General features: G+C 57.1%; 116 protein-coding genes and 3 tRNA genes. 52 read left to right on the top strand and 67 right to left on the bottom strand.

What is annotated here, in order from left to right:
• Positions 1-156 precede the first annotated feature (156 nt).
• The 6 genes from GOW98_RS12575 (at position 157) to GOW98_RS12550 (ending at position 5,208) form a co-directional block, all read left to right on the top strand.
• Positions 157-1,461: a tyrosine-type recombinase/integrase gene (locus GOW98_RS12575; protein ID WP_170332472.1), complete on the top strand. Its 1,305-nt coding sequence runs from the start codon at positions 157-159 to the stop codon at positions 1,459-1,461.
• Complete coding sequence (locus tag GOW98_RS12570; protein ID WP_170332469.1) at positions 1,436-2,113, top strand: hypothetical protein; 678 nt, start codon at positions 1,436-1,438, stop codon at positions 2,111-2,113. Before GOW98_RS12575 ends, GOW98_RS12570 begins: the two co-directional genes overlap by 26 nt.
• Before the next feature lie 724 nt (positions 2,114-2,837).
• Positions 2,838-3,446 (top strand): helix-turn-helix domain-containing protein, encoded by a 609-nt coding sequence (locus GOW98_RS26290; RefSeq protein ID WP_367646839.1) that lies wholly within the window; start codon positions 2,838-2,840, stop codon positions 3,444-3,446.
• A gap of 201 nt (positions 3,447-3,647) precedes the next feature.
• Positions 3,648-3,875: a hypothetical protein gene (locus GOW98_RS12560; protein ID WP_170332466.1), complete on the top strand. Its 228-nt coding sequence runs from the start codon at positions 3,648-3,650 to the stop codon at positions 3,873-3,875.
• A gap of 103 nt (positions 3,876-3,978) precedes the next feature.
• Positions 3,979-4,386: a hypothetical protein gene (locus GOW98_RS12555; protein WP_170332465.1), complete on the top strand. Its 408-nt coding sequence runs from the start codon at positions 3,979-3,981 to the stop codon at positions 4,384-4,386.
• Between the two features lie 129 nt (positions 4,387-4,515).
• Positions 4,516-5,208 (top strand): DUF6950 family protein, encoded by a 693-nt coding sequence (locus GOW98_RS12550; RefSeq protein ID WP_170332463.1) that lies wholly within the window; start codon positions 4,516-4,518, stop codon positions 5,206-5,208.
• A gap of 40 nt (positions 5,209-5,248) precedes the next feature.
• Here the strand turns inward: GOW98_RS12550 and GOW98_RS12545 are convergent, their stop codons facing one another.
• The 4 genes from GOW98_RS12545 to GOW98_RS12530 all read right to left on the bottom strand — a co-directional run bounded on the left by GOW98_RS12545 (position 5,249) and on the right by GOW98_RS12530 (position 7,481).
• Entirely contained in the window at positions 5,249-5,920 is a 672-nt protein-coding gene (locus tag GOW98_RS12545; protein WP_170332461.1) for a VPLPA-CTERM sorting domain-containing protein, read from the bottom strand.
• A gap of 226 nt (positions 5,921-6,146) precedes the next feature.
• Positions 6,147-6,401 carry a hypothetical protein gene (locus GOW98_RS12540; RefSeq protein WP_170332459.1) on the bottom strand — a complete coding sequence of 85 codons (255 nt, stop codon included), beginning with the start codon at positions 6,399-6,401 and terminating at the stop codon, positions 6,147-6,149.
• A 295-nt stretch (positions 6,402-6,696) separates the two neighbouring features.
• Positions 6,697-7,284, bottom strand: coding sequence for a hypothetical protein (locus GOW98_RS12535; protein WP_170332457.1), 588 nt, complete (start codon positions 7,282-7,284; stop codon positions 6,697-6,699).
• Positions 7,281-7,481 (bottom strand): helix-turn-helix domain-containing protein, encoded by a 201-nt coding sequence (locus tag GOW98_RS12530; protein WP_170332455.1) that lies wholly within the window; start codon positions 7,479-7,481, stop codon positions 7,281-7,283. Before GOW98_RS12530 ends, GOW98_RS12535 begins: the two co-directional genes overlap by 4 nt.
• A gap of 109 nt (positions 7,482-7,590) precedes the next feature.
• On the opposite strand from GOW98_RS12530, the gene GOW98_RS12525 reads away from it, so the two are divergent.
• Genes GOW98_RS12525 through GOW98_RS12515 form a run of 3 tightly spaced genes read left to right on the top strand, consistent with a single transcriptional unit; the run spans position 7,591 to position 8,589 of the window.
• Positions 7,591-7,833, top strand: a complete 243-nt coding sequence (locus tag GOW98_RS12525; protein WP_170332453.1) for a hypothetical protein — start codon at positions 7,591-7,593, stop codon at positions 7,831-7,833.
• Positions 7,830-8,021 (top strand): hypothetical protein, encoded by a 192-nt coding sequence (locus GOW98_RS12520; RefSeq protein WP_170332451.1) that lies wholly within the window; start codon positions 7,830-7,832, stop codon positions 8,019-8,021. Before GOW98_RS12525 ends, GOW98_RS12520 begins: the two co-directional genes overlap by 4 nt.
• On the top strand, positions 8,014-8,589 hold the full coding sequence (locus tag GOW98_RS12515; protein WP_254437984.1) for a hypothetical protein: 576 nt from the start codon (positions 8,014-8,016) through the stop codon (positions 8,587-8,589). The genes GOW98_RS12520 and GOW98_RS12515 overlap by 8 nt, the downstream gene beginning before the upstream one ends.
• 107 nt (positions 8,590-8,696) lie before the next feature.
• On the opposite strand, the gene GOW98_RS12510 is transcribed toward GOW98_RS12515, so the two are convergent.
• The 40 genes from GOW98_RS12510 to GOW98_RS12315 form a co-directional block, all read right to left on the bottom strand.
• Positions 8,697-8,786: transfer RNA gene (locus tag GOW98_RS12510), tRNA-Ser, on the bottom strand.
• A 674-nt stretch (positions 8,787-9,460) separates the two neighbouring features.
• A complete protein-coding gene (locus GOW98_RS12505; protein WP_170332449.1) occupies positions 9,461-10,039 on the bottom strand; it encodes a hypothetical protein in 579 nt (192 codons plus the stop codon).
• A 13-nt stretch (positions 10,040-10,052) separates the two neighbouring features.
• Entirely contained in the window at positions 10,053-13,472 is a 3,420-nt protein-coding gene (locus GOW98_RS12500) for a DUF6519 domain-containing protein (RefSeq protein ID WP_170332447.1), read from the bottom strand.
• A 12-nt stretch (positions 13,473-13,484) separates the two neighbouring features.
• Positions 13,485-15,674, bottom strand: coding sequence for a hypothetical protein (locus tag GOW98_RS12495; RefSeq protein WP_170332444.1), 2,190 nt, complete (start codon positions 15,672-15,674; stop codon positions 13,485-13,487).
• Positions 15,671-18,706: a baseplate J/gp47 family protein gene (locus GOW98_RS12490; RefSeq protein ID WP_170332443.1), complete on the bottom strand. Its 3,036-nt coding sequence runs from the start codon at positions 18,704-18,706 to the stop codon at positions 15,671-15,673. Before GOW98_RS12490 ends, GOW98_RS12495 begins: the two co-directional genes overlap by 4 nt.
• Entirely contained in the window at positions 18,703-21,255 is a 2,553-nt protein-coding gene (locus GOW98_RS26285) for a putative baseplate assembly protein (protein ID WP_217359549.1), read from the bottom strand. The genes GOW98_RS12490 and GOW98_RS26285 overlap by 4 nt, the downstream gene beginning before the upstream one ends.
• Positions 21,252-21,614: a GPW/gp25 family protein gene (locus GOW98_RS12480; protein WP_170332441.1), complete on the bottom strand. Its 363-nt coding sequence runs from the start codon at positions 21,612-21,614 to the stop codon at positions 21,252-21,254. The genes GOW98_RS26285 and GOW98_RS12480 overlap by 4 nt, the downstream gene beginning before the upstream one ends.
• Positions 21,615-21,619: 5 nt before the next feature.
• Positions 21,620-21,940, bottom strand: a complete 321-nt coding sequence (locus GOW98_RS12475; RefSeq protein ID WP_170332439.1) for a hypothetical protein — start codon at positions 21,938-21,940, stop codon at positions 21,620-21,622.
• A 12-nt stretch (positions 21,941-21,952) separates the two neighbouring features.
• Entirely contained in the window at positions 21,953-22,462 is a 510-nt protein-coding gene (locus GOW98_RS12470; RefSeq protein WP_170332437.1) for a phage baseplate assembly protein V, read from the bottom strand.
• Entirely contained in the window at positions 22,459-23,589 is a 1,131-nt protein-coding gene (locus GOW98_RS12465; RefSeq protein ID WP_170332435.1) for a hypothetical protein, read from the bottom strand. Before GOW98_RS12465 ends, GOW98_RS12470 begins: the two co-directional genes overlap by 4 nt.
• A 16-nt stretch (positions 23,590-23,605) precedes the next feature.
• Entirely contained in the window at positions 23,606-23,968 is a 363-nt protein-coding gene (locus tag GOW98_RS12460; protein ID WP_217359548.1) for a hypothetical protein, read from the bottom strand.
• Positions 23,965-24,621, bottom strand: a complete 657-nt coding sequence (locus GOW98_RS12455) for a hypothetical protein (protein ID WP_170332433.1) — start codon at positions 24,619-24,621, stop codon at positions 23,965-23,967. Before GOW98_RS12455 ends, GOW98_RS12460 begins: the two co-directional genes overlap by 4 nt.
• On the bottom strand, positions 24,618-26,975 hold the full coding sequence (locus GOW98_RS12450) for an eCIS core domain-containing protein (RefSeq protein WP_170332431.1): 2,358 nt from the start codon (positions 26,973-26,975) through the stop codon (positions 24,618-24,620). Before GOW98_RS12450 ends, GOW98_RS12455 begins: the two co-directional genes overlap by 4 nt.
• Before the next feature lie 139 nt (positions 26,976-27,114).
• Positions 27,115-27,780 (bottom strand): hypothetical protein, encoded by a 666-nt coding sequence (locus tag GOW98_RS12445; RefSeq protein ID WP_170332429.1) that lies wholly within the window; start codon positions 27,778-27,780, stop codon positions 27,115-27,117.
• Positions 27,777-28,010, bottom strand: a complete 234-nt coding sequence (locus tag GOW98_RS12440; RefSeq protein WP_170332427.1) for a hypothetical protein — start codon at positions 28,008-28,010, stop codon at positions 27,777-27,779. Before GOW98_RS12440 ends, GOW98_RS12445 begins: the two co-directional genes overlap by 4 nt.
• The gene (locus GOW98_RS12435; RefSeq protein ID WP_170332426.1) at positions 28,007-29,893 is read right to left on the bottom strand and encodes an ATP-binding protein; all 1,887 of its coding nucleotides are present in this window, start codon (positions 29,891-29,893) and stop codon (positions 28,007-28,009) included. Before GOW98_RS12435 ends, GOW98_RS12440 begins: the two co-directional genes overlap by 4 nt.
• Entirely contained in the window at positions 29,890-31,236 is a 1,347-nt protein-coding gene (locus tag GOW98_RS12430; RefSeq protein WP_170332424.1) for a DUF4255 domain-containing protein, read from the bottom strand. Before GOW98_RS12430 ends, GOW98_RS12435 begins: the two co-directional genes overlap by 4 nt.
• A gap of 742 nt (positions 31,237-31,978) precedes the next feature.
• Entirely contained in the window at positions 31,979-32,659 is a 681-nt protein-coding gene (locus GOW98_RS12425) for a hypothetical protein (RefSeq protein WP_170332422.1), read from the bottom strand.
• 49 nt (positions 32,660-32,708) lie between these two features.
• On the bottom strand, positions 32,709-33,224 hold the full coding sequence (locus GOW98_RS12420; protein WP_170332420.1) for a phage tail protein: 516 nt from the start codon (positions 33,222-33,224) through the stop codon (positions 32,709-32,711).
• Between the two features lie 27 nt (positions 33,225-33,251).
• Complete coding sequence (locus GOW98_RS12415; protein WP_217359547.1) at positions 33,252-35,540, bottom strand: phage tail sheath family protein; 2,289 nt, start codon at positions 35,538-35,540, stop codon at positions 33,252-33,254.
• Positions 35,541-36,067: 527 nt separating this feature from the next.
• Positions 36,068-36,970, bottom strand: coding sequence for an FAD:protein FMN transferase (locus GOW98_RS12410; RefSeq protein WP_170332418.1), 903 nt, complete (start codon positions 36,968-36,970; stop codon positions 36,068-36,070).
• Positions 36,967-37,482, bottom strand: a complete 516-nt coding sequence (locus GOW98_RS12405; protein ID WP_170332416.1) for a nitrous oxide reductase accessory protein NosL — start codon at positions 37,480-37,482, stop codon at positions 36,967-36,969. Before GOW98_RS12405 ends, GOW98_RS12410 begins: the two co-directional genes overlap by 4 nt.
• Positions 37,479-38,300, bottom strand: a complete 822-nt coding sequence (locus tag GOW98_RS12400) for an ABC transporter permease (protein ID WP_170332414.1) — start codon at positions 38,298-38,300, stop codon at positions 37,479-37,481. The genes GOW98_RS12405 and GOW98_RS12400 overlap by 4 nt, the downstream gene beginning before the upstream one ends.
• Positions 38,297-39,190 (bottom strand): ABC transporter ATP-binding protein, encoded by an 894-nt coding sequence (locus tag GOW98_RS12395; protein WP_170332412.1) that lies wholly within the window; start codon positions 39,188-39,190, stop codon positions 38,297-38,299. Before GOW98_RS12395 ends, GOW98_RS12400 begins: the two co-directional genes overlap by 4 nt.
• Complete coding sequence (locus GOW98_RS12390) at positions 39,180-40,436, bottom strand: nitrous oxide reductase family maturation protein NosD (protein ID WP_170332410.1); 1,257 nt, start codon at positions 40,434-40,436, stop codon at positions 39,180-39,182. Before GOW98_RS12390 ends, GOW98_RS12395 begins: the two co-directional genes overlap by 11 nt.
• A gap of 3 nt (positions 40,437-40,439) precedes the next feature.
• Positions 40,440-42,347 carry a TAT-dependent nitrous-oxide reductase gene (gene nosZ / locus GOW98_RS12385; RefSeq protein ID WP_170332408.1) on the bottom strand — a complete coding sequence of 636 codons (1,908 nt, stop codon included), beginning with the start codon at positions 42,345-42,347 and terminating at the stop codon, positions 40,440-40,442.
• 15 nt (positions 42,348-42,362) lie between these two features.
• Positions 42,363-44,486 (bottom strand): NosR/NirI family protein, encoded by a 2,124-nt coding sequence (locus GOW98_RS12380; RefSeq protein WP_217359562.1) that lies wholly within the window; start codon positions 44,484-44,486, stop codon positions 42,363-42,365.
• A gap of 44 nt (positions 44,487-44,530) precedes the next feature.
• A complete protein-coding gene (locus GOW98_RS12375) occupies positions 44,531-44,995 on the bottom strand; it encodes a DUF2946 family protein (protein ID WP_217359546.1) in 465 nt (154 codons plus the stop codon).
• A gap of 89 nt (positions 44,996-45,084) precedes the next feature.
• The gene (locus tag GOW98_RS12370; RefSeq protein ID WP_170332403.1) at positions 45,085-45,348 is read right to left on the bottom strand and encodes a hypothetical protein; all 264 of its coding nucleotides are present in this window, start codon (positions 45,346-45,348) and stop codon (positions 45,085-45,087) included.
• A complete protein-coding gene (locus GOW98_RS12365; RefSeq protein ID WP_170332401.1) occupies positions 45,305-46,858 on the bottom strand; it encodes a nitrite reductase in 1,554 nt (517 codons plus the stop codon). The genes GOW98_RS12370 and GOW98_RS12365 overlap by 44 nt, the downstream gene beginning before the upstream one ends.
• Positions 46,833-48,047, bottom strand: coding sequence for a heme d1 biosynthesis radical SAM protein NirJ (gene nirJ, locus GOW98_RS12360; protein ID WP_170332400.1), 1,215 nt, complete (start codon positions 48,045-48,047; stop codon positions 46,833-46,835). Before nirJ ends, GOW98_RS12365 begins: the two co-directional genes overlap by 26 nt.
• A 3-nt stretch (positions 48,048-48,050) precedes the next feature.
• Positions 48,051-48,533, bottom strand: a complete 483-nt coding sequence (ahbB, locus tag GOW98_RS12355; protein ID WP_170332398.1) for a siroheme decarboxylase subunit beta — start codon at positions 48,531-48,533, stop codon at positions 48,051-48,053.
• Positions 48,530-48,979, bottom strand: coding sequence for an Lrp/AsnC family transcriptional regulator (locus GOW98_RS12350; protein WP_170332396.1), 450 nt, complete (start codon positions 48,977-48,979; stop codon positions 48,530-48,532). Before GOW98_RS12350 ends, ahbB (GOW98_RS12355) begins: the two co-directional genes overlap by 4 nt.
• On the bottom strand, positions 48,976-49,965 hold the full coding sequence (gene ahbB / locus GOW98_RS12345; protein WP_170332394.1) for a siroheme decarboxylase subunit beta: 990 nt from the start codon (positions 49,963-49,965) through the stop codon (positions 48,976-48,978). The genes GOW98_RS12350 and ahbB (GOW98_RS12345) overlap by 4 nt, the downstream gene beginning before the upstream one ends.
• A gap of 3 nt (positions 49,966-49,968) precedes the next feature.
• Complete coding sequence (locus GOW98_RS12340) at positions 49,969-51,114, bottom strand: cytochrome D1 domain-containing protein (RefSeq protein ID WP_170332393.1); 1,146 nt, start codon at positions 51,112-51,114, stop codon at positions 49,969-49,971.
• Positions 51,111-51,452 carry a c-type cytochrome gene (locus tag GOW98_RS12335; RefSeq protein WP_217359561.1) on the bottom strand — a complete coding sequence of 114 codons (342 nt, stop codon included), beginning with the start codon at positions 51,450-51,452 and terminating at the stop codon, positions 51,111-51,113. The genes GOW98_RS12340 and GOW98_RS12335 overlap by 4 nt, the downstream gene beginning before the upstream one ends.
• Positions 51,453-51,528: 76 nt before the next feature.
• On the bottom strand, positions 51,529-52,290 hold the full coding sequence (gene cobA, locus GOW98_RS12330; protein ID WP_170332391.1) for a uroporphyrinogen-III C-methyltransferase: 762 nt from the start codon (positions 52,288-52,290) through the stop codon (positions 51,529-51,531).
• Between the two features lie 201 nt (positions 52,291-52,491).
• A complete protein-coding gene (locus GOW98_RS12325; RefSeq protein WP_170332389.1) occupies positions 52,492-52,893 on the bottom strand; it encodes a cupredoxin domain-containing protein in 402 nt (133 codons plus the stop codon).
• 54 nt (positions 52,894-52,947) lie between these two features.
• Positions 52,948-54,735 carry a NapC/NirT family cytochrome c gene (locus GOW98_RS12320; RefSeq protein ID WP_170332386.1) on the bottom strand — a complete coding sequence of 596 codons (1,788 nt, stop codon included), beginning with the start codon at positions 54,733-54,735 and terminating at the stop codon, positions 52,948-52,950.
• Between the two features lie 124 nt (positions 54,736-54,859).
• Positions 54,860-56,536, bottom strand: a complete 1,677-nt coding sequence (locus GOW98_RS12315; RefSeq protein ID WP_170332385.1) for a cytochrome D1 domain-containing protein — start codon at positions 56,534-56,536, stop codon at positions 54,860-54,862.
• 234 nt (positions 56,537-56,770) lie between these two features.
• On the opposite strand from GOW98_RS12315, the gene GOW98_RS12310 reads away from it, so the two are divergent.
• From GOW98_RS12310 to GOW98_RS12280, 7 genes are all read left to right on the top strand, one after another.
• Entirely contained in the window at positions 56,771-57,952 is a 1,182-nt protein-coding gene (locus GOW98_RS12310; protein ID WP_170332383.1) for an NnrS family protein, read from the top strand.
• A 99-nt stretch (positions 57,953-58,051) separates the two neighbouring features.
• A complete protein-coding gene (locus tag GOW98_RS12305; RefSeq protein WP_170332381.1) occupies positions 58,052-58,501 on the top strand; it encodes a c-type cytochrome in 450 nt (149 codons plus the stop codon).
• Positions 58,502-58,517: 16 nt separating this feature from the next.
• Positions 58,518-59,885, top strand: coding sequence for a cbb3-type cytochrome c oxidase subunit I (locus tag GOW98_RS12300; protein WP_170332379.1), 1,368 nt, complete (start codon positions 58,518-58,520; stop codon positions 59,883-59,885).
• Between the two features lie 5 nt (positions 59,886-59,890).
• The gene (locus GOW98_RS12295; protein ID WP_437436856.1) at positions 59,891-60,700 is read left to right on the top strand and encodes a CbbQ/NirQ/NorQ/GpvN family protein; all 810 of its coding nucleotides are present in this window, start codon (positions 59,891-59,893) and stop codon (positions 60,698-60,700) included.
• 9 nt (positions 60,701-60,709) lie between these two features.
• Positions 60,710-62,632 carry a nitric oxide reductase activation protein NorD gene (locus GOW98_RS12290; RefSeq protein WP_170332375.1) on the top strand — a complete coding sequence of 641 codons (1,923 nt, stop codon included), beginning with the start codon at positions 60,710-60,712 and terminating at the stop codon, positions 62,630-62,632.
• Positions 62,629-63,177, top strand: a complete 549-nt coding sequence (locus GOW98_RS12285) for a cytochrome c oxidase subunit 3 (RefSeq protein WP_170332373.1) — start codon at positions 62,629-62,631, stop codon at positions 63,175-63,177. Before GOW98_RS12290 ends, GOW98_RS12285 begins: the two co-directional genes overlap by 4 nt.
• A 5-nt stretch (positions 63,178-63,182) precedes the next feature.
• Positions 63,183-63,470 (top strand): cytochrome C oxidase subunit IV family protein, encoded by a 288-nt coding sequence (locus GOW98_RS12280; RefSeq protein WP_170332371.1) that lies wholly within the window; start codon positions 63,183-63,185, stop codon positions 63,468-63,470.
• Positions 63,471-63,526: 56 nt separating this feature from the next.
• On the opposite strand, the gene hemA is transcribed toward GOW98_RS12280, so the two are convergent.
• Positions 63,527-64,750, bottom strand: coding sequence for a 5-aminolevulinate synthase (gene hemA, locus GOW98_RS12275; protein ID WP_170332369.1), 1,224 nt, complete (start codon positions 64,748-64,750; stop codon positions 63,527-63,529).
• A gap of 178 nt (positions 64,751-64,928) precedes the next feature.
• Between hemA and GOW98_RS12270 the strand changes: the two genes are divergently transcribed.
• Entirely contained in the window at positions 64,929-65,621 is a 693-nt protein-coding gene (locus GOW98_RS12270) for a Crp/Fnr family transcriptional regulator (RefSeq protein WP_170332367.1), read from the top strand.
• 231 nt (positions 65,622-65,852) lie between these two features.
• Here the strand turns inward: GOW98_RS12270 and GOW98_RS12265 are convergent.
• Positions 65,853-65,927 (bottom strand) — tRNA-Thr (locus GOW98_RS12265).
• Between the two features lie 83 nt (positions 65,928-66,010).
• On the opposite strand from GOW98_RS12265, the gene GOW98_RS12260 reads away from it, so the two are divergent.
• The 18 genes from GOW98_RS12260 to GOW98_RS12175 all read left to right on the top strand — a co-directional run bounded on the left by GOW98_RS12260 (position 66,011) and on the right by GOW98_RS12175 (position 77,191).
• Complete coding sequence (locus GOW98_RS12260) at positions 66,011-66,166, top strand: hypothetical protein (protein ID WP_170327942.1); 156 nt, start codon at positions 66,011-66,013, stop codon at positions 66,164-66,166.
• Between the two features lie 6 nt (positions 66,167-66,172).
• Positions 66,173-67,441, top strand: coding sequence for a UDP-N-acetylglucosamine 1-carboxyvinyltransferase (murA, locus tag GOW98_RS12255; protein ID WP_170332364.1), 1,269 nt, complete (start codon positions 66,173-66,175; stop codon positions 67,439-67,441).
• A complete protein-coding gene (locus tag GOW98_RS12250) occupies positions 67,438-67,914 on the top strand; it encodes a DUF2948 family protein (RefSeq protein ID WP_170332362.1) in 477 nt (158 codons plus the stop codon). Before murA ends, GOW98_RS12250 begins: the two co-directional genes overlap by 4 nt.
• A gap of 70 nt (positions 67,915-67,984) precedes the next feature.
• A complete protein-coding gene (locus GOW98_RS12245) occupies positions 67,985-68,428 on the top strand; it encodes a GNAT family N-acetyltransferase (protein ID WP_367646838.1) in 444 nt (147 codons plus the stop codon).
• A 53-nt stretch (positions 68,429-68,481) separates the two neighbouring features.
• Entirely contained in the window at positions 68,482-69,783 is a 1,302-nt protein-coding gene (hisD, locus tag GOW98_RS12240) for a histidinol dehydrogenase (protein ID WP_170332361.1), read from the top strand.
• 99 nt (positions 69,784-69,882) lie between these two features.
• Positions 69,883-70,362 (top strand): UPF0262 family protein, encoded by a 480-nt coding sequence (locus GOW98_RS12235; protein WP_170332359.1) that lies wholly within the window; start codon positions 69,883-69,885, stop codon positions 70,360-70,362.
• Positions 70,363-70,365: 3 nt separating this feature from the next.
• Positions 70,366-70,818, top strand: coding sequence for a low molecular weight phosphatase family protein (locus GOW98_RS12230; protein WP_170332357.1), 453 nt, complete (start codon positions 70,366-70,368; stop codon positions 70,816-70,818).
• A gap of 2 nt (positions 70,819-70,820) precedes the next feature.
• Entirely contained in the window at positions 70,821-71,219 is a 399-nt protein-coding gene (locus tag GOW98_RS12225) for a ketosteroid isomerase-related protein (RefSeq protein ID WP_170332355.1), read from the top strand.
• Entirely contained in the window at positions 71,212-71,805 is a 594-nt protein-coding gene (locus GOW98_RS12220; RefSeq protein ID WP_170332353.1) for a GNAT family N-acetyltransferase, read from the top strand. Before GOW98_RS12225 ends, GOW98_RS12220 begins: the two co-directional genes overlap by 8 nt.
• A 156-nt stretch (positions 71,806-71,961) precedes the next feature.
• The gene (locus GOW98_RS12215; RefSeq protein ID WP_170332351.1) at positions 71,962-72,207 is read left to right on the top strand and encodes a hypothetical protein; all 246 of its coding nucleotides are present in this window, start codon (positions 71,962-71,964) and stop codon (positions 72,205-72,207) included.
• A 121-nt stretch (positions 72,208-72,328) separates the two neighbouring features.
• Positions 72,329-73,204, top strand: coding sequence for a carbon-nitrogen hydrolase family protein (locus GOW98_RS12210; RefSeq protein ID WP_170332349.1), 876 nt, complete (start codon positions 72,329-72,331; stop codon positions 73,202-73,204).
• 91 nt (positions 73,205-73,295) lie between these two features.
• Positions 73,296-73,514: a translation initiation factor IF-1 gene (gene infA, locus GOW98_RS12205; protein ID WP_005978431.1), complete on the top strand. Its 219-nt coding sequence runs from the start codon at positions 73,296-73,298 to the stop codon at positions 73,512-73,514.
• 11 nt (positions 73,515-73,525) lie between these two features.
• A complete protein-coding gene (locus tag GOW98_RS12200) occupies positions 73,526-74,104 on the top strand; it encodes a Maf family protein (RefSeq protein ID WP_170332347.1) in 579 nt (192 codons plus the stop codon).
• Positions 74,101-75,123 (top strand): ribonuclease E/G, encoded by a 1,023-nt coding sequence (locus GOW98_RS12195; protein WP_170332345.1) that lies wholly within the window; start codon positions 74,101-74,103, stop codon positions 75,121-75,123. The genes GOW98_RS12200 and GOW98_RS12195 overlap by 4 nt, the downstream gene beginning before the upstream one ends.
• On the top strand, positions 75,120-75,302 hold the full coding sequence (locus tag GOW98_RS12190; protein WP_170332343.1) for a DNA gyrase inhibitor YacG: 183 nt from the start codon (positions 75,120-75,122) through the stop codon (positions 75,300-75,302). Before GOW98_RS12195 ends, GOW98_RS12190 begins: the two co-directional genes overlap by 4 nt.
• A gap of 79 nt (positions 75,303-75,381) precedes the next feature.
• Positions 75,382-75,456 (top strand) — tRNA-Phe (locus GOW98_RS12185).
• 264 nt (positions 75,457-75,720) lie between these two features.
• Positions 75,721-76,737, top strand: a complete 1,017-nt coding sequence (locus GOW98_RS12180; RefSeq protein WP_217359544.1) for a tyrosine-type recombinase/integrase — start codon at positions 75,721-75,723, stop codon at positions 76,735-76,737.
• 85 nt (positions 76,738-76,822) lie between these two features.
• Positions 76,823-77,191 (top strand): hypothetical protein, encoded by a 369-nt coding sequence (locus GOW98_RS12175; protein WP_170332341.1) that lies wholly within the window; start codon positions 76,823-76,825, stop codon positions 77,189-77,191.
• An 812-nt stretch (positions 77,192-78,003) separates the two neighbouring features.
• Here the strand turns inward: GOW98_RS12175 and GOW98_RS12170 are convergent.
• Together GOW98_RS12170 and GOW98_RS25745 are read right to left on the bottom strand one after the other, a co-directional pair.
• Positions 78,004-78,537, bottom strand: coding sequence for a hypothetical protein (locus GOW98_RS12170; protein WP_170332339.1), 534 nt, complete (start codon positions 78,535-78,537; stop codon positions 78,004-78,006).
• Between the two features lie 173 nt (positions 78,538-78,710).
• The gene (locus GOW98_RS25745) at positions 78,711-79,382 is read right to left on the bottom strand and encodes a hypothetical protein (protein ID WP_254437983.1); all 672 of its coding nucleotides are present in this window, start codon (positions 79,380-79,382) and stop codon (positions 78,711-78,713) included.
• On the opposite strand from GOW98_RS25745, the gene GOW98_RS12165 reads away from it, so the two are divergent.
• Positions 79,314-81,665, top strand: coding sequence for a DNA polymerase (locus GOW98_RS12165; protein ID WP_254437982.1), 2,352 nt, complete (start codon positions 79,314-79,316; stop codon positions 81,663-81,665). The genes GOW98_RS25745 and GOW98_RS12165 overlap by 69 nt on opposite strands.
• A gap of 45 nt (positions 81,666-81,710) precedes the next feature.
• On the top strand, positions 81,711-82,427 hold the full coding sequence (locus tag GOW98_RS12160) for a hypothetical protein (protein WP_217359543.1): 717 nt from the start codon (positions 81,711-81,713) through the stop codon (positions 82,425-82,427).
• Here GOW98_RS12160 and GOW98_RS12155 read toward each other — a convergent pair.
• Positions 82,376-82,936 carry a recombinase family protein gene (locus tag GOW98_RS12155; protein ID WP_170332335.1) on the bottom strand — a complete coding sequence of 187 codons (561 nt, stop codon included), beginning with the start codon at positions 82,934-82,936 and terminating at the stop codon, positions 82,376-82,378. The two genes, GOW98_RS12160 and GOW98_RS12155, sit on opposite strands and share 52 nt — an antisense overlap.
• 179 nt (positions 82,937-83,115) lie before the next feature.
• On the opposite strand from GOW98_RS12155, the gene GOW98_RS12150 reads away from it, so the two are divergent.
• Together GOW98_RS12150 and GOW98_RS12145 are read left to right on the top strand one after the other, a co-directional pair.
• On the top strand, positions 83,116-83,322 hold the full coding sequence (locus GOW98_RS12150; protein WP_170332333.1) for a hypothetical protein: 207 nt from the start codon (positions 83,116-83,118) through the stop codon (positions 83,320-83,322).
• Between the two features lie 174 nt (positions 83,323-83,496).
• Positions 83,497-84,543: a tetratricopeptide repeat protein gene (locus GOW98_RS12145; RefSeq protein WP_170332331.1), complete on the top strand. Its 1,047-nt coding sequence runs from the start codon at positions 83,497-83,499 to the stop codon at positions 84,541-84,543.
• Positions 84,544-84,683: 140 nt separating this feature from the next.
• Here GOW98_RS12145 and GOW98_RS12140 read toward each other — a convergent pair whose 3' ends face one another.
• From GOW98_RS12140 to GOW98_RS12130, 3 genes are all read right to left on the bottom strand, one after another.
• Positions 84,684-85,379 (bottom strand): hypothetical protein, encoded by a 696-nt coding sequence (locus tag GOW98_RS12140; protein ID WP_170332329.1) that lies wholly within the window; start codon positions 85,377-85,379, stop codon positions 84,684-84,686.
• A gap of 13 nt (positions 85,380-85,392) precedes the next feature.
• Positions 85,393-87,558, bottom strand: a complete 2,166-nt coding sequence (locus GOW98_RS12135; protein ID WP_170332326.1) for a hypothetical protein — start codon at positions 87,556-87,558, stop codon at positions 85,393-85,395.
• 203 nt (positions 87,559-87,761) lie between these two features.
• Entirely contained in the window at positions 87,762-88,415 is a 654-nt protein-coding gene (locus GOW98_RS12130) for a recombinase family protein (protein WP_170332324.1), read from the bottom strand.
• A 287-nt stretch (positions 88,416-88,702) separates the two neighbouring features.
• Between GOW98_RS12130 and GOW98_RS12125 the strand changes: the two genes are divergently transcribed.
• A complete protein-coding gene (locus tag GOW98_RS12125) occupies positions 88,703-89,446 on the top strand; it encodes a hypothetical protein (protein WP_170332322.1) in 744 nt (247 codons plus the stop codon).
• A gap of 164 nt (positions 89,447-89,610) precedes the next feature.
• Here GOW98_RS12125 and GOW98_RS12120 read toward each other — a convergent pair whose 3' ends face one another.
• From GOW98_RS12120 to GOW98_RS12100, 5 genes are all read right to left on the bottom strand, one after another.
• The gene (locus GOW98_RS12120; protein ID WP_170332320.1) at positions 89,611-89,814 is read right to left on the bottom strand and encodes a hypothetical protein; all 204 of its coding nucleotides are present in this window, start codon (positions 89,812-89,814) and stop codon (positions 89,611-89,613) included.
• 7 nt (positions 89,815-89,821) lie between these two features.
• Entirely contained in the window at positions 89,822-90,592 is a 771-nt protein-coding gene (locus GOW98_RS12115; protein ID WP_170332318.1) for a hypothetical protein, read from the bottom strand.
• Between the two features lie 2 nt (positions 90,593-90,594).
• Positions 90,595-91,425, bottom strand: coding sequence for a hypothetical protein (locus GOW98_RS12110; protein WP_170332316.1), 831 nt, complete (start codon positions 91,423-91,425; stop codon positions 90,595-90,597).
• A gap of 232 nt (positions 91,426-91,657) precedes the next feature.
• Entirely contained in the window at positions 91,658-91,990 is a 333-nt protein-coding gene (locus GOW98_RS12105; RefSeq protein ID WP_170332314.1) for a YegP family protein, read from the bottom strand.
• 339 nt (positions 91,991-92,329) lie between these two features.
• Entirely contained in the window at positions 92,330-92,848 is a 519-nt protein-coding gene (locus GOW98_RS12100; RefSeq protein WP_170332312.1) for a hypothetical protein, read from the bottom strand.
• A 223-nt stretch (positions 92,849-93,071) separates the two neighbouring features.
• On the opposite strand from GOW98_RS12100, the gene GOW98_RS26475 reads away from it, so the two are divergent.
• Together GOW98_RS26475 and GOW98_RS12095 are read left to right on the top strand one after the other, a co-directional pair.
• Positions 93,072-93,155, top strand: a complete 84-nt coding sequence (locus GOW98_RS26475) for an SEC-C metal-binding domain-containing protein (RefSeq protein WP_437436858.1) — start codon at positions 93,072-93,074, stop codon at positions 93,153-93,155.
• A 684-nt stretch (positions 93,156-93,839) separates the two neighbouring features.
• Complete coding sequence (locus tag GOW98_RS12095; RefSeq protein WP_170332310.1) at positions 93,840-94,442, top strand: hypothetical protein; 603 nt, start codon at positions 93,840-93,842, stop codon at positions 94,440-94,442.
• A gap of 426 nt (positions 94,443-94,868) precedes the next feature.
• Here GOW98_RS12095 and GOW98_RS12090 read toward each other — a convergent pair whose 3' ends face one another.
• The 9 genes from GOW98_RS12090 to GOW98_RS12050 all read right to left on the bottom strand — a co-directional run bounded on the left by GOW98_RS12090 (position 94,869) and on the right by GOW98_RS12050 (position 101,158).
• Positions 94,869-95,687, bottom strand: coding sequence for a DUF2189 domain-containing protein (locus GOW98_RS12090; protein WP_170332307.1), 819 nt, complete (start codon positions 95,685-95,687; stop codon positions 94,869-94,871).
• A gap of 418 nt (positions 95,688-96,105) precedes the next feature.
• Positions 96,106-96,747: an urease accessory protein UreG gene (gene ureG / locus GOW98_RS12085; RefSeq protein WP_170332305.1), complete on the bottom strand. Its 642-nt coding sequence runs from the start codon at positions 96,745-96,747 to the stop codon at positions 96,106-96,108.
• Positions 96,744-97,415 (bottom strand): urease accessory protein UreF, encoded by a 672-nt coding sequence (locus tag GOW98_RS12080; protein ID WP_254437981.1) that lies wholly within the window; start codon positions 97,413-97,415, stop codon positions 96,744-96,746. Before GOW98_RS12080 ends, ureG begins: the two co-directional genes overlap by 4 nt.
• Complete coding sequence (gene ureE, locus GOW98_RS12075; RefSeq protein ID WP_170332303.1) at positions 97,381-97,833, bottom strand: urease accessory protein UreE; 453 nt, start codon at positions 97,831-97,833, stop codon at positions 97,381-97,383. Before ureE ends, GOW98_RS12080 begins: the two co-directional genes overlap by 35 nt.
• 17 nt (positions 97,834-97,850) lie before the next feature.
• Entirely contained in the window at positions 97,851-99,560 is a 1,710-nt protein-coding gene (gene ureC, locus GOW98_RS12070) for an urease subunit alpha (RefSeq protein WP_170332301.1), read from the bottom strand.
• On the bottom strand, positions 99,560-99,865 hold the full coding sequence (locus tag GOW98_RS12065; RefSeq protein ID WP_170332299.1) for an urease subunit beta: 306 nt from the start codon (positions 99,863-99,865) through the stop codon (positions 99,560-99,562). Before GOW98_RS12065 ends, ureC begins: the two co-directional genes overlap by 1 nt.
• The gene (locus tag GOW98_RS12060) at positions 99,862-100,023 is read right to left on the bottom strand and encodes a hypothetical protein (protein WP_170332297.1); all 162 of its coding nucleotides are present in this window, start codon (positions 100,021-100,023) and stop codon (positions 99,862-99,864) included. Before GOW98_RS12060 ends, GOW98_RS12065 begins: the two co-directional genes overlap by 4 nt.
• Before the next feature lie 15 nt (positions 100,024-100,038).
• Positions 100,039-100,341, bottom strand: a complete 303-nt coding sequence (locus GOW98_RS12055; RefSeq protein WP_170332295.1) for an urease subunit gamma — start codon at positions 100,339-100,341, stop codon at positions 100,039-100,041.
• Between the two features lies 1 nt (position 100,342).
• A complete protein-coding gene (locus GOW98_RS12050; RefSeq protein WP_170332293.1) occupies positions 100,343-101,158 on the bottom strand; it encodes an urease accessory protein UreD in 816 nt (271 codons plus the stop codon).
• A gap of 399 nt (positions 101,159-101,557) precedes the next feature.
• On the opposite strand from GOW98_RS12050, the gene urtA reads away from it, so the two are divergent.
• The 10 genes from urtA to GOW98_RS12000 all read left to right on the top strand — a co-directional run bounded on the left by urtA (position 101,558) and on the right by GOW98_RS12000 (position 113,072).
• Complete coding sequence (gene urtA, locus GOW98_RS12045) at positions 101,558-102,838, top strand: urea ABC transporter substrate-binding protein (protein ID WP_170332291.1); 1,281 nt, start codon at positions 101,558-101,560, stop codon at positions 102,836-102,838.
• Between the two features lie 58 nt (positions 102,839-102,896).
• On the top strand, positions 102,897-104,849 hold the full coding sequence (gene urtB, locus GOW98_RS12040) for an urea ABC transporter permease subunit UrtB (protein WP_170332290.1): 1,953 nt from the start codon (positions 102,897-102,899) through the stop codon (positions 104,847-104,849).
• A 3-nt stretch (positions 104,850-104,852) separates the two neighbouring features.
• The gene (gene urtC, locus GOW98_RS12035; RefSeq protein WP_170332288.1) at positions 104,853-106,082 is read left to right on the top strand and encodes an urea ABC transporter permease subunit UrtC; all 1,230 of its coding nucleotides are present in this window, start codon (positions 104,853-104,855) and stop codon (positions 106,080-106,082) included.
• Positions 106,079-106,819, top strand: coding sequence for an urea ABC transporter ATP-binding protein UrtD (gene urtD, locus GOW98_RS12030; protein WP_170332286.1), 741 nt, complete (start codon positions 106,079-106,081; stop codon positions 106,817-106,819). Before urtC ends, urtD begins: the two co-directional genes overlap by 4 nt.
• Before the next feature lie 3 nt (positions 106,820-106,822).
• The gene (urtE, locus tag GOW98_RS12025; RefSeq protein ID WP_170332284.1) at positions 106,823-107,518 is read left to right on the top strand and encodes an urea ABC transporter ATP-binding subunit UrtE; all 696 of its coding nucleotides are present in this window, start codon (positions 106,823-106,825) and stop codon (positions 107,516-107,518) included.
• Positions 107,519-107,841: 323 nt separating this feature from the next.
• Positions 107,842-109,188, top strand: a complete 1,347-nt coding sequence (locus GOW98_RS12020; RefSeq protein ID WP_170332282.1) for a substrate-binding protein — start codon at positions 107,842-107,844, stop codon at positions 109,186-109,188.
• 112 nt (positions 109,189-109,300) lie between these two features.
• Complete coding sequence (locus GOW98_RS12015) at positions 109,301-110,332, top strand: branched-chain amino acid ABC transporter permease (protein WP_170332280.1); 1,032 nt, start codon at positions 109,301-109,303, stop codon at positions 110,330-110,332.
• Positions 110,333-110,335: 3 nt separating this feature from the next.
• Positions 110,336-111,541, top strand: coding sequence for a branched-chain amino acid ABC transporter permease (locus GOW98_RS12010; RefSeq protein WP_170332278.1), 1,206 nt, complete (start codon positions 110,336-110,338; stop codon positions 111,539-111,541).
• 10 nt (positions 111,542-111,551) lie between these two features.
• Positions 111,552-112,307 carry an ABC transporter ATP-binding protein gene (locus GOW98_RS12005; RefSeq protein WP_170332276.1) on the top strand — a complete coding sequence of 252 codons (756 nt, stop codon included), beginning with the start codon at positions 111,552-111,554 and terminating at the stop codon, positions 112,305-112,307.
• 9 nt (positions 112,308-112,316) lie between these two features.
• Positions 112,317-113,072: an ABC transporter ATP-binding protein gene (locus GOW98_RS12000; protein ID WP_170332274.1), complete on the top strand. Its 756-nt coding sequence runs from the start codon at positions 112,317-112,319 to the stop codon at positions 113,070-113,072.
• Positions 113,073-113,410: 338 nt separating this feature from the next.
• Here GOW98_RS12000 and gph read toward each other — a convergent pair whose 3' ends face one another.
• Positions 113,411-114,085 carry a phosphoglycolate phosphatase gene (gene gph, locus GOW98_RS11995; protein ID WP_170332272.1) on the bottom strand — a complete coding sequence of 225 codons (675 nt, stop codon included), beginning with the start codon at positions 114,083-114,085 and terminating at the stop codon, positions 113,411-113,413.
• Positions 114,086-114,216: the final 131 nt, after the last annotated feature.

The following is a 114,216-nucleotide window of genomic DNA, read 5'->3' as shown; positions in this document are numbered from 1 at the left end:
AGGTTCACGTTTCGAACTGTATCAATTCAGCTCATTTTCCATTGAAAACAATACAATTTCTATCGGGCGCTGAAATTTCCCGTTGCTATCTGTAACGCCCAATATCATAATTTATGGCAGGTACAATGGCAGGTTTTAGGGATCGGGAATCGAACTATGCCTAAAAAGGCAAGAGAATTGTCTGCCCTTGAGGTTAAGCGTTTGAGGCACCCCGGTCACGGGAACAATGCAACCTTTGCTGTCGGCGGGGTTGACGGACTGTTGATGCAGATAACTCCTAGCGGCGCGCGTTCGTGGTTGCTGAGATGCGTTGTCGGCAACAAACGGCGAAACATCGGCTTGGGCGGGTTCCCCGATGTTCCTTTGTCAGAGGCGCGAGAACGGGCGCGAGAAGCCCGCCAGATGATCCGCGAGGGCATTGACCCTGTGGAGCAGCGCAAGGCCACTAAGGCGGCCCTTGTGGCGGCACAGAAGCGCGGCTTGACCTTTGCTGACGCGATGGAAAAGTTCCTGATTGGCAAGCTGGAAGAATTCGAGAATCCTAAACACAAGAAGCAATGGCGTTCGACACTGGACAAATACGCCGTTCCTGCGGTGGGTCGAATGCTGGTGTCAGATATCAAAGTGTCTGACGTTCAGCGCATTCTTGAACCGATCTGGCTGACAAAAAACGAAACGGCCACTCGGTTACGTGGCCGCGTGGAAGCTGTTTTGGCGTGGGCAACTGTTGCAGGGCATCGCACTGGCGACAACCCGGCTAGGTGGAAGAACAATCTAGATGCAATTCTGCCGAAACCTTCAAAGGTCGCGAAGGTCGAGCATTACCCCGCCTTAGACCTTGATGATGTTGCCGATTGGTTTCGGGACGTTCAATCGCGTTCCGGCTTCGCAACTCGGGCGCTGGAATTCATGGCTATGACTGCCGCCAGATCCGGCGAGATACGCGGGGCGGTTTGGGCCGAATTCGACTTAGGAAAGGCATTGTGGATCGTACCAGCAGAGCGGATGAAAATGCGCAACGAACACCGGATTCCCTTAACCCGTGAAGCGGTGGATCTACTGCGCAATCTCGACCGAATGGACGCCAGTGAGTTTGTGTTTCCGGCAGCTCGGGGCGGGATGTTGTCAGATGCTGCCCTGTCCGCCTGTATGAAGCGTATACACGCGGCAAAACCTGATCGGTACTTAGATCGACGTTCAGGGCGCGCAGCGGTGCCGCACGGGCTTCGCGGCACGTTCAGGGATTGGGCGGCGGAACGAACCGAATATCCAAGTGACATGGCGGAAATTGCCCTAGCGCATTCCGTCGGATCAGAAGTTGAGCGCGCCTATCGGCGAGGTGACATGATCGAGAAACGGCGTGGCATGATGGCGGCTTGGGGGCGATTTTTGCGCGGTGAGGCGGGCCTTAAATTGTTAAAATGGAGGCACGACAGTGAACAGGAAGCCGATGCATTCTAAGCGCTTAACTTACCGAGAGTCTCTGATTGCTAGTCGTGACGAAGTTGATATCGAAGATGAGCTAATTTCCATCCAAAATAGCTCTGACGAAGACAGGGAGTTTCTTACCAAATTTGCTACGGAGCAACGTAAAGCTCTACACGACATCGCCCGTTTAAAGGTATCCGGTCGGTATGAAGAAGAGCGCGAGAGGCTTTCAAAACTGATTATGGAAGATATGGCCGCTGCTGAGGCGGCTTTCCACGCCGCGAACCCGCATGTTCCAGACTTCCGCGAAATGGAGATAAATCCAAAGTTGGAGAAGGCTCTCCGCAACCTTTTTAAGGGCTTACGAAGCCCAAACCCAGATCAGCGCACTCGATTCCAAGCATTCTACGAGGCGACGGGATTAGCTAACATGTCTCCAATTCAAAGCTTGCCGCTAATAGCCGCCTTGGAACCGGCAGAGGAAAAAAACGGGCGTCCTTCGGTTTCCCCACCTTGGCGCAATGTTGCTTGGGCGCTCGACGAAATGCGTATTTTGGTTGCGAACGGCGCTAGCGTAGCGAGAGCGGCGCAAGATGTAGCCACAAACGAAGGCCACGTAACCCAAGAGAGCCGCGCCAAATATTTTGCAAGGTGCTACGCTCAACGCGAAGGATTGAGGAAATAAAACGTTCGACGTTTTAATGTCTTTGAGAACCGAGGTTTTGAAGCCGTAATTAGTAGGCACCCGTAACAAACAGGTGCCAACATGAATACCACTTACCTTTCTGACATAGACGTAGCGAAACGATACAACATCGCCCGCCCTACTGTCTGGCGCTGGCATCGTGAGCAACCTGACTTTCCCCGTGTTGTACGGCTTACACCCGGTTGCGCACGTTGGAAACTCTGTGAATTGGAAGCCTGGGAACAGTCTCAGGCTGAAGAAACAGCAGCATGAAAAACCCCACCGGCGGCGGTCGCGGGCGGGGTTCGTACTCCAGATGCTTTCTCAGGGCTTCTGATAACGAAAATACCACTCTGCGCCGTCAAAGGCAAACCTTTGAGGCAAGAGAAATGCAGAACCTTCAAGTCAAACTACTTATGCGCCTTCACGGACTTACAGAGGCACAGGCAAGCGCTTTGGCCTTCCTGATTTGGGGAGGTTGAACGATGGGTGAAAAGCGAAAACTAACCCGGCAGGAACGGTGGCGATTGCGCAATCCGAAGAAGGCTTGGGCACATGTCGCCACAGCTTCTGCACTACGGCGCGGCCTAATCCATCGCAAACCCTGTAAGATATGCGGAGAGGAAAAAACAGAAGCCCATCACACAGATTATGAACGGCCCCTTCAGGTGCGATGGCTTTGCCGAAAGCACCACAAGCAGGCCCATAAGAAACCGGGGAAATCATGACCCGGAAACATGAAGGCAACGAACACTGGACCAAGTTGGTCCGGCAACACATGGAGTGTCCCGCCTGGCGGGCGCTCTCCCTCCCTGCGCAAGCGATATACCCTTGGCTTAAGTTGGAGTGGAAAGGTCCGAAGGCCAACAACAACGGCAGGATCCAGCTTTCACTGCGCCAAATCGCGGACCGAACCGGGTGCAATGTCAAAACGGCTATGCGCGCGCTTCACGACCTACAGCGCAAGGGATGGGTGGTGGTTACTCGCCCTGCCCATCTCGGGTTGGCTGGCCATGCTCGGACGCATCAAATTGAGCTGACTGAAATCACCCGCCTGCCTAACGACAGGCCGAGGGCTCTGTACCTGAATTGGTGTGAGGGCGCGGATTATCCCGTTGTTGAGGTCAGGACAAACAACCCAAAGGGCAGGAATGGAATTAAAAACCCTGTGCCCTCTAAGGGCATGAAACGTTCCCTAAAAGGGCACGAACAGAAAGGCCACGTTCCCTCTAAGGGCACAGGACGTTCCCTAAAAGGGCACGAACAGCCCCTAATCGACCCATCCGACGTTCCCTCTAAGGGCACAACCTTAACTACCAGGGGTATGGGGTGAAGGCATGGCTGAACTAAGCGCAGAGCAGACTGGAAGCGCCATGCCCCCAAAAGGCACAAGCGCGCCCCAGACTGCGGGGGGAGGGGCAATCTTCACAGTGGCCAATTCTCCAGACCCGCACCCCAGCTTCATTTTCACAGAGACCAATCCTGAAAGGGGGGTGGGGGTTGCTTCGAAACTTCCAGGAAAAGGAACCAAACAATGACACGTACTGATCAAAAAGACGAAGAGCAGATTTTCGCATGTGGCCAGATCGTTTCCAACACGGCGCACATGATGCAGGACGAAGTTGGTGCGTCCGTTGAGACGATAATTGATCGAATGCTGACCTATGCGGTTGCCCAAATGGTCAGTTTCTCAGGCAGTGTGGAAGCTGCCGCCAAGCAACCGAAAGCGCTGACCCACGGCGACTTTGGCAACGTGACCTAACGGATGGGGGGGGGGTGGTCCAATCTTTAGGGCCTACTCCGGCCAGACCCGCTCCCCCGTCTTTTGCGCATATCCCCGTTTCAGAAATTCCAGGAGGCATTTGATGCCACGTAACAGAACACCAATAGCGAAGGCTAAAATGACCGGCGCAGACAAGAAGCACCCCGAGCGTTTTGGAACCCGCACCGAACCGGATGGCGGCGGTCCTTTGGGTAACCCACCCGAATACTTCAACGATGACCACCGCAAGTTCTGGTTTAAGTTTCAGGCGGAACTGCCCTGGCTGGTGAGGTCGGATCGAGCTATGCTTGAGGTCACATGCATCACTCGGGCCCAGATCGAGGCCGGTGGCGAGAACGTCACCGCTGCTCTGATGCGTGAACATCGCCAGCAGCTTTCCAGCCTAGGGGCGACACCTGTCACCCGGTCCAACGTGGTTCTGCCACCGGCTGATCGGGACGAAGACGACCCGTTCGCTCAATTCATGACAGGACCGAAACATCCTAGTTAGTCGGCGAGTGGTTAAACCCCGACAAGGCGCAGATACCCTTACTCCAAAGCCGTATCGTGGCGCAGCACCGGCACACACTGCGAGCGGTGGGGCCGGTGCAACAAATCCACCAATCGGAGTTGAACACCCATGTATCAGAGGTCAGTCAGCGAAATATTGGCGCAGGCCAGAAAAGCCCGCGCCGAAGAAAAGCGCCGCCAACGCGCGTCTCAGAAAATCATCGTCAAAGAACTGACTCCGGTTGAGAAACAGCGCCGCCTGCATGAAGCTCTCCAGGGTAGCTTTAGGGGCTTAAATGCGGACGAAGTAGACGTGTTACCCCTGCCCAATCCGACGCCACCTAATTGGCACTTGCAGCAGAAGGTTTTCCCAAAGGTTGTGCGTCTCAACACGTGGCTGGAACAGCTGCAAAATACAATCGATCAGTGGGCGGATTATAGGTACGGCACGGGTACGGCGTGTTGCTTTACATTCGCTTGCACCGCCATTGACGCAATGACCGGGTCCAATTTTCTGGACTATCACCGCCAGAATTGGCGGAGCGACCCAAAAAGCCATTTTCTGTATCTTCAGACGCTAGGTGCACGCGATTTTTGGGATGTAGCTGGGGTTAGAACGCGGCTGGAAGACGCTCAACTTGGGGACATCCTGCAGTTTGAGAAACACACCCTAGGTAGAGCCCATTTGCATTGGGCAATAAAAGGTGAGGTGCCGGGTGAAATTATCACTTTCAGCACCCATGGACTGGAAGAAGCAAAACTGCCGAGTGAACTCTTCTCAGGCGCGCGTGTTTGGAGCCCTAGGTTTGCAACTGGTAATTAGTGTTGAGCTTCTAGCCCAAAGCCAAAAGGCCCTGCTCAGCCTATTGCGACCGACGCCTGCGTGCGACCAAGCCAAGCCCTGTCAGGCCGATAAGAAACAGGGGGAGTGAGGCGGGGAGTGGGACGGGTGAAGGTGTAACTTGACGTATGTTGATGTTGGACATCTGAACATTTCTAAAGCCGTCAAATTGAAGGTTCATAAATCTAAATGCGAATTGGCTGAATGCACCAAGAGCAGCTTCTACATCGGTCCCTGAAATTGTGTCGATTGGAGGTGCTCCCCTCGTCTCCCCGAACAAACCGAAATTTCCTACAGCAAAGCCATTCACGGGGGAGCTTGTCGTATATTGGCTTGCATTCGAATACAAGCCAACTCGATCATATACGTCCACGGCGGGGTTTCCATAATCATCGTTGTCGATGACCGAAATAAATGTGGTATCTGCCCCCAAAGAGTAAGAAGCAAAATTGATTAGAAAGTTGCTTACGTTGTAGCCCGACACTTCACCACCAGCGCTTATGGGATGTGTGGCGTAAGGGACTGTTTCAACAGAAAAAGAGCCGGTTACCTGCGATCCTACGGTAAAGGCACCAGTTAAATCTGAATGTACAGAGCCGACTGTCGCAACAATTTCGTAGTTAAGCGTCTTAGCGCTCGCAGGCACTGTAAAAGCGCAAAACGCACAAAGTACAGCCACTTGTATCTTTCTCATAACGTCCCCCCACTAGAAACCAAACTTGAAGAACTTTGTTTTGAATTGTGGCAACGGTATCAGAAAACGCGAGATTCCTCAAATTTCGGGCAGTTGCAGCGTCGAGCGAGCAGTAAGAGCGGTGACTGAGTAGGTCCAGTTGCGCCTACATCTACTCCAAAGACTTATCGTGGCGCAGCACCGGCACACACTGCGAGTGGTGGGGCCGGTGCGCGATAAGTCAAATTTAGTCAGGATCGCCGTACATAGTGGCCATCTCCCGTTGATACCCTTCATTCCAGGCATCTGTCTCCTGCCGTTGATCCAGTTCGTCATACGGACATTCGGGCGCATCACCATCCCGATAATCGCGTGCTGCACGACGCCCTTCTTGCTCTATCAGTGCAAGCTGATCAGTTGATAAGCTCATTTTCTTACCTTGTTCATTAGTTCGTAAAAATTGGCATTCGAGTTTGTCGTCGATCTCGAGTGCCAGTAACATCTCGCCTTGTCACCGGGAGGACAACCCCAGATTGCTGGTTAGAAAAAATTTACCAACCTATTGGATTCATTTTTCAATGAGCTTATCTTGCTTTTTGCTTGGAGGTGGCGGGGCCACATAAGACGATGTCTCGCTCCATGAAGTGCCTAGCGGCGCTTTGGAGAGATCCTATGCGTTTGTTTTTCCGCATTGAAGGCAAGGTGACTTACTCGGACGTTGTTTCGACGCTGTCACTTTTGCTGACCATCATCGCACTAGTGCTGTGACGGCGGGGCGGCTTAGGCCGCCCTCTCGTTTATCCAGCAGCTATTTTTGCCCTTATTGCATCTTCTAAAATGTCTTCCTCTCTTCGAGAATAGAACACTGCTTCTAACTTTGGATACGGCACCGGCTCCGAATCCTTGTCTTCGCTCGTACTCTTAAAAAAACCGCTTTCTTCGATCTCATCGACAACGAATACGTAGACGGCCTTAGTGTCTTGCAATAACTCGTTTATGGAAGTCTTGAAGCTCGAATATGCAGCTATTCCTTGGTAAACCACAAAGACTGCACTCAGGACTAAAGGAAGGTTTACCTTAATGCTTCCGTCACTCAGTTCTTCTATCACGAAGTGAATGTTAGTCGCTTCAAAGCTGATCCCCATGCCCGGAACAATTGAGAGGTTCCGCTCTTTGACTAGATCAATGGGCAGAGGGATTTCACGGTCAACACCAATTTTATCTAGCTCGAAGTTTACTTGGCTAACAAAGCGTTGAGCGGCTTCTATTGCGATCTTGCGGTGGTCTTCTTTCTTAAACTCCAGATCGCGAAAAATTAGCTTACCGTGCGCTATTTCTATAATACTTGGACTGACTTTGGTGTCCGCTTCGTCTGTAAAAGTCATTTCTTCAACCTCACACCTGCCCCGCCGCCGTTCTCAGCAATAAATTCGACCCCGGCTGCTTCGAGGGCTGATTGTATCGTTTCAACGGTAGCGGGCTTCAATTCTTCGCCACGTTCAAGCCGCGAAATGGTGTTTGGCGACACGCCCGCCACTTCAGCCAGTTCGCGCAAGCCAAGACCTGTTGCCACTCTCGCCATTTTACACTGTGTTGCATTCATAATGATAGCACTGCTACTTTTTTATTGACCAAGCGCCATCATTAATGATAGCTGTGCTATCATAATATCACCTTTGGAGGACATAGCAATGACCAATGAACGCGCTAGCGCGAACAGAGACGATGTAACTAACCCCAACAAGGGGTTGACCCGTGATGAGCTTCAGCATGAAGCGGTGACGGTTGAATGTCTTCTTGATGCCGCAGTCGCTTTGATCGGAGCCCGCAATAGTCGAGAGGAATTGGTTGAAGTTACCGCCTATGCGCAGGATCGCGCAAAAAACCTGAACAGCACTATGGACTCTGTGAACAAGCCGGAGTTGGCGTCATGACCGACCAAGAAAAGATCAGGGCCTATGAAAGTCAGATTACTGCCGCTGTAAATCTGGTCGATGCCCTGCAAATCGTGGCTTGGGATTTCGCTTCAACTCAGATTGAGGATCAAAATTTGAACCAGATCCGCAATGCAGTTGTCGGGCTTAGCGACAGCCTTGAGAACGTTTTGGCGAAGGATGTTTGACCTTCAACATATGCAACTTTGGGCGCGGCTTTTACTGCGCCCGTTTTCCTTTGTGAGTTTTGATATGAGTTATTTCAGCATTAATCGGCATTGGTCCGACCAGTTCTTACCTGAGATAAAGAGCATTATTGGCAGTCATATATTGCAGACCGCCCCAGATTCGATGGACCATCTTCAAGCAACTGACTTACTGATGCTGGACGCAAAGGATATGCGTATTGCTGCAAGGGTGAGACGACACGGATATGCAGACAGGTACCCGCACCAGTTCACCATTCGGGCCAAGCTACCAACGGGCGCAGAGACCGAGTTATCAAAGATTGTGAATGGTCATGGGGATTGGATGTTCTACGGTCACGCCTGCCCTGGTGGGCAGAGAATCACGAGTTGGTGGCTGCTGGATCTTAGAGCATTCAGAGCGGCATTGATCCGTCACAGGACAACTGGCGCAAATCTGCATATGGGCGACAAACGCAACGCGGACGGAACGTGCTTTAAATGGTTTGATATCAGGTCGTTCCCACCTGAACCGCCTTTAGTCGTGGCACAAAAGCTAGTCACGTCTTGAGGCTTTCATCTGCGCCAAAACAAGAACTTTAGTTAAAGCAGGTGCTTTGGCAGGTAGGCAAATCGCAGCCAAATTTTCCCATAATAATCAGAAGTTTACAGGAAAAATGGCGGAGACGAAGGGATTCGAACCCTCGAGACGGTTTCCCGCCTACTCCCTTAGCAGGGGAGCGCCTTCGACCACTCGGCCACGTCTCCGCCGACGGGTATATCCGCGCAAGCGCCGGAAATACAAGGTCAATTTCGTCCCGGCCGGATTTTTTTGCGAAACCGCCAGAACCCCTTGAAATAGCTCGAAATAGCGCTGATTGGCACCAGTTTCGGGCAAGATTTGGTCAATTCATTTGGCTCGGTTTCCACCGACGGGGAGTTGAATCAGCGCGGCGTCGCTTCGGCAGAGAAGCTTTAAGCGACGGGATTCGTCAACATTTCCGTCCAACCCAGTTCGGACCACGTTCCTCTCTGAAAGGAGGAGCGGTCATGAACAACAGCACTTCACAACAACAAAACCCGGAGACAGCAGATCAGTAGTCGGGCTCTTCTGTGTTGCCAGGGCGGTCTCTCGCGCCATGGCATCTAGGCCACGGTCCTGTAGGCCTGAAACCAAAACCAAGACATCGGGCCGGCTTCCAAATCACTCGCCTCTGTCCGACCGGCAAACGGCTTTAGAGCAGTGGCGAGATCTTAAGGGTAGCTTGGCGGCAAGAGTTCTTTCTCGACTGTTCCAGTCTCTAAGACCACGCAAATAGGAGTGCTTTCTACTGTTACACCCAATCCAACATAGCAGGTCATGGCCGCCTCTTTTGGCTGTTCAATCACTGCAAATTATGCAGCGGTTCAGCCCGATGATCGCATCTCCGCTGCACGTAGCCCTACGTCCGTCCGGTGGGTGCTGACGTCAGACGGCGGCCCGGCTGATTTGCTCCGTGCTGGGCGATTGTGTCAAACGCATCCCGGGCCGCATCCAGGGCGTCGCTTAGGTCTGTCAGCCTCAGCGCTTCGGCTTCCTGCAGTTTTTTGATCTGCACAATTGCCTCATCCAGCAGTTTTACAGAGTCTGTCAACTCGCGCTCAAAGATCTTCCGTGTCTCGGTTCCGCTGGCCTTTTCGAGCAAGCGCGCACGGCGTAGTTTGGTGGTTTCCTCTCCCAGCTGCAGTGATATGGCGATTTGACCGAGGCGGCTCAGCGCTTCTGCAGCTGGATCGCCTATAGCCTCTCCTGCAGCGGTGGCACGTGCGGTTAGCGCCAATCCATCGACCTGTGGCACGATTATGCGACGACCAGCCTCCAGCCCCTCGGCCTTGCTCAAAGATGGGTTGGCGGCGACCAGAGCGATTTCTGCTCGTTTCATAAGATTCTCGCCCCCCCGGCCCCTGGTGACGCGGTAAAGTGAACGCGCCAAGCTGGCGATGTCGGTCTCAGTGTCGATGCGTGCGATGCGGGTGATCATGTCAAACCTCCTGTCATGCGAGGATGTTGAGTTGGTTGAACGGCGCGGGCAAGTTACCGCCGTTAAGCTGGATCGGCTCGGCGGTGATGTTGCCCAGTGCGGTGGCATCGTTGATGCCGCCAGTGCGCACCCTGATCGAAGGGACGATCCGGCGATGAACCAGAGTGTTGGAGGAAAGGCTCACCCGGTGGCCGCCGAGTACCATCAACGGCGGAAGGTTGTCGAACTCGGGCCCACCCTGAGTAAGTTGGTTGTGGCTTACATCCAGACTTAAGAGGCTGCCGTGAAAAACGGTTACCATTGGGCGTAGTAGGGCCAGATCGGCGGTAACCTGCGTCCCGGTCACGGCGACGGTCGCCTGGCGGTTATCAAAGACGTGGGCAACGCCATTTGCTGAAACCCGTAAGACATCCTCGCTCAGCGTGACAAAGGCGACGGTTTCCTCGTCCGTGGCGCCAAGCGAGGTTAAGTTAACGGCAGCCGGGATCGGCAGTCTGCCCCCATCGTCATCAAGTTCAGGAATGTCTTCGAATGGCATACCGACTTCGATGGCTGACCAGGTCGCAAATTCCACTTGGCCACGGCGCGCCTCGATCCGATTGCCGCGCAGAGCCAGTTCACCAAACGGGTGCCGCAGCATTATGCCGATGGCGCGAACCTCGGGGTTGTCGGGTCCGATACGAGCAATCTCGTTATCGCTGATAGTTACGCGGGCAAGCGCCTCGCCAGCTATGCCGGTATAAAGTTCGCCAGATTGGCCAAGCTCACCCACGCCCATGATCATGTTGCCTGCTACATGCACGTTTTCGGTGCTGGACAGGGCAATGCCTGCAGCGCGATCATTGTTCACCGCTCCTGCGATATCCGCGATGTGGTTGTTGTCGATCGACAGGTGATTGATCTGCGCTTGGGGCGAGACAGCGATCCCGCCAGCGCCGCAGCGGCGGATGATGTTCTGCTTGATCAGAACCGAACCGTGACGCCCGGCCAGGCTGATGCCAGTTCCCCCGAGATCGGCAATGCCGGTGCTGATCACACGCAAATCGGTTGCGGCGTCCGGTGCTAAATTAGAAACCGAGTGAATGCCTACACCTACATCCTGGCCAGCGGTGATCTCACAGTCTTTCACCCGAACGTCGCCTGCGCCCAACACCAGGCCGAACAATCCACCGATCACCGTGGCGCCCTCGATCAATGCGCTTGCAATGGGCAAGTCGACCCAATTGACATGCATGCCGACATTCCCGGCCAAGACCAGGTTTCCGGTAAAGCCCGCGCCTGCAAGATTAAAGGCAACACGATCGAAATGTACGCCGTCACGTGCCCCAAACAGGGTGCAATCACGCACCCTCATCTCAGCGAATGCGACAAAGCTTGGCTCATCAATGTCATTCGTTGTCTCATCAAAAGAAGAGCGAGAGCCAAGCCCGATTGCGGCCAAGGCCACGCAGTTTTCCACCACTGTGCCGATCTGCGCCCCGTCCAGTGCGATCGCATGGTCGGTTCTGCCTGCCGCGTCTGAGACGATAACGCCAATGCTCAGCCGCGACAGCATCAGGGCCGAGGTGTTGACGGCAGTGACGCCGTGGCTGGGTGGCAGATTGCCCAGATTGTCCTCTTCCGGCCGTACGAAAAGCGTGAACCTGTCCAGTATGACATCCGTCGTATCAGCGACACGGATAGCCGCACCGTTGCCGAAATAGGCCAGTGTCGTGCCTATGCCCTGTCCCTTCAGACGAATGCCGTTTCGATCGGCAATCTCAATCGGCGATGAGAGAAAGTAGGCACCTGCCTCAAGACAGACGGTGCCGCCGGGTGGATCAACCTGATTGATGGCAGCTTGAATCGTCAGTTCCCCGGAATTGTGCAACTCGGGTGTGACGCAAACTGTGCAGCCGCAGTGGTCCACCTCTTCACCACCACCCGGTTCGCCCTCGAATGCCGGTGGCCAGAAAATTCGGCAATCGTCGACGAAACCGCTGGCGGGGTCGACCACCGCAAGCCGAGCGTAGTGCCGTTGAGTGCCTTGTGGCGGTGCATTGACCAGTTCTTCGACTTGAGTGCCGGCGGTGCGGGCAAAAAAGCTCCACCGATCCATCGCATGCGGATCGCCGGGGCCGTCGGTGGTCAGGGCAATCGTGATCCCCGCTTCAAGACGAACCGCAGAGCCGTCGGTCGGCATCGGGATCAGACCTTCGGTCTCTGTCTCGTCAAGGTCGATGGGGTCGTCGCCATTGTCGTATTCATAGATTCCTGTTTGATCCCAGCGGATCAGCCGGGTGTGACGCGCGGCCAACGTGTCGCTGCCTAGTCCAGTTGGGATCAGGTCAGATCCGTCTTCGCCCGTGGTGCCCACATCGGGTGAGTCGATCTCACGGTCGAATTCGATTTGCCGGGTCAGTTCCAGTACCCGCACGATGCGAAGCATTCGACCGGAACGGTGGTCAAACTCGCGATGATCGTCGGTCAACTCTACCCAGTCGCCCTCTTTGAAAGACAGTTTTTCGTCTCGTCCGATACTGTCTACGGTGACCATGTTGGCCGGGGTGTCGATGGCTTCCACCGCAGCGATCACCGACCCATTTTCGCGGCTGAACTTTATGCGCGGCACACCGTCGTCCGGGAAGTCATGGATCTGGACGCGGTAGTGCTGGTTTTCACGCCCGACATAGCCGTCCGATGGCGGCACAATACAAGGGTCTTCGGGGGCCTCGATGTCGATTGTATCGACGCTGAGGCGCGCACTTGAGGGCTGAATAAGATCGAACCATTCCTGGATCTGGCCGTCTGGTGTTTCACAGCTTGTGCCTTGCGGGACCTCGAGCAGCCTGATTTGCCAGACAGTTTGCGTGCGCGTTGTCGTGTCGATGCCGACAAGGGCCGGGTCGAGCAGATCGGGGTGCTGTACCGGATGCACTTCGCGATCCCAGCAGACCAGATACGCGATATGAGGGCCTGCGGTATTGCCCGCCGCATCTGGCTCTGGCAAGCCTTCCGCCGTCGGCCAATATGGCTGCGCGTCTAGCGGCACGAAATCTCCGACCTCTTGCGAGATCATTTCGTCCAATACGCCCTCAGGGCCATCATTGCCCGTCCGCGCGCGATCAAAGATTGGTGGGTCAATCCCCACGACCGGCGCGCCGTCGAACTCTGCCTGGCCAGGGCTCTCGCATAAGTAGCCGTCCAGGTAAAAGCGACCGCGCCCGTATTCCAACTCGCCGTCATCGTTGAACCGGATTTCAAAGCCCACTGGTGTCTCGATTGGAACCACCGCGCGGCCAATCGTGTCGACCGTTTCGGTCCGGATACGGCGCATGAACATCTGCACCATTTCATTCCAATCGGCGTCCAGTACGGCACGGCCTTGTTGCAAAAACACGCCGGAGAAATCATTGCGCGGGTCAAATGTATTTCTACTGGTATCGCTGCCCATCTCTATTCCTCCTTACGTTTCGTAAAACAGGCCCGCTTCGAGCCCGAAGCGCAGGTATTCCGGCAAGCGGATGCGCAGATTGGTTTCGCGTTGAGGCGCGTGCAGGTGATGCCACACGCCCATTTCACCACCATCCTCGGCGCCGTGTCGAATTTCGATCGGTGCGGCTTCGCGCAGTTGACCATAAGCCGGATGGGCCGACGTGATGGCAGTGAACGAAGGCACCAGCCAAGTGGCAATGCGTTCGGATATCTCGGCGCTTAGTACGCTGCTAAGTGGGGCACCGCTGGCTTCTTCAGCAGCCTCAATCGCAGCATCGATGGCGAGTTGCGGTTGGCAGCGATAGCGGCGTGGCACGATTGAGCCAAGCGGAACAAAGCTAAAGCGGATGCAACCCTCTTGTCGGTGCAGGACCTGAACCGGAACAGTATCGTCGGCATCGCCTGCGCGTAGGATCGAGTTTGACACCAACGGCATAACTCTCACGAAGATGTGCCCAAATACCGTCGTGCCAGCCATACTGAGGCTGCCTGCAGGGGCTCCGCCGCTGCCCGAGATGGCGAAGCCATTCAAACTATCAAACGGGTCGGCCGCCGCCGCATCAATAAAGCTGTCTGTGATATCGACCGTGGTCGTATCGCCCAGGACCATTGGGCCGCTAATACAGGCAGTCACGTCCAACTCAGTCCCGACGGTGGTGATCTCAATACTCGCGGCACCCGGAGATACCGTACCACCGCTGGCGGTGTAGCTGTGACCGGGGATCAACGTCAGATGTCGCAGCCGGACGTCAGACAGCGACTCGCCGTCGCCGTTCGGTGCGATAACCAACGGCCCGCCATCCAGCACCAGTCCGTTCAGTTCGATCCGCGAATCCGAGCCGCCGCGCAGGGTCACTTGGTCGCCACGCAGGATCGGTCGGCGACCATCCTGAGCCCGCAGGATGATCTCGGCGTCGGCTTCAACTTCAATTGTGAAAGAGTTGGGCAAATCCAAGACTGCATTGCTGTCGATCTCGACGATGCCGCCTTGGCTGGGCAAATTGTTGAGCGCTTGCACCAATTCAGTTGCGTCCCCGGTGACCACCACCGGATCATCGCCGGGGCGCAGCACCACCTCGCGAGAGCGATCGTATTCACCGCCGCCAATCCGGCCGGGGAAGCCACGATGCCAGGTGGCCAGAATGGGCTCGGCCTGATCCTCGGGGAAGCTGAGACGGCCCAATTCGGGATCTACACGGATCAGCGGCTCAGCGCCGCTCGGATGCGGCGTGTGGTTCCAACCCAGACCGTCATCAGAAAGATCGCAGGCAATGATGTCGGTCAATGGGATCGGGTCATCGCCCTGCCAAAGCACAAAGCCGCGGTTCGGTCCGTACCACAGGGCTGGATCGGCATCGAGCATTCGTCGCGTGATCGGCAACGGCATATGTTCGGGTCGTGCCAGCGTGGTGATTGCGTCTTGCGGTAACGGAAACTGGAACAGTTGGCGCGGCGCGCCCAGCGGATCGAAAAGAAACCGGCGGGCATCGCCAGCTTCAGCCGGGCGCAGGGCAACGCGGCTGACGGACAGCGGTAACAACCGATACAGGTGCAATCCAATATTGGGCAGATGGTGGCGCCCGCCGATGCTCTTGCGGCCAGGATTGCGCTCGATTGACCGTACATCGACAGACCGGGTGACTGGGTCAAACGCGGTGCCGAGCTGTTCCATACGCGCAGGGTCGCGCAAGTTCGCGGTGACATGGTGATCAGGCCGTGCAGGTAAATGTTCGGCAATTCCGCGCGGCGACAAACGGATATGGTTCATGTGCTGACACGCCGCAACGAGTTGGAAATACTCGACAACCTTGGCGGGCCAGCCAGTCACGTCGGCGGCAAGCTGTTCCAGAACCGCAGGCGTGCCTTTTCTCCGGCGGTAGGGGATGGTGTTGGCGGCCTCTGCGCGAGTGCCAGCCGCAGCGCCGCCGACGTTGTGTAAGGCGCGATAGCCGATCGTGCCACCGATATAGGGCACTGCCCAAGGCGCGCAGGTTTCGATAAAGGCGTTGTCGAGCAGTTGCTCGATGTTTTCCTCAAGCACTGCGCCTTCTCGCGCCAACAATGCGACGAAGGCCTGCAATGGCCCGCCCATTTCAGCATCACGCACCCGGGTATGCGCCGGCAACAAGGCGTACAGAGCTTCAGGTGTGATCCGGTTCATGGCATCACCTCCAACCAGTCAAAAGGCTCGGTTGACAAAGTCAGGATTTCCGCAGGGAGCAAGCCAAGATCTGGGGCTTTGCGCCCGGGCAAGGCGACCAATCGATCATGCACCTTCTTCTGCGTTTGGTGGCCGGTGTCGCGGTAAAGCCGGTCAATGTCGACGGCGCGCACGCCTGTAACTTTGTGGGCCGAGGCTGCAATCTCGCTTAACGTCAACTCCTGCGCGAAATCGCGGGCTTCAAAGGCAAAGTCATCGCGCAGTTGCGCCTGTACATGGGCAAGAATGGTGTCCGTGTCATGGGCAGGTTCAACCGAGACCTTGAGCGCGACCCGGAAGTAGGTTGGCGCATAGGCGATTAGGTCGAACCCAACCAGCGGATCGCCAAATTCGCGATATGCCCCGAGCAGCGCTTCAAAGGTCGCGCCATCAGTGGGAAGTACAATTCCGTCGTCACCGGCAACGGTCACAACAACGCGGCGATTAACACCGTTCCAAACCCAACGGCTTTCTGCCTTGGCGATACCGGGAAAGCCCAGTGCAAAGTCACGGTAATCCGTGATCGACACGACCCGGCCCAAAGTCAGTGTGTAAAGCGGTACGTTGCGCCGCGCATCCTCGGCAGCTTCGGGATCGGCGCCTCCTGTGGCGGGCAGCGGGTTAAAGGCCTCGCGCAGGCCCAGTGGCCGGTCCAGTGGCATCGCCAGTTGCCCAGCACGAAGATTGCCCGCGCGCCCCAGCCCCCGCGAGAATTGCGCGACGATGTTGTCCTGACCAGGTGATGGTCGGGCGCCGGACACGCCATCGCCAAATTCCACGATGGTTTGGCCGTCATCGGTCAATACTGTTCGAAAAACCTGTGCCTCGGCGCCGCGATCATAAATATCCGGCATCTCCTGCCACTCAACACCGTCGACACGCACGCTCAGCGTGCTGTCTACACCGGTCGAGGTCGATGCCAAACGATGGGTAACTGGTGCCTGACCCAATACGAATTTCTGGAACGGCACTGCCGGGTCGCCTGCGCCAAGAATTTCAGTCGCAGCCTCTCCGTGCGCGGCCTTGGCCACGTTGCCATGAATTGCCAACGCGGCGCGGTCATGGACGTGGGTCAATGCCGCATTGAACACTAGACGAGAGCGTAGCGGACTGACGTCCTCAACCCGCTGAAGAAGGGCGATTTCCGCCACCACCGGGTCGTCCTCATAGGCCGGGACCGTCAAGAAAGCACCGGGAAGCGTTGATACAGTGCCGGTGAAACCATCGGCGTCCTGCAGCGTCCACTGCAACAAGACCGGCAGACCGCCGCCGCTGTCCTCGGCCTCTGGGTTGGCCAGATCACCAAATTCACCGAATGAGCCGGGACCGCCTCCTCCTCCGCCGCTGACATTGGCAAAATTGCCGCCACCGCCCGGACCAATGCCGCCCCCGACTCCGTCTGTGTTGGCGGTAAAAATCTCGCCAAGCTCTGCCAAAATGATGACGAGGAAGAAGGCATTAATTATGAAAGGGATTTCCTGCACGGAAATGACCATCAGTTCATAGCCAGCGGGTATCTGGCGAAGCTCGTCGCTGTCACTGGTCAAGGTGACGGTGCCTGTCGTCAGCCGTACCCGTGCACGTGGCCCGCGCAGGGCCAGGCGGTGGCCCTCGGACATATCCTCAACGCGACGGTCGAGCAAAATCTCGGTACCTGTGACGAAGGTTGGGATGGCGCGTTCAGCAAAGCCCAGCGTTTCACTTGCGCCCCAAACCGAGGTGCTGCGGTAAAAACCCTTGAAGTCCTGACCGCCATTTGGGGCATCCGGTTCAATCGCGGTTGCCTTGCCCGAGATAGCATAGGCCGTCAGACCATCATCCCAGGCATTGAGGATACGGAACGGCGCGACCATGCCTTGCCGCGCACTCAGCACTACCCATCCACCTGACACAAAACTTGGATAAATCGCATCGAGAAGGAACATGCCGTTAAATATGTCGGGCTCTGAAAGCGCGTTGTAATAGGGCATGGCGAAATCCCAGTCACCGATCTGTACAGCCAGATCAGCAGGCTCGCCTGCAGGCACGTCGTCGGTTGCCGCTTCGACGAGCCGGAAAGACTCGCCGTCGGTCACCGCTTCGACGAGCCCGAAATTCTCTAACTGATCTTCGGAGAAAACTCTGGGATCCGGCGCATTGTGCCCAAACAATGAGGCGCGCTCACGCAGTACCAGCAATTGCAGACCCTCGGGCTCGATCCCGCTGAGTGCCGTGTCCCATTCGATACGGGTACGGGCCCCGTCCGCCTCCGCCTCGGCAGATAACAGGCGCCGCACGTTCCAATCAGACGCGGTGTGGTCGTCCTGCCGCCCGATGCCGACAAACAGCAGGACATCGCCCTTCGCCAGAGGCGGAGTACCTTGCACCCAAGCGACGCGATCGCCGTCGCCCGGGATCACCAATTCCGTCTGACGCGGGCGCAATCTGTTCCAAGCGACGCGCGCTTCAAGCTCTTCGATTGTCTCGAACACTTGCGCTGTCTCGCCCGGGCCCGGCTGACTTTGAATACGCGTGCCCTTTGGAACAGTTAACGTCGCCACATCTGGTTCAGCCCCGGGCGGATCGTCCATCAGCAGGATCATGTCGGTTTCTGCCGCCGCACCGGGATGCAGGCGATAACCCACCAGCCGGGCCAATTCCCCTATAGAAAATCGCTCGGTTGCGGTGCCTATATAAGATTCGTTGATCAGGCGTTCTTGATAAAAGCCAAGCACCTCCAGCGCTGAAGCCCACGCGTCGATCAGCGCAATGGAAAAGTCGGAATCGTCTCGCGTACCCAGACCTGCAAGTGGTAGCGCCGTGCTAGAAGACAGTCCTGCCAGCATTGCCGCCTTGTGCCGTGCATGGTCGCCAGACCGGAACACGATCTGTGGAAGGTTCGGGCGGTTGCTGATCTGCAGCGGAGTCAAAGGCCGTATGCCGCCACAACAACCGCAAGTATCAAAGGGCAAGCCAGGATCACGATGAGCGATGCGGAGCGGAAGATCGTTCATTTCCCGCCTCCCATGGTGATTTCCAGTGCGCCGCGCTCCGGGAAGTTGCGGTCATTTTCAAGCTGTGCGATTTCCAGCCGACCGAATGTCAGAACGCCATCCCGCAATCCTATCCTGCTGTTTTGCTCGCCACGACGACGGAACCGGGTCGCCTTGACGGAAGCGACGCCCGGCACCGCCATAACTCGGGCATAAAGTGCAGACAGATACACCGGATCAGCAAAGGTGAAGTTGTCGGGGTGGAAGAACCCTGTGCGCCCATTCGGCAGTCGCGCGGCAGACAGTTCTATTAACACTGCGCGCCGCACTTCACTGGCGAAGTGGTCTGATTCAGCGCATATGAACAGACCGATCTCCAATGCAATGGGGATGGGCCCGTCAATCTCCAGATCATAGCCGGCCATGCGATAGCCATCGAGGAACGTGATCAGCGATGCCTCAAATTCCGGCGTCACGGCACGGCCCCCAAACCGGTCAACGGTGACGAATACCGTGTGGCCGTGTCCGTTCCAGCGAAAGGTCGCAGCAGCGCGTTGCACATCGGGAAACCGACGCGCAATAGCGGCGTAGTCCGAGGGGGTTACTGCGCGTTCCTGTCGACGATAGGCATAGGGCGCAGCCTGTCGCACCTCCTCCATGCTTTCCGGTGCGCGGCCCCCGACCGCGGGCAGTGGATTGCGCACCCAACGAATTGCTGCACCGGTCAGAGCATGGGCCAGCGCGTCGTGGCCTATGTTTCCAACCGGACCATTGCCGATGCGATAGCTGGCGCGAAAAGGGACACCCGAATTGGGCCGCCGCCCGTTGCCGTCATCGCCAAAGCGAAGGGCTGAACTGCCATCGCTGTGGACTTCAAGTACCGCGTGCCGCGCCTCGGGTGGGGAAGAGATCAAATCAGGTCGAAGCTGCCAGTGGTCCGGGCTGGCCAGATCGCCGCCTTGCAATGTGAGCCAAGGCAAGCGGATTGTGTTGGGCGCGTGAAGCTTGGCATAGGCTGAGGCGAAAACCGCTGCAACGTTCGGGCTGGCCGGATTTGGAGGGCGCGCGGCGCTTTGCGTTACAGGTCCCTCATCCATTCGTGGGCGAAAACGGGGTGGAACTGGCTCTGGCTCGGGATGTTGGCAGGGGTCACAGTCTTCACACGCGCTGGGCACAAAATAAAGGTGTGGTTCTGGTACCTCGCCCAAGGGTTCATCCAAAATGGTGGCCCCGTGATCGGCAAGGATAATATTGCCCAAAGCGCGACTGATCCCGCGTTCAACGCCTCCGCCCTGCGACGCATCCAATCGAGCAGACAGGCAAATCGGGAAGGGCAGCGCATCTTCTTCGGCCCAGCGGATCTCGGTAATCGCTTCGTTAGTCAGGTCATCGGTTAGATCGGCCTGGACTTTAGTCAGCATGACCGCGTGGCGCTTGCCAGGATCAGCATCAGCTTCGGAGCCGGTCAGCGGGCCCAGAACCTCCTCGAAGATCAGAACCTGTCCCTCTTCAAGGCTTTCAATGTTGCCCCGCAGCGTGGCCCGGGTCGCACCCTTGGGCAGACAGCATTCGTCGTTGCCCCAATCGAAAAAGCCCATCTCGGTCTGATCATCTTGGATGTCTCGCGTTTCAAGCGCTTCAAATACAAGCGGACCGAAAGCCAACGCTCGCGCCTGTTCGATCGGATCGGAAATTCCGGCATCGAATTCGCCAGTTCGCGTAATAAACCGGGTGCCCGCCGCAATGCTGGTAGAACCGTTCTCTGTCGGTGCGACTTGAACGAATACTCTGGCCGACGCGCCGTCATGCATGGCGTAGTCGACAAGTCGGGCATGGCGCCGGACCGAGGGCCGCTGCCGCGCAGTAGCCAGGTAACTTTCGGTGGCTGCCGCGTCCTGTGCATAGGACAAACGGTCGGCGGCATAGGCCAACATCTCGACGATGGTTACCCCAAGATCTGCTGGGTTGCGTTCCCGCCAATCGGGCAGCAATTGCCGCATTCGGGCCAGCATCATGCGCCTGAAGCTTTGGTAATCCTTGGCGAGGTAACTCAGCGGCGGCGGTGGCGGCAGGTCATCATCGCAATGACAAACCGGCGCGCAGTCAAAGTCGGTTGGGCACTCAACCTTGAAGGAAAAGTCAATCATCGACAGCACGCGGTCAACTCCGGCGGGCGGTTCAAATTCTGCCCCGACCAGCCGGAGCCTATAGGTGGAAAAATCTCCGGAAGACGACGTGCGTAGTACCAGCACCTGTTCAGGTTGCGGCATTGCCAAAAGGAACGTGGCAAGGTCGCCCTCGGTTGCGGGGACATCGGGCGCGTCGGCGCGCGTCACCCATTCAACCGTGATGCCGGTGATGCGCTCGCCACCGTCTATGGCGATTTCCTCGGGCTCCAACACTGGCGCATCGGTCAAGAAGCGAACCAAAATCGTACGTTGACGCGGTGTTGAGAGCGGTGCTTCGAGGTCCAGCACTTCGACAAAGTCGATGCCGTTGATGTCCATCCCGTCGTCAATGGCCTGCAATACAAGTTCTCGTCTTCTGGGGTCGCAGCAATGATAGATCACGGTGCCTCTCCCAATGTCAGGTCAACCCGGTCCGTGACACCTGTGCGCAGCAAGCGGTAGATAACGGTGATCTTCAGCACAGAGTCCTCGGCATTGGCGACTACGTCTTCGACGAGGATCCGTTGACCCAAATAGGTCTGTAGCGCGCCGCGTATCATAAAGCCTGCCGTTGCAGCGGCTTCGGCGCTGGCCGCGGCGAAGACGAGCTGGTTTACCCCGCCGCCAAAGTCGGGTCGGTTCACCCGCTCACCCGGGTTGGTGAGCAAAAGCTGTTCAATCAGGTTGCGAATGTGCTTGGCCTCAGTGGCCTCTGCCGTCCGGTCGCGGCCGTCGAAATGATATGGAAAATCGATTAGCATCGCGCTCAGCTTCCAATCACACGGGTCTGCGCCTGAATCGGGATAAGCGGGGTACCCGTTGGCGCGCAAGTGGTGACAGAGGTTTGCAGCGCCACCGGCACACCCGAAGCAAAAACCCGGGCCGCCGCCACTACAACAGTGCCCGTGACGCAAGGGCCATTGCCGCCCGGCGGCACGAACCCGCACCCTGCCACGGTAAATACTGACGCCTGCGTCACTGCAGGTTTGCCCGACAAAAGCACCCTTGTGTCCACTGGTACCGGCGTCGCCTTGCCGCCATGGCTGCAGGTGACGATCGATCCGAGGTCAAGGATAGGTCCGGGCATGTTTCGTTCCTCTTAGATTACGGTCAAGGCTCCGTTGTTTACTGTGACTGTCGGGCCGATCATCGTGATTGACGCTCCTCGGCCGTTTTGGATGTAGATGCCTGTGTCGTTGACGATGATCGACGCGCCGGTTGCGGATTTTAGTACAATGCCGCCGGTCGGGCCGGGAAGGTCGGTCACGGTAAGCCCGTTTTGCAGAGTGGTCTGCATTGTCATGGCAGAAACACCAGGCGGTGTAAGTTGATGCAAAGCGGGTAGTTCTGCGGCAGATCCGTAGTAGCATCCTGTCCAGATCGGATAGTCGGGATCGCCACGCTCAAATTCCACCCAAACACCGGCGCCGATTGGCGGAACCCCGAGGTTGCCAGTTTGAATGCCCGCAACCGGAAAGCAAGGCATCGCCCAACTGGACAATGCAACGCCAGAGACATCTGGCACCATGACCTGAATTCGCCCTGTCAGCATTGGGTCGACATTGTTCACGACCGTAGCGCGGTATTTTCCATAATATGTCTCTGTCATGCCGGTACCGTCGCTTGTGTGGGCAAAAGCCCGCCGCGTTTCAGTGACAGCGTCTGTTTGTAGCTGCCGCGTTCCAATTGGTGGCGCACGCTGCTGACGTAGTGCAGTCCATCATACGCTCGAGATGCCCCGCGCACACCAATGACTGACCGCGCCCGAACGATGCGGCCATAACGTGTAACGTCGATCTGAGCTGTGCCAGTGACCGGGTCGCTTTTGCGGGCCGCGTGGGCAAATCCCCGGGCGAGCGCCTCGAACGGATTCAGCCGTGCTGTGTCTTTCAGCCGGACAACTTTTGGCGGCAGCGGCGGGATTGCCCCCATCGGTTTGTGAAACGGGATCGCGCCGGGGATCGGAATCGGGACGGTTGCCTTGGTGAACGGCTCTTGAATGTATACGACCGGTAATTCAACGGCGTCCTTGTTGAAACTGAACGACACAGATTCAGCGTTGGTCGGCACACCGCTTTCTATGGTAATCGCTGGTTGCGGTGCGCCAAAGCGCAATTCAGGCCCCCAATAAGCAATGCTGGTTGCAGGCGCCGGTCCGGGTTTTAGGAAAAAGGTATAGCCCGCTTCATCGGCCAGCGTCCGAATATAGTCGAGGTCGTTTCCCTTTTGCCGCGGGATCCGGTCCGTCGGAAGGGGTGGCCCTTCGAGCGACGGTATGACTTGTGGAATGATGCCGAGCCACGCGTATTTCGCCAGTATTAGTGCAACGCGAGCCTCGGGCGGCATGGCTGGGTAGGGGATACCCGCAAGATCGAAATGCGCCATAGGTGCCGTGAGGTCGGTGCCACGCACAGTGAGTGTCGCCGGTTCAGAGCCAGAACCGGGTGAAAGATCGGACGACGTGACAACGCCATTGATCAGCGGAATGGCCTGGCCACTGACCGTCGCCACCAGTGCCACGCGCAGAATAGGCAACGGTTCGATCGCCCCACTAAGCAAAAAGGCGGTTACAAGTGGAGAATCCCGATCCACCGCAAAAGAGAGATCAAAACCGGACGGCGTTTGCCCGGAATTCTCTTCGATGGTCACCGACTGTAGTGCTTCGATCACGCCTGCAGGTGCAGGCACCGGCACGCCGGGACCGAACAGCAGGGTCAGATCGATGCCTTTGATCATTTTGGTTCCACCTCGCTCATTGATCGGGCTCTGTTCCCGGCACACCCGCTGGCAGCGTCAGGCGCAGTTCTCGCCCGACCTCCTCCAAATCCTCAGGCCACAGCACGCCGTTGCCGTCGCAAAGCTGCCAAAACGCTTCTGGGTCACCGATCTCTTGTGCTGCGATATGGTCCAGCCGCTCGGCGTCTTTGACTTGACGGAAAGCGCGGGTATCAAAGGCCTCGGGTGGCGGAACAATGCGGCGGCGCAAATACGCGACCTTGCGACCGTCGGGCAACACGGCTTCGACCCGTGAAATGCCGTGATATCGACTTTGGGGCGGGAAATCGGTGAGTTCGATGACACCCGCCTCGAACATCGCCTGAATCGGATTTGTCATGGCAGCCCTCCTAGTCCAAGCCCGCTGAGGTCCCCGCCAGAGTAGCGGCTGCTAAAGCTTTCCTTCGAGCGCAGATAGGCCATGAACAGCCCGGCTCCGCGATGCGCGAAACCTAGATCGTCAACTGACAGAACGCGCAGCGACAAGCTTACTTTGGCGCGGATCGGGTTCAGAGCGGGGTCAAAGAATTCCTCAGTGATCGACAACTGTGTCAGCCGGACCGGAGCAACGCGGTTGGGCGACCAGACGAACAAGGCTAGCAGGGTTTCCGCTGGCGTGATCTCAAAACTGCCCGAGGCGGCTTGCGCGTTCTGCCGTTCCAGCTGCGCCGTGGTCGGATGCAGCATGGTCTCGAGTGCCGACAGAACCGGGAATAGCCCCAGCTCGGTGGCTTCCGGGTTGTTGTCCGGGAATTCCAGCTGGTCTGTGGCGTCAAGTTCCGCTTCGACGGTGATGGTTTCGACGGCTGGACCTGTAAGGCGCAGCGGCTGCGAGCGGTCCGGCTCATCCGCGATGGCTTGCGCTTCCAGCGATCGCGACAGCGTCTCGGCGGCGTATTGCAGCGTAATGATCCGTTCAACCTGTCCGCTGTCAGGAGAGATCAGCACAAGACCGGCGCGGGTCAGCTTGGGAGAGCGGGGAGAGGTCGTCATAACGAAAGGATTCCATTCTTTCTCGAGAATGCGACCACCAAGTCCACGGCACGCCCTGCAATCGGGTTCGGTGCAGTACTTTGGTAGGTGGCGTCGACCCGGGTGTCGATGTTAGCGCCTTCCAGTATAAGCCGTACTTGCGCTGGAAGACTGAGGTTTTTGTAGGCGCTGTGCAGCGGCACTTTGACAAAAAACTTCGCAGACTTTTTGCTCTTACGTCGGCGGTAGATAACCATTTGGCTATCATCACCACCGTGGAACGTTTCGATGTAAACTTCATTCAGGGCTTTTGCTGCATCAGCGATCGCTTGAGATTGCGTAGACCGTGCATTGCCCGATAGCGTTGACGCCTTGGCAAGTCCGAAACTCGACTGCAGAATCGATATGATCTCCTGAGTGGAATCCGTCCAATTGTTTGCTGGTCCGCCAAACTCTTCCCCGGCACGACCAAGGCTTGTAAAGGTCTCGTGCATCACTGCGCTGGCAAAGTTATAGGCGTTTTTGATCTTGGCGCTATCCAATACCGGGCGGACGGTCAGATGCTTCAATTGTTCGGTATTTCTGGGCGTGCGTAGCTGAAGCTGGTGAAAACCGTACTTTCCAAGGTCCCGTTCCAGTTTGGATTGTTCGTCTGCCTCGCTATCGAATGTGTTGCCGCTTTCCTCCATATCGAGGACAAACATCACGTAACTGTCTGGGTTAATCAGCGCGAATGCGCTGTCGGGCGGTGCGCTTGGTCGTTTGCGCCCAAGATGCTCGAAAAAATCATCATGCATGTATACATCGATCTCTTTACCCTTGATGGCGTCGTGCATCGATTCATGGATAAGAAAGCTCGCGAGTCGCGTTTGTGCGACCAGAATTTCGTTCTGTCCGACTTCCCCTTGCATGCCAGCCGCCTCTCGCCGGAACCTGTTCGGTGCAGTGTCGGCAAACGCGTCGTTTATTGTGTTGGTCCCGTTGGCGGTACTGCCCGATTGCTGGCCGCCACCGATTGCAGAATTCGGGCCAGAAGGGCCGGTTGCGCTTGTCGCGCCGCTCTGCGTCCCCTGTTGGTTGGGAGGTTGATCGGGTACGGCGCTGGTACTGCCTGGTTCTCTACCCTCGGCCCGATCCTTTTCGTCGGATTCTTCTGTTAGTTGTTCTTCTATGCGCGTGACACGCTGTTTTTCCGTCTCGGCTTTGTTAATGCCGAATTGGATAAATGTCTGTATGCTGGAGCTTTTCGTGCAGACGTATATCCGGCCATCTCTGTGATAACCGGCGGCATTTTGGGCACTTCCGCAAGGAGAGTTTGGCAGCCCGTTGTCGCAGATGATGTGATTTTTTGAAAGGTCCTGCTTGGCCAAAAACGCTTCCGCCGCTTGCAGAGTCGCAAGCGCCTTGTCAAAATTGTTCGCTTCGCCTCGGCGTACACCGAGATTGTTCTTGAGCACTCGATCTAGTTTTCGGTCCCGAGAATCACGCCGCTTTGATTTCAATCTCGATTTTCGACGGGACATGGCCTCCAGAGTTCGCCCCAAAGCGGCAACTGCACGATTCTTCGCCAACGAAAGCGCCGCTTGGGTATCAACGTCACATGTCGGTTTCAGAGTTTTGCTGGCGGCTTTGTTCGTATTTTGGCCTCCTTTGGCGCTACTTCCCTTTGCTGTTCCCCCGGCGGTTGCCTTTCTTTGCATCTTGCGAATGCGCCCGCCCCCCTGCTGCACCGTATGCACCAGCTCATGCGCCATCAGCCGCCGTCCTTCGGTCGAGGTGAAATCGCGCGTGCCGGGGGCAAAGGCGATATGGTTTTTCAACGTGTATGCACGCGCGTTGATGCCGCGGGCGGCAGCTCCGGCCCGGGCATTGTCATGGAGGCGTACTCTGGACAAATCATGACCCAGACGAGGTTCGAAATACCCGCGTTCTGTGGTGGAAAGTGGCGCACCTCCGCTTGAGATTGCCGCTGCGGCCTGCGTCACTGCTGTGTTTGTCGGGCTGCCACCCGTCGACTTCAACTGAAGTTCGTCTTCTTCTTCCTCCATACGCTGCAGCCCGGCGGGTTTTGTTTGCAACTCGTCCTCTTCCTCAGTCATACGCTGCAGTCCCGGGCTCGTCATGCCAACCGGAGCGGTAGAACCCGTGGAAACGACCCGATCCGCGATACGATCCGCCTCTTGCTCATAGCGGTCGCCCGGTTGGTTCACCGTCAGTTTCGGCTGCACGCCAAGACGCGTCTTAGCGGCACAGGCAGGGCACTGATCCTCTACGCCTTTTGCTGATCCGCAGTCGCAGCTTCTTTGAAGCGTTGATGTTGTTCCCGCCAAATATGTGTCTGCGGCGTGGTCTGAAATTGAGGCTACACGGCTCATAATGCACACCATTTTATCGGGTCGATATGCAAACCTTGGCGCGCTACTAACCGCTGGCAAAACGCAAGCAGGGTAACGCAGAATTCATGCCAGAAATGTGTGATTTGTCCTCTCATAACACGCCTTAAGCCACATAAAGTCAACTTGAAAACCATAACTTCGTCCCCAAGATCACGACGCCCGGACCAGTGTTAGGGGCCGGGCCAGTTTTTGGCCCGAACGGTCGGGCGTTTTTGAACCCCGCGTCGGAAAATGCCTTAACAGTCCCGTCGAATTTCGAGACGTCTTGGATCCAAACATTCAGTTGTAATATCCCATCCTTTGCCATCACCTTGTAAGCGCCGTCGGCCACCTTTTTCCAATCGACGGTGTGACCCGGGAGCCGATTTGAGAAAATGGATTTGGCCGAGCTGGGCTCGAAGAAACCGCGCGCGGCACGGGTCAGTGGTTGCCCGCCGCGTGAGACCGCCGCCGCAGCTTGTGTCACCGCCGAATTGGTCAGGTGAGTGCTAAGCGTTTTCATCTGCAACTCTCCTTCCTTGGTCATCCGCTGCAGTGTCGCTCGTGACATGCGCACGGGACCGGGAGGTACCCACGAGGCGAAGCGATCCGCCTCTTGCTCAAAACGGTCGCTGGGCTGGTTCTCCGTCAGCTTCGGTTTCACCTTAAGACGCGTTTTGGCGGCGCAGACAGGACACTGATCCTCGAAACCTTTTGCGGTGTCGCAGGAACAAGCGCGTTGTGGCAACGTCGCGGCTTGGGTCCACGCGACCGCTTGCATTGGACTGATTGCCGACTGTTTCATCGCCTAATCCCCCGCAGCGTCGCTTTGGCGATCTGTTCTGTGGCGCTACCTGTACCGCGGTCTGTTCGGACGGTTGCTGAAGAGGGTGCACCAGCAGCACCGATCATTCCGTCTTGCGCCAACCGCGCCCGCACCTCTGCCGTCAAGGCCTTGGTCAAAGCCGTCCGATCAAGCGAAGGGTCATCCGTTACGATCCGGTCAATTGTCAGAGTGATGCGGCGCTGGCTCATCGAAACACCTCCGCCTCGGTTGCGGTAAACGGTTTCTCCAGCTTGGCATATTCTCGTCGCGCCGCGCGCAACAGATGCTCAGGGCGCACCGGTGCATCCTGTGCTGCTGCGAGGAAGGTGGCATTGAGCGCGATTGAGCGGATGCTTCCCCCCGCGATCGTTAGCCGTGCCAAGCGCTGGGGGTCGATGCCATCTAACGGGGTCTCTTTTGGAAAGATCTGCGCCCAGATTTCGGCCCGTGCCGCTGAATCGGGGAAGGGAAACACCACCACCTGGCGCAAGCGGCGAAGGAACGCCCGGTCTACCGCATCGCGCTGGTTTGTCGTCAGGATGGCGAGACCGCGATACGCTTCCATCCGTTGCAGCAAATAGCTCACCTCGACATTGGCGTAGCGGTCGTGACTGTCTTTCACCTCAGAGCGCTTACCAAACAGAGCATCCGCCTCGTCAAACAGCAGGATTGCACCTCCTGCCTCAGCGGCCTCGAAGATGCGCGAAAGGTTCTTCTCGGTTTCTCCTATGTACTTGCTGACCACTCTGCTCAGATCGATTTGATACAGATCGAGCGCCAATTCTCCTGCTATGACCTCGGCCGCCAAAGTCTTGCCTGTACCCGACAGGCCGACAAACAGCGCCGCGGTGCCCAAGCCGCGGTCGCCCTTCTTCGTCCAGCCCCAATCGGACAACACGCGCCATGAATTGCGTTGATGTGCGGCAAGGTCTTGCAGTGCGGCGCGGGTCACTGCAGGGACCACAAGGTCGTCCCAGCCAACGCGCGAAGTGATACGTTCGGCGAGCCCGTCGAGCGGCCCGCGCGAGCGGCGGCGTGCCGCTTGCCACAATGCGGCGTCTATGCGTTCCGGATCGCTGCCATTAATCTCAGCGGCGACGCTGCGAATGGCTTGCGGTGATAACGCGAATTGCGTGGCGAGGTGATCGAGTGTGACGCTAGCGGCCTCAGCTCCAAGAGACTCCTGCCATCCTTTCCGCCGGTCGCCCCGATCCGGTTTGCGCAGGCGGACACGCAAGGCAGGTTCGCGATCAGGTAAGCTGGCCTCAGGTGCGGAAACTGCGACCGCGCTTAACATCTGTTCTATCAAAGCTGGCAGATTGCGGCTCTGGGCTAAGCCTGCTTCGGCTTCGATTATCAGAAGTGCTCTCGACAGCGCCAATTCACGGTCGAGGTAGATCGCGGTTGCGTAGCGTTCGGTCCAGGCAATCGGCAGATCGGCGGCGTCCAGGCGCAGTACCTGAGCGCCTGCCAGAGCTGCCGCGTGCCGAATTAAATTGCACCGCCCCTCGGCATCTCCGCCCTCGACCAGTATGACAGGAGGCGGGCCATCAGCGGTTAGCGCAGTGGCCAGCCGTGCGGCCTCAGCTTCGTGCGTCAAAGGTATTGTCTCGGCGCCCAGTAATGGGCGTATCAATCCCTCAAGTCGTATATCCAGACCGGGGCGGTACAACACGTAGTCCAGCACGCGTGTGTCGATGCGAAGCACCCTTTCGTACAAGGGACCGTTGCCTACAACCTCAATCATTCTCCAGCGCCGCAGCGGGGCAGAGTCGGCAAGCGCTGCCCGCACCCCAGGCCCGATCAGCCGCTCGGCAAGTCCGATGCTCAGGCCGTTTGCGGCTCCCAGACGCAGCATCGATGGGGCGGACTTAGGTTCGGTTTCGCAAGACGTTACACAAAGAACCAGCGCGGTAGAGACGGGGTCGAGCCCAAAAATGTCCGACAGATCGACAAGGCTGGGGGCCGCCGCGAGATCCAGATCCGGCAACGATGCGTCGCTGCTCAGCGCCTCTAGACGGGCAACAACGCTTTGGGTGGCAGCGCCGATAGACGCGACCTGATCCAGGGGAGGACGCGGATCGCGGGTCATGTCACGGTCACAGTCTGCAGCACGGGCGGTGTTGCGCTGCGATCAATCGCCGGGCTGTCGACGCCATCCACTCGCAGCCGAACTACCAAATCTGCACCGACACCCGGACCGTCAAACGTGGCATCAACCTGATCGGTCACAGCGACCGCATTTGGCAAAACCCGCATTTCGGTGCCGGCTAAAATCGCGATCTCTTGCCCAATGCGAATTGGCGGTGAAACATCCACCGTCACCTCTGTACCACCCACACCTGCCACTGCGGTCGCGCTGATCGCTGGCGCCAGTGCAAGCGGTAGACGATTGGTCACCGCGGTGCGCTGGGCGTTATCCGTCACGGTTACGCTGATCTCATAGGCGCCACTGCGCCAAGAAGCCGGGTCTTGAGGCGTGCCTGCCAAAGCGCTGCCGCCAGGCAGGGCCGTCGGCCCAGGCAGTTGTACCAACAACCTGTCCGGTCTTGCGGGGGCCTCGGGTACAAGGCGCAGTTCCGTGTCGTTTCCTGCCTCGCGAAACAGCGCCTGTGCGTCACCGCTATCCAAGCCAGTGCCGGTCAGAATGACACGCCCACCAAGCCGCATAACAGGATGCGCGTCTTCAGACTCAACCGAAAGCAGCGATGGTATATTTGACGCCAGACTCGGCTCGACACTCACACCTGGGTCGCGTCCCGTTTCCGGATCGCGCAAGCCGCCACGGGTTAAAACCGGTAAGGTCGGGCGGACCGGCAAGGCGCGCTCGATCAACACCACCGACACGTCATAGGCAACTGTTGTACGATAACTCGCCTGCAACGCCGTCCACATCTTGGACATGTCGTCCATCGACAAAGTGACGGGCGTGATCTTCAACAACTCAATTTGATCGGCAAGTTCTGCAGGCGACAGCGGCCTGGTTCCGAAATCAGGCAAACCGCCCCCCAGACCCGTCAAGTCCGCAGCGGACAAAGAGGTTCGGATTGTCTCGCGCGGGACGATCTGCATTTCGTGAAACAACTGCATCGCATACCCAAGCAGCACTTCGGCATGCAATTCCTCTCTTGCGACCGAGGTCAGGATGTAGTGCAGGTCCAGCGCCAAGGTTGGGCGCATTCGCAAGTGACCATCGCCCGTCCGCGTAGGCAGATCGGCATTGCGGAGCGCTGCATTTGGAGTAACACGATGCAGAAACAGATTCAGATGCGGTGTTTGGGTGTCAGGCGTGTCAGATACGATGCGGTCGGGTGGCTGCGCCGTCACAATGAAGTCAGTGCCCAAGACTTGTTCAACATTGCCAAAGACAAGGGCGTCATTAAGCATATCCTTCAGGATGCGTGTGACACCAGCGATGGCAAGAACATTGCTCATCCGCCGCGATCCTTCAAATAATCGGACAGAGGCGGACTTGCGCTGGCACGTTTTGGTGACTTCTGGCGCTGGGGTCGGGCTGCGGGTTGCGCTGGTGCAGTGCGGACCTCCAAACGTCCGATATGGATGTGAATGTCCGGCTCGGCAGAAGCTTGCGTTGATTGCGCAACAAGCTTGGCGGGCTCTGATGCCGAGGGAAGGAACGGGCGTGTTTCGCGCCGGTGTGGTTCTTCCGTTGACGTGTGCCGCAACTGAACCTCCCGGATGGACGCCGCTGGCTCGGGCGGTGCTGCTGGCTTGGCAGACAATGCCCTATCGGGTTCGATTGGGGCTGGAATGGGCACCTTTTCTTCAGCGTCTGATGGTTGCTTCTGCACTGACAGATACGGGCGGGGCAAACGCTGTGTTTCCTCCGAAACAGGCGGTTTCACGTGTCCGCGGACCTCGGGCGGGGCTTTGTCTGGCGCCACCGCGTGTTTTTCAGTCACGGGCATAAGTTGTTGTGGTGCCGCCGTGGTATCAGTCTCGTGCTGTCCCTGTTGGCGCGGTAAGGGCGCAGGCGGACTGAGTGGTTGCCCTGTTTTCCGAGGCGATGCGGCAACCTGCTCCGTCTCTATCTCGTTCACCATCGCTGGCTGTGGTGCGGTTTCGTGAGTTGGTTCGAACAGGCTGGGTGCGCGTGGACGCAATCTGCTTTGCACCTCACCCAAGGCTCGGTTCACCAGTCGATTGAGCGGCCCACTCATGACGCTCTCGCCAATTCTAGATAGGTTTGCCGCCGCTCAGGTCCCATGGAAAGAACGGCCTCTTCTGACCAAGAGAATGCAAGTGCCAGATCAGCGACGTCGCGCATTACGCGGCGTGCTGCGATTTCAAGCTCGAACCAGAAAAAACTGGGGATGTCTAATGCCTCGGACCAGTGCGCACCGCACTCGGCGCAGGTTAGTCCCAGCGAAATCTCCGCCGCGTTTACTCGCGCGTCGATCCAAGCCGCCAGCGCCTCTTTGGCAGCTTCGGGCAGGTTGTCCGATCCCAAAAGTCTGCCTTGCAGCGCCGCTGCTGGGTCCGTCGCGTTTGTAACAGCGTCCAGATCGCGGCTTGTTACATCGCGAAGCGCAACGCCCTCCAGCGCTTTGGGCGCCTCTGGTGTTGGCAGATGTAGCATCTGGTCTAGATCAGCCGCAGGCAACTGCAGTTCCAACTGTGCGTCACAATCCGGACAATCGGTAACCAGCCCCAACGACGAGCGAAAAGTCTCTCGGTACAAAGCCAGCAGCGCCCGGTCCCGCTCGGCCAAGGGCATATCCGCGACCTCGGGCCAGCCGCAGCGCTCCAGCACCAGCATCGCGCGCTGATAGGGATAGCGCCGTTGTCCAGCCTCCCACAAATCCAAGACCGCTTTGGCGTCCATTTGGCTTTTCATCTGGCACCCATTTCGTCACCGTGTCACGCCGGGCCCGTTGTGTCGGCTGTTACCCGAACTCGGGTTCCTGCGGTTCCTGCACGTCCGTGTCGCGCAGCCAGCCCTCGTTCTCGAGCTTGATCGATTGGATCGCCACCGCATTGGCATTCGCGTCCAATTCCGGCAGCGCCTGATACTCCGAGACCCAGCAACGAAACACGCGGTAGGCAATCGCAAGCTGTCCGGCCTCGTTGTACATCTCGATCGTGATGTCGCGGCGGAAATTGGCCAGCGACACTTCGGCTCCCAAGCCGGCCTCGACATTCCAAACCCTGTTGGCCCAGGCTTCGAATTCCAGATCATGGGTGACACCGCGTTCCAGCATGATGGCTTCATAGCTTGACCGCCCAGGCGATTTGCGGCTGGTCGAACTGTCACCTCCGACCCTGTGTTCCACGACCTCGGTGGTGCGTTTAAGGGCGCCGACCTTGCTGATCCCGGCGACGAAACGACCATCCCAGCGCACGCGGAACTTGAAGTTTTTATAAGGATCGAAACGGGATGGGTTAACGTTGAATTCAGGCATGGCGGTCTCCTTTCCGCAGCACTGGCGTTAGGACTGGCTTTGACCGGCCAGCTGTTGGATTTGGATGACGACGAACTCCGCAGGCTTCAGCGGAGCAAATCCGACATAGATATTGACGATACCCAGATCGATGTCGGCCTGCGTTGTCGTAGAGCTGTCGCACCGCACCAAATAGGCCTCCTGCGGGGTAGATCCCTGCAGCGCGCCTTGCCGGAACAATTGCTGCATAAAGCTGCCGACGCTTAGTCGGATTTGTGACCACAACGGTTCGTCATTCGGCTCAAACACCACAAATTGTGTGCCGCGATACAGGCTCTCTTCGATGTAAAGGGCTAGTCGGCGGACCGGAACATATTTCCATTCGCTGGCAAAGACGTCGGCACCGACCAAGGTTCGCGACCCCCAACTTACCGTGCCATAAACCGGGAAGGTGCGCAGGCAATTGACGCCCAGCGGGTTTAGCACTCCGTTTTCCGGGTCGGTCATGCGATAGTCCAGCGCTTGCACGCCTCGAAGTCGCGCGTCGATCCCTGCCGGGGCTTTCCAGACGCCCCGCTCGGAATCGGTGCGCGCCCACAATCCGGCAATAACGCCCGAATTGGGGAATGGTCGCAGCCGCCCTCCCTGTACCGGGTCGCCCATCATCAAACGCGGGAAATATATTGCTGAGTTGCGATGTTTCAGCCCCGAATTGGCGGCATTATTCACCCAGTCGCGGGCGTCTTCGATGTCGCGGACATTCTCATCAAGATCAATCAGGATCATCGAGCGCCGCTCTTCTGCGTAGGTGACGGCAGCGGTGAGAATATCGATCTGAGAAATATCGGGCAGGTTCAGGATATTGAACAAATCCGCGTCCTCAAGCGCGAAAATTCCGGTCTTGTTATCCTGGTCACCCAGATACAGGTCGAGACCAGTGACCGTGTTTGGATCAGGCTCTGTCCCGTCGGCACCGGCGTTTACCGCCGATTGTGCCGCAACGAGCGGGGGCGTTCCCATGCGGTAGGTGGCAAGGTTCGTAGTTGCGATGCTCTGGTCTATTCCAAGTGGCGTAGCTGCGTCGCTTCCCGCAATTCCGACAACGCGAAGGCGCATAGTCGGGGTGTCTGGGCTCGCTCTTAATGTGATGCGATCGTCAGACACCGTAGCCGTGGCGGCGCGAAACGCTGGATGATCCGTCGCGCGCAGTTCGGCCTGCAGCATTGCCGCTGCGCCTGACAACGATGCCGGAGCTTCCGGGAACGCATAGTCGCCTGTCTGAGCGACCACTGTATCTGACGCATCCAGCACATCGACGCGAAGTTGCAGGTTGGCGTCGAAACCTGGCCCATCGAAATCGGGGCGTCTTTCTCCGACCGTTCCGGTTGGCATTGGACGTGTGTCGGCAAAAATGTCAGCTTCACGTGCGCCGCTGCCCACTGTGAGACGCAGTGCTGCAGTGCCGCTGTTGATCGAAGCGGGCACGAACCGGATGGATGTGTTGGTCGCGTTTTGCGCGAGAGTTCCCTCGAGCCGACCATTATTCTCGACCATCGTGAAATCGTTGTTGCCCATGATCGTGCGAATTTCTTCCTGAATATCGCCTGCCGCAGTGGCGACGTCAGCAAGCGGGGCGCCTGGATCAAAGAGGTTGAATTCTTCCACCGGACCGCCATTGATCTGCACTCCGATGCGGCGCTGATTGTCCTGTAACCCGCTGACGACGCTGTCGTCGATGGCACCACTGATCACGGTTGCTGTGCCAGTCGTTGCGGCAATATCGTTTGCGATCTCAACCATCCGGGACGCATCATTGACTGCGTCAAACGCATAATTGCTCGAGTCCGGATTCATCGACAAGTTGCGATGAACCTCCGAACGGGCCACTACCAACTGGCCGCCGACTTCGCGCATCTCGTTGACCGTCAGGTTAAAGGTCGAGTCCGGATTCGACGTGTCGTAATCCACCAACAATTGCAGGTTGTTGCCCCAGGCGCCCTCACTGGCGGCCTGAATCTCCAGCGTCGGGTCTGTGCCCGGACTGTCCATTGTTACTGAGGCCGCAGTCGCATCCTCAGCTACACGAACGATCCAGGCGGTCGCGCCGCCATTCAAGAAGAAATGGTTGACCGCGTAGCTCAGTGCGCTCGACGGGTGCAATTCTCCGAAGGTTCGTTCGAAGTCGGCAAAGCTGAAAATCTGCGTCGCTTCATCTGTCGGGCCGCGCCGACTATAGCCGACAAAGGCTGCGACAGAGGTTGGCACACCCGCAATGGCCCGTGAACCGCCAGGAACCTCATCGATGTAGACACCGGGATAGGAAACCGAAACAGGCATTTTCGTCGCTCCTTCAGCTTAGGCCTTGAGGCGGTTTAAGCCCGTATGCGCCAAAGGTGGACGATCAGAATGCGCTGAATAATGCGCCTCGTCGCAGTGGCAAACCGGTAAATACGACGGAGTTAAAGTCTCAAAGCAGGTAACAAGTCTTAACTGCATCAAGTGTCCGCGAGCCTCAGATTCGTGTCAAGGTGCTCAGCCGACTTGTGGCATGTGTTGGCCTAGTCGCATTCGCGCGACATGAGTTTGGCCTCGCATTTGTCCCACAAGAGGGAAACAAACCCAGCATTCTGTCATCAAAAAAAGCGGAGTTTTTGCACCAGACATTGCACTCTCTGGCATCCGGTCACCGGGCAAGCAGTGTGGAAGCCCAAAAAGCCCCCATCGTCTCGGCCAGAACCAATTCTGTAGTGGCCGCGAAAGTAACGGCTTGTACGTTAAGTTGTTGGGTAAACCGATACTACGGTTCTGGCGTTTTGGTGTGTCTTAACATAGCCTAACCAGATGGGAAAAACGCGTCCTTCTGACTAGAGACGCATTTCCACCCGGACTTCGGGGAATGCCGCAGTGACAGCGCCAATTCTTTTCTCCGGTAAGGCGCACAAAGCCGTGGACAGCCCATCGGCGATGGCCGCGCTGGGGGCTGAGACCGAGACGACATGCGCTGGACGTGGGTCGCCTGCAGGGTTCAGGATGTGCCCCTGTTCACCTGTCAGCATGAGGCTGCGTGCGTCCGATGTTGCGACCGCGCGGTCCCGCAGTTCGATGGACTTGTGAACGTTTCCTCCGCGCCCAGCCAATCCGACCTGCCACGCTTGCCCGTCTGCGCGTTGGCCCAGAGCGGCGATTTCTCCCATGTTCACCAGCACGTCCCGCAAGCCATGCGCGGTCAGAAGCGCGCTGATGCGATCGGTGATTGCGCCCTGCGCGATGCCGTTCAGGGTCAGCGCAGACACACCGGGTTGGGGCAGGTGGATCACGTCCGTCCGAACAGTCACGCGAGCCCATCCGACAGAGCGCCGGGCCGCGTCGATTTCCTCTGGGTTCGCACCAGTTGCAATAGCGGACCAAAGCGGTTGAATCGAAGGATCGAAGGCCCCGTCTGAGGCTTCATGTATCGCAGTGCACAGGCTGAGAATGTTCAGCAGTTCGGGCGCGGGGCCGGACAGGTGGCCGTCGCGGTTCAGGCGGCTGAGTTCGGATTGGGGGCGGTACAGGCTGAAGATGTTTTCCAGCCGGTCCATCTCGGCCTCAGCTGCGGCGATGATCGGCGCGGCCTGGGCGTCGGTCAGCCCCTCCAGCCGCAAACTGGCCTCGGCCCCCAGCGCAACCCCGCGCCAATGGGCCGCCGGGGCGGGCTTCGCACCGGCTGGAAAGGTGGCGCAGGCGGCAGACATGGTCAGGAACCGACGGCGGGAGAGGGGGGTCATGCGGGGGTCTCCAGTTTCAGGTCCAGATCGACGGGGCCAAGAACCTCGGCCGCGGGAATGTCGGACAGCGGCATCTGCGCGCCGCCATATTGGGTGATAAAGACATCGGCAGCAGTGGGGTCGGCGAAGGGCACAACTTCGGGCGCGCCCATGCCGCCGGCAACGTTGGAGCCGACCACAAAGGTGGCTCCATCCGCCGCGATCCAGTTGGAAATGCCCGGCTGCCGCCAGTTTGGGGCAGCACCCATGTCACTGACGTAAACGGCGGTGATTTCGGCATCGCGTTCGGGGCTTTTGAGATAGGCCACCATGTCGCGCACTTGCGCAAAAAACAGCGGCGCGGGATACCCTTCCAGATGAATCTGCCCCTTTGGCCCGCCATGTTCGGCGATGTTCATCTGACAGAAAAAGCTGAGCGCTTCCGGGGTCAGATCAACCGGGTCGGGGGCTTCGGCCACTTCTTCCTTGCAGGCGGTCAGAGCGATCAGGGCGATCAGGGCAAGACGTTTCATGGCTCGACCCTCCGGAACGCAAGGCGGGCGAGGGCAAAGCCCAATACCGGCCAGATCAGCAGCGAGGTGGGCGCGGCCCAGACGGGCAGGGCTTGCGCGGCTCCGGTCATGCCGGATGCCATGGCGACACCTTCGGTTGCGGCGATGTTCCACAGACGAAATGCGTCGGCCGGGTTGGCTACCATCACCCATGGAAAGACGGATTGGGTGAAGGTGCCGCCCTTGTCCATGACGACGGCTCCCAACAAGCCCAGATCATAGAGGACGACAAAAACCAGCCAGAGCCCGGCCGACAGGCCTGCCGCCGCCGTAGCGCCCCGTGCCAGGGCGGACAGCAGGTAACCCAGCGCCAGAAACACGGCGCCCAACAGGATGGACGTGAGAATGAGGCGGACCAGAGCCATCAGGCTTTCCGGCCCGGCACCGCCGAAAAAGGCGGCGACTGCACCTGCGGTGCCGAAGCCGACTGTCATGGCGAAAGCCAGCGCGGCCAGGTGGGCGGTGAACTTGCCCAGCAGGATTTCTCCGCGCCCGGCGGGGTAGGACAGCAGCAGTGAAAGGCTGCCCCGGTCGACGTCTCCGGCGATGGCGTCGAAGGAGATCATCAGCGCCAGCAAAGGCGCGAGATAGACCGACAGGGTGGTCATCGAGGCGACCGAGACGGTCAGCATGTCGACGCCCAGTGTGCCAGTCGGTGCACTACCTGCGAAGGTCAGCGCCAGCGCGAACAGCACCATGATCAGCGTGGCGACCAGCAGCCAGCGGTTGCGGCGCAGGATCAGCATTTCGGTGCGGGTAATGGCGAGGAAGCGGGTCATTGCATCTCCTCCTGAGCGTAGTGGCGATAAAGGTCTTCCAGCTTGGGCGGGGTCATCTCAACATCCGCCACGGCATCGCCCAACCCGGCGATGCGGCGCAGGGCCTCCATCTTGTCATCGGGGGCGCAGAGCAGTTCCACAGAAGCACCGTTGATCCGATTGCCACCCAGTTCGGCGGCCAGCGCATCGGGGTTGGCACTAGCGCGGACTTTCAGGCGGATTGGCAGACCGGCCAGCGCGGACAGGTTGCTCAGTGTGTCATCAGCCACCATCCGCCCCTTGCGCATGATTGCGATGCGGTCGGTGCGGGCCTCGACCTCGGTCAGGGCGTGCGAGGCGATCAGGACGGCGGTGCCCTGTGCAGCCAGCTCATCGATGATGGCGTAGAGATCTTGCCGGGAAATCGGGTCCAACCCGCTGGTCGGTTCGTCCAGCAGCGCCACTTTCGGCTGGCCCAGCAGAACCTGTGCCAGACCCAGACGTTGCCGCATCCCCTTGGAATAGGCTCCGATCCGGCGGTCCAGAGCGTCGCTCAGGCCGACGCGGTCCAGCAAGCCGGGCACGTCGGCTTTGGTCCCGGACAGCTTTGCAAACAGGGTCAGTTGCTCGCGCCCGGTCAGGGCTGGATGGAACGAAACCGCTTCAGGCAGATAGGCCGTATTCCGTCGTGCCTGCGCTGTTCCGGGGGTGGTGTCACCAATCCGAATGGTTCCGCCCTGGATTGGCGTCAGGCCGAGGATGGATTTGATCAGGGTCGACTTGCCCGCACCGTTATGGCCCAGCAGCGCCACGCGCTGACCGGGGGCAAGAGACAGGGTGATATCGTCAAGAACGCGAATCTTTCCACGGTCTTTGCTGACATGATCGATAGTCAGGGCCTTATCCGTCATGAGGCACCTTTTTCATTGCTTGGGGTTCAGGGGCTTGCATCAATGGGTTGCTGTCCATCACACCGCCCGGCAGCAGCGCCGGGAAGGCCGATTGCGACCAGCGCACCAGTTGCACGGCTGGGGAGCCGAGCAGAAGTTTGGCGGAGGGTTGGGTCCACAGCACATGGTCCATACTGTCATTGGGGCGATAGGGGGCGTCGGCCACGCCGTTGCCATCCACATCGTAAGCGGCAAAATCGGACCAGTAATTGCCGCGCCCGTCTTCGGACCACTCGACCCATTTGGTCGAGACGTATTTCACCTGCGTCCGATTGCCGACAAAGGCATTGCCGACGATCCGGTTACGCTCGGAGCCTGCCGTAAAGTGGATGCCGATGCCGCATCCCTGGAACCAGTTGTCGGTGAAGTCGTTCTTGTTGGAATTATAAAGGAAGGTGCATTTTTCCCTGGCACCTTTCACCACGTTGCCGGAGATGACGCTCTTGTTGGCGTAGTTCAGCATCACGCCATGTTCCCGGTCACCGATCGAGACATTGTCGGTCACGGCCACATTGGTCGAGAACATCACCGCATAGCCCAGATCGTTGCCGATCGAGATATTGTCGCTGACCACCGAGTCATCGGCATACATGTAATGCACCGCAAAGCGCAGGTCGCGGAACAGGTTGCCGGTGAAGGTGTTCTTTTTTGACGAGTTCACAAAGATCCCGTCGCGGCCAAATCGGATGTCGTTGCCTTCGACAACTGCACCAGGCGCGTTCCAGACATAGACGCCATTGCCGCGGTCATTCATCCGGCGGTCCTGCCGCCCTTCGATCCGGTTGCCACGCACGATGCTGTCCTTGGCGCCGTGAATGTCGATGCCATAGAGATTGCCCAGCAGCACGTTATCTTCGACCACCGGCGCTTTGGCCGTTTTGGTCAGTTGGATACCACTGTCGATCCCGTCATGGCTTGAGCCCGAACCGATCACGGTTAAGCCGCGCACGGTCACGCCGGGCCCTGTCACGGTGATGACACTGCCTGCGCCTTGACCGTCGATGGTGGCCTGTCCCAGCCCGTCGATGGTGACGGGCCGGTCCAGAACCAGCTGTTCGTTATAGGTGCCGGGGCTCAGGCGGAGGGTGTCCCCATCCGCCGCCTGCGCCAGAATTTCAGTGATGGCCCCCGCCCGATTGGGCACGTCCCAGTCCGCCGCCCAAAGGGGCGAGCCAAGCAGGAGCGGTATGAGCAGGGGCCAACGCATGGGTTACGCTCCTGCCGGTTCAACCAGCATACGGCCGCGCATTTCCATGTGCAGCGCGTGGCAGAACCACTGGCAATAGAACCAGTGCACGCCCGGACGGTCTGCGGTGAAGGTGATCGACGCGGTTGCCATTGGTCCGATCTCGAAGGCGATGCCGTAGTTACCCAGGCAGAAGCCGTGGGTCACGTCGTCCACGTCATCCAGGTTGGTGACGTAGATTGTCACCTCGTCGCCCTGTTTGACGGTGAACTTCTCAAGGCTGAAGGTCGGTGCCTGCGAGGTCATGTAGACCCGCACCTTGTTGCCATCCCGGATCGGTTCTTCGGCGCCTTCTTCCAGATCGATGCCATCGGCTTCGGCCTGTTTGCGGGCGTCTTCCCAAGTCACATCGTTGCGGTCCCAGACGTTGACCGGGTTGACGATGTCGGCGCGAACGATGATCGAGTCATGCGGTTCGGCAAAGGTCGGACCGTCATGAACCACCTTCATCTCATCGGATGAGATATCGATCAGCTGCTCGTTCTCGGGCTTCAACGGTCCTGTGTTCAGGAACCGGTCTTTCGAGAATTTGTTCATCGAAATCAGCCATTTGCCGTCGGCATCTTTGGTTTCACCCATCGAGGTCGAGTTATGGCCCGGCTGATAATGCACGTCCACTTTCGAGATGATCGGATCCACATCCTCACCCGCATAGGCGCGGATGGCCTTATCCATGTTCCACTTCACAACCTGGCTGTCCAAGAACAGCGTGGTGAACGCGTTGCCCTGACCATCATAGGCGGTGTGCAGCGGGCCAAGCCCCAGCTGCGGCTCACCCACGATGCACGACCGCGGATCGGCATCGCTTTCGAACAGGGCGTCCAACTTGGTCACGTCCATGATCGAAACGGTCGGCGATAGCTTGCCGTTGATACAGACGTGCTTGCCGTCCGGCGCGGTGTTGATGCCGTGCGGCGAGTTCGGGATCGGGATGTAGCGGGTGTATTTCTTGTTCGATCCCTTGCGGCCGTCCAGAACTTTGACGCCCTTCAGTTCCTGATAGTCGCCCGCTTCGATACCCGCTTCGATTTCAGCAAGGTTGAAGACAACAACGTGGTCCAGCTCATTCTCGGTCATCTCGGCCAGGTTCACACCCATTTCCGAGTTGTACGAGGTCGAGTAGGCGTATTTGCCCTGATAGTCGCAGTCGGTGTTGTCGAGGTTGCCCGACACCATCACCTGCCATGCGACCTCCATCGTGTCACCGTCCAGCGCGGTGAAGATGTTCACGTATTGCGACGGATCGTCCAGCACACTGCCGTCATTGACCAGCGGTGTTTCATCTTCGCCATTGGCAAAGACATAACCGGTGCGCGGGAATTTCTGCGGACGCAGACCGTGGATCGCCTTGGCGTTGGGGATCTCGGTGATCTTGTCGCATTTCATCACGTCGCAGCGCACGCGGGCAACGCGGGTGTTGGCCTTGTCGTTCATGAACAGATAGCGGCCGTCATAGGTGCCGTCTGTGAACGACATATGCGGGTGGTGCAGGTCGCCGTTGTCATAGGTTTTCATGCCACGCTTGGCGAGGAATTCCTTGGTTTCCGGCAACAGACCGTCGGTCATGATTTTCAGCGACTCGTTGGTCTGACCCCAACCGGTGGCCGAGCAGCGGTTGAACACCGGCACCCGCATCAGCTCGCGCATGGACGGGAAGCCCAGAATGCGCAGCTCGCCGGTCTGACCCGAGGACCAAAAACCGTAATACTCGTCCAGCTCACCGGGTTCGAGGTTGTACTTGGCTGCAGCGCTGGCTTCGCGGGCGGTCATCAGGGTCGAGCCCAGACCGGTCCCGGCCAGTACGGCACCGGTGGCGGTGGCCCCCAGCATCCCACGGCGTGTGATGTTCAGTTTGTTTTCGTTGTCCGACATGATCGTCCCTCCTTTTTAGGAAACGGTTTGCGGTTTGGCGTTCGGATGGTTCGCCGGTGGTTGTCCGAGGGGGGTCTTAGGGCTGACCGACCCTGTCTTGGCCCGCCGCTTCAGCTGGCGGATAATGACGGGACATTTGTCCTCGGACTGGTAGAGCACCTGACAATGCAGGCAGGTGACGCACTCGTTCGGGTTGATCTCACCGGTGGGGTGGATGGCCTGAACGGGGCATTCGTTGGCGCAGGTCTGACAGGGGGTGCCGCAATCCTTGTAGCGGCGCAGCCAGTCAAACATGCGGATACGGGCAGGGATCGCCAGCGCTCCGCCCAGCGGGCAGAGGTAGCGGCAGTAGAACCGTTCGATGAACAGCCCGATCCCCAGCAAGAGCAGCGCAAAGACCACAAACGGCCAGTCGCGCATGAATTTCAGGATGATCGCGGTCTTGAAGGGCTCGATCTCGGCATATTTTTCGGCCAGCGGGATCGAGACAAAGCTGATGCCGAAGAGCACGAGGAAGATCATGTATTTCGCCGGCCAAAGCCGTTCGTTCAGACCCCAGGGCAGAGTCCATTGCGGCACCTTCAGCGCACGTGCGATCTTGTTGGTCAATTCCTGCAGAGCGCCGAACGGGCAGAGCCAGCCGCAATAGGCGCCTCGACCCCAGAACAGCAGGGCGGCGGCAACTGCGAACCACTGAATGAAGACCAGCGGATCCAGCAGGAAGGCGTCCCATGAGAACCCAGTGCGCAAGCTGCCTGCCAGCGCCATCAGGTTCACAACGCTCAGCTGTGCATTGGCGTACCAGCCGATGAAGAACAGGGTCATGGTCAGGTAGCCGATGCGGAACCAGTAGAAGACCCGCGCATTCATCGTTGCGTGGAACTGGAAGAAGAAGGTGGCCGTCAGCACCAGCAGCATGACGCCCAGAACGCCGATCTCAACGGTGCGATCTTTCCAGATCCGTTGCCACAGGGCGGCCTTGGCAGCGGCTTCACCGGTGGCGTCATCGACGACCGCAGGGGCTGCGATGGGCAGCAGGTACTGTTCCGGCAGTTTGTAGCCCAGATCGAAGGTCAGGAAGGTTTTCTCGACCGCGCCCACGGCCCGTTGCACCAGCAATTGCAGGCGGAACGGCTCGGTCGGGTCGAATTCTGCGTCAGCAGGGATCTTGAAGATGTCCAACTCGGTGAAGCTGGGCGCATCAGATGCTGCGACCCGCCCCAGACGGCGCTGTTGCTTGTCGAAGAAGCGCACCGAGCTGTCGCCTTGGATCAGTTGAATCCGGTCGAAAATACCACCGCGCACATAGCCCGAGCCCTTAAAGCTGTAGGCCCCGCGCCCCAGCACCAGAATGGCCTGTTCGCCTTCGTCCAGCCATTTGGTCAGGTTCTGGTACTCGGCCTCACCCAACAGGGATTTCCCGATCGATGGCACCGACGCAAGCGCCACGTGCATGTCGATAAAGGTGTCGTCTGGCTCGCCCCGCTCGGGGCGTTCGATGGCGCGCTGATCGCCGGTAGCCTCAAACGCGGCGTTGACCTGACCCACATCCAGCGTCAGCCGCCGGATCGAGCCGTCGCCTGAAAGAGTCGTCCAGTCATGGGTCGCATCCTGCGCCATATCGACTTCGCGTTTCGGACCTTCGGCCTGTAGCGGGGACAACCCGCCCAGACCCAGAGCGCGGGACACTTTTATGCCGCCGCGCACAAGGCTGTCGTCGATCACCATGATTGTGACCGTCGCGCCCGAGATGATGTCGAGGTCATGCCCCTCGCCACCCGTTGCGGCCTCGTGCTTGAGGTCCAGGCCGGTGTAGCCTTCGGTCAGTTCGACCATGCGGGAGTTAGGGATGCCGATCAGAACGATGGGTTCCGAGTGTTTGACCAGTTTCACCCCGGTCAGAACCGCATCGTCGTCGATGGCGGCAACCACGTGGATAGGTTTGCCGGAATAGCCGGTAGTGCCCACGAAGTCGGATGTCAAAAAGGCCCAGGCGATGGTTTCCCCGCCCTTCAACACCGGGGCGACGGGCACGTCATCCCGCACCGGGCCAAAGGCATCGGCACCGGGGGCCAGATCGGCGGGCTCGATTTCAGGCAGGAAGCTGGCGAGGCTGTCTGCATGGGCGCTGATCGCCATCAGGCAGGACAAGGTAAAGGCCAGCAGGAAATGGATTGCGCGACTTACGACCACGGCGCACCTCCGATTAATTGGGTGGACGCCATGGACGCGCGCAGGGCGCGTTCAGTTATTTCTTGGGCCGCGCGCGGGGGCCCCCGGGTTTCGGGCCACAGGCGTTTTACGCTGGTGACATTGACCAGATCGCGGGTTTCGCAATGTGCGGCGTGAGCAAGACCGTCCCGTTGCAACACGGGCAGCTCCGGCACCGGGGCCGCTGAGGTGACCGCGCACAGGGCGCAGTCGGCGCATTTCGGACAGGGCGCGGTTGGGTCAGTGGTGTCCTCTTCAAGGTCCACCTGAACCCAGACCGCCCCTGCCTCCGAGCAGATCTCCACCCACATGCTTTCCCCGGGACTCGCCAGCGCCGGGCCAAGCAGCTGCAACAGCAGAAGGAAAATGCCCGCCACAGCACAAGCCGCGCGGGACGCGCAAACAGCTGACATGTGCAGAGGGTTGAGGGCGGGCATGGAGAATCCAACTCGGCAATCTTTCCTGAGTCGTATTGGATTCTCTCGGGGCGATACTTGACTTCGGTTAGGCCGTTGGGAAATTCATTCTACCCGTCGGCTTCATCCATAAGCCCGCGCACCCAGCGCCCGGCCAGCCATGATGCGGGCACGCCCACAGGGATCGACCACAGGATCGCCGTGACCGGCTCGATTATGCCAAATCCGGCGCTGTTGGCGATCAGTCCTGCCAGAAACAGGTTGATGGCCACGGTCAGCGCCGTGGCCGGATAAAGCAGAATGGCCAGTTTCCAGACCGGCCATTTGCCTTCAGTGGCTGGTGCCTTCTGAGAATGTGATTTTGTTCCAGACATTGTACTTCCCAGATGGTTTGCGCATCGGCAGGCGGCGAACCTCTTCCAGCGTCTGCGCGTCATAGACGATCACTGCGCCGTCATCTTCCCAGATCGACACCAGCGCGTGGTGGCCGTCCTTGGTGAATTCAACGTGTGCCACCGTCTTGCCGGGAGCCGGTCGCAGAGTCTTAACGATCTCCAGACTTTGCTTGTCGATCACATGCATCGCATCCTTGTTCGGCCCAAAGAATACATCGGCCCAGACGTAAGGCGAATTCTCATGGCTGCGCATGAAGAACCCGGGTCCTTCGGTCTTGATCCGCTTGACGGTTTCCCAGGTTTCCATGTCGATCACCGACACAGTACCATCGGTTAGGTGAGGCGTGGCCATCACGGTGGTATCGCCGTGCTGCCACGTGATGCCCGAGCCCAGATGCGGCATCCCCGGCAGGTCCAGATCGGCCACTTTCTGACCGATGACCAAATCGATCACCTGACCGCCCTTACCATCGCGCGATGCGCCCATGACGTATTCATAGCTTTGGTCGAAAAAGAAATCGTCCAGATAGTCGGGCGTGGTGATCTTGCGTACCGGGAAAGGGTCGGGGTTCTTGAACTGACCCTCGATGCGGAAGTCGTGGCCCAAACCTGATTGCGGTGGATTCGCGCCGTAGAAGACCTCCCAGATCTCGGGCACGTCTTTCAGCGCCAGAACAAAGCTTTCGCGCGGCGGAGCCTGATACACGGCCGAGACACGGCTGGGGACGCCCTTCTTGCTCTTAACTTCGACGACTTTGGCAACCGACAGGTCCTCGGTCGACAGCAGGGTCAGGCTGTTGGGCAGGTAATTGGCCACGGCCACCCATTTGCCATCGCCCGACATGGCAATGTTGCGGCTGTTCAGGCCCGCGCGCACGCGGCCAACCTGTTTCAGCGCCCAGATGTCGTACTTCTGCACCCAGCCATCGCGGGACATGATGAACACATAGCGGCCATCGGGGCTAAATTTTGGGCCGCCATGGACGGCAAAGGGGGTCTCGAACCGGTCCAGGACCTCGAACGTGTCACCGTCCAGCACGCTGACATGATGATCGCCGGTCTCAACTGCCAGCGTGATGTTCATCGGGTCGCTATCCCAGGCGGGCGCATCGACCGGGCTGTAATCTTCATCCAGAGTACGGCTAGCCATGATATCGGCCTCGCCCCATTCGGGGTCGGTTTCCAGCGGGGATTTCAGCCACCCGGCCAGTTCCTCGATCTGTAGGGCATCCAGTTCATGCGAGAAGGCAGGCATCTGTGTGGCCGTGCGCCCTTCGGCGATCACGGCGGCCACACGCGGGCCGCGCATCCGTTTCAGCGTTTCGGGGATCAGCGCGGGGCCAACCCCGCCCAGACGGTTTTCGCCGTGGCAGGATGCGCAGTGTTCGGCATAATCGGCTGGGGCGTCGGCCCATGCAGTACCTACCAGCAGCAGCGAACACAAGGTGCCGATTTTCAGAGTGTTAAAAGAACTGATGCGCGGGGTCATGGCTTTTCCCTCGGAACGGCGTGACCTGCAGACGCTCGCCCGCATCCTCGACGCCGATTTCTTGATTAGTCAGATAACAGGCCGGATCTTCGGCCCAGGGATCGCCGGTCAGTTGCAACGCTCGAATACGGGTGTTGCCGCCGCAGACGTCCTTGAGATGACAAGCGCCGCAGCGCCCCTTCAGCGGGCGCGGGCGGGTGCGTAGCATGGCAAGCATCGGATCATCGCTGGTCCAAAGCTCGGAAAACGGTTTGGTCTTCACATTGCCAACCGTGTAGTCGGACCAATAGGTGTCGGGATGGACCCGACCCAGATTGTCGATGTTCGCAACGCCCAATCCGCTGGAATTGCCGCCCCAAGCGGCCAGATGATCACGGACATGGGCGGCTTTTTCGGCATCGAAACGCGTACGGACCCAGTTCAGGAAATACCCGGCATCGGCGTCATTGTTGCCGGTTACGATGTCCAGCGGACGCCCGCCCGAGGCGGCCTCCCACGCCCGTTCAAGCAACAAATCCAGCCCGTTGCGCGTACGCAGATGTTCGGCATCCTCGCCCCGGTTCTTGTCGCCGCGGCCAGCGTAGACAAGGTGAGACAGGTAGAATTTATCGACGCCTTCGTCATCGCACAATTGCAGCAGGTCGGGCAGGTGGTGCTGCGTGCCCTCGGTCAGGCAGAACCGCAGGCCCACCTTGATGCCGCGCTTCTTGCATTCGCGCACGCCGCGCAGGGCGTCGGCAAAGGCGCCTTCAACACCACGGAACCAGTCATTCGTAGCTCCGATCCCATCCAGCGAGATGCCAACATAGTTGAATCCCACATCGGCGATCATATCGGCGGTTTCGTCGTATATCCGTGTGCCATTGGTCGACAGCGCCAGCATCGGCACCAGTTCACGCGCGCGCTTGGCAATATCAAAGAAATCAAACCGGTCCAGCGGCTCCCCACCCGAGAGGATCAGGGCAGGAACGCGAAACTGGCCCAGATCCTCAAGGGTTACCATGGCTTGCTCGTGGTTGAGCTCACCGGGGAACGCCACATCCGCCGAGACGGTGTAGCAATGGCGGCATTTCAGATTGCAGCGACGCGTCAGGTTCCAGATCACCACCGGTTTCACTGGCCCGGGGCGGCGTTTGCGCACCGGGGTCGGAGTGACGAGTTGATGCATGTATTCGGTCAGGCGGAACATGTCTCAGCCTTTCGTTTTCAGGCGCAGCCCGGTCTTTTTCAGGATGCGCGTGGAATAGAGGATATCTTTGGCCCGGCAGGCATCGCCCAGAATGGCGGTGATCTCGGCGCGCTTTTCTTCGACCTCGTCTCGGTCTGTGCCGTGGACCATGGCAAACAGGTTATAGGGCCAGTCGGGTAGGGCGCGTGGGCGTTCATAACAGTGGGTTACAAAGGGCAATAAGCCGATCTGGGTGCCTAGTTCGGTTACGTGGTCGTCTTCGACATCCCACACGGTCATGCCGTTCGAGGTCATGCCCAGTTTGTAGTGATTGGGGGCAGCTGCGATGCGGCGGATCACGCCGCGCGATTTCAGGTCGGCTAGGCGGAACAGCAACGCGTCTTCGTCCATGCTAAGACGCTCGGCCACCTGCGCATAGGGCGCGGGCACCAGCGGTAGGCCGCCTTGCAGCGCTTCGATAATCTCTCTGTCATTCGCGTCGATCATGCCGCCACCCGGAAGCCGATGAAAAATTCCTGCAGTTTGGGGAAACGGAGAACCTCAATCCCCGTTTCCCGTTCGATGGCATCGGCAGTGGCCTCGATCCCCTCGGGTGTTTCGGTGGCCAGCACGAACCACATGTTCAGCCGGTGCGTACGTTCATAATTATGGGCAACCTCGGCGTGCGCATTGACTTTGGTCAGGACGGTTTCGAAATTCTCGGGCGGAACGGCCATTGCACACAGGCAGAACGCGCCTCCCATGGCAGCGGCGTCGAAAAACGGGCCAAAGCGGGTGATGATACGCTCTTCTTTCATGCGGGTCAGACGGCTCAGCAGCTCGTTTTCCGCAATACCGAGTTCGGCGGCAATTGCGGCATAGGGATGGGTGGCCAGCGGCAAGTCATCCTGCATCCGGTTCAGGATTGCGCGGTCAGTTGTATCCAGCGTCATGCCGCAGCCTCCTTTGGTTGGATAAGCGCGCCGGTCTGCTTGAAACAGCGGGTCGAGAACAGCACCTTGTGGCGCGCACCGGCCAGTTCCGGCAGTGCAACGGCGCTAGAAAGTGTTTCCAGTGCTTCGTTGCGCGACCGAGCGTGGATCATGGAATAGAGGCGATAGGGCCAGATGTCTTCGACCGGGTTGCGTTCATAGCACAGGGTCACTCCGGGATGTGCAGCAAGGGCCGGACCGGCTGTGCCGACCTGATCGGCAGGCATGTTCCAGACCACCATTGCATTGGCTGACCAGCCAAGTGCCCGATGTCGTACGATCACGCCCAGACGCGAGATGATGCCCGCATCGTGCAGCGCCTCGACCCGCGTCATCACCTCCGGCGTGGGCCGATTTAGTGTCTGTGCCAATTCCGCAAAGGGATCGGCGACCAGCGGCAGGCCGGAACTCAGCGCCTGCAGCAAGGGGCGATCCCCGTCCCGCATGGCTGAGCAATCCACATTGCGGGGGCCGGGCACGTTGCGGGTTTCGCCTGACATGCGGAAGCCCAGATCAACGTTGAACGGGCGCACCAGCCGCAGGTCCAGCACCCGCAGCCCGGTGCGATGGCTGATCCGCGCTAGCGTGTCATTCACATGCGCACGGTCCGGGCCGGTGGCGACGAACCACAGGTTCCAGTCATCCTCGCGTTGGTAATTGTGGTTCACGCCGGGTTCCGCGTCGATTATTGCGGCGACCTCCTCCAAACGCTCCTCGGGCGCGGCGATGGCGGCCAGAGTGCTGGCCGAAACCGCGCCGGGCGCAATTGTCGCGCCAACGCGGGTAATCCGGCCTGTTGCACGCATTCGGGTCAGGCGGTCGATGACTTCGGCCTCTTCCAGCCCAAGCAGGTAGCCCAGAACCTGAAACGGACGGTCGGTGATGGGGAAATCACGCTGGAACTCATCCAGCAGGCGGCGGTCGATCGGGTCAGTGATATGATCCATCTGTCACAGCCCCGTTCTGTGCGCACGTGCGGTAAAGAAAATGCCCGAGGGGCTGTCCGCATCGATCTCGCGCAGTTTCTCAAAGGTCTGGGTGTCGTAGACCATGACCTTGTTGGCATCGCGCACACTGACCCAAACCTCATGCCCACGGGGCGTGAACTCCATGTGCAGTACCGCTGGACCCGGCTTGAATTCGTGGATGATCTCTTTGGTGACACTGTCGATCACCTGAATCGTGTCGTTCAGCGGGTGGGCGAAATTCACCCAAACCTGACGCCCATCGGGTCGAGCCATGGCAAAGACCGGCTGTCCGTGAGTTTTGGTACGCCCGGTCTCGGTCAGCGTGTCGGCATCGATCCACAGAACTTCGTGATGGCCAACGGCGGGAAGGACAAATTCGCGCCCGGTCAGGGCCCAGCCTTCGAGGTGGGGCATCTTGTAAACGGGCATCTCTTCCTGTCCGCGCCCGTAGTTGGGCAATACGCGGATGGGTTCGGGATTGTCGGCCCAAAGGTCCAGCGCGGTCAGGCCGTCTTCGCCGAACAGGCCAGTGATATAGGTGCGGCCATTTGCGGTGATCAGCGCGTCATAGGGGTTCTTACCCATGTCGGTGATCTTGGTGATCTCAGGCTCGCCCTTGGCGAAATCGGCAATCCAGGTCTCGCCCGTATCCCACATGGTGAACACAAAGCGACGGCCCGGCGCATCGACCAGCCCGATGGTCTTGCTGTCGGTCGGAATGTCGGCAACCATTTCCAGCGTCTCGGCATCAAAAACACGTACGCCGCCGGGTTCATAGTTCGACACGGCGACCAGCTGGCCATCGTCCGAGATCGCGCCGCCGATGGCGTTGCCCGCCTGCACGACGCGGTTAACGATCTGGCGGGTGACGATATCGACTTTGGTCAGGCCGCCGTCACGTCCGAACACATAGCCAAAGCGTTCATCAGGCGAATAGACCAGCGAGGCATGGGACAGATCACCCAGCCCCTCGATCCGGGCCAGCGCGGCCCGATCGGACTGGTCCACCAACAGGACAGAGCCCTTGGCGCGTTCGATCACCAGGCCCAGATCACCGGTTGCGGTGGGTTCGGCGTTTGCCGTGGTCATCATCAGGGTGGCTGCAAGGCCGAGGATGAGGTGTTTCATTGTGCCTCCTGTTCCAGCAGGTAACGGGCGATCCATTCGGCCTCTTCTTCGCTGATCAGGGGCCGCCATGGGGGCATCGCGGTGTCGGGAATGCCATCGAGGATGACTCCGGTCAGGACGTCGGGGTCATAGTGTTCCAGCGTCTCGGACCGCAGATCGGGGCCAAGGCCGCCTTTTAGAGACAGCCCGTGGCACGAACCGCAATCCTGATGGACAAGTCGTTTCAGCGCGTTGGGATCAATCGCATCGGCGGCAAAGGCGGATGTGGCCAGCACCACGGCGGTTGTCAGCACGGCGTGCACCGTCCAACCCGGACGTTTGGCCGTCTTGCGAGGCAACACCCGGCCCACCCCCCGGCAAGGCGTTTGGCCCCCCGCCGGGGCCGGGCGCTGCCCCAGGCTCTTATGACCAAGCTTAGCCATGAGCCTGTTCCAACAGGTCCGCCAGCGGCTGTTCCGCATAAAGCGATACCACCTTACCGATGATGAACAGCGTCGGCGCTTTCAGGTCGGCTTTGCGCACATCGGCCGCCAGTTGATCAAGGCGGGATACCATGCGGCTTTCATCCGGCGTGGTGGCTTTGCCCACGGCCAGAACGGGGGTCGAGCCGGGCAGGTTCTCGGTCATCAGCCCCATGGCGATCTGGCCGATATTGGCGACGCCCATATAGACCACCAGGGTCGTATCCGGATCTGCCAGACGTTTCCAATCCAAATCCAGTACCTTGTCGGCCTGCCGGTGGCCGGTGACATATTGCACCGATGTCGCCAGACCGCGATGGGTTAGCGGTACGCCGGTCGAACAGGACGCCCCTTGTGCTGCTGTGATGCCAGGCGCGTATTCAACGGCGACACCGTGGGCCATCAGGTAGGCGGCCTCTTCCGAACCGCGCCCAAAGATCATCGGATCGCCGCCTTTCAGGCGCGCGACGGTGTGACCGGCTAAGGCCTCTTCTTTCAGGATTTCGTTGATGCGGTCCTGCGGTACAGTGTGGCATTTGGGGGCCTTGCCCACCGGGATCAGCCGCGCACCGTCGGCGTGCAGGGCGAGGATGTCGTCCGAAACCAGCCGGTCATAGACGACCACGTCGGCCTCTTGCAGCATACGCAGGGCGCGCAGGGTCATCAGTTCGGGGTCGCCGGGGCCGGCGCCAATCAGAAAAACCTTACCGCTCATGTGCTAACTCGCTTGATCTGAATGTCTTCGGAACCCGGACCTTCCGGCAGCTTCCACGCGCGAATAGGGGACGTTGCTGGGTGAACCGGGCGTGTCATGACGGCAGGTTGGCGCAATCGAAAACCAACCTCCTTGACATAAGTTAAGGAGCGCGGGATTTGCTCCCGCGCTCCTTTGATCTTGCCTGTATTTTGCCTCGGCTCAGGGTTCGACGGTGACCATGCCGATCATGTTCTGCGTTTCCCAATGCGGGCCGCACAGGTATTCCTGCGGGCCGGGCGTGAGGAAGGTCATGTCCACTGATTCCTCGGGGAACAGCCGGTCGCTTTCGGGCTCGCTGCCGTCTTTCAGAGCAACCGAATGGCTGGTGCGTTTGTCCACGTTCACCCAGCGCACGGTGGTGCCTGCCTTTACCGTCAACTCGCGGGGGCAGAAATTGTATTTGTACATCAGTACAACCTCGGCGTCCTCGACTGTGGAAGAGGGCTGGCCGAACAGCTCGACATAGCGCTCTTCGGCCTCGGCGCAGATATCGGCGGTTTCATCGGCCCAGGCGGGCGCAGCCAAAAGCAGCAGCGCGGGAAGAAGGCGGTGGGGTTTCATCGTCCATGTCTCCTTTCCAAAAGGGGAAGGGGCCGGATCAACCGGCCCCTTCATTTATTGTTTAACCACGTTGATGTTAGCTGTGTCGTCGTCCAGTGCAAGGCTGGTGTTCAGCGTCACATGGTGGAACCGCGCCGCGGCAAAGTCGTCATGGATGGCAAAGCCGACCGTGTAGGTCTTGCCAGCCTCTAGCGGCACATCACCGGGCGCGCCAGAGTTCAGCGGGCGGCTAAAGACCACCGTCCACGTACCGCCGGACAGCTCGGCCGAGGCGGCGATCTCGCCGTCATTGACCACGCGCTGTTCCAGCAGGTAGCCGTTGGTGGCACTGCCGTCCGCATAGACACGCATCAGGTCAAGATAGGTGCCATCGGCCAGATACTGTTCGATCTGCTCGGCGGTGTGCAGTTTATCCCAACCACCCATCGGCTTGCCGCGGCGGCCTTTGGTGTCAACCTCAGTCCGGCTTTCGCTGATGTATTTGGTCACCGTGTCCTGCGTGGCCAGACGACCCGAGACATCACCATTGGCAGCAATCGCCTCGGCACCCGGATCAAAGGGCATGTAGGAGTTGTCCGCGTGGCACGAAGCCCAGCAGCCCACCTGATCGCCCAGTTCGATACCGGTGCCGGTGATCATCATGGCAACCTTGATCTGGTTGTCGGGGTCCATCTTGCCACCTTCGACGAAGGGGGCAGGGCTGTGGCCCGCATCCGGCCATTGCATGCGGATGTACAGGTTCTCGTCGTCATGCGCGGCCTGAACGGTTGCATCGATGACACCACGTTTGCCGGGGATCGGCGTTGGTTCCAGATCACCACCGGCCACAATCTTGTTGCCGATTGTATCCAGTTCCTTGGCGTGACAGGTCGAGCACTGATCGCCGCCTTTGGTCAGCGGGCGGGCACCACCGTGGAACTTGCCGTTCTGCACCCATTCGAACGAAGCCTGACCGGGGTAAAACAGTTTCAGATCCGCGCTGGCCACGGCGTTCCAGTCGACATTGCCTGGGACATCGCCGCCACCGCCGCCTGCGGGCGCTGTGGCCTCTTCTCCGTTTACCTTGGCGCGTTCTTCGGCAACGGCTGCGTCAACAGCGGCTGCGATCTGGGCCTGAACTGCCTCTTGCTGAGCTGCTTTCGCGGCTTTTTCAGCTTCGGCTTCGGCGGCTTCCTGAGCCTCGATTTTGGCAAGGCTTGCAAGGTATTCCGGCGGAATTGGGCGGATGAACGCTGGGTTCGGTGCTTCAAGCTCTTCCAGATACTCCTCGTCGGCCCGGTCGCGGGCATCCGAGTGCGCAATACCCTTGTGGCAGTCGATACAGGTCTGACCGATCTCCATTGCGTTCAGGTGTTGCTGACGCGCGCGGGGTTTCTGGAACTCGGGCATCATCGACTCGAAATCATGGCAGTTGCGGCATTCGCGCGAGTCGGTGGCTTTCATCCGCTCCCATTCGTTCATGGCCAGGTGCACGCGCTTGGCCTCAAACTTCTCGCGGGTGTTGATGGTGCCAACCATCTTGCCATACAGCTCTTTGGACGCCTTGATCTTGCGGATGATCTTGTGAGTCCAGTCCTTGGGAACGTGGCAGTCGGAACAGACCGCGCCCACGCCGGAACGGTTCACGTCATGGATCGTGCCGGTGTATTCCTCATAGACGAAATCGCGCATCTCATGGCACGAGATGCAGAAATCCTTGGTGTTGGTGGCTTCCATGGCGGTGTTGAACCCGCCCCAGAAAATAATGCCGGCGGCAAAGGCCGCGGCAATGCCGGCCACGGGCATCCCCCACAGGAAATACCGGCGCCAGATCGGTGGTTTTTTATCAGGTTCGGAGGTCATATCCGGGCTCCGTTTTGGCTTTCTTGACTGGCCCGGTGTGTCGGGCGGGCGGATTTGGCTGAATTGTCAAACGAAGAAAGGGCGGGCGAGGGGCCCGCCCTTTCCGGTGTCGGTTATGAACCCGTCACGTGACGTGGTTCGAACGGTTGTAGACGTTGAACTTGCCGGTCGGGGCAAACAGCCCGTCGATGCGACCGATTTCTTCCAGCGTCTTGGCGTCGAAGATCACGATCTGACCGTTGGGTTCTTTCGAGTCCGACAGGTTCCATTTGGAGACCCAGACCTCGGTACCATCCGCGTTGAACTCGAAGTGAACGGCAGCGCTGCCTTCGTCTTCGGTGATCTGGATGGTTTTCACGATCTCACCGGTCTCTTTCGAGATGACCTGCACCGATTGCTGAATTTCAGGCTCGGGGTGCTTGGTCTGGTCCGCCCAGATGTAATCTGAGTTCGGGTGGGTCCGTACAAACAGGCCGGGACCGTCGGTTTCGGTCTCGTAGCAGACTTTCCACGCCTGATCCGGGTGACCTTCCGGGTCGTTGCCCCAGACCGTCACGGTGCCCACACCAAGGTGAGTTGTACCGGCCACAGGACCACAGTTCGGGTCGATCCAGTTTGCGCCCGGGCCGGGGTGCGGCAGGGCAGCAGTGTCGATCAAAGCCTCAAGCTTGTGAGTCTCGGTGTCGACAACGACCATTTTGTTCGACGCGTTTGCGGCGATCTGGAAGTACCGGCCGGTCGGGTCAAAGAACCCGTCATGCAGGAACTTGGCGCTGTCGATCTTGTCGATCCGCAGATTGTCCAGATCGGTATAGTCGACCTGCCACAGCTGGCCGAGTTCTTTGACCGCAACGATCCATGTCGGTTCGTTCGGGGTTGTGTAGATGGCGGCCACGCGGGCTTCTTCCACATAGTCCCCGTCGACGTTCACACCGCGTGTGGACACGACTTTGACCGGCTCCATGGTCTGGGCATCGACGATTGCAAAGTGCGGCGGCCAGTAACCGCCACCGATGACGTATTTCCCGTCGCCGGACACGGCAACGTCGCGGGCGTCATAGGCAATCTTGACCTCGGCCACGAGCATGTTCTCGGGGTTTTGCCACAGGTCGATTTTGGTCATTTTGCCGTCGCGGCCCATGGTGTACCAGAAGCGGCCCGGGTTTTCCGGCTCTTCCAGTTTATGGTGCTCCGAGGCTTTCAGAACGTGTACCGCATAACCCGTCGGGATGTGCGCCAGCACTTCTTTGGTGTCGCCGTCGATCACGGCCACCTTGCCTACGTCACGTTCGATGACGACAAAGAAGTTCTCCCAGTTGCGTCCGTGCAGCGGTTCGGTCGGGTAGTCGGCTTCTTCGACATAAACCTTGCGGGTCGCCATCATCTGTTCCAGCGACATTTCTGGCGGTTTCGGCGGCTCCATCATGATGTAAGTCGCCATGTCCTTGATTTCCTGCTCGGTCATAATGTCCGAGAAGTTGTTCATACCGCCTTCGGTACCCCAGGCGATGATCTTTTCAAGGCGTTCCTGCCCAAGTGCAAGGGTGCCGCCTTCGGTTACGGTGCCGTCGGCCGCAGTGTTTTTCCAGTGCGGTTCAAGGTTCTTACCGGTGGCACCTTTACGCAGAACGCCGTGACAGCCTGCGCATTGTTCAAAATAAAGCTGTTTGGATGATTCAAACGCTTCCTCGCTGAGGGTTGGCTCTTCGGCGAAGGCTGGTGCAGCGACGCTGCCCAGCAGCATCGCCAAACCGACCCCAAAGGCGCGGCCAGTTTTGTTGTAGCTGATTCCAAGTGACATGATCACTCTCCATTTGCGTGGTGAGGCAGGTCCAAGGTTGAGATATCGCGCGTGGGTGTTCCTTGACGAAAGTCAACGCAAGGGATGCAATTCGGGTGGGCAACTGGAAAAAATGCCAAAAAAACCTCGGAAAAATCTGAGTCTTAGGGGCATGTTTTTCGCCGTTTTGATTTTGGTTAAGTCGCCGGCCCAGTTGCGCTGCTAGGACTTGGAAAACCGTCAAGGAGAGCAGCCATGCCCGCAATCGTCACCCGTGTTCTTGGTGAGGGTTTCCGTGTTTTCTTTCTGTCCGCTGGCCTCTACGGCTTGTTTGTTGGCCTGGTTTGGGGGCTATGGCTGGCGGTGCCCTACATGGCGCCGGACTATGGCATGACGCCACCGATGTGGCACGCGCATGAGATGATTTTCGGCTATGCCACCGCCGCGCTGGGCGGGTTTTTTCTGACGGCCGTGCCCAACTGGACCGGCGCGCCCGAGGCACGGGCACGCTTTATCACTCTGGCCGCCGGGTTGTGGCTGGCGGGGCGGATGGCCATGTGGTTTTCAGGGATGTTGCCACCGGTATTCGTTGCAGTAGTCGATCTGGCCTTTGTGCCTGTTTTGGCGGCTAAAATCCTGACGCAGCTAATCCGCCGCCCGAAACCGCAGAACATGATTTTTCTGCTGTTGCTCAGCCTGATCTGGGTCGCAGACCTCCTGACTCATCTGGAATGGATGGGGATCACGGCGGACACGTTGCAAACCGGGCTGCGCGCTGGGCTGCTGAGCCTTTGTGCGATGATCGCCATTCTGGGTGGACGCATCACGCCGGCCTTTACTCGCAATGCGATGAAACGCGAGGGCGTGCCCGAGGCGGACTGGCCGGTGTCGGTCGCTGCCTTGGATAAGGCAGGCATGATTCTGGCTCTAATTCTGCCACTGACTGCCTTGGTGTTTGGTGCCGGGCCGGTGGCCGGGGTGGCGGCGCTGGTGTTGGGCGTGGTGCAGGTATTGCGCATGGCCCGCTGGCGCGCGCGCTGGGCGGCGCGGCAGCCGATTCTGCTGGCGCTGCATCTTGGGCTTTGGATGCTGGCGCTGGGGCTGATTCTCTGGGGCCTGTCGGTGCTCGGCCTGGGCAATGAAGTCGCCGCCCTGCACGTTCTGGGCATTGGCTGCGTCGGTGGCATGACCCTGGCGGTCATGAGCCGCGCTGCGCTGGGTCACAGTGGTCGCGCGCTGATCGCGCCTGCACCAATGGTTGTTGCCTATGGGCTGATGGCCGTAGCCGCCCTGTCGCGCTGGGTCGGGGCCGAGCTGAACGCAGGCTATATGGTGGCGATGCTGCTGTCCGATGGCCTTTGGGTGTGCGCCTTTGCTCTGTACCTCATAGCTATGTGGCCTGCTTTGACAGGACCTCGGGCGGCACGGGCAGGATGAATTCTAATTACTTCTGCCAGCCTTGACTTTCGTTAAGGAGACACCATGAGCCAACCGCCATGGTGTTCAGACTAGCTAATCTGCGCAAAGGAGAGCGCAATGCGAGAAGTCATGACCAAGAGCATGGCCCGCAACATATTTTATGGCGGGTCACTGTTCTTTATCCTCATCTTCCTGGCCCTGTCGGCCCATTCCCACTGGTATATCGTGAATTCCGAAAATTCGGCAAAACTCGATGAAAGTGTGGTTCGGGGCAAACATGTCTGGGAAAAACACGCCTGTATCAACTGTCATACGATCATGGGTGAAGGTGCCTACTTTGCGCCCGAAGTCGCGAATGTAATGACCCGCTGGGGCGTCCTCGACGATCCGGAATCGGCCTTTGAGTCCCTTAAAGGCTGGATGGAGGCGCAGCCGACCGGCATTCCCGGTCGTCGGCAGATGCCGCAATTCAACCTCAGCGACGAAGAGCTCCGCGACCTGACCAACTTCCTGATCTGGACGGACAATATCGACGCTCAGGGCTGGCCGCCCAACGAGGCAGGCTGAGAAAGGGAACGGAGCAATGAAATACGAATCCCAAAAAATCGCCTATGCCTACTTTGCGGTGGCAATGGCCCTGTTCGCGATACAGGTGATCGGCGGCCTGCTGGCCGGGCTGATCTATGTATTCCCAAACTTTCTGAGTGAGCTTTTGCCGTTCAACATCGTGCGGATGCTGCATACCAACTCGCTGATCGTCTGGTTGATCCTGGGCTTCTTCGGCGCCGCCTACTTCCTGATCCCGGAAGAGTCCGAACGCGAGATCCACTCGACCAAGCTGGCCTATCTGCAGCTGATCATTCTGGTGGTCGGTACTTTGGGCGTGGTTGTGACCTATGTCTTCAACCTGTTTGAAGGCAACTGGCTGCTGGGCAAAGAAGGGCGCGAGTTCCTTGAACAACCCAAATGGGTCAAGGCGGGCATCGTCGTGGCCGCGCTGATCTTCCTTTACAACGTGTCGATGACCGTTCTGAAGGGCAAGAAGACCGCCATCACCAACATCCTTCTGTTGGGGCTGTGGGGTCTGGCGCTACTGTTCCTGTTTGCCTTCTACAACCCCGGCAACCTGGCCTTGGACAAACAATACTGGTGGTATGTCGTCCACCTGTGGGTTGAAGGCGTGTGGGAACTGATCATGGCCTCGATCCTGGCCTACCTGATGCTGAAGCTGACCGGTGTGGACCGTGAGATCGTCGAAAAATGGCTCTATGTCATCGTCGCCGCCGCGTTGTTCTCGGGCATCCTTGGTACGGGTCACCACTACTACTGGATCGGTACGCCCGCGTACTGGCAGTGGATCGGTTCGATCTTCTCGAGCCTCGAGGTGATCCCGTTCTTCGCAATGATGGCCTTTGCCTTCGTCATGGTCTGGAAAGGCCGTCGTGACCACCCCAACAAGGCCGCGTTGCTGTGGTCGCTGGGCTGTGCCACGCTTGCCTTCTTTGGTGCCGGTGTCTGGGGCTTCCTGCACACGCTGCACGGGGTGAACTACTATACCCACGGCACGCAGATCACCGCGGCGCACGGTCACCTCGCCTTCTACGGTGCCTATGTCTGCCTCAACCTGGCGATTTTCAGCTATGCGATGCCGATCCTGAAGAACCGTGATCCGTACAACCAAGTGCTGAACATGGGTTCGTTCTGGCTGATGACCAGCGGCATGGTCTTCATGACCTTCGTGCTGACCTTCGGCGGAACCGTGCAGACACACATGCAACGTGTGGTCGGTGACTACTTCATGGACGTGCAGGACCAGATCGCGATCTTCTACTGGATGCGTCTTGGTTCGGGTGTCGTCGTTGTCCTCGGCGCGCTGCTGTTCATCTACTCGATCTGGGTTCCCCGGAAAGAGGTCATTGAATCCGGCGCTGCTGAAACCCCTGCGGAGTAATGGATATGGACGGCTCCATAAAACTGAATGAGGGGGCGGCAAACGCCCCCTTCTACCTGCCCCAGAGCGATGAATGCGATGTGTTCACCGCCGCCTACAACAACGATCTGCCGGTTCTGCTGAAAGGGCCGACAGGCTGCGGCAAGACCCGCTTTGTGGCTCATATGGCTGCACGCCTTGGTCGCCCGCTTTATACTGTGGCCTGCCATGATGATCTGGCCGCTGCTGATCTGATCGGACGCTACCTGCTGAAAGGCGGCGAGACCGTCTGGGTCGATGGCCCCCTGACCCGCGCGGTCCGCGAAGGTGCGATTTGCTACCTTGATGAGGTGGTCGAGGCCCGCAAGGACGTGACCGTCGTGCTCCACCCGTTGACAGACGACCGGCGCATCCTGCCGATCGACCGCACCGGCGAAGAACTTGAGGCCGCCCCCGGTTTCATGCTGGTCGCCTCGTACAACCCCGGATACCAGAATATCCTGAAAACCCTGAAACCGTCGACCCGGCAACGCTTTATCTCGCTGGAATTCGACTTCCCGTCGCCCGAGATGGAAGCCGAGGTTGTCGCCCAAGAAAGCGGACTGGCGCTGGAGCGTTGCAAACCGTTGATCCGGTTGGCGAACAAGCTGCGCGGGCTCAAGGGTCAGGATCTTGAGGAAGGCGTTTCCACCCGTCTGGTTGTCTATGCCGCGACACTGATCGCACAGGGCATGTCGACCGATCGCGCCATCCTTGCCGCTATGATCGAACCTCTGACTGATGACGAGGATATCAAACGCGGGCTCCTCGATCTTGTCACGGCTGTCTTTGGGTGAGGCCCGCCGATGGTCAGGATCGATTTTGAGCCATGGGAACCCGAAGAAACGATCGGGAAACTGTGGCACACCCTTGCCAGCCGCCTCGATGCACCTGAGGTGCATGTTGGAGCCGCGGTCGGCCTCTCAGAGGTCGCGGGGCGGTTGGCAGTCCTCTTCAGGGGGCTTGGGGGTAGTCCGGGCGTTGAATTGCGCCCGGTCTCGCCCGAGGTTTCACGCCACCGCCTGAGCTGGCGTCGCCGCCTGGCGACCGAAGTTGAACTGATGCCGCGCGCCTCGTTCGATGGTGAAGTATTGCGCCTGCCGGATCGGTTGGCCGTTTTTCCCGCGCGCGAAGCAAACGGCGCGCTTTATGTCTGGCTGGCTGCGGCGGCAGCGCATGCCGGAACCCGAATTGACGAAGATGATCCGCTGCGCGCTGATCTGCATGCGCTGATTGCAGCGCGGGCGATGGTCGATGCCACGTTGGAAGATGCCCCGGGTCTGCGTCCGTTGTACATCGAGCTGTGCAAGGGGCTGCTGCACCAACGCAGTGTTCCCGACCTGCCGCCGACGGAAGCAGCAGTGGAAGGCATCGTCCGCCATATGCTGGGTGATCCCGATCCGTTGTCGGACCGCGCAAAGGCGTTTCTGGAGATGGAAGCCGAGGTCGCGGCTCCGCGTGGTTATCAGTCGTTCCGCCCGGTGCCCCTGTGGCCTGAGTTGCGCGCCGTTGGCTTTTCTGAACATACCGAGGTTGAAAACCCGGAAACCGAAGGCGACCCCGAAGAATCCGGTGAAAAGACCCACCGCGCCCGTCGCCGCAAGTCCGATCAGGCCGAGCGCAGCGACAGTTTTATCCTGCACAAGTTCGAAGCGATCCTCAGCTGGGCTGAGTTTTTGAATATCAACCGCCGGATTGACGACGATGATCCTGACAACGCCAAAAAGGCTGCGGATGATCAGGAAGAGATTGGGTTGGGTCAGATATCCAAAGCGCCGCCAACCAAGCTGAAACTGCATCTGGACCTTGCGCCCGAGGATGTGAACCGCGAGCGTTTGTCTGGTCGTATCCTCTATCCGGAATGGGATGTTCGCACCGGGCAGTATCTGCCGGACCACGTGAACGTACTGCTGTCGGATGCCGATATCCGCGAAGACGCCGCCGAGTTTGGCAAGGACCCCGCCACCGCCCGCCGTATCCGCGCCGTCAAACGCCAGTTCGAGGCCCTGCGCCCCGGCCGTGTGATGACGCGCGGCCATCTGGATGGAGATCAGCTGGATATCGAAGCCGCCGTACGGGCCGAAACCGACCGGATGGCCAGCGGCGAAGGCAATGAACGCGTTTGGATGCAATCCCGCCCTGTGGCCCGTGACCTGGCGGTGTCTATCGTGCTGGATGTCAGCCGCTCCACCGAAAGCGCCGTCACGGGCCGCGCCGTGATCGACATCGAACGCGAGGCGCTGGCCGCGCTCGCCTGGGGCCTGAACGCCTGCGGTGACGATTTTGCCATCCACGCCTTCAGTTCGCTGAAACGCCAGCGGGTCTATGTGCAGCGCTGCAAGCGGTTTGATGAGCCTATGGGCACAACGGTCGAGCAGCGCATCGCCTCGTTGCGGCCGGGGCATTACACGCGACTGGGGGCGGCGATCCGCCATTGCTCTGCAGATCTGGCCAAGCAATCGCGCAAACGCCGCCTGCTGCTGGTCATCACCGACGGCAAGCCGAACGATCTGGATCACTACGAAGGCCGTCACGGCATCGAAGACACGCGGCAAGCTGTCCTCGAAGCCCGTCGGGCCGGGCAGTCGGTCTTTGGTGTCACCATCGACAAAACCGGCAAAAGCTGGTTCCCGCGCATGTTCGGGCAGGGCGGGTTCGCCGTCATCCCCGACCCGCACCGTCTGACCATGGCGCTGCCGCAGATCTACCGCCAACTGGTCGGCGCATGAGCGATACCTCTCTGATCGACGAGCTTCCGGGCGAGTTGCTGATGTGGGTTCTGATAATCTCGGAGCTGCTGGTCTTCGGCGCCGGGATGATCGCCTTTATGGGTGTGCGGTTGACCGACCCGGCGGGCTTTGCCGAGGCGCAGGCGCATCTGCACCGCACGGGCGCCGCGTTCAACACCGCCGTTCTTGTCACCTCCGGCTATCTGGCCGCGCAAGCCCTGCACTGGCGACAAGCCGCCCGGCGCGGGGCGGCGCGTCTGGCCCTAATTGGAGCAGCCCTGTTGGGCGTGGTGTTCCTGATCATCAAAGGCACGGAATACGCGGACAAAGCGGCGCAGGGGATCAGTTTCGAAACGCACCCATTTTTTCTGTTCTACTACCTGCTGACCGGCTTTCACGCCGCACATGTGCTGGCCGGGGTCGGTATCCTGCTGCTGGTTTCCTGGCGGGATGACGCCCGCAATATCGAAGCGGGTGCCCAGTTCTGGCATATGGTCGATCTGGTCTGGATCATGCTGTTTCCCGTGATCTACTTGCTGGGATAAAAGCGATGCGCGTTACTTCATCTTTTTCCAAGTACTCCCACCGGAGGCTTCCAAGCCCAATCACATGCGCCTGGCTTGCCCTGCTGGCGCTCAGCGTCGCATCCGCCTTTCTGACCATGATGCCCATAGCACCGAAGCTTTTAGGCGGCGGGATTCTGATCCTCGCATTGGCCAAGTCCCGCATAATCCTCGCGAAATATCTGGAACTTGCCCACAGCCCGTCTTGGCTGCGTGGGTTCACCATGGTTCTGACCGCGTTCGCGGTACTGATCTTCGGCCTCTACCTAGTCTGAAAGAAAAAAGCCGCCCTGTGCGGGCGGCAGTTTCCCAAGCTAAGGGGCGCTTTGAGTTACTGGGCTGCCATCGGCATCCGCGCAATCTGGCATCGTTGCCAAAGGGCCGACAGCGCATTGACCAGATGGTCGATATCGGCATCGTTATGTACCGGAGACGGCGTGATCCGCAGGCGTTCGGTTCCTTTTGGAACGGTGGGATAGTTGATCGGCTGGATGTAGATGCCGAATTCTTCAAGCAGCGTGTCCGAGATGAACTTGCACTTCACCGGATCGCCGACCATCACAGGGATGATATGGCTGGGGTTAGGCAGATGTGGAATGCCTTCGGCGTCCAGTCGGGCACGCACCTGCGCCACGCGGGCCTTTTGCAGATCACGTTCGGCGTTTGACTCTTTCAGGTGCCGGATTGAGGCCGCAGCTCCGGCCGCGATTGATGGGGGCAGGGCAGTGGTGAAGATGAACCCGCTGGCAAAGCTGCGCACAAAATCACACAGCGCGGCCGAAGCGGCGATATAGCCTCCGACCACTCCGAAGGCTTTTCCCAAGGTCCCTTCGATCACAGTAAGGCGATCCATCAGGCCTTCGCGTTCGGCGATGCCACCACCGCGCGGACCATAAAGGCCAACGGCGTGGACCTCGTCCAGATAGGTCATGGCACCGTATTTGTCTGCCAGATCGCAAATCTCTTTGATGGGGGCGATGTCGCCGTCCATGGAATAGACCGACTCAAATGCGATCATCTTCGGAGCATCGGGGTCAGCGGCGGCCAGTTTCGCCTCAAGATCCTCGAGATCGTTGTGTTTCCAGATGACCTTCTGAGCGCGTGAGTGGCGGATGCCTTCGATCATCGAGGCGTGGTTCAAGGCATCTGAAAACACGATCAGCCCGGGGATTTTCGATGCAAGAGTACCGAGGGCGGCCCAGTTTGAAACATATCCGGATGTGAAAAGAAGAGCGGCTTCTTTTCCGTGCAGATCGGCCAGTTCGGCCTCGAGCAGCACGTGATCGTGAGTGGTACCTGATATGTTCCGTGTGCCCCCGGCGCCTGCGCCGCAGCGATCCAGCGCATCGTGTATGGCTGAGATTACGGAAGGATGCTGCCCCATGCCCAAATAGTCATTCGAACACCAGATTCGCACATCCCGCTGAACCTGCCCGTCAGTTTGGCGGGCGTTCGGGAAAGACCCACAGCGGCGTTGCAGGTCGATGAAGACGCGATAGTTTCCTTCTTCCCGCAAACTATCGAGGCTCTGACTGAAAAATCGCTCGTAGTCCATCTTTCTGGCTCCCCGGAATACTGGCTTTGGAGTGACGTTATGCGCGTTGAGGCCGCCGCAACATGACAATTGTCAAGTTGACCGGGGAAAAGACTGGTGCGCTGGACGCAGCTTTGGCATAGCCTGAGCTTGAAGGATGTACCGGTCAGAAGATCGACTAGGGAAAAGGGGAACCTTCTTGGCTCACGAAGCGCAAAAAGCAATCGCGCGGCAATCGCTCCTGCTCAAGAGCTTGCCGGATCAGCATATCGATACGTTGCTCAGCCACGCAATCTGGCGCAGCTATGATCGCGGCGAAACGATCTTCCTGCAGGAAGAAGAGGCCAAAGCCGTTCACGTCGTGCTGGCCGGCTGGGTCAAGCTTTTCCGTATGTCGCCGACAGGGGCCGAGGCCGTGGTCAGCGTCTTTACACGTGGTGAAAGCTTTGGCGAGGCCGTTGCGCTGAGGAATGTCCCATACCCCGTCTCTGCCGAAGCTGTGTCACCCTGCGAGATTATGCATATCCCCAGCCCGCTTCTGCTGTCGCTGATGAAAGAAGACCCTGAGATCGGCGTATCTATTTTGGCTTCGACCTTTACCCATCTGCATTCTCTGGTGGCACAGTTGGAACAACTCAAGGCCCAGACCGGCGCGCAGCGGGTGGCTGAATTCCTGCTGAACCTGTGTGAGGCTGAAGCCGATGCCTGCGACGTGGAACTACCCTATGACAAGATGCTGATCGCCGGGCGTCTGGGGATGAAACCGGAAAGCCTGAGCCGCGCCTTTTCGCGCCTCAAGACTGTTGGCGTGAAGATCAACCGCAACCACGCCGAGATTGCCGACGTTGAACGTCTGCGGGACTATGCCGAAAGCGATCCGTCGGACAAGTGATCGTCTCAGATCAGCGTTTCGGGTCTGGTGCGGCACGACTTTGACAGCTTGGCACGGCCAACATCGCCCTTCAGGCTTGCTGGAGTGCACATCCTGACGCAGTAGATTCCGCTTTTTCCCACTTTGATTGCAGTAGGCCTGACTGGGATCAACGTGTAGGAAGCCTGTGCGGGAACCTGCAGGTGCAAGCCATTGTCTTGTCGTAAGTTTTTGATAGTGAACAGGAAATCATGGTGCTGCTGGAGAGAATTGAACTCTCGACCTCTCCCTTACCAAGGGAGTGCTCTACCTCTGAGCTACAGCAGCGCTGTGGGCGGGTGATTAGACTCAAACGAAACGGGGCGCAAGGGTGTCTGGACGGTTTTTTTCACCTCCTGTAGAGAAAGATCATGGCAGATAGAAATACACCCAAAAAACATGGCAAATCCGGGGATGCGCGCGAAGAGCGGCTGAAAGCGGCGCTGAAAGCGAATATGGCGCGGCGCAAGGCGCAGGCCAAGGCGCGCGCGACCCAAACCGACAAAGCCGATAAGGACGAGGGATAAGAGCAGATGGATTCGATTCTGGTGACGGGCAACGGGCCGCTGAACGGTCAGATTCCGATTGCGGGGGCCAAGAACGCGTGTCTGACGCTGATGCCCGCAACCTTGCTGAGCGAAGAACCGCTGACGCTGACCAACGCGCCGCGGCTGAGCGACATCAAGACCATGACCGCCCTGCTGCAATCTCTGGGGGCCGAGGTGTCTTCGCTGCAGGACGGGCAAGTGCTTGCAATGTCCAGTCACGACCTGACCAGCCACACGGCGGACTATGAGATCGTGCGCAAGATGCGCGCCTCGAACCTGGTGCTGGGTCCGTTGCTGGCCCGGTTTGGAGAGGCCGTCGTGTCGTTGCCCGGTGGGTGCGCGATTGGTGCGCGGCCAATGGACCTGCATGTAGAAGGGCTCGAGGCGCTGGGCGCCGAGATTGAACTTGAGGACGGTTACCTGCACGCCAAGGTGCCCGGTGGATTGAAAGGCGCGGTGCACGAGATGCGCTTTGCCTCTGTTGGCGCGACCGAGAATATTGTCATGGCGGCTACGTTGGCCAAGGGGACCACAGTTCTGAAAAACGCCGCGCGCGAGCCCGAGATCGTGGATCTGGTCGAATGTCTGCGCAAAATGGGGGCGCAAATCTCGGGTGAGGGCACCTCGACCATCGAAATTCAGGGCGTTGACCGCCTGCACGGCGCGACTCATCAGGTTGTGACCGACCGGATCGAGTTGGGCACCTATATGCTGGCCCCGGCCATCTGCGGAGGTGAGGTCGAGTTACTGGGTGGTCGGATGTCGCTGGTCAGTTCCTTTGCCGAAAAGCTGGATGCCGCAGGAGTGAGCGTTACAGAAACTGACAAAGGCTTGAAAGTGGCGCGCAAGAATGGGCGTGTCCGGTCTGTGGATGTGGTCACCGAACCCTTCCCCGGTTTCCCGACTGACTTGCAGGCACAGATGATGGCGCTGATGTGTACGGCCGAGGGCACCTCGGTTCTGGAAGAGCGCATCTTTGAGAATCGCTTCATGCACGCCCCCGAACTGGTGCGCATGGGGGCGAATATCGAAGTGCACGGCGGGACGGCCACGGTGACTGGTGTGGATCAGCTCAAGGGCGCGCCGGTAATGGCGACGGACCTGCGGGCCTCAGTCTCGTTGATTCTGGCGGGGTTGGCGGCTGAAGGCGAAACAACGGTCAGCCGGGTCTATCATTTGGATCGCGGATATGAACATGTGGTGCGCAAGCTGGAAGGTGTGGGTGCAAAAATCGAACGGATAAAGGGCCAATGACAGACGCAAGTTTTCACGACGGGCGCGAGGCCCCGCTGAACCTCGGCGCCGAGGATTCAGATGACCTGCAGGTGATTTCGACCCTGACGCAGGACGCCATTTTTCCGGTGACCGAGATGACATGGCAGCCGTCGCAACGCCGGTTTGGCCTGCTGCTGAACCGCTTTCGTTGGGAGGACAAAGACGCCGCTACCCGCCGGGGGCGCGCATTCGAGCGTGTGCAGTCGGTGCTGGTGTTCGATTCGGTACTCGCGGTGGCCAGCCAGGGTGTCGACCGCAGCGAAAAGGACATGGTGATGTCCCTACTGTCGGTTGATTTCGAAGCGGGCGAGGACAGTGCCGGCCAGATCATCCTGACGCTAGCAGGAGATGGCGCGATCCGTTTGTCGGTCGAGGCGATTGACGCCACGCTCAAGGATGTAACCCGCCCCTATCAAGCCCCGTCGGGGCAGGCCCCGCACCATCCGGAATAAGCGTGGCATATCGCAGGCGTTCTCCGGACCTCCGGCGGGTCTGGAGTTCCGTCGTGCGACCGTATTTGACGTGTTCGATCTGAGCCGGGTTCTGATCCGCTCGATCACCCGGCTTTGTCAGGCGGACCACCGGGATGACCCGCAGGCCATCGCGAAATGGACGGCGAACAAGGACCCAGAGACGATCCGGGGCTGGATCAGGGATGGAGCGCAGATTTGGGTAGCCGAACGTGCAGGGCAAGTGGCTGCCGTGGGTGGCTTGCGCGAAGATGTGATCACGCTGCTTTATATCGACCCGGATCACACCGGCCACGGGATCGGGTCGGTCTTGCTGCATCGGCTGGAACGGGAACTGATTGCTTCAGGCTATACCGAAGCCCGGCTTGAGGCGACACAAACGGCGCAGTCGTTTTATCGGCGGCACGGATGGCAGCCCACCGGGCAATGCGGCGCGCGCGGCGACGTTTCCTGTTTCGCCATGCGCAAATCGCTGCACCCGGCCAAGAAGGGTTGAGGCCAGCCCATCCCGGCGATATGTCCCGATCAAACGCCCCGGAGAGCCAGACCATGCCCGTTTTCCTCGATTCCTCGTCGCCCGAGTTCGACACTGCCTTTCAGACGCTGTTGTCGGCCAAGCGAGAAGACAGCCCGGATGTCGATGCGGTTGTAGCGGACATCATCGAGGATGTGCGCACCCGGGGAGATGACGCCGTCATTGAGCTTACAGCCAAATTCGACCGGTTGGAGCTGACGCCTGACACGTTGGCCTTTTCCGCGGATGAGATTGCTGCTGCGGTTGCGCAGGTCTCGGACGCCGACCGTGCCGCGTTGGAGCTGGCCGCCGAGCGCATCCGCGCCTATCACGAAAAACAGATGCCCGAGGATCTCCAATGGACCGACGCCGCCGGAGCGACCCTGGGATGGCGCTGGTCGGCGGTCTCGGCGGCGGGGCTTTATGTGCCGGGTGGTCTGGCCTCTTACCCGTCTTCGGTTCTGATGAATGCAATCCCGGCCAAGGTGGCTGGGGTCGAGCGGCTGGCCATTGCGGTGCCGACACCGGACGGGCAAGCAAACCCTCTGGTCCTACTGGCGGCGCAATTGTCGGGCGTGGATACGATCTATCGCATCGGTGGCGCGCAGGCGATTGCGGCGCTGGCCTATGGCACCGAGTCCGTCGCGCCGGTGGACAAGATCACCGGCCCCGGCAACGCCTTTGTCGCCGCCGCCAAACGCCGGGTTTTTGGCAAGGTGGGCATCGACATGATTGCGGGGCCGTCCGAAATCCTTGTGATCGCGGATAAGGACAACGATCCTGACTGGATCGCGCTGGACCTTCTCAGCCAGGCCGAGCACGACGAAAGCGCGCAGTCGATCCTGATCACCGATGATGCCGGGTTTGGGCAGGCGGTGGCAGAGGCCGTCGAGAAACGTCTGGAAACCCTACAGCGTCGTGCCATCGCCGGGGCCAGCTGGCGCGATTTCGGCGCGGTGATCACCGTGCGCGATCTGGATGAGGCTGCAGCGCTGTCGAACCGCATCGCCCCGGAACACCTCGAGCTTTGCGTTGCGGATCCGGTCGCGCTCAGCCAGAAAACCATCCATGCTGGCGCGATCTTTCTGGGTCAATACACGCCCGAAGCCATCGGAGACTATGTCGGCGGCCCTAACCATGTGCTGCCTACGGCGCGGTCGGCTCGGTTTTCCTCCGGCCTCAGCGTGATGGATTTCCTCAAACGCACCACACTCAGCCAGATGACGCCCGAGGCGCTGCGGGCCATTGGTCCCGCGGCGGAGCAACTGGCGCAGTCCGAAAGCCTCGAGGCGCATGGGTTGTCGGTGACAGCGCGGCTCAAGCGTCTAAACGGCTGATGTGACGTGAAGGCGCATGATTTATGGCGCTTCTGTACGTTGCCGAAAGAAAAACGTTGATATAGGTCTGTGCAGACCCGAAAAACTGTGACCGTTAAGATGACCCGCATTTCGCATATCGAACTGGATGACCGTAACCTGCCTCCTCCGACCCCCGAGATCGAGCAGGAGCGCAAGGTTGCCATCTATGACCTGCTGGAAGACAACAGCTTTGCGCTGCCACAGCGTGAGGATCGGGTGATACCGGACGGACCGTATCACGTTCAGCTGTCGATCCGCGACAAGCGGCTGGTGTTCGACGTCGCCACCGAGGCCGAGGAAAAAGCGGCCGAGTTCCATCTGTCGCTGGGTCCGTTCAAACAGGTGGTCAAAGATTACTTCCAAATCTGCGAAAGCTACTTCAACGCGGTCAAGACCCTGCCGCCCAGCCAGATCGAAACAATCGACATGGCCCGGCGCGGCATCCACAACGAAGGCAGCCGCGTGCTGCAAGAGCGGTTGGAAGGAAAAGCGGATATTGATACCGACACCGCCCGTCGCCTGTTCACGCTGATCTGCGTGCTGCACTTCGGGGGCTGACGGGTGACGCCTCTGCCGCAGTCGGTTCTGTTTTGTTGCGACCACAATTCGGTTCGGTCACCGATGGCCGAAGGCATCATGAAGAAGTTCTATGGCACCGGGACATATGTGCAATCTGCCGGCGTGCGCAACGACTTCGAAATTGACGGGTTCTGCATTTCGGTCTGCCAAGAGATCGATGTCGAACTTTCCCGCCACAGAACGCGCTCGTTTGATGAAATGCAGGAATGGGGCGATGACCTCAGCTCCTTTGACCTGGTGGTTGCCCTGTCGCCCGCCAGCCAGCGAAAAGCGCTGGAACTGACCCGGATTTTTCACCTGGATGTCGATTATTGGCCAATAATGGACCCTACCGGGCTGGGCGAGAATCGCGAAGAAAAGCTACATCACTACCGGCAGACCCGCGATCAGATCATTGGGCATCTGAAAGAACGCTGGGGCGAACCTACGGAGTGACCATGAACCAGACCGTCAAAACATATTTTGAGGCTTTCAACGCAGGCGATGTCAATGGCATGTTGGCCTGCTTATCCGACGACGTGGCCCATCACGTAAACGAAGGGCAGATTCGCGTCGGTAAAAAGAAATTCACCGCCTTCTGCGACCACATGAACCGCTGCTACAGCGAGAACCTCACCGATATCGTGGTGTTTGAAGCCGAAGGCGGCACCCGTGCGGCGGCCGAGTTCATCGTGAATGGGACCTATCTGGAAACCGATGAGGGCCTGCCCGAGGCGCATGGTCAGACCTACCGTCTGCCCGCCGGGTCGTTCTTTGATCTGAAGGACGGCAAGATCACCCGCGTCACCACCTTCTATAACCTCGCCGACTGGACCAAGCAGGTCTCGAATGGCTGAGGTCACCGCCGTCCGCCCTCTGACCGGAGCGGCGCTAGAGGCCGCTCTGGACGATGTGGCGCGGTTGCGGATCGAAGTGTTTCGGGCGTGGCCGTACCTGTATGACGGTGATTTGGACTATGAGCGCAAGTACCTGCAGTCCTATCGCGACAGCGACAAGGCGATTGTCGTCGGCGCCTTTGATGGCGATCGCCTGATCGGGGCCTCAACCGGGGCCCCTCTGACCGATCACGCCGATGATTTCGCTGCCGCCTTTGAAGGAACCGGGCTGGAACTGTCACAGATTTTCTACTGCGCAGAATCAGTTCTGCTGCCAGACTATCGGGGGCAGGGTGTTGGCCACAAATTCTTCGACCTGCGTGAAGCCCACGCCCGTCGCCTCGGTTTTTCCAAATGTGCATTTTGCGGCGTTCAGCGCCCAGCGGATCATCCGATGCGGCCGGAGAGCTACCGACCACTTGATGCCTTTTGGCGCGCGCGAGGGTATGAGCCTCTGTCCGGTGCGGTAGCACAGTTTTCATGGAAGGATATCGGCGAAGAAGGGGAAACGCCCAAGCCGTTGCAATTCTGGATCAGGGATTTGTGAATTTCATTGGTTCGCCCGACGGACAAAACGCCCCTTTTGTTGAGCGCGTTAACCGCGTTCATTCGGATGGCAGCCAAATTCGTGTGACTTCCTGCCAGCTATCTTGCGAGTAAACTGTTCGTCCCCACGTTGGCTTCAAATTGATGAGGCCGATCCATGATTGATGACGAACCACAGCCCGCCGACTACTACGACACGCGCAATATCTGGACGCTTGATCCAACATCGGCTGATAAGCAAGTCCACGACAGGTTTGCCGCAGAAGTAGCCAACCTTGTACAGGTATTGGACGACAACAAGCCGATGTTGTCCCGGGACGTTTACGCGAGGTTTTTTGGTTCATTGTTGGAGATGTCTCGCGTGCTGGGAGAATATGAAGAGGGTTGGAGCCGCAGGTTGTGAGCTCCTAATGCCTCGGGAACTCATGATTGCCCAAGACGTTTCGAATTCCGGGAAATTGGCCTGTACAGTCGGTGAGGTCACCTTCTAATGTCGCGCAAGATTTTCTTGCAGGGACGTAAATATGAAAGTCGCAACCGCTGCATATGATCTCGACTGGCTCGACAGTTGGGCGCAGTACGAGGACAAGTTGGATCGCTGGGTTTCCGGTGCCGCAAGGCAGGGGGCTGAGTTGCTGGTCTTCCCCGAATACGGCGCAATGGAATTGTCCACCTTGGATGGGGCCGAAGTTGCGGGCGATCTGGAGCGTTCCATACGCGCAGTTTCCGACCGGATGGAAGATGCCCAAGCCCTGCATCAGCGTCTTGCGCGGGAATACAAAACCTACATTCTGGGCGCATCGGCTCCGGTCGTGGATGGTCCGGGCCGTCCGGTGAACCGCGCGGCGCTTTATGCGCCGGATGGCGGGCAGGATCATCAGGACAAACAGATCATGACCCGGTTTGAACGCGAGGATTGGGATATCTCGCCCGGGGGTCCACTGAAACTGTTCGACACCGCTCTGGGCAAGATCGGTGTCTTGATCTGTTACGACAGTGAGTTCCCCCTGCTGGGTCGGGCTCTGCAGGAAGCCGACTTGATCCTTGTCCCATCCTGCACCGAGGCATTGGCCGGCTACTGGCGCGTTCGTGTCGGAGCGATGTCGCGCGCATTGGAAAATCAATGTGTTACGGTGATGGCGTCTCTGGTCGGCAACAACGACTGGTCAGAAGCGGTGGATATGAACACCGGTACTGGCGGCGTTTTTGGCCCGCCCGACAAGGGCTTTCCAGCGACCGGAGTGCTGTCAGAGGGCACCCTGAACCAACCCGGCTGGACCTATGCGGATGTCAACCTGTCGGCCATTGCCGAGGTCCGTGCCGACGGAAATGTGCTGAACCGAACCCACTGGGAGGAGCAATCCCCCCGAGTCGATTCAGTCACAATATCCCCCCTTTAGGTGATTCCGCCCTTGAAATAAGCCGAAAATGGGCTCATTTAAGCGCACATCCCCGTAGATTCTGCGGGTGCAACGTAATGATGGAGACAACATGGCCAAGGAAGATACGCTCGAATTTCCCGGTGTCGTGAAGGAACTCCTGCCTAATGCGACGTTTCGGGTCGAGCTGGAAAACGGCCATGAGATCATCGCACATACGGCAGGCAAGATGCGTAAGAACCGCATCCGCGTTCTGGCCGGCGACAAGGTTCAGGTCGAGATGACCCCCTATGATCTGACCAAGGGTCGGATCAACTACCGCTTCAAGTAACGCCTGCCGCAATGGCGTTTATCTTAGGATCGGGCAGCCCAAGGCGGCTGGACCTGCTGGCCCAGCTTGGTGTGCAGCCCGATGCCATCCTCGTCCCTGACATCGACGAAACGCCCCTGAAGGGCGAGCTGCCCGTGCCCTATTGCAGCCGCATAACGCGGGCAAAAGTGCAGGCGGTTCAAGCGGATAGCGACGATGTAACCCTCTGCGCAGATACTACTGTTGCGCTAGGTCGTCGCATTCTGGGCAAGCCCGAAGATGTGGGGCAGGCGGCTGAGTTCCTGCATGTTTTGTCCGGTCGGCGGCACCGTGTGATCACCTCGGTCGCCGTGCGGCGTGGAGATCGAGTGCTGCAGCGCGACGTGGTTTCTCAGGTCAAGGTTAAGCGCCTGTCAGATGTGGAAATCAACGCCTATCTGACCACCGGAGACTGGCAGGGTAAAGCAGGCGCCTATGCGATCCAGGGCCCGGCGGGCGCGTTTATTCCCTGGATTTCGGGTTCGTTCACCGGCATTGTCGGCCTGCCCCTGTCTGAGACCGCCGCCCTTTTGCAAGGCATCGGCTATCCCCTGTATCGTGAGGCATCATGAAGGGTCGCACCATCGTTCTGGACCATATCGACAACCGCGAAGCCGCTGCCTTGATGGTAGATGGCAAGCTGGACGATTTTCTGATCGCCGCAGATGCCCCCGCCCCGGGCACGATCTACCGTGCCCGCGCCGACCGCCCGGTCAAAGGGCAGGGCGGCATGTTCCTGACAACCCCCGACGGTCCGGCCTTTCTGCGGCAGGTCAAGGGGCTGGCCCCCGGTGCGCTGATGCTGGTGCAGGTGACGGGTTACGCCGAGCCGGGCAAGGCGCTGCCGGTGACTGACCGCATCCTGTTCAAAAGCCGCTATGCGATTGTCACGCCTGAAGCGCCGGGTTTGAACATTTCGCGCTCCATCCGTGACGAGGATGAACGCGACCGTCTGCTCGAGATCGCGCATGAGACCATGGATGGCAGCGACTATGGCCTGATCCTGCGCTCATGCTGTGCAGGGGAGGATGCGGGTGAGATTGCCGAAGACATCAGCGCCATGCTTGCCCATGCCGATCAGGTCCTGAACGATCCGGGAACTGAACCTGAACTGCTGCTTGAAGGAGACGGTCCGCACGTATTGGCTTGGCGCGACTGGACTGATCCGGCCGAGGTCGTGACCCAAGCCAGAGGTTTCGAGATGCAGGGTGTGCTCGACGCACTGGACGTGGTGCGCGGGATCTCCGAGCCGCTTCCGGGCGGAGGGCATCTCTTTATCCAGCCCACACGCGCGCTGGTTGCCGTGGATGTGAACACCGGGTCCGATACGTCTCTGGCCGCTGGTACCAAAGCCAACTTCGCCTGTGCCAAGGCGCTGGCCCGCGCGCTGCGCGTGCGCGGCCTGGGCGGGCAAATTACGGTGGATTTGGCCCCCATGCCCAAGAAAGATCGCCGCGGTTTTGAATCGGCCCTGCGCGCCGCGTTTAAGGCGGACGGGATCGAAACCACTCTGGCTGGTTGGACCCCGTTGGGCCACTATGAACTGCAGCGCAAACGTGGCCGCATCCCTTTGGCGGAGGTGCTGAAATGAGCTGCCCGATTTGCGGTGAAGATACGGTCATCAGGTTCCGCCCGTTCTGTTCCAAACGCTGTGCTGACATTGACTTGGCCAAGTGGCTGAACGGGTCCTATGCAGTTCCGTCGCAGCGCGAAGAAAACCTGGACACGGATGTCACCGAGGGCGAAACCGAGCAATCGCGCCCACATTAAAAAAATGTCAAAAAGCCTCTGGACACTGCCTGTGGCAAGTCATAGAAGGCCTCCACCCAACGATGAACATCGTTCCCGTGCCCGGGTAGCTCAGGGGTAGAGCAGTGGATTGAAAATCCTCGTGTCGGTGGTTCGATTCCGCCCCCGGGCACCACTAAATCACTGATTTAACTGGTAAATTTTGAACGTTGAGCGTTCAGATTTTCCGCCGTAAAAGTTATGCACTGTTATGCACTCCTAATTCGGCTCCGACTTGTCCAAAGATTCAAAAAACCAAATCTCCAAGCAAAAACCTCTGCGTCGAGGGCTGGCTATCCTACAGTATGCTCGTAGTCCTTATTGGTACGTTCGCTTTTGGGACCCAATGAAGGGCGGATATGTACTGCGGTCCACAAAGGAAAAATCACGGATCGAGGCCATGGAAGTGGCTTACGAGTTTGCCGACACGTACCGCAGCAAAGCCAACAGCGACCATGCCAAGAAGAAAGCCACCAGCTTTGAGCACTATGCCAAAAAGCTGATGGGAGTGCAGAAGGGTAAGTCGAAATGGTCGGACGGTGACAACAAACTGTTGAACCGCTCCAAGGACGGGCTGATCTGCTACTTCGGAAAGTATGATGTCACGAAGATCAATACAGGGATGGTTCGGGATTATCTGATTCATCTGGACGAGAACCGGCCAAAGCGGTTGGCGGAATCGACCAAGGGCAAGCACGTCGGCATCATTCGTAAGGTCCTGACGTTGGCTGTCGAAGATGGCCTGTTGGATGTCTTACCAGTTTTGCCGAAGCAAAAGACCGTCGATAGCCCTCGTAACGCTTTTACAGATGATGAATACAAACGCTTCATGAAGGCCGCTGGAGAGTGTGTCAAACGCAGAGACAAGGTGCGTGGCGTTGAGATCACCGGTCATCACGCCAAGATGTTCCGGTTTGTGGTCCACACGTTCCTCCGTCCGACCGAAGGTGAACTGTTCGGCCTCAAGCACAAAGATATCCAGATCAAAGGCGAACCTGCGCATCTGGAACTGAATGTGCGGGGCGGCAAGACAGGTGGCCGTGTCAGCGTAACGATGCCTTTGGCGGTGCCGCTTTACCATGCCATCCTGAACCCATTCGATGAGAAGGGGCCAGACAGGAACGGCTATGTCTGGATGCCGGAATACCCAAACCGAACAACGGCGATCAACACGGCTCGGCGTATCTTCAACCACATATTGGAAAAGGCCGATCTGCTGGATGATGACCGTAAGCTGTCACCTTACTCACTTCGGCATTATGCCATTCAGTCCCGGGTGAGGTCGTCGAATGGGAAGGTGAACCCCCACACCCTTGCCAAGAATGCAGGAACGTCAGTGGATCAGTTGGAGCGGTTCTATTTGAAGAACATGGCTCCCACGACAGGGATCATTGAGAACTTGCAGCACAGGGAGTGACGAGTTGTTGTGCCAACCGGCCATCTGCCCTGTTGTCTGCAATCGTGAACCAAGGGACGCCACTGGGGTAGCAAAGGAGATCCCAATGGCACTTGAAAAACAATTCAATCTGGAGGCAGCGGAAAAGCCCAAAACCACGCAGCCGTCCCATCAGCGTCGGCAGAAATTCATCGCAGCCATCGACAAGCAGTTGTCTGGAATGGCGGCAGAGGAGACCAGCAACCCGGCGAAAAGCACTTGGGTCTGGCAGTCGAGGAAAGGGGAATGGTTCATTTCCCCGAGGTATGGAAAAGCGTCTCTTGAACTGGCTCCGGGCCTGTCAGCGATCAAATGCACGGATGCAGATGACGTGGTGCAAAACCTCGAAAAGCTGAAAACCCTCACGAGTGACGGCAAACTGGATGCGGTCCTTGAGACGGCTGCGACAGCAATCCGCAGCCGGTTCGGAAAGTGACATCTGCCAGTTGCTTTGAACACTCAAATGGTCCCGTTGGGTTCGGATGGATCGCAACGGGACTTTTTTGCTTTTCGGTCGGTCCCAACCACGAGCAACAAAACCCAAACCGTGCGAAGCACTTCACGTAGTGAAGTTGATAGCCAAACAGTAGCCGGATGGTGGCGATGGGTGGCAATGATCCGTCCTATTGTCGGCTGTCAGGTCTAATTTGAAACCCAATGGGACTGAGGAAGTTCGATCCAGCCATCAACCGAACCAAGATCACTAGCCACATGCGAAGCACTTCACGAAATGAAGCATTTTGCCATCTGGTGGCTATCTGTTGGCCAATCGCTGGCAATGTTGGATCAATAGCTTGCTTCGCAAGACATTCGTTGCACGAATGTTATTTCTATTGTTCTTTCCATCAGGACTGTCGAAGACCTGACCCCGAAGGGGTCTGTAGTTGGGGTTCAATCAGGTTTCATCTTGCCCTGTTGACGTTCATTGCGGTCCAGTAGTTTCCTGTGACGACCATTTGGTTCCATCGGCATATAAATGAACTCCATGTACTCATGTCCTCGCTACGCTCGTCCATGAGCTTTCAGTGTTCTGGATTATTATTCTCATTCCCATTTTAGCTCCTGAATTCATTTGGGTTGCTTTTATGCATCACCGTACCGATCCGACCCGAACCTGAATTTCTGGCATGCGAAAACTCGGCAGGGCCGAGAGATTGTTTTGCTGATTGTTTGGGGTTTAGATTTTGGGTCCGTGTCAGGAGCAAAGGGTTGATGTTCGTGGTTCAGGAGGCATTCGAGCCTCTTGATCTACCCACTTGCCGGATACCCGGCCAACTCCTGCTGATCTTTGTATTTGGCCCACACATAGCTGAGAACCGCATCATATGTGCAGCCCGCATAGCCCTTCACACGGACGTATGCGGTTGTCACGGTGGTTGGGCTGTAACCAACCTTGATGGCTTTTGTCACTCGCTGCTGCTTGATCCGTAGCGCTTCACGAACACCCTTTACGGTTGCGGCAACCTTGGCCAGCTTGCGAGCCTTGTCTTCGGGGCACAGGTTGAGAATCCAGCCCGACGCAATCCATGCCAGCCGTTGTTTCTGGGTGACGATCTTGAGGGCACGTTCAACGGCTTCCACGGTGTAACCGAACTGAAATGCCTTCATGAAGTAATCCGCAGCAGGACGACCGCCACGGATGTAGGCTTCGACGATACGCATTGCCAGTTTGTGGTTGTCCAGCATCCAGCGGTCAGCTTGCCTGCGGAAATTGCGTTTGGTGAAAACGGAGCGCTCAAGCGCTTCGATGTTTCCGATGTATTGTGTTGTGTTCTGGGTCATTGTCTGCCTCCGCCGATTGGGTGCTTGGTGTGTGGACCCGTGGGGACAATTGAAGGCAACCCATCCACACACCAAGGCTTTTGATCGGATTATTTATAAGGACGGGACCCAGAATATTGGGGGCAAGCTGTGATTAATTTGGGGTCAGCACATATTCGGGAGAATGTCCCACGTTATGCAGGGATTGGGGCAAATTCTCCCACGGCTGTGCAGTCAGGTATCAGAAAAATAGTATTTGTGTCGTATGGGTGTAAGGGATTAACAATTACCACTTTTGCCGTTATGGCAGTGTGGCACGTTCCAGCATTTTGATCTGAACTTGGGGTCCCATGCAAGCCAAACTCACTTTTCGACCTGACCAGTTTTATCCCCCAAACAAGAAGAATTCGAAGCACGTGCGTTACCTCGTGATCGGCTTTGATACCGAGTACCAGCGAGAGGGATTTGAGAATGCGGATGGCTTGGCCGTGGTCCGCAATCAGGTGCTGTCCTATCAGTATAGCTGTCGTGTCATAACGCCGGACAAAGCAGAGGCAGAACAGCATTGGTCGGGCATTGTGCGGCCCGATGGACCATCTGACGACGACCGGCTGACCTTGGCCGAGTTCTTGGAACATGCATTGCGGGATGGTTTTACCAAGCATCCCGATCTGAAACTGCCGGTGGATGTGTATCTGGTGGCCCACTTCACCCGTGCGGACGTGCCGGGGTTCTCCGACTTCAAAGACGAGAAGTCCCGGAAAGCCATGAACTTGGAGAATGTCCGCAGCCTGTTCATGAATGTCAGCGACAAAATAGTGGTCAAGCTGAAGCGGGGTGAAAATCTCAAGCCAATCAGGCTGCATGTCAAAATCCGGGACACGATTGCCCTTGCGCCAGCAGGAGCCAAAAGCCTTGCCAAGCTGGGCGAAATTCTCGGCTTTGAGAAGATGAAGCTGTCCGACGATCCCAAGCAGGAACAATATTACAAAGAAAATATGGGGGAACTGCTGGACACCAATTGGCTGCTGTTCCGGGATTATGCCATTCGGGATGCCGAGGTGTGTGCGCAATACACCGTTCTCATGATCCGGCTCTATTTTGAAAAAACGGGTAAGTTCAAGCTGCCCGTCACACTGACTTCGATTGGAGTTGACCTGATTCAAAAGCATTGGCTGTCCCAAGGGCTCGATCCGCTGGAAATCGTCGGGAAGGAGAAAGTGACTGAGAAGTATTGGAGCAACAAAAGCAGTCGCTATGTGACAAAGACTGAAGCCAAGACTGTTCAGAAGCTTTTCTGGAGCGAAGACTTCTTCACCGAATGCTATCATGGGGGCCGCAATGAGCAGTTCTGGTTTGGTCCCGCACCTGAGGGGGTCTGGTATGATTATGATCTGACTAGCGCCTATCCATCAGCCATGGCCCTTATCGGTGAGCCGGACTGGTCAACAATAACGCATATCACCAGCACCGACGAACTGCTCGGCGGGGAATTGACTGTCGAAGACCTGGCCTTTGCCAACGTGGATTTTGAGTTCCCTGACGATGTGCGATATCCGGTACTGCCAGTGCGCACGGAGAACGGATTGCTGTTCCCCCGTAAAGGCAACAGCACCACCCATATCAGTGAAATCCTGCTTGCCAAGAAACTAGGGGCTAAGATCGAACTGGTAGAAGGGCGGCGGATCGACTCTGACCGTGTTTTCAGCCGCAGAAAAGGTGGCGGCAGGGAATGCGGCCCTGCTGAGAAACCGTTTTTGAAGTTTGCCCGTCACTGCATCGAGGAGCGTGCCAAACATCCGAAGAAGACCTTGCACAATCTGTTCTGGAAAGAACTGGTGAACTCGACCTACGGAAAGACTGCCCAAGGGCTTCGGGAACGCCGTATCTACGATTTGAGGGATGCTGAGACAAAGCCAATGAAACCCAGCAAGATCACCAATCCGGTCTATGCTGCCTTCATCACGGCCTTCTGCCGAGGGGTGCTGAGTGAGATTATGAACGCTCTGCCTCGGGACGTGCAAATCTTCAGTGTCACGACCGATGGCTTTCTGACGACCGCCACGGATGAGCAAATGAAAGAAGCCGCCCAAGGAACGCTGGGCCGGAGATACCTGACTTCCCGTATTGGGTTGGCTGCGCAGTGGAGCATCTATGAAGTCAAGCATATCATCCGTCAGCCTGTTGGCTGGCGTACACGGGGGCAGGCCACATTGGTGTCGTCCGCACCTGAAGACTGGGACGGAACGGGCATGGTGCCCAAAGAGGATGAGACAGTTGTACTGGCCAAGGGCGGTATTAAACTGGACGCCATCCTGTCGAAGGCTGAGCAGAACAACAAAATTGTCGATCTGTTCTTTGACCGCAAACCGACCGACACGGTGTCAGTCACAATGGGCGCTGGCATTCGGGAAATGTACGAGCAGGGTATGGACTTCGTGGACAAGACGATGACCAAACGTCTGTCCATGGAGTTCGACTGGAAGCGACGACCGGAGGCGGCTGGTGATGTCACTGTCACGACTGGTAACGAGCAAAGTCATACGCACTTGGCATTCTCAACACAGCCATGGGACACCGTGGATCAATTCAACACCACTCGGGCGATCTGGGCAGACTACAACAAGCAGGCTGGGCATTGTCTGAAAACTGTGAACGACTACCAAGCATGGGCGGAGTATTTTGAGGGCAAGCTGGCCGCACAGGGTCCGGCTGGGGCTTACATTGCAAAAGAGGATGGTGTCCTAAAACGACTTCGTCGGGACCTGATCATAGCGCACAAGCTGCGGAAAGCGGGCACGCACGAGCTTAAACCGCACGCAATGGGGAACAAGAAGATATTCCCAACCTACAAGCTCAGGGCGCACCAACTGGCGGAAATCCTAAATGATGGTTTTGGCATCCCCTGCGCCAAAACGGATGTGGACAATGCCCGAAAGAAAAAGGCGTTCGTGCCGCATCAGGTGCCCCGGACTGCACAGTCTGTTGCTGTATTAAGAAGCATCAGGCTGAAATTGTTCCCCGAATTGGATGTTGAGCAGTTCCTGACGCCGAAAGCGGCTTTTGATTTGGCAGTGGAAGATGCTGAAAAGCAGCTAAGAACCAATATTTCGGGAGATATGGCAATAGACATCAACGAAAAATCGTGATGAATTCAGCAGCTTAGTGATCCTGAAATCAGCGTGGTAGCAATAGTGAAAAAGTGGTTTAACAAGCTAAAGCTCAAGTTGCTGCAATGGCTCTTGCGGGATTATGTGACTGCCCATCTTGCGGATAAGAATTGGCACGACAAGCAATTTGACTACATCTCTGATGATGAGCTTGCAACGCGTCTTTCCGAAGAATTTATGTCGGCAAGATACATCTACAAAGTTCTTCGGGCCCTTGAAGCAGGCTCTTGGTTGAGGAATGCACAGGTTCGCGTACAAGTTCTGATGTATGCTTCCGTCTACGAAGCGGCGCTCCACCATGTCCTTTTTCAAGAACTGTCGGACAATCCAAGAGTTCAACAGTTGACTGAATACAAGACTTTGAAGCGGATTTCCCTTCCGAAGCACTCAATGCAAGTATTGGAGAAGAATTTATCTCACGATGGAAAAGACATCATACCGAGTTATCAAGATGTTGCTCGGACTGACATTACTAAGGTTCGATTTGATGCCAAGGCACGGTGTGCCGCCGAGTTAGGTATTATCAACTCCACATTGTGTGATGACCTGATTGAAATTTATGAAGCCCGCAATGCTATTCACATTCATGCTGAAATCAAAAAATCCCTGAAATATGAACTGAAACTCGCAGAGAAGGCTTATCGAAGAATGAAGCCGTTCAACGAACAGCTTAGGAAGTTCTGCAATAGTCATTCTACCGTCGGACCTTGTATGGAAGATGTTTTACAGAAGTCGGCGTAGTTCTTTACAGTCTGTGGATACCAGCGGTCACCCTTGTAAGTGGCCACGCCTTGCTCGTTCAAAAGCCTCGCCGCCCCTGAAAACGATCTGGCCTCAGACAACGCTCGTTCAAACTCGGGCCGGATCGTTTCGAAGAATACCCGCTTCTCTGATTGCCGTTTTGCAGCCAAGGTATGTGCATTCCGGCCAAGGACGGTTCCCCGGTTCTTTGCCGCTTTGAGTGCGGCGCTGGTACGCTCAGAAGTCTGTCGGCGCTCCTCCTCGGCAAAGCAGGCCAGCAGGTGCAGGAAGAACGTTGACACGTTCGGATGTTCGCAAACTACCAGTTCAATCCCTTGGTCGATGATACCAGAGATGAATGACACCTCACGTGAAAACCTTTCCAGCTTCGGGATCAACAGCTTCGACCGGGTCTTCTTCACAAGGTTGATGGCATTCCACAACTCGGCCCGATCGTCCCGTTTGCCGGATTGGATTTCCGGGAACTCGGCTATCACAAGATCAGCCAACCTGTTGTACTACCAGTGGTCTGCCAATGAGACTGTTGCAGCAAGGAAAAGTAACTGATGGGACATACACTGCCGTAGACACCGTTGGAGCGCAGTCGAAGTAATATTGCTTCGCTATTGCAAATTAAAGGGCATCACGTAAACTGACGAAATTGAACGAATTTAATTGGAGAAAGCAGATGTCTAACCAGGAATCTGGCGTTGAAGTTATGGCAGTTCGCGGCGATGATGGTGAACTTTATCTGATCCCGAAAGATTGGGTCAATAAATGCCGAGTGAGTGCCGACCAAGAGGAAAAGGTTGCCGAAGGTATCAAGGCTGAGGCATTTTCTTCGCTCAAATTTTCCACCTTGGAGCCTGGATCACCCATATCCGTTGTATTCTGAAAAATTATGCAGAAGACCAATTGTAGCCAAGTGGCAGTAACCCCAGCTGCTTGGCTCTACAGGCCTTATATAGACTTAGCAAAAGTAAATGAATGCCCGCTGCACTCAAAAGGTGTTCTATTTGCGTACACAAGATTGTTTGAGGATCATACGCATCCCAGAATTCAAGCTGTGATGTCACATTCTTTTCGAAAAAGTATCCATAGATATTGCGAAAGTTACGACTACGATGCTGAGTATGTTAGCGATGTCCCTAGAGATTTCCGCTCAAACCGATGGCAATCTGTATGTGAACTGGTCAATGAGTATGGAGGCCTTGAAGTCGAGCAGCAGATTCTCTTGCTTCAATTATTGTCCAAGCTTTGTCTATACAGAAATGTTCTTTCTCTAACATCAAATATAAATCGGGAAACACATTCAGAAATACGTTATCTGCGCACCCTTGCAAAATATATCTTACACTTGGACTATAAAGAGAAATTTTCAGTTTCTGATTTTGAAGAATTGTGCTCTGATACTGATAGGGGATCTCTGGCATCTGTCAATGCGTCATACCAAATGCTGGTATACTGTGCAAAACAACAGAAGAACGTTGACCTCTCAAATTATTGGATGAATGTTCATCGCGATTATTTAGATTGTGCGTCCAGTATTGGTGAAATAGAGCTTCAAGTATATAGAAGTCGTTTTCACCGCGCGGCAGCTTTCATACCCTTTCTAAAGAGCAACGTGAAAGAAACTTATGCTGAACTCGATAGCGCTCTAATCGAAGCAAAAAAGATTTGCACGCATCCGAGCGGCGCTGCCGATGTGAGAAATGAAATTCTGTTACCTGCGTTGGAAAGTTACACAAAAACTGCTATTTGGGCAAATGACTGGGTTAGGGCAAAAGAACTTGCAAAACAGCGAATCGATTTGGATCCAGTCGATATTAGGGGTTATCTTGAAGCTGGAGAAGTTGACTTTCGGCGGGGTGAGTTCTCGGAAGCACTAATCCACTATAAAAATGCGGTTATTGTCGGAGGTCCGGGATCAAATGTTGCCGCCTACATGGCGGGTTTGTGCAGTGAAAGTAATGGTGAGGACCGTGACGCGCTTTTCTGGTATTCGCTTTCGTTAAAATTTGATCCAAAAGGAATTTCTCCCAGGAAAAGAATTGCGACGCTAGGCTCTCCCGTAAATGATTTGTCACTGACGGGATGGGTTTCAACTCTAGGGTAGTAACCCAAGGATCGAGACTGAATTATATTCTGTGGACTGAGAATGTACGGACCAAAGAAAAGAAGACTGTCCAAATTTCAAGTCGAAAAATAGAAATCTCATCCACGCTGATGTAAATAATAGGAAAACAAATTTCCTGCTTATTTTCGTAACAGGCGGTGAAGATACGGAGTCGGTTGGGTGAATTGATGCAATATCTTGTACTTTGTTCCGATCTCACCCCGGCTTCCTAAACCCATCTCATCCCAATATAGGGGGTGTTTGAATTCGTCCTCGATGCTAAAATGCAATACACACTCACTCATATAGCAATTCCCTTCCATATAAAACGCGCTATTTCCAACGGGAAACAATTGCCAGTCTTGAGTTACGTCTGTAACAGCGGTCCGAGAGTATTGATAGAAAACATTGTGTTTCCCTTCAGTCTCTGCTAGATTCATAAATTCATCCACAAATTCTTCAATCAGAGCCCTTACGGATGGTGAATTTACATATTTGTCATCGAGTCCAATCTCTTCTAAGGTGATGCGGTCTTTATTTCCAAAGAAATAATGATAGACAAAACTGCCGGTCCACCAGCTCCGCTCTGGGCGTGTTTTGGAATGGTATTCAATGTTGTTGTCGTTTAAAAAACTGTAATTCCACAGCGGCAACTTGTCTTCAGCGCTTGGCGGTGCGTTGAGAGCGGATGGAGCAGGATGAGAAAATTCAGACCAAATTGGTATTTCATCTGTAGTGTCAAACACTGAACTTTGAGCGTGGCATGTTCCGACAATAATGTTTAATCCTGCTGCAATCCAAATTGTGTTGTACGCATTATGGAGATTTTCTAACATTATTGTACGACTCCTATGGGCTAATACTGTGATTAGAAATCCATGTATCTGAACAAGCTTCCCCCATCGGTAGGATATGTTGGCAGTTTATTCCGTTTACAAAAGTAGAGTCGTAGCCGAGGATTTTCGCATCCGACTCTGAGTGAATAAGTTTCGGGCGCATTGACCAAGAGATAAAGAAATTATCTCGATCAACTTGCTGAACTTCTATGACTGTGCTTTCCACTATTACACCACTCTTTCCCCCCCACGCTGATGAGAATGTTATAGTTTCTCCTACCGTTAACGGGGTGGAAAAGAAGTCCTCGCTAGAGATAAAGGAGCTCCCAATTTTTTTAAACAAAAGTTTCGCGACGCCAACAATTTGACCGCGATTAACGCCATGCCCAACATCCATCGTAATAGAACTAAGTGTTGAGTCTGATGGCTGCTGGATTACTGGCCCAAGTTCATGATACAGAGAGAGACGGCCATAGAAATTGTCAGAAAGGGAGTTATAAGATATTAACTTGGAATGTAATTCGGTAAATGTTTGCCAAACAAGGTTAACCTCATCAAGGCGCCTCCTTGTCTTTGATAATTTGACGCGCCAATTGTTTGCGAAAAGAAAATTCCCTCTGGATGCCGCAAATTTGTTAGCTGAGTTTTCTTGATCGTCAAGAAAACTTTTTAAAGATCCCGACGCCATAAAGGGGCTTTTCTTTGATTTAAGAATTATATTTTCGAGACGTGCTTCGTCGAGTACACGAGAAAAGAAAAAAGCATGATCCCTTATCTGCCTGTTCGTGTCACTGAATAGCGGCTTGACGTCAAAACGAAGTGTAGAGAGTTCAATAGAATAATTGGAGTTGGAGTGTATTAGGGTGTTTCTTGCTACATCGTGTAGAACTTCCCGAGCTTGATTGTTTGTTAAATTTAATGACTCCAAAAGATCGTTGAAAATAGCATAAAAAATTTCTTCCAACTGTCGCAAAGCTGTGTCAGCAGTAGCTAGAATTACTTCGTCGGGTAACGTGCACGGTTTGCTTATACCCAACGTCGCATTTAACTTTTCGCAAAGTTCAATTTGTGGTTTGAGAGCTGCTTTGTAGTGTTGCAATACATCAGTAGAACTCGGAGAGCGTTTTTCTCCTGTTCCACTGGAGGGCTTCCAAAAGATGGCTCTAATGCAGGCTTCATTTGCATGCTCATCCAGTGCACAATGCCCAACATTGGAGGATGAGATGAGGGCCTGTAATGTGATTTCAATAACAACACCGAGATCATGGAGGCCAGCGTCCTCCTTCTGTTTGAGTACAGATTGATCGCAGTCCAAATCTCGTAGAGTATTGTGAAATTCGTCGGAGTTCAGGCCATGTTCTACCGACAAAGATTGCAGAAACTTCCTATCTTCATTGTTTTCAAGATTATTGTCTAAAACTAAATCCCAATAACTTTGAAATGCACGGCAGATGCTCGTTATTTTATTTCCTTCCACTGTTGAGATTTCTTGTCTCCTAAGTAGAGATAAGTCGTTCAATCGTCCGGTTTTTGCGATCTGCCAAGGGAACGGATCCACGTTTAGATGAATTTCTTCTATGCCTAGGGCAGTTCGCTGATTAAAATTTAACTCTTCGTTAATCGCCGACGCCCATGTCTGTTTATCAAATGGATAGTGCATGCTTAATAGCGTCGAAGCCTGCTCGATCTGCAGGGGAGTTGCCTCAACTCCATACAGCTGTGCAACACGCTTCGAGTGATATTTTAAAACTTCTAGTTCGCGACGCAACTCTGAAGATGCAAAGTTAAACCTCTGGAATAAGGGGTCGCGAATTGTAGTTTCTACGTTGAGCCCGTCAAGTAATTGGCGCAGTAGTTGTGTTGTGCGAAGTATCTCATCTCTGGCGTGCTCAAGCCTGTCAATCTCAGCTTCAGAAACAAATCGAAATGTGAAGTTATTATTCTTTTTGCTTGTATACTTGAACGGGAAATTTTCATATTCTTCGACTTCGACGTGTTCCAATAGCACGGTATGGCCGACATTCTTTCTGCTCTCAATAACGCCATCCACTGGTGACACCAGAGTTACAGTGGCCGGTACAACAAATATTTCTGGAATGTTCTGATCGGCCACGATGATTTTTGGGTAGATAATTGTTGCTGAGAACAATATAACTTTGATAACTTTAGCGTAACGCATTTGTTTCCCCAATTGAATTTCATAGAAGCGTGTTCACAATAACTATAATCTGCGACCTGATAAAAGTCGTCTGGATGGCGTGTTTCTAGTGTACGAGGGTTTGGGCTATGTCGGCAAATGGTTTTAATATTAAAACTCTGAATTTGCCATTCGAGAACTGAAGGTTCTTGTGGTGAAAAAAGCAACTGATTAGTCGTAGGTGGTTATTTTTTCTGTGCTTTTCTGTCGGTTATGTAAGTTGCATAATTTTTAACCGTCTGCGGATACCAGTGACCGCCTTTGCACGTCTTCACCCCACGTTCGTTTAGCAGTCTTGCCGCGCCTGAATACGATCCTGCGTCAACAATCGCCTGTTCGAACGAAACTCGGATGGTTTCGAAGAATTTTAGCTTCTCTGACTGCCGTTGGGTGGCCAATACGTGCGCATTCCGGCCAAGGACGGTTCCCCGGTTCTTTGCCTCTTTGAGTGCGGCTCTGGTCCTTTCAGATATTTGTCGGCGCTCTTCTTCAGCAAAGCAGGCCAGCAGGTGCAGGAAGAACGTTGACACGTTCGGGTGTTCACAGACGACCAGTTCAATCCCTTGGTCGATAATCCCTGAGATGAACGACACTTTCCGGGAGAACCTGTCCAGCTTTGGGATCAGCAGTTTAGAACGGGTCTTCTTCACAAGGTTGATGGCGTTCCACAGTTCAGCTCGGTCGTCACGCTTGCCTGATTGGATTTCGGTAAACTCGGCTATGACCTGATCAGTGGGTGTCAGGAATTGCTCGACCATCGCCCGCTGCGCTTTCAGCCCGAGGCCGGATCGTCCCTGCCGTTCGGTCGAAACCCGATAGTAAACTACATACTCGGTCATGCCTTCTCTTCTTCGTAAACGACAAACCAACGTTTGTTGTAGAAGGGGTCAGGTATATTTGTCGGATTGGCAACGGAAGGCTACCTGTGATTTTGTCGATTCAGATTGAGGTTGAAATGCACTCTTGACGCTCCTTGTGCGTCTCGCCATATTGACGTTGGCCTTCCGCACAGGCCGGTGTGCCCGCCACGCAAAGCCATGCAGTGCTTGAATATTTTTTGTCGCTCCCTTCTTAGCGGATCGATTAGTAGCGGGCACCTAGTCAGATCCGAGATTAGGAATGGGTCATGGCTCAAGATTATGAAATCAAAAAACTGAAGACCATCGCAAAGAAGATTGCTCGCTCAAAGCGCATTGAACATCATGAGGCGCTTAATTTGGTCGCTCATGCGCTTGGGTACTCTCATTGGTATGCGGTGTCCGAAGCCAATAAGGAAGGATGGCTTCCAAGCGCTGCGGAACTGGATAAGGCTGCGGAACTTCTGGAACAGATCAACCCTAGCGCCGTGAAGAGTGCTGCGGAGCGGAGTGATACCGAAGAGTTGTTTGGCGATCCGGGTGGTGTCAGCCAAGGGGTGATTGCTTCACATCCTTATCAAATTGAAGTCTCCTTAGATGAAGTCTACATGAGCGGTCGTGGCTGGCTTATCCATGTCCCAGAAGCGCCCTCCAAGAAGCCGTGCGTTAAAGTCACGGACAAGCGCTACAAGGCAAACCCAATCAATGAGCCTGATTTCGTTGTTCAGGCGCTGGCCGTAGCTAACGCCAAAGCTGAACAGGTTCGTGCCCGTATTGCCTCAGACTGGCCTCGGCGTTCGACGAACCCTGATGACAAGGGACGAGTTTCTCACCCGATCAATGGTGGTCTGAGTGATACATGGTTTTGTTTGCACTGCGACGAGAAGTTGGGGGCCAAGGCCGTGGCGGCGAACTTATGGCATTGCCCGTCGTGCAGCGCCTCTCCGATTGACATATTCAACTCTCGATGGTGGCCGGGGGAGCCTTCAAGCGAAGATAGCAACTCGGCCTAGCTTCACTTTTTGCGAAAGTTGTGAGCATGTTGGCTGGTGGAAAGTCGGGTCACCGACCCCAGCAGACTATCGACATCTGTGACGACTATCTCTTGATGATGGCGCAAGGCAATGAAGTTGCCTTGCGCCTTTGTCAGCAGTTTCGACTTAGCCAACCCGTCACCCTATTCAGGATACTGACGTTGCGCTGTGGCGATGCCTAGCTTCTGGCCGCCAGATTTCTTGGTGCGTGCAACGGCTGTCCAATCGTAGGTGTGATCGCCGTTCGGTGGGCAAGGGCTTTTGTATTTGAACGCCCCCGATGGAACTGTGCTATCTGCTGACATCTTCACGACACCGCCGCCGTGATTGTAGGAGCGCACGTCCATCAGCCTCTTACTTGAGGCTTATGCTCGGTGCTGCATCAAGCAGCCACTTTGGCAACTTCTTTATTTCACCCAATGTGATTACCTCCGGCACATCATTCCAGAATTGAACGATGGCGTGTGAGACGATCTCGAATTGTTCTGCGGAAATGCGCAGATTGGTGTGATCTTTCCACGAGAGGACTAACTCCCGATCTACCCCGATTTCTTCTTCGGACACGATCAACTCTGGGTACTGCCTCTTTAAGTCATCAAGTGACTTGCCGTCTCCGTGTTTGTGAACGTTGACCACTAAACGACAGGCATCAAGTGCCTTGTAATAAGGCTTCGCGCGAACGTCCAAACCGAGGTCTTTCAACAGGTTCAGAACCTCAACAAAGCTGGAAGACCAGACGCGGCGAAATGCTGTCTCATCGGGCATCCAGTGCTGCATTTCTCTGACGAGCCAGTCACGAAGCTCTTTTTCCCATCGGTGGAAGATCGAAACCAACATCGCAAAAAGAACCTGGTCCCGCATGTCACAAAGGCTCAAGTAAAGGTTCGTACCCGCTTCGTACGCCTGTTCTGCGTAGTCTCCGGGATCATGTCGATCAGGGTCAAAATGCTGACCCATCGCATCCCATGTTGCATCTGCGTGCGCATCGGCCGCTTTCTTCATTTCCTCGTCATCGAATTGCGCAAACAATCGTTCGCGGGCCTGCGAGACGAAAAAGTTGTGCTCGTCGATCAAATTCTGTCGATGCCCAGACCAGAAGTGAAAGGCAGTGTAAGAGCTATCCATCGTCAGCGCTCTCCTGCTACGTCTGCCAAGGCCGCTTTCAAGACCTGAAAGCAGACTTTGGCGGTGTGCTGATCTGGTGTGAAACCAGTCGCGAGCTGCTGATACGGGTGTATGAAATTGCGAAAGTCGCGAAGGCCGTGCCCGAATTTTTTCACATCGGGTTTGAGCAAGCCGATCTCACACGCAACGTCGATAAACTGCGCAAGGCTCCATTCATGGAACTTCTTCACGCTGCCAGCGCTATTTGTTGGACTGGCCTTCGAATTGTTGAATTTCGCAGGGTGCTTCTGCGCTGCGCCTAGCAACACGGCTTCCAAGACGCTCCCGCAGAGGAAAATCACTGACAGGTTTGCACCGGCCTTCAAGGCAATTCGGGCCTCTATGAGACGCTTCTCGATGACAGGTACGACAGGCGCATCGACAGGCAGCTTCCCAATGTTCGGAATGGTGAACTCAGTGTCGAGAAAGCTGCTCTCGGTAGGCGCATTCGTCGATTTCGCTTTCTTTCCTAGGAGACGATCAACAACGGCGCGGCCTTTCTCAAGGACGGGCTTGTCGATTTCGGTTCCGCCAAGCTCGCAGGTTGCGATATACGAGTCCAACATCTCCGACAGAACCTTTCCGACGATTGGGTCCGGCTCTTGCTCCCAAAAAGCCCTCATCTTCTTAGCCTTCGAGGTGCCGTAGGTTTGGTACTTTTGCCCATGGATATCGATGCGGAACTTGTTAAAAAATGCTCCAAAGGTCGCGTCGGAATAGTCCAAGACATACCCACTTCCCATCTCAAGTAAGCGTTCTAAGTATCGTTTTTCGATGTCTGTAAGGCTGCTCACGATCTGATTCTCTATAATATTTTCGCAAAATGTAAGCGCAGCTTAAGGGCATTGGATGCTTAGCATAAGGTGATTGGGTTTGTTTTCGCAATTGTGTCACTGCGCCATAGCTCAATAGTTGTTTTGATGCGTAGCCGTTAAAACCCACTGGACAAAGCCGTGGCTGAGAAAACTCAGACACGGCTTTGTCATTCAGATTTGAAAAGCGCTTGAGACTTATGATCAGGTCTCGTCAGGTCAGGTCTTCAACCCGTGCATCGGGGGCATTCCGCTTAACAGATTCAATTCCGTTGTCCCGTCCAGATGCGGTGGTGTAGCTTTCGCTGGTGCCGATGACCTGACCGTTGCTGGCCTTCAGGTTGAACATGTGCCCACCGGACTTGGTTTCCTTACGTTCGTACCTGTCGTCATTCGGTGCATTCGTTTTTACCGATGCGACACCGTTTTCAGCACTGGCCTTTTGAACATAACCTTCGCTGGCCAAGATGATTTCGCCATTTCCGGCCTTCAGCCGAAACCGATACTCACCGGCCTTATCTTCGTAGAGTTCAAATTTTCCAGCCATTTGATCTACCTCATTATTGTTGAACGAAAAAATCAGCATGAAGTTGCTACGTTTATCATGTGGTCACAAGACAAAAATTGTGGCCGGGTGAAAGGGTAGAAAAAAAGCCACTCATTGCTGAGTGACTCACACTGCAGTTCATTCAATCGCCGCTAGCCAAGATAGCTGCGAATGCCGTCCGTTACTGGATGTAGGACCCTTCATTGGCTGAGACGTTGGCTGGCGATCATGTTCCGGCTTTCCTTGAGGGCGGTTTGGCACAATGGATGACCGCTGCCCTAAGATTCTTAACAGGCCGAGGCATATGTGGGGAATGAAGTAACCAGTTTGGCGGCCCCGCTACGGTGTCTCGGATGTTTCTCTGACAACTCGGAACAAGGTGTCTGTAAGTTCTGCGGTGGTTGAAAGCAGTCCTGCGGCATCGTTGGGGCCTAGCAGTAGCGAAGAGTCTTTATGGCTTGTTGAGTTCCTGAGGGAGCGTCCAGCATGCCACCTTCCGTGCATACTATCTGTGAGGAGGTCATTGTCGTGCGCCCAATCAATCAGTGGGGCATACTTCATTTTCTGTACTGACTTTAGGGCACCGGTTTCTTTCACCGCTTCGCGCAGTGCACTTTCGGAAAACCGAAAGAGTTCTTCAATGCCAAGTGTGAAGAGCGGGTAGTAGAAGCAACCGTAAACCATGCTGCCCTGTGCTCTGTCGAACATGTCCTGCAAATACGCAGGGAGTGCCTCAGAAGGTTTAATGGATAAAAACATTTGTACCCAAGCATCAGTCGGGTGAGAAAACGCTCCGAGACCGTGAACTGACCAACCGTCAAGTCGGCTATCGCGTTCAAGGTAATTTTCTACAGTCAAATTCGGTTCACCCAATACTCTGGCCTCTGATTAGGAAAAATGATCACAGTGCGGTAATGAGCACGGCTGCTCTATTTTGTCCATTGGCGGTATGATCCGCCACGAATAGCTTGTCTATTTGGCGGGCAGGTAGGTCGGTTTCCTATCCTTCCGGGTGATCCGATTACCAAGCCACTTTGAACCCATTCGATGAAAAGGGACCGGACAGCAACGGCTAGCTGTCTTGTCCCAACCTAAGAGAAAGGGGCACGCTCGTTGTCCATGTGGCAGTCGAGAAAGGTTGAGAGATTGCCATTTACCAAATTAGGTGCACTACAGCAGCGGCTTCCAGTGTCTTCGTGGAAAAGACTTGAAAATTCGTCGGCGGCAGTTTCAGAGTTGGAGTTCGTGACCTTGATGAACTGACGTCGTAACTTAACCAGTGATTTGCCCATTTTTTGTAATGAGGCGTATTTCAAGTCAGCGTATTGTGAGCCGGTGCGATGCGTCTCACTCAGCGAACACGAGAATAAGAAATCTACTTGCTAGTTACCCTAGTGGGGTGTGAATTCCCCGTACAAACTTACTGACGCCTTGGATTGACGACAGATAGATCGCATCGACCCCCTCAACTAACGACATTGAAAGCCCGCTGTTAAAAGCTGAGCCTCGGTTAGGCTCCTCAGGCGCCTTATGGGAGGGCGGAAAAAGACGGTATGACCAACCTCGGATTGTGTAGGTGTCCGTGGGGCAGTTTCTGCCAACAATAACCGCACCATCGTGGATGGACGGGTTCAGCTTTATTGCTGCGTCGATTTGCTTCGGGAAATCGATTGTCAGTCTTGAACCAACAGGTGGTGCTGGCACCCTCGACATAGCAGCACAATGTGGAAGTGGAGCTTCACCAGTAAAAAAACATACTATTAGAGTTGAGTGGGACTGGCGTCCCTTGACGGTAGCCAGCATAAGTTGATCGAGATTGTTCTCTGCACCGTAGTCTTGAGTATCACCCATGCTTCACCTTTTACCTTTCAAAATTCTATTCATTGTCTTGGTTGCAGGCGCGATGTCACTGGTCATGCTGATGGTATATTGGGGCGTCTTCGGCAATAGCGTCGTAAACGATTTCATGTGGATTATGAAGTTGGTGTCTTATGGGACAACTGGTTTGCCATTGGTGCTCTACCTAGCGTGGCGTTGGGTGCCTCAAGTGCAATCATCCATTTTTCCCTATCTGGGGGGCGTCTGGGAGGGGACACTTTCTTACGATGGAAAAAATGGCCAAGGTGAACGTCCGATCACGCTAACCATAAATCAATCTCCGTTTTACGTGAGTTTGATCCTTGATAGTGAAGAGTCAGTCTCGAAGACCCTTTCCGCCCAAGCGGATCGCGATGCCAACGTAAATCGCGACCGAATTTACTACGTGTTTGAGAACGAACGGAAGGAGGGTGCGAAAAACCCCGGAGTCAAGTATCGAGGGCTTGCAATATTGGGGGTGACAGCTGGCAAACAGCTCACTTTGGCTGCGGATTACTTCACGGAGACTAAAAGTACGGGGCAGTTACACCTAAGAAACCATAGTCCACATCCTTGGTGGAGTCTTTGGAAGTGACAGCCAAACATCTTAGTCACTGGCTGCAACCTTCTTCGCAACAATTTTTATATTTTTTTCAATATCTTAAACTCAACCTGCCCTCTGATTTTCAAAAGTTATACACGAAGTGATGAACTTTGTTGTAACCCTTTGAAATCACGTTTGGTAACTTGATTGAAAATCCTCGTGTCGGTGGTTCGATTCCGCCCCCGGGCACCACTAATTCAATGAATCTATTAATTTATTTTGAGTTTTAAGCGTTCGAACTTTCCGCCGCAAAAGTTATGCACAGTTACACACTCCTTTCGCGGGTTGACCTTAGCCAAAGACCCCAAAAACCAAGTCTCCAAACGGAAAACCCTCAGAAGGGGTCTGGCGATCTATCTGACAGGCCGCCTGCGGACGAAAATTGCAGACAGATGCTCAAAGTGACGGGTGTATAAGTTAACCCTCGGCTGGCGGCACGGCCCGCTGGTAGAGATGCCATGTAGCGTGGCCAAGGATCGGCAGGGTAAAGATCAAACCCAGGAACGCCGGAATCATCGACAGCAGCATGGTGACCGAAATGATCGCCGCCCAAGTCAGCATGACCACCGGGTTTTCCGTGACGACACGGATGGACGTCAACATGGCAGAAACGAAATTGGTCTCCCGGTCTAGCAGCATAGGCATGGCGACGACGGTCACCGTGAACAAGACAGCCGAAAGAAATGCACCTACGCAGGTGCCAACAGCCAGGAAGGTCCAACCCTGCGGTGTAAAGAAAACTGTGTTCAAAAACCCATCAAAATTCGAGAAGGATGCATTCTGCAGGATGATCGCCAGCCAAAGGCGAACCTGATAAATCCATACCCAGAAAATGAACAAGGTGACGAAGGCCATCCATCCCATTTCCCGCTTGCGTTGATTGGCCATGACACTGAGGATTTCAGACCACCCGAAACTCTCTCCTTTCTGTAGCCGGCGGGACATTTCATAAAGCCCTGCGGCTGCGAAAGGTGCGACCAATGGAAAGCCAACAATGGCCGGTATGATCATCCAGATCTTGCCGAGCCAGACCAGGCTCCAAACAAACAGGATGCCAAAAACAGCATAAAACAGACCGAAGAAGCCACTCATGAAAGGTCGAGCCAGAAAGTCGGAAAACCCTGCCTTCAACGATGCGGTGATATCACCCGCTGTCACCTTGTTGACCTTGAGTGTTGCCGGTTGCTGCGGTGACAGATTGTCCGGCGGTATCGAACCTGCTGTCTTGGGTGTCATAATACACTTCTCCCAACGCATGGAACAGCGATGTTCCGTTTGCCGACAAACCCAGCGAAGAAACAGACATCCTTCATTCGAATGTAAGTTTGCTTCAGGTGAGGCATAAGGGCAAGGGGCAGAACAACAGCTTTGTCACCGTGATCCTGTAGGGAGGCACATATTTTTACTGTCGTTTAGTGGTGGTCGAGTTCCTTTGGGGACCCGTCGTGTAAAGTAGAAGGGCCCCACTTTTATATGAAAAACGAGCGGCTCTGTTCCCAAGCATGTACTTCGCCCTTGGTTACGGGACGTATCGCTGAAGACGTGCCGTCGTTCTCCAACCTGCCAGTAAAGACCGCGTGTACTCGCCGCGATTAGCTGAGGCCGTGAAGCACACCAGCGACAGGGCAGAAACGAAGCAGTAGGGGTGTGTTTATCAGGTGGCGGTCTTTTTTATCGGCGGAATGCTCAACCCACCAATTTGCGTAAGAAGGGCCACGATGTCGTCGACTCCTTGCCGCTGCCGCAGGGACGAGAACACGAATGGTCGCCCGTTGCGCATCCGGGTGGCGTCTCTGTCCATCACCTCAAGCGAGGCGCCGACATGGGGGGCCAGGTCGGTCTTGTTAATGATCAACACATCAGATTTCGTGATGGCCGGACCGCCCTTGCGAGGGATTTCTTCGCCTGCGGCCACGTCGATCACGTAGAGTGTGACATCCGCCAGTTCCGGGCTGAACGTAGCCGACAAGTTGTCACCGCCGCTTTCGATCAGCACTAACTCTACATCCGGATGGCGGGCCTGCATCTCGGCCACAGCCGCCAGGTTGATCGACGCGTCCTCGCGAATGGCTGTATGCGGGCAGCCACCGGTTTCCACGCCGATGATCCGGTCCTGCGGCAGAATCTGCATTCGCATCAGGGCTTCGGCGTCCTCGCGGGTATAGATGTCATTGGTGATCACGCCGACTGAGACCTTGTCGCGCAGCGCCTCGGACAGGGCGGCGGTCAGAGTGGTTTTGCCTGCGCCTACCGGGCCACCGATGCCCACGCGCAAAGGGCCGTTCATACTGCTCATGTTCGGAACATCCTTGAATATTGAGATTCGTGTTTCATTGACGCGATGTCGGACAGGAATGCAGTTGACCCTAGGTCGTCCAATCCGGTTTCTATCGCTTCGTTTGCGACCCGCTGGCAGAGGGGCGTCAGATCACGGATCAGACGTTGCCCATCAGTCTGGCCCAGCGGCACCAGCCGCGTCGCGCAGGCCACCAGATTGGCCATGAAGGCCTGAAGATACATCTGTGCCGTCAGGCCAAGTGGCAGGTCCCGGACGGCTGCGGCATGGCCGATGGCAACCGGGTAGGTCAGGTTGCCCATCTCCACCGCCCAGACGTCAGAGGTCACGCTGCAAAACGCCTCGCCCAGCAGGCGGGTTTCCATGAGCCGTTCAGCCGAGGCGGAAAACGCCCGTGCATTTCGGTCGATTTCTACCAGAGTATCAGACGTGCCAGCCCGATAGGCCGCGGCCAAAAACACGCAGTCATTGCGCCCTGATCCATGTTGGACCACATCCCTGATCCAATCGCTGGTGTTGGTAATATTGGCGACAGCGCCGCTTTCGATGGACCATTCAAGCCCGTGCGAATAGGCGAAACCGCCCACCGGGTAAGCGGGGGAAAGCCATTGCGTCAGGGTCAGGATATCTGCGTCAGTGGGCGTGGCCATGGGTCCTGCCGTGGCCATATGCGCCCCCTTCGGGGGTGAAGGGTTCGACGGTTTCCCGGATGTCCGCACCGAGCTTCACCAGCATGTCGCGGATGACGTGGTCGTGCTGGATCAGCAGTCGGTTAGCCTCGATCTGGCAGGGGGTGTGGCGGTTGCCGATATGCCAGGCCAGCCGCAGCAAGTTGTCTCCGGTCACTTCCAACAGGTCTTCAGGGGCGGCGACAATCTCGACCGCGCGCCCGTCTTCCAGAACCAGCACGCCGCCATGGTCCAGCGATTTGGTTTGCGCCAGATCGACCAGAAATGCCTCTCCGTCATCGGTCGCCAGCATTTTGCGGCGCAAGAACCGCCCGTCATAGTCCAGCGAAACCTGTGCATGGGCCTGTGAGTGGTGGTGGTCGTGATAGATACGGGCGGTTTTGATCGCGGTCGTCATCGGGGCCTCCTGTAATCTCAGAACATGAAATAGCGTTGCGCCATCGGCAGCACTTCGGCGGGTTGGCAGGTCAGCAATTCACCATCGGCGCGGACTTCATAGGTTTCGGGGTCAACCTCGACATGGGGGGTCGCGTCGTTCAGCAGCAGATCGCGCTTTCCGATGTTGCGTGTGTTTTGTACGGCGACGGTTTGCTTTGCCAACCCGAGTGTATCACCGATCCCTTCAGCTTGGGCGGCCTCGGAAACAAAAGTGATCGCCGAATTCTCGACCGAGCGGCCATAGGCCCCGAACATTGGACGGCTGTAAACCGGCTGAGGTGTCGGGATCGAGGCGTTGGGGTCGCCCATCTGGGCACAGGCAATGGTGCCGCCCAGCAAGACCATCTCGGGCTTCACCCCAAAAAAGGCTGGATTCCATAGCACCAGATCGGCGCGTTTGCCTTCCTCGATACTGCCGATTTGGTGGCTGAGGCCATGCGCAATCGCCGGGTTGATGGTGTATTTAGCAATGTACCGGCGAACCCGCATGTTGTCGTTCTCGCCGGTTTCCTCGGCCAGACGTCCACGTTGTTTCTTCATCTTGTCAGCGGTTTGCCAGGTGCGGATCAGAACTTCTCCGACGCGCCCCATGGCTTGGCTGTCGGATGCGATGATCGAGAATGCGCCCATGTCGTGCAGGATATCCTCGGCTGCAATCGTCTCGCGCCGGATGCGGCTTTCGGCAAAGGCCACATCCTCGGGGATGGACTTGTCGAGGTGGTGGCAGACCATCAGCATATCCAGATGCTCCTCAACCGTGTTCACGGTGAAAGGCCGCGTCGGGTTGGTCGAGGAGGGCAGAACGTGGTTCTCGCCACAAATCTTGATGATGTCTGGGGCGTGGCCGCCGCCTGCGCCTTCGGTGTGGAAGGCGTGAATGGTGCGGCCTTTCATGGCTTCCACGGTGTTTTCCACGAAACCGGATTCGTTCAGCGTGTCGGTGTGAATCATCACCTGCACGTCCATGGCATCCGCGACCGACAGGCAGCAGTCGATGGCGGCGGGGGTTGTCCCCCAATCCTCGTGCAGCTTCAACGCGCAGGCGCCGGCTTTGACCTGTTCCTCCAGCCCGGCTGGCAGAGAGGCATTACCCTTGCCTGCAAACGCGAGGTTCATCGGAAAGGCGTCTGCCGCCTGCAGCATCCGTCCAATATGCCAGGGACCGGGGGTGCAGGTGGTGGCCAGAGTGCCATGTGCCGGGCCGGTTCCGCCGCCCAACATGGTGGTCAGGCCAGAATGCAGAGCATCCTCGATCTGTTGCGGGCAGATGAAGTGGATATGGCTGTCGAACCCACCTGCGGTCAGAATGCGACCTTCGCCCGCGATCACCTCTGTCCCCGGTCCGACGATGATATCAACACCGGATTGAGTGTCCGGGTTTCCGGCCTTGCCAATCTTGGCGATGCGCCCGTCCTTCAGGCCCACATCGGCCTTGTAGATGCCCGAGTGATCGACGATCAACGCATTGGTGATGACCGTATCCACAGCTCCCTCGGCGCGCGTCGATTGAGACTGCCCCATCCCGTCGCGGATTACTTTACCACCGCCGAACTTAACCTCTTCACCATAGGTGGTCAGGTCGCGTTCGACTTCGATGACCAGATCGGTATCAGCCAACCGCAGCTTGTCGCCGGTGGTGGGACCGAACATGGCGGCATAGTCTGCGCGTTTGATTGTTGCTGGCATCAGAGCGCCCCCATGACCTTTTGATTGAACCCGTAAACCTTGCGCGCCCCGCCGACTGGGATCAGCGAGACTTCGCGTTCCTGCCCCGGCTCGAACCGCACTGCGGTGCCGGGTGCGATGTCCAGACGCAACCCGTGGGCGGCAGCGCGGTCAAACTTCAATGCCGGGTTGGTTTCAGCGAAATGATAGTGCGAGCCGACCTGAACCGGACGGTCGCCGGTATTGGCAACCATCAGCGTCACCGCATTGGTGTCGGCGTTCAGGGTAATCTCGCCTTCGGCCGGGAACAGCTCTCCGGGGATCATTTCGGCAGCTTTGAAATCAGGATGGTTGCAGCCAGTGCGATCACTGCCAGGCCAACGCCTAACGCAGCGTAGTCCGTGCCATGGGCGTGAATATGGGTGTCGGTATGCGCGGCGGCGGGGCCAGCGAGGATCAGGGCAGGGAAGAGCATACGGGTCATTTCAATGTTCCTTCTTTAGCGTATGGGGTTGTGGACGGTCACCAGTTTGGTCCCGTCGGGAAAGGTGGCTTCGACCTGAACCTCGTGGATCATCTCGGGCACACCTTCCATGCATTGCTCGCGGGTGATCACCTCGGCCCCGGCCTGCATCATGTCGGCAACAGACCGCCCGTCACGCGCACCTTCGACTACAGCGTCGGTGATCAACGCGATTGCTTCGGGGTGGTTCAGTTTGACACCGCGTGCCAGCCGCTTGCGCGCGACCTCAGCGGCCATGGCGACCAGCAGTTTGTCTTTTTCTCTGGGGGTCAGGTTCATGTCAGATCATCCAGCATCGGGGAAGAGTGTCGTTGTTCAGGTGCCGCAGCACCGGTATCAGCGCGCGCCGCAGGGCAAAGCTGTTTTCGGCCAGCATTCGGATCACCAGCAGATCACTTTGGATCAGCGTCGCGCCAGCGCTGCCGGGCAGCATTCGGCGGACCGGCTCCAACTGCCCCTCTGCCGTGGCCGAGGCAAAGACTACCAGTGCCATTGCGCCTGCGCCGTTTGCAATATGGGCCTTGGCAAGATGTGCGTGCAGATCGCCGGTGAATTGCATTGCATCCAGAAAAACCGGCTGCCCGCCCCGCCGGATTTCGATCCGGTCGCGCAGGCGGATATCGGTCAGCGTCTCACCCATTGCCGCGCGCCCGAAAACCAGAGGTTCAACCATCAATGCAGATGCGTCGGGCTCCATCTCGATCAGCAAGCGACGCTCCAGCGCGCTGCCGTTGAACAGGATGGTTTCTTGCGGCAACCAGTTCAGCCGGGCACCGGTGTCGACAGTCAGGTGATTGGTAACCTGCCCGTAAGGTCCGGGTTGGGCCTTGTAGGCGCGCTCGCAGGCTTGCGTGGTCAGGGAAAGGGTTGTGCCCGTCGCGGCATACCCATGAAAGCGGAACGTGTCTCCTCCGGTGATCCCACCTGCTGTGTTCAACAGGGCGGCGTCCAGTCCGCGCTCGGCTGGGCGAGGGAACAGGCACTTGAAGGATCCCGATTGGCGAAACTCATCCAGAACCGACTGGTTGCCCAATCGCTTGGCACTTAAGCGAACCGCGCCCTTTGCACGTGGTGGTGTTGCGCCCGACTTGAGCATTATGGAGGCATGATGAGTGATGGCGCACCTGCGGATCAAAGATGTCTGCCGCTTGTTTCACCGCTTTGACGTCGGAACTCTATTCTCCGACGCCGCTTTTCGGCAAATTACCTGAGGGGGCGATTAACTTTTAGGCGTGCGCAAAAACATCAGCCTAAAAATTAATCAATTTCGGCCGGTCGCTGGATGCGGCCCGTTAACTAAATTGCTAATTTCTCTGCGATGCAGAATCCGTATGAGTGCCCACCGCGGAGATGACCCGGGGGTGTGTGACGGCTGCGCGAATTGGACCTCGGACACAACCGCCACACGGAACGCAACAACAGTTGCGGGGATCAGGTAGAAGAAGAATGCGCCTATACGCAAGCCTTCTGCCGCGGAACCCGCCAGGAGGATTACATGAAATCTCTCAAAGCCACACTCGCCGGTTCGGCGGTTTTCGCGGCAATGGCGACAGCGGCCCTGTCGGCCGAAGACACCATCAAGGTTGGCGTGCTGCACTCGCTGTCGGGCACCATGGCGATTTCGGAAACCACGCTGAAAGACACCATGCTGATGCTGATCGACCAGCAAAACGCCAAGGGTGGCCTGCTGGGCAAGCAGCTTGAAGCAGTTGTGGTCGATCCTGCATCCGACTGGCCGCTGTTCGCTGAAAAAGCGCGTGAGCTGCTAACCGTGCACGAAGTGGACGTGATCTTCGGCAACTGGACGTCTGTTAGCCGGAAGTCAGTTCTGCCGGTCATCGAAGAGCTGAACGGTCTGCTGTTCTATCCGGTTCAGTATGAGGGCGAGGAATCCTCGAAAAACGTCTTCTACACCGGTGCTGCGCCGAACCAGCAGGCCATCCCAGCGACCGACTACTTCCTGGACGAACTGGGGGTTGAGAAATTCGCGCTGCTGGGTACCGACTATGTCTACCCGCGCACGACCAACAATATTCTGGAAAGCTATCTGAAAGGCAAAGGCATTGCCGATGACGATATCTTTGTGAACTACACGCCGTTCGGCCATTCCGACTGGTCCAAAATCGTGGCGGACGTTGTTGCGCTGGGCGCGGATGGCAAGAAGGTCGGCGTGATCTCGACCATCAACGGTGACGCGAACATCGGCTTCTATAAAGAACTGGCGGCAGCAGGCGTATCGGCGGATGATATTCCGGTTGTGGCCTTCTCGGTTGGAGAAGAAGAACTGTCCGGTCTGGATACCGCCAACCTCGTCGGTCACCTCGCGGCGTGGAACTACTTCCAGTCGGCCGACACCGAGGCCAACGCAGAATTCGTCGAGACTTGGAAAGCCACCATGGGTGACGAGCGCGTAACCAACGACCCGATGGAGGCGCACTATATCGGCTTCAACATGTGGGTGAACGCCGCGACCGAGGCCGGTTCGACCGAGGTCGATGCTGTGCGCGCTGCGATGTACGGGCAGGAATTCCCGAACCTGACCGGCGGTACTGCGGTCATGCTGCCGAACCACCACCTGGCGAAACCGGTTCTGATCGGTGAGATTCAGGAAGACGGTCAGTTTGATATCATCAGCGAAACCGACGTTGTGCCGGGCGATGCCTGGACTGACTTCCTGCCGGAATCGGCGGTTCTGAAATCGGATTGGAAAGATCTGGGTTGCGGTATGTACAATACCGAGACCGAGACCTGCGTTCAGACCCTGTCGAACTACTAATCCTCTCGCAAGGCGGGTGTAAGCGCCCGCCTTGCCCAAGACACTCGGGTTTCTCCACATGTTACGACTTTTCCTTGCGGGCCTCGCAATCCTGTGCGCCTGCCTGACTGCCAACGCGCAAGAGGGTGGTCTGCAACCGATCCTGCAAGAGCATCAGGAGATCATCGCCAAAAGCTCGCGCAAGACGATCAAACCAGCGATTGATGCGATTGCGGCCAGCGGTTTGCCACAGGCGCAGGTGATGCTTGAGACCTGGGCCGCCAAAAACATGTGGATGCGCAAGTCGGATGGCCAGTTCTTTGCGGGCAAGAAGGCCGAAGGGCGGTCGTATGAGCTGACCGATTTCGATACCGGAGAGGTCGTCGGTACGTTCGAGAAATCCGACCTGAAACAGATGAAACCCAACAGCGGCATCCGCGCGATGATCGGCACCGCGCTGGTGCAATTCCAGCTAATGGACCCAAGTCGCGCCAAGCGTTCGGCAGCGCTGCGTTCCATTCAGCGTGATCCCGATGGCGCTTTGCTGGAACCTCTGCGGGCCTCGATCAACGAAGAACCCGACGTCGATCTGAAAGCACAGAAGCAACGACTCGAACGGCTGCTGACCATCGGCTATGACGAAGATACAGCGGCGCGTGTGGCCGCGATTGAGGACATGTCGGATGATCTGGGCGTTGACGTTCGCGCCGCGCTGAATCCTCTAGTCGTGACCAAGCGGCAGGTCGCAGCCGAGGTTCCGACGGACGCCAACATCGCCACCATACTTGAGCCGGGCTCGGATGCGCTGAGCGAGGCCGACGCATACGACCTGCTGGTCGCGCGTGATCTGGCCGCCCCGCACGTTTCGCCTGAAGGTATCCGCGCTGCGTTATCCGCCAATATCGACGGTGGTCGGGTCGGTGGTGTCCCGGTTGCGCAGCTGAACTCGGACGCGTCACGTGCGCAGGCCTATGCCGCACTTGCAGAGGCCGGAGTGGTTCCAGCTCTGGTCACGCAGGCCGATGTCGAGGCCGCGCTGGGCGCACACGTGTTCTTTGAGACATATGTGGAGCCTTCACCCGAAGTAACTGCTGCCGCCGAAAAGGCGCTGGAGCAGATCGAGCTGAAGGTTGGTCTTAACCAGACGCTCGACTTGACGCTGGACGCGATCTCGCTGGCGTCGATCTATTTCCTCGCTGCTATCGGCCTCGCCATCACCTTCGGCGTGATGGGCGTGATAAACATGGCCCATGGCGAGTTCATCATGATGGGCGCCTATACCGGCTATGTGGTGCAGCAGTTCATTCCCGATCATACGCTGTCGATCATTGTAGCGATTCCGATGGCCTTTGCGGTCACCTTCGCCATGGGCGTCGCGATGGAACGTTTGGTGATCCGCTGGCTCTATGCCCGCCCGCTGGAAACACTGCTGGCGACGTTTGGCATCTCAATTGCCCTGCAACAGCTGGCCAAAAACATCTTTGGCACGCAAGCTCGGCCTCTGACCGCACCCAGTTGGCTGGACGGGGCGTGGGTGCTGAACGACGTGGTCTCGATCAGCTATATTCGCATCGCGATCTTCGTGCTGGCGATGATCTTTCTGGGGCTGTTCCTGTATATCATGAAACGCACACGGCTGGGGCTTGAGATGCGCGCGGTGACGCAGAACCCGCGCATGGCTGGGTCGATGGGGATCAATCCGGGGCGCGTTAATATGCTGACCTTTGGTCTTGGCTCCGGCATCGCTGGGATTGCCGGGGTCGCCATCGGCCTTTTCGCCAAGGTCACCTCGGATCTGGGCAGCGACTACATCGTTCAAAGCTTTATGACCGTGGTTGTCGGCGGTGTCGGCAACATCTGGGGTGCTTTGGCGGGCGCCGGTATGATCGGTTTCCTGCAGAAGGGGATCGAGTGGATGAACCCGTCGAACACCCTCGCGGCGCAGACCTACATGATCATCTTCATCATCATTTTCATCCAGTTCCGGCCAAGGGGCATCATCGCCCTCAAAGGCCGCGCGGCGGGGGATTGAGCCATGGAACGCAGCTTTGTAGCCAAGAACCCCTCGGTGCTGGTCTTTCTGGCCATCCTGTCGCTGTTTACCTTGGGCGTGACCGTCCTGTCCGAAGGGTTCGGGATCGGCGTGATCTCGACCAGTTTCGTCAAGACACTGGGCAAGACCCTGTGCCTGTGCCTAATCGCCGTGGCGATGGATCTGGTCTGGGGTTTCACTGGCATCCTGTCACTGGGCCACTTCGCCTTTTTCGGGCTCGGCGGCTACATGATCGGGATGTGGCTGATGTACGAACGTACCCGTCTGATCGTGGTCGAGTCGCTGTCTCAAGCCGATATCCCACCAACATCCGCTGAGGTTGTGGACGCCATCGGCACGCAGATCTTCGGCGTGGTTGGATCGTCGGATTTCCCGCTGATCTGGGTCTTTTCCCACAGCCTAACCCTGCAACTGGTGTTGGTCGTGTTGGTGCCGGGTCTGTTGGCGCTGATCTTCGGCTGGCTTGCCTTCCGCAGCCGGGTGACGGGCGTGTACCTGTCGATCCTGACCCAAGCGATGACATTGGCGCTGGCGCTGTATCTGTTCCAGAACGACAGCGGCTTGCGCGGCAATAATGGCCTGTCGGGCCTGCAGAACCTGCCGGGCGTCTCCGCCTCGCAAGACGTGGTGTCGATCTGGTTCCTCTGGGCCTCGGCGCTGGCCTTGGGGTTGGGATATATGCTGGCCGCGTGGATCGTGTCGGGTAAGTTCGGCTCGGTCATCCGCGGCATCCGCGATAATGAGGCGCGGGTGCGGTTCCTTGGCTACTCGGTCGAAGTATATAAGCTTGCCGTCTTCACCCTGACCGCCTGTATCGCCGCCATCGCAGGTGCGCTGTATTACCCGCAAGCGGGCATCATCAACCCCGAGGAAATGGCCCCGATCGCCTCGATCTATCTGGCCGTCTGGGTCGCCATCGGTGGTCGCGGTCGCCTGTACGGGGCTGTCATCGGCGCGGCGTTTGTCAGCCTTCTCAGCACATGGTTCACCGGCGGGCAGGCCCCGGACATCCCGTTAGGGTTCTACACGATCAAATGGGTCGATTGGTGGCAGGTGCTGCTGGGCGTGTCCTTTGTGCTGGTCACTCTATTCGCACCGCAAGGGATCGGTGGGCTGTTCGACCTGTGGACCAATCGCCGCCATCCTCAACGCCACGGTGCAAACCTTGGGCCGGATGATGGATCACTGCGGGAGAAGGAGGCCACCGAATGAGCACTCTGTTGGAAGTCAGCGGCGTCTCCGTCACCTTCGACGGGTTCCGAGCGATCAACAACCTGTCTTTCCAGATCGGTGAGGCCGAACTGCGTGCGGTGATCGGGCCAAACGGGGCGGGCAAGACCACTTTCATGGACATTGTTACCGGCAAGACCCGACCGGATGAGGGCCGGGTGATCTGGGGCGAGAAATCGGTCTCTTTGCTGCGGATGAGCGAGGCCAAGATCGCGCAGGCGGGTATTGGGCGGAAGTTCCAGAAACCCACCGTGTTTGAGGACCAGACCGTGCAGGAAAACCTGCTGATGGCCCTGAAGAACAAACGCGGTTGGCTGGGGGTTTTGTACTACCGCCCCTCACCGGGTGATCTGGAGAAGGTCGAAGAGCTGGCCACTGAGATCGGGTTGAAGGACGAACTGACCCGCAAGTCGGGAGAGCTCAGCCATGGTCAGAAGCAATGGCTCGAAATCGGAATGCTGCTGGCGCAAGAACCGCGTTTGTTGCTGGTTGACGAACCCGCGGCAGGTATGACCCCGCAAGAGCGTGAACACACCACCGACCTGCTGGTGCAGGCGGCAAAGACCCGCGCCGTTGTGGTTGTTGAACACGACATGGAATTTGTCCGCCGTCTGAGCTGCAAGGTCACTGTGCTGCATGAAGGCGCGGTTCTGGCCGAGGGATCGCTGGACCATGTGACATCAAATCAGGACGTCATCGACGTCTATCTGGGGCGCTAGGCGATGTTGACATTGAACGATCTGACCCTGCATTACGGGCATTCGCAAATCCTCTACGGTATCTCGATGGAGGCCGCGCAGGGCGAGGTGACCTGTGTGATGGGCACCAATGGTGTTGGTAAAACCAGCCTGATCAAAGCCGTCTCCGGCACACATCCACGCTCGGGTGGCGAGGTAGTGTTGAATGGTGAAGAACTGGGTATCCTGCCCGCGCACAAGATGGCGTGGAAAGGCGTGGCATATGTCCCGCAGGGGCGCGAGATTTTCCCGCTGCTGACCGTGCGTGAGAACCTTGAAACCGGCTTTGCCTGTCTGCCCGCCAGTGAACACTTTATCCCAGACGAGATTTTCGAACTGTTTCCGGTGCTCAAGAAAATGCAGAACCGGCGCGGTGGTGACCTGTCCGGAGGTCAGCAGCAGCAGCTGGCGATTGCTCGGGCACTGATCACAAAGCCGCGTCTCTTGTTGCTGGACGAACCGACCGAAGGCATTCAGCCCAATATCATCCAGCAGATCGGAGAGGTGATCCGTCATTTGCGAACCCAAGGTGACATGGCCATCGTTCTGGTCGAACAGTATTTCGATTTTGCCTATGATCTCGCCGATCGGTTCGTTGTTTTACGGCGCGGCGAAATCCTGATGTCGGGTCTCAAATCGGAGCTTTCCCGCGATCAGGTCTTGCAGGGAGTCACGGTTTAAGGTTCAGTCCGGCGGGCAGGAACGGATCATTGTGAAACTTCGGGCTGAGCGTTCGCATTTTGGCACGCTCGGCTGCAGAAATTTAGCAAAGCAATACATTACAAAAAAACACATTTTTCTAAATATCTTACGTATCATTTACCATAGATCATTAACACTTTACAGTGCTCTTTTGTGCATTTGTTTACACAACATTGCTGTATTTTTAATAGGTTATTGGTGATTTTTCAGAACCGCCTCCATACTCAAATTTGCGTGAAACCGCGTTTTCGCCCGCTGGAAGAGGAGCCAGAGAGCGAAAGAAAGGGAAATGGGAGGAATTAATGACTAACAAAACTGTCACACGCCGCGGCGTGCTGAAGTCTGGTGCCGTCGCGGGTGCCGGCGTGGCCTTACCTACAATCTTTACGGCTTCTTCAGCTGCTGCCTACACCAACGAACCGACAGGGTCTTCGGTGGTTCTGGGCTTTAACGTGCCCCAGACCGGGCCTTACGCGGAGGAAGGAAATGACGAACTGCTGGCACAACAGCTGGCGGTCGAGCACCTGAACGGCGAAGGTGACGGCGGCTGCCTGAACACCTTCTCGTCCAAGGCGCTGCAAGGGAACGGTATCCTCGGCAAGAAGGTCGAGTTTGTGACCGGTGATACCCAGACCAAATCGGACGCCGCGCGAGCATCGGCCAAGTCGATGATCGAAAAAGATGGCGCGATCATGATCAACGGTGGTTCGTCCTCGGGCGTAGCCGTTGCAGTACAGGGTCTGTGCCAGGAGGCAGGCGTGATCTTCATGGCGGGTTTGACCCACGCCAACGACACGACAGGCAAGGACAAGAAGGCCAACGGCTTCCGCCATTTCTTTAACGCCTACATGTCGGGTGCCGCTTTGGCTCCGGTGCTGGCGGCCGAGATGGGCAAGGAACGCCGCGCTTACCACCTGACGGCCGACTACAACTGGGGTTGGACCCAGGAAGAGTCGATCGTCGCCTCGACCGAAGCCTTGGGATGGGAAACGGTCAACACAGTAAAGACACCACTCGCGTCAACAGACTTCTCGTCCTATATCGCTCCGGTTCTGAACTCGGGCGCGGATGTGCTGGTTCTGAACCACTACGGCGGCAACATGGTGAACTCGCTGACCAACGCAATTCAATTCGGCCTGCTCGACAAGGTGGCCAACGGCAAGGACTTCAAGATTGTTGTGCCGCTGTATTCCGAATTGATGGCCGCTGGTGCAGGCGAGAACATCAAGGGCGTGCTGGGTTCGATGAACTGGAACTGGCAGCTGCAGGATGAAGGCACCAAAGCCTTCGTGAAGTCCTTCGGTGAGAAGTATGGTAAGCCGCCGTCCAACTCGGCCCAGACCTGCTATGCGCAGACACTGCTGTATGCGGATGCCTGCGAGCGTGCGGGGACCTTCAACCCCTGTGGCGTCGTCGAAGCCCTGGAAGACTTCGAGTTCGACGGGCTGGGCAATGGCCCGACTTGGTATCGCGGTGCCGACCACCAGTGCTTCAAGGATGTGCTGGTCGTGCGGGGCAACGAAAACCCGACCAACGCCTATGACACGCTTGAGATTGTCGAGATCACACCGCGTGCGCAGGTCGAATACGATCCGGAACACCCGATGTTCGCTGGCGGCGATCTCGGCCAGTGTAACCCGGGCGCATAAAGCCTTTGGCTGAAGTCTGACCGCCCATGCGGCGGCCAGACCCCTTGTGGCCGGGCAGTCGGGTCTGGTCACAACCACTCAATACACGCTGACCAACCTTAAGGTGGGGCCAATGGACGCCATCCTACTGCAAATTCTCAACGGGCTGGATAAGGGCTCGGCTTATGCGCTGATCGCGCTGGGCTTGACGCTGATTTTCGGTACGCTCGGGGTCGTGAACTTCGCCCATGGGGCGCTGTTCATGATCGGTGCCTTCTGCGCCGTGACCCTGCAGAAAGTATTCAACCTAAGCTTCCAGACAATCGACGAAACTCAAACGGACTTTCTGGGCAATCCGTTGAAAGTGGAAACGCCTTATGTCGAGGCCTGGTTCGGCCCCGAACTGGGTGCGACAATCATCGACTGGTCGGTGCCGCTGGCCATCCTGTTCGCGATCCCGATCATGTTGCTGGTCGGCTATGTGATGGAGCGCGGGCTGATCAAACATTTCTACAAGCGCCCCCACGCGGATCAGATACTTGTTACCTTTGGCTTGGCCATCGTGCTGCAGGAAATCGTCAAGTATTTCTTCGGTGCCAACCCGATCCAGACCCCGCCGCCCGACGTGCTAAGTGGATCTGTTGATCTTGGCACCATGATCGGTTTCGATCCGAACGCGATCATCTATCCGATCTGGCGATTGGTCTATTTCGGCTTTGCCCTTGCGATTATCGGGGCCGTGTTCTCGTTCCTGCAATTCACCACCTTCGGGATGGTTGTCCGCGCCGGGATGGCGGACCGGGAAACCGTGGGCCTGCTGGGCATTAATATCGACCGCCGGTTTACCATCATGTTCGGCATAGCTGCCGCAGTCGCGGGTCTGGCCGGGGTGATGTACGGGCCGCTCAATCCACCGAATTATCACATGGGGATGGACTTTCTGGTTCTCAGCTTCGTCGTTGTTGTTGTGGGCGGCATGGGCTCATTGCCCGGAGCGGTGCTGGCGGGCTTCCTGCTGGGCATTCTGGAGAGCTTTGCCTCGACCACCTGGGCCACCACCACGATTCCAGGGATCAACCAGATCATCATCTACCTTGTCGCCATCATCGTGCTTCTGACGCGGCCGCGCGGGCTGATGGGGCGCAAAGGCGTGATGGAGGACTAAGCCATGTTGGGACTAAACAAAAAAGACACCAGCCTGCTGATTATTGTCGCGCTTTTAACCCTGCTGGCACCCTTCATCCTGAATCCATTCCCCGAAGGCAGCGCCATGGCGCAGTTCAACGCGGGATATCCGGACCTGATGCAGCGGTTCGTGATTTTTGGCATCTTTGCCATCGGATTCAACATCCTGTTCGGCCTGACCGGGTACCTGTCCTTTGGTCATGCGGCGTTTCTGGGCGTGGGGTCTTATTCGGCCGTTTGGATGTTCAAACTGCTCAGCTATAACGTCATCCCGGCCATCGCGCTGAGTGTCGTAGTCGCTGGGGTTTTCTCGCTGCTCATAGGGTTTGTCAGCTTGCGGCGGTCGGGTATCTATTTCTCGATCCTGACACTGGCGTTCGCGCAGATGAGCTTTGCGCTGGCCTATTCGGTGCTGTCGAACCCCAAGTTTAACCTGACGAATGGGGAAACCGGCCTGCAGGTCTATGCGGATGATCCACAGATCCTGCAGGGCGCCAATGCACCGGACCTGCCGCATCTGTTCGGTTTGCCAATGCGAGCGACCTATACGATGGATGTGGGCGCGTGGAGCTTTGACTTCAACGCAGGTTACTACCTGTGCGCGGTGATAATGATGGTAGTATTCTACCTGGCGATCCGCATCTTCCGCTCTCCCTTCGGCATGATGTTGCGGGCGGTGAAGTCGAACCAGCAGCGGATGAATTATACTGGCCTGAACTCCAAGCCTTATACGCTGGCGGCCTTTGTGATCTCGGGCATGTATGCCGGACTGGCCGGTGGCCTGATGGCTGCGATGGACCCCTTGGCAGGTGCCGAGCGGATGCAGTGGACCGCCTCGGGTGAGGTTGTTCTGATGACCATCCTTGGCGGCACTGGCACATTGATTGGCCCGGTTCTGGGTGCGGGCTTCATCAAGTATTTCGAGAACATCTTCTCAAAGATCAACGACAATGTCCTGCACAGCTGGTTCGCTTTCCTGCCGGACGGTCTGGAGGACGCGGTCGTGTTCCTGATCCACCCGTTCATCGGCAAAGGCTGGCATCTGACGCTGGGCATCCTGTTCATGCTGGTCGTGATCTATCTGCCAGGTGGCCTTGTCGAAGGCGGACAACGTTTGCTGAACCGCTTGAAGCGTAAGAAAACAGACGCCGACGACGCACCGTCGGGCAAAACGGAACCGGCAGAGTAAGGGGCGAGACATGGCAATTCTAAGAGTTAAAGATGTCAGTAAACGCTTCGGTGGCCTCAAGGCACTGACGGATGTGAACCTCAACGTCGAGGAGAACTCGGTCCACGCCATCATCGGCCCCAACGGGGCGGGTAAGTCTACCTTGCTGAACTGTCTGGTGGGCAAGCTGATGCCGGATACCGGGTCGGTGCTGTTCGACAACAACTCGGTGCTGGGGTTGGAGCCGTTCCAGATCAACCAGATGGGAATCAGCCGCGTTTTCCAGACACCCGAGATATTCGGTGAACTAACGGTGATGGAAAACATGCTGATCCCAATCTTCGCAATGCGGGATGGTGCATTCCGGATGCACGCCTACGAAACGATCGCCAATGAAAAGGCCATCGTGGAACAGGCCGAGGTGATGCTGGAAGAGATGAACATGGCCGACAAGCGCGAGATGCACGCCGCGTCCTTATCACGCGGCGATAAACGGCGACTTGAGATCGGTATGTGCCTTAGCCAGAACCCACGTTTGTTGCTGCTTGACGAACCCACTGCGGGCATGGCGCGGGCGGATACCAACAACACCATCGATCTGCTGAAGCAGATCAAAGAAGAGCGGAACATCACCATCGCCATTATCGAGCACGACATGCACGTTGTCTTCAGCCTTGCCGAGCGCATCACCGTTTTGGCGCAAGGCACACCGCTGGTCGAAGACATACCGGAAAACATCCGCGGGAATCCCAAGGTCCGCGAGGCCTACCTTGGCGAGGCTGCGTAAGGAAAAGCTATGAACGAGAAACCTGACTTTTCGAAAAACGCCAACAAGGCCAGCACCGCCCCGGCCTTTCTTTCGGTGTGGGATATGCACTCCTATTACGGTGAAAGCTACATCGTGCAGGGCGTTGGTTTTAACGTGCATGAGGGTGAGATCCTGGCTCTGCTGGGGCGTAACGGGGCGGGTAAGACCTCGACCCTGCGATCCATCGCACGGGTGGGCGATCCTGAGGTGCGCCATGGTGAGATCTGGCTGGATCACCAGCCGCTGCACAAGATGACAAGCTATGAGGCCGCAGCTGCAGGCTTGGGGCTGGTGCCAGAAGATCGGCGGATCATCCCCGGTCTGACGGTCGAGGAAAACCTGCAACTCGCACAGATCGCTCCGCCGGTCGGTTGGTCGCTGGAACGGCTCTATGAACTGTTTCCAAGATTGGGTGAGCGCCGCAAGCAAGAGGGTGTCACCCTTTCGGGTGGCGAGCAGCAGATGTTGGCGATCGCCAGGGCACTGGCGCGGGACATAAAAGTTCTGCTGCTGGATGAACCCTATGAAGGTCTGGCGCCTGTTATTGTCGATGAGATTGAGAAAACGCTGGTTCACGTAAAGCAGCAGGGCATGACCACGATCATCGTCGAGCAGAACGCCGTACGGGCGCTGGAACTAGCGGACCGGGCGATCATTCTGGATACCGGCAGCATCGTGTTCGACGGCTCGGCGGATGAAGTGCTGCAAAATACGCAGTTGAGGGAAGAATACCTGGCGATTTAAGCCGAACAATTTCGATCAGCAGCCCTTGTAGGGGCGAAAGGCGGGGTGGTGTCCACTCCGCCTTTTTCATGCATTGGAGGCCGTCGTCAGGGGCATTTCAGCTCAAAAACGGGTCACACGCAAAAAAACACGAAAAATAAAGCTGTAATTTCAACGGCGTCTGATGACCTAAGGGAAACCCCCAATACCGGAATTGGAATCGATTCGTTATCCATAATGTATCGAACGGGTCATTTCGGACGATACCACTTTTCCCCTGTGAGGGGCTGGCTTCTTACCCCCTCGGCCGGCCCCTCAGTAAACGCCTGTGACCCGTTGCGATCCCCCTGAATTGACTGTTAGGTCTTCTGCCTCAGCGATTGCAGAACCTGGGTGACAAGCGTTGGCAATTCGGCGGAGTCACCATAGCTGGCGGTGTGCGGAATCTCGGCAACAGGAGACTTGCGGTAGCCTTCGGTGAACAGAAGAAACGGCACCTGCGCGCGCTGTGCAGTTTCGGCGTCCACCTCGCTGTCGCCAACAAAAAGTTGCGGACCGGCAGAGTTGACGGCGGCAAAGCTCGCCTTCAGATGGGCCGGGTCGGGCTTGCGTGTGTGCAGGCTGTCCCCACCCAGAACAGCATCGAAGTAATGCGTCAGGTTCATGGCTTTCAGCACGTGTCGTGCCGGGGCTTCGGGTTTGTTGGTGCAGACACCCAAAACGCAACCCATATCCCGCAGCTGTTCCAGCGCCTGCATCACGCCGGGATAAACAACGGTTTTGTCGCTAGCACCGGCGTTGTAATGCGTCAGAGTCTGTCGGGTCAGGTCGACATGGCGGTCCATAGACAGGTCGCAATGCAGAATCACGCGCTCGACCAGTTTGGGCAGACCGTTGCCCACAAATTGTTGCACTTGTTCCAGCGGCAGCGCGGCGACGTTGTTGTCATGCAACATCCTGTTGGTGGCTGCGGCAAGGTCCGCAAGGCTGTCCACCAGCGTTCCGTCCAGGTCGAACATGATTGTCGCGCTCATCGGTAGCCCCCGTCTGTTTGAAGTCCTGCACGAGACCTATCCCGCCTGATTTTGTGGCGCAATCACATTGGTTTGGAGATTCTGTCAGAACTGGCTTGACATACCTGACTAAATTAATCAGATTAACCGTG

Origin of the sequence: Ruegeria arenilitoris (assembly GCF_013032445.1) — a bacterium.
GTDB classification, from domain to species: domain Bacteria; phylum Pseudomonadota; class Alphaproteobacteria; order Rhodobacterales; family Rhodobacteraceae; genus Ruegeria; species Ruegeria arenilitoris_F.
Note: the sequence above shows the minus strand (reverse complement) of the source record. Positions and strands in the feature narration are given on the sequence as shown.

Coding starts and splice junctions, on each gene's coding strand:
- GOW98_RS12555 (WP_170332465.1), top strand. CDS start 3,979: ATGCCACGTAACAGAACACCAATAGCGAAGGCTAAAATGACCGGCGCA.
- GOW98_RS12050 (WP_170332293.1), bottom strand. CDS start 101,158: ATGCTCAAGTCGGGCGCAACACCACCACGTGCAAAGGGCGCGGTTCGC.
- GOW98_RS12150 (WP_170332333.1), top strand. CDS start 83,116: ATGTCTAACCAGGAATCTGGCGTTGAAGTTATGGCAGTTCGCGGCGAT.
- GOW98_RS12055 (WP_170332295.1), bottom strand. CDS start 100,341: ATGAACCTGACCCCCAGAGAAAAAGACAAACTGCTGGTCGCCATGGCC.
- GOW98_RS12430 (WP_170332424.1), bottom strand. CDS start 31,236: ATGAGCAATGTTCTTGCCATCGCTGGTGTCACACGCATCCTGAAGGAT.
- GOW98_RS12305 (WP_170332381.1), top strand. CDS start 58,052: ATGCGAGAAGTCATGACCAAGAGCATGGCCCGCAACATATTTTATGGC.
- GOW98_RS25745 (WP_254437983.1), bottom strand. CDS start 79,382: ATGCAGCCTGATTGGCTTGAGATTTTCACCCCGCTTCAGCTTGACCAC.
- GOW98_RS12375 (WP_217359546.1), bottom strand. CDS start 44,995: ATGCCCGCCCTCAACCCTCTGCACATGTCAGCTGTTTGCGCGTCCCGC.
- GOW98_RS12235 (WP_170332359.1), top strand. CDS start 69,883: ATGACCCGCATTTCGCATATCGAACTGGATGACCGTAACCTGCCTCCT.
- ahbB (WP_170332394.1), bottom strand. CDS start 49,965: ATGGATCATATCACTGACCCGATCGACCGCCGCCTGCTGGATGAGTTC.
- GOW98_RS12545 (WP_170332461.1), bottom strand. CDS start 5,920: ATGAGAAAGATACAAGTGGCTGTACTTTGTGCGTTTTGCGCTTTTACA.
- GOW98_RS12495 (WP_170332444.1), bottom strand. CDS start 15,674: ATGAACCGGATCACACCTGAAGCTCTGTACGCCTTGTTGCCGGCGCAT.
- GOW98_RS12210 (WP_170332349.1), top strand. CDS start 72,329: ATGAAAGTCGCAACCGCTGCATATGATCTCGACTGGCTCGACAGTTGG.
- GOW98_RS12440 (WP_170332427.1), bottom strand. CDS start 28,010: ATGAGCCAGCGCCGCATCACTCTGACAATTGACCGGATCGTAACGGAT.
- GOW98_RS12505 (WP_170332449.1), bottom strand. CDS start 10,039: ATGATCACCCGCATCGCACGCATCGACACTGAGACCGACATCGCCAGC.
- GOW98_RS12475 (WP_170332439.1), bottom strand. CDS start 21,940: ATGCCCGGACCTATCCTTGACCTCGGATCGATCGTCACCTGCAGCCAT.
- GOW98_RS12300 (WP_170332379.1), top strand. CDS start 58,518: ATGAAATACGAATCCCAAAAAATCGCCTATGCCTACTTTGCGGTGGCA.
- GOW98_RS12260 (WP_170327942.1), top strand. CDS start 66,011: ATGGCAGATAGAAATACACCCAAAAAACATGGCAAATCCGGGGATGCG.
- GOW98_RS12065 (WP_170332299.1), bottom strand. CDS start 99,865: ATGATCCCCGGAGAGCTGTTCCCGGCCGAAGGCGAGATTACCCTGAAC.
- GOW98_RS12405 (WP_170332416.1), bottom strand. CDS start 37,482: ATGAAACGTCTTGCCCTGATCGCCCTGATCGCTCTGACCGCCTGCAAG.
- GOW98_RS12180 (WP_217359544.1), top strand. CDS start 75,721: ATGGAAGTGGCTTACGAGTTTGCCGACACGTACCGCAGCAAAGCCAAC.
- ureG (WP_170332305.1), bottom strand. CDS start 96,747: ATGAGCAGTATGAACGGCCCTTTGCGCGTGGGCATCGGTGGCCCGGTA.
- GOW98_RS12390 (WP_170332410.1), bottom strand. CDS start 40,436: ATGCGTTGGCCCCTGCTCATACCGCTCCTGCTTGGCTCGCCCCTTTGG.
- urtB (WP_170332290.1), top strand. CDS start 102,897: ATGTTACGACTTTTCCTTGCGGGCCTCGCAATCCTGTGCGCCTGCCTG.
- GOW98_RS12540 (WP_170332459.1), bottom strand. CDS start 6,401: ATGTTACTGGCACTCGAGATCGACGACAAACTCGAATGCCAATTTTTA.
- GOW98_RS12515 (WP_254437984.1), top strand. CDS start 8,014: ATGTTTGACCTTCAACATATGCAACTTTGGGCGCGGCTTTTACTGCGC.
- hisD (WP_170332361.1), top strand. CDS start 68,482: ATGCCCGTTTTCCTCGATTCCTCGTCGCCCGAGTTCGACACTGCCTTT.
- GOW98_RS12115 (WP_170332318.1), bottom strand. CDS start 90,592: ATGGATAGCTCTTACACTGCCTTTCACTTCTGGTCTGGGCATCGACAG.
- GOW98_RS12120 (WP_170332320.1), bottom strand. CDS start 89,814: ATGGACGTGCGCTCCTACAATCACGGCGGCGGTGTCGTGAAGATGTCA.
- GOW98_RS12500 (WP_170332447.1), bottom strand. CDS start 13,472: ATGGGCAGCGATACCAGTAGAAATACATTTGACCCGCGCAATGATTTC.
- GOW98_RS12340 (WP_170332393.1), bottom strand. CDS start 51,114: ATGAAACACCTCATCCTCGGCCTTGCAGCCACCCTGATGATGACCACG.
- GOW98_RS12220 (WP_170332353.1), top strand. CDS start 71,212: ATGGCTGAGGTCACCGCCGTCCGCCCTCTGACCGGAGCGGCGCTAGAG.
- GOW98_RS12285 (WP_170332373.1), top strand. CDS start 62,629: ATGAGCGATACCTCTCTGATCGACGAGCTTCCGGGCGAGTTGCTGATG.
- GOW98_RS12090 (WP_170332307.1), bottom strand. CDS start 95,687: ATGACACCCAAGACAGCAGGTTCGATACCGCCGGACAATCTGTCACCG.
- GOW98_RS12020 (WP_170332282.1), top strand. CDS start 107,842: ATGACTAACAAAACTGTCACACGCCGCGGCGTGCTGAAGTCTGGTGCC.
- GOW98_RS12250 (WP_170332362.1), top strand. CDS start 67,438: ATGACAGACGCAAGTTTTCACGACGGGCGCGAGGCCCCGCTGAACCTC.
- GOW98_RS12170 (WP_170332339.1), bottom strand. CDS start 78,537: ATGACCCAGAACACAACACAATACATCGGAAACATCGAAGCGCTTGAG.
- GOW98_RS12095 (WP_170332310.1), top strand. CDS start 93,840: ATGCTTCACCTTTTACCTTTCAAAATTCTATTCATTGTCTTGGTTGCA.
- GOW98_RS12380 (WP_217359562.1), bottom strand. CDS start 44,486: ATGGCGATCAGCGCCCATGCAGACAGCCTCGCCAGCTTCCTGCCTGAA.
- GOW98_RS12315 (WP_170332385.1), bottom strand. CDS start 56,536: ATGTCACTTGGAATCAGCTACAACAAAACTGGCCGCGCCTTTGGGGTC.
- GOW98_RS12320 (WP_170332386.1), bottom strand. CDS start 54,735: ATGACCTCCGAACCTGATAAAAAACCACCGATCTGGCGCCGGTATTTC.
- GOW98_RS12410 (WP_170332418.1), bottom strand. CDS start 36,970: ATGACCCCCCTCTCCCGCCGTCGGTTCCTGACCATGTCTGCCGCCTGC.
- GOW98_RS12000 (WP_170332274.1), top strand. CDS start 112,317: ATGAACGAGAAACCTGACTTTTCGAAAAACGCCAACAAGGCCAGCACC.
- GOW98_RS12325 (WP_170332389.1), bottom strand. CDS start 52,893: ATGAAACCCCACCGCCTTCTTCCCGCGCTGCTGCTTTTGGCTGCGCCC.
- GOW98_RS12470 (WP_170332437.1), bottom strand. CDS start 22,462: ATGACAGAGACATATTATGGAAAATACCGCGCTACGGTCGTGAACAAT.
- GOW98_RS12290 (WP_170332375.1), top strand. CDS start 60,710: ATGGTCAGGATCGATTTTGAGCCATGGGAACCCGAAGAAACGATCGGG.
- GOW98_RS12105 (WP_170332314.1), bottom strand. CDS start 91,990: ATGGCTGGAAAATTTGAACTCTACGAAGATAAGGCCGGTGAGTATCGG.
- GOW98_RS12145 (WP_170332331.1), top strand. CDS start 83,497: ATGTCACATTCTTTTCGAAAAAGTATCCATAGATATTGCGAAAGTTAC.
- GOW98_RS12225 (WP_170332355.1), top strand. CDS start 70,821: ATGAACCAGACCGTCAAAACATATTTTGAGGCTTTCAACGCAGGCGAT.
- GOW98_RS12465 (WP_170332435.1), bottom strand. CDS start 23,589: ATGATCAAAGGCATCGATCTGACCCTGCTGTTCGGTCCCGGCGTGCCG.
- GOW98_RS12200 (WP_170332347.1), top strand. CDS start 73,526: ATGGCGTTTATCTTAGGATCGGGCAGCCCAAGGCGGCTGGACCTGCTG.
- GOW98_RS12175 (WP_170332341.1), top strand. CDS start 76,823: ATGGCACTTGAAAAACAATTCAATCTGGAGGCAGCGGAAAAGCCCAAA.
- GOW98_RS12350 (WP_170332396.1), bottom strand. CDS start 48,979: ATGACGCTGGATACAACTGACCGCGCAATCCTGAACCGGATGCAGGAT.
- GOW98_RS12435 (WP_170332426.1), bottom strand. CDS start 29,893: ATGACCCGCGATCCGCGTCCTCCCCTGGATCAGGTCGCGTCTATCGGC.
- GOW98_RS12420 (WP_170332420.1), bottom strand. CDS start 33,224: ATGCCTGAATTCAACGTTAACCCATCCCGTTTCGATCCTTATAAAAAC.
- GOW98_RS12365 (WP_170332401.1), bottom strand. CDS start 46,858: ATGACCCCGCGCATCAGTTCTTTTAACACTCTGAAAATCGGCACCTTG.
- urtC (WP_170332288.1), top strand. CDS start 104,853: ATGGAACGCAGCTTTGTAGCCAAGAACCCCTCGGTGCTGGTCTTTCTG.
- GOW98_RS12450 (WP_170332431.1), bottom strand. CDS start 26,975: ATGAGCCGTGTAGCCTCAATTTCAGACCACGCCGCAGACACATATTTG.
- GOW98_RS12130 (WP_170332324.1), bottom strand. CDS start 88,415: ATGACCGAGTATGTAGTTTACTATCGGGTTTCGACCGAACGGCAGGGA.
- gph (WP_170332272.1), bottom strand. CDS start 114,085: ATGAGCGCGACAATCATGTTCGACCTGGACGGAACGCTGGTGGACAGC.
- GOW98_RS12550 (WP_170332463.1), top strand. CDS start 4,516: ATGTATCAGAGGTCAGTCAGCGAAATATTGGCGCAGGCCAGAAAAGCC.
- GOW98_RS12490 (WP_170332443.1), bottom strand. CDS start 18,706: ATGAACGATCTTCCGCTCCGCATCGCTCATCGTGATCCTGGCTTGCCC.
- GOW98_RS12060 (WP_170332297.1), bottom strand. CDS start 100,023: ATGACCCGTATGCTCTTCCCTGCCCTGATCCTCGCTGGCCCCGCCGCC.
- urtE (WP_170332284.1), top strand. CDS start 106,823: ATGTTGACATTGAACGATCTGACCCTGCATTACGGGCATTCGCAAATC.
- GOW98_RS26290 (WP_367646839.1), top strand. CDS start 2,838: ATGACCCGGAAACATGAAGGCAACGAACACTGGACCAAGTTGGTCCGG.
- GOW98_RS12575 (WP_170332472.1), top strand. CDS start 157: ATGCCTAAAAAGGCAAGAGAATTGTCTGCCCTTGAGGTTAAGCGTTTG.
- GOW98_RS12165 (WP_254437982.1), top strand. CDS start 79,314: ATGAATGTCAGCGACAAAATAGTGGTCAAGCTGAAGCGGGGTGAAAAT.
- GOW98_RS12455 (WP_170332433.1), bottom strand. CDS start 24,621: ATGACGACCTCTCCCCGCTCTCCCAAGCTGACCCGCGCCGGTCTTGTG.
- GOW98_RS12195 (WP_170332345.1), top strand. CDS start 74,101: ATGAAGGGTCGCACCATCGTTCTGGACCATATCGACAACCGCGAAGCC.
- GOW98_RS12135 (WP_170332326.1), bottom strand. CDS start 87,558: ATGCGTTACGCTAAAGTTATCAAAGTTATATTGTTCTCAGCAACAATT.
- GOW98_RS12460 (WP_217359548.1), bottom strand. CDS start 23,968: ATGACAAATCCGATTCAGGCGATGTTCGAGGCGGGTGTCATCGAACTC.
- GOW98_RS12190 (WP_170332343.1), top strand. CDS start 75,120: ATGAGCTGCCCGATTTGCGGTGAAGATACGGTCATCAGGTTCCGCCCG.
- GOW98_RS12530 (WP_170332455.1), bottom strand. CDS start 7,481: ATGGCGAGAGTGGCAACAGGTCTTGGCTTGCGCGAACTGGCTGAAGTG.
- GOW98_RS12400 (WP_170332414.1), bottom strand. CDS start 38,300: ATGACCCGCTTCCTCGCCATTACCCGCACCGAAATGCTGATCCTGCGC.
- cobA (WP_170332391.1), bottom strand. CDS start 52,290: ATGAGCGGTAAGGTTTTTCTGATTGGCGCCGGCCCCGGCGACCCCGAA.
- ahbB (WP_170332398.1), bottom strand. CDS start 48,533: ATGATCGACGCGAATGACAGAGAGATTATCGAAGCGCTGCAAGGCGGC.
- GOW98_RS12015 (WP_170332280.1), top strand. CDS start 109,301: ATGGACGCCATCCTACTGCAAATTCTCAACGGGCTGGATAAGGGCTCG.
- urtD (WP_170332286.1), top strand. CDS start 106,079: ATGAGCACTCTGTTGGAAGTCAGCGGCGTCTCCGTCACCTTCGACGGG.
- infA (WP_005978431.1), top strand. CDS start 73,296: ATGGCCAAGGAAGATACGCTCGAATTTCCCGGTGTCGTGAAGGAACTC.
- GOW98_RS12535 (WP_170332457.1), bottom strand. CDS start 7,284: ATGACTTTTACAGACGAAGCGGACACCAAAGTCAGTCCAAGTATTATA.
- GOW98_RS12560 (WP_170332466.1), top strand. CDS start 3,648: ATGACACGTACTGATCAAAAAGACGAAGAGCAGATTTTCGCATGTGGC.
- GOW98_RS12425 (WP_170332422.1), bottom strand. CDS start 32,659: ATGAAAAGCCAAATGGACGCCAAAGCGGTCTTGGATTTGTGGGAGGCT.
- GOW98_RS12005 (WP_170332276.1), top strand. CDS start 111,552: ATGGCAATTCTAAGAGTTAAAGATGTCAGTAAACGCTTCGGTGGCCTC.
- GOW98_RS12295 (WP_437436856.1), top strand. CDS start 59,891: ATGGACGGCTCCATAAAACTGAATGAGGGGGCGGCAAACGCCCCCTTC.
- GOW98_RS12140 (WP_170332329.1), bottom strand. CDS start 85,379: ATGTTAGAAAATCTCCATAATGCGTACAACACAATTTGGATTGCAGCA.
- GOW98_RS12445 (WP_170332429.1), bottom strand. CDS start 27,780: ATGAAACAGTCGGCAATCAGTCCAATGCAAGCGGTCGCGTGGACCCAA.
- murA (WP_170332364.1), top strand. CDS start 66,173: ATGGATTCGATTCTGGTGACGGGCAACGGGCCGCTGAACGGTCAGATT.
- urtA (WP_170332291.1), top strand. CDS start 101,558: ATGAAATCTCTCAAAGCCACACTCGCCGGTTCGGCGGTTTTCGCGGCA.
- GOW98_RS12215 (WP_170332351.1), top strand. CDS start 71,962: ATGATTGATGACGAACCACAGCCCGCCGACTACTACGACACGCGCAAT.
- GOW98_RS12280 (WP_170332371.1), top strand. CDS start 63,183: ATGCGCGTTACTTCATCTTTTTCCAAGTACTCCCACCGGAGGCTTCCA.
- GOW98_RS12010 (WP_170332278.1), top strand. CDS start 110,336: ATGTTGGGACTAAACAAAAAAGACACCAGCCTGCTGATTATTGTCGCG.
- GOW98_RS12395 (WP_170332412.1), bottom strand. CDS start 39,190: ATGACGGATAAGGCCCTGACTATCGATCATGTCAGCAAAGACCGTGGA.
- ureC (WP_170332301.1), bottom strand. CDS start 99,560: ATGCCAGCAACAATCAAACGCGCAGACTATGCCGCCATGTTCGGTCCC.
- GOW98_RS12525 (WP_170332453.1), top strand. CDS start 7,591: ATGACCAATGAACGCGCTAGCGCGAACAGAGACGATGTAACTAACCCC.
- GOW98_RS12480 (WP_170332441.1), bottom strand. CDS start 21,614: ATGCTAATCGATTTTCCATATCATTTCGACGGCCGCGACCGGACGGCA.
- hemA (WP_170332369.1), bottom strand. CDS start 64,750: ATGGACTACGAGCGATTTTTCAGTCAGAGCCTCGATAGTTTGCGGGAA.
- GOW98_RS12125 (WP_170332322.1), top strand. CDS start 88,703: ATGGCTCAAGATTATGAAATCAAAAAACTGAAGACCATCGCAAAGAAG.
- GOW98_RS12080 (WP_254437981.1), bottom strand. CDS start 97,415: ATGGCCACGGCAGGACCCATGGCCACGCCCACTGACGCAGATATCCTG.
- nirJ (WP_170332400.1), bottom strand. CDS start 48,047: ATGTTCCGCCTGACCGAATACATGCATCAACTCGTCACTCCGACCCCG.
- GOW98_RS12520 (WP_170332451.1), top strand. CDS start 7,830: ATGACCGACCAAGAAAAGATCAGGGCCTATGAAAGTCAGATTACTGCC.
- ureE (WP_170332303.1), bottom strand. CDS start 97,833: ATGACGACCGCGATCAAAACCGCCCGTATCTATCACGACCACCACCAC.
- GOW98_RS12370 (WP_170332403.1), bottom strand. CDS start 45,348: ATGTCTGGAACAAAATCACATTCTCAGAAGGCACCAGCCACTGAAGGC.
- GOW98_RS12310 (WP_170332383.1), top strand. CDS start 56,771: ATGCCCGCAATCGTCACCCGTGTTCTTGGTGAGGGTTTCCGTGTTTTC.
- nosZ (WP_170332408.1), bottom strand. CDS start 42,347: ATGTCGGACAACGAAAACAAACTGAACATCACACGCCGTGGGATGCTG.
- GOW98_RS12415 (WP_217359547.1), bottom strand. CDS start 35,540: ATGCCTGTTTCGGTTTCCTATCCCGGTGTCTACATCGATGAGGTTCCT.